Origin of the sequence: Planctomonas psychrotolerans (assembly GCF_008642235.1) — a bacterium.
GTDB classification, from domain to species: domain Bacteria; phylum Actinomycetota; class Actinomycetes; order Actinomycetales; family Microbacteriaceae; genus Planctomonas; species Planctomonas psychrotolerans.
Genome location: NZ_SJEV01000001.1, coordinates 1437588 through 1552636, shown reverse-complemented (window position 1 = coordinate 1552636; position 115049 = coordinate 1437588). Strand labels below are relative to the sequence as shown.

108 protein-coding genes and 1 pseudogene (1 of these 109 only partly in view) are annotated in these 115049 nt (G+C 69.1%); 47 read left to right on the top strand and 62 right to left on the bottom strand.

The features are described 5' to 3' along the window. A protein-coding gene (locus EY822_RS07020) for a hypothetical protein (RefSeq protein ID WP_150307621.1) crosses the window boundary here: on the top strand, positions 1–663 show its 3' portion. The gene continues 39 nt to the left of window position 1, outside the view; 663 of the gene's 702 nt are visible here — the last part of the coding sequence; the start codon falls outside the window, past its left edge; the stop codon is at positions 661–663. 127 nt (positions 664–790) lie between these two features. Here the strand turns inward: EY822_RS07020 and EY822_RS15365 are convergent, their stop codons facing one another. Then, on the bottom strand, positions 791–1912 hold the full coding sequence (locus EY822_RS15365; RefSeq protein WP_227497093.1) for a baeRF3 domain-containing protein: 1122 nt from the start codon (positions 1910–1912) through the stop codon (positions 791–793). Positions 1913–2291: 379 nt separating this feature from the next. Between EY822_RS15365 and EY822_RS15360 the strand changes: the two genes are divergently transcribed. Continuing rightward, positions 2292–2783: an SRPBCC domain-containing protein gene (locus EY822_RS15360; protein ID WP_227497092.1), complete on the top strand. Its 492-nt coding sequence runs from the start codon at positions 2292–2294 to the stop codon at positions 2781–2783. A gap of 113 nt (positions 2784–2896) precedes the next feature. Here the strand turns inward: EY822_RS15360 and EY822_RS07005 are convergent, their stop codons facing one another. Beyond that, entirely contained in the window at positions 2897–3490 is a 594-nt protein-coding gene (locus tag EY822_RS07005; RefSeq protein ID WP_150307616.1) for a hypothetical protein, read from the bottom strand. 99 nt (positions 3491–3589) lie between these two features. Then, positions 3590–5197, bottom strand: a complete 1608-nt coding sequence (locus EY822_RS07000; RefSeq protein ID WP_150307615.1) for a xylulokinase — start codon at positions 5195–5197, stop codon at positions 3590–3592. A gap of 253 nt (positions 5198–5450) precedes the next feature. On the opposite strand from EY822_RS07000, the pseudogene purS reads away from it, so the two are divergent. The 6 genes and pseudogenes from purS to EY822_RS06970 all read left to right on the top strand — a co-directional run. Further along, positions 5451–5702, top strand: a pseudogene (purS, locus tag EY822_RS06995) (phosphoribosylformylglycinamidine synthase subunit PurS); the annotation flags it as partial. Between the two features lie 80 nt (positions 5703–5782). Then, a complete protein-coding gene (gene purQ / locus EY822_RS06990; protein WP_150307612.1) occupies positions 5783–6478 on the top strand; it encodes a phosphoribosylformylglycinamidine synthase subunit PurQ in 696 nt (231 codons plus the stop codon). Between the two features lie 56 nt (positions 6479–6534). Beyond that, positions 6535–8919 (top strand): phosphoribosylformylglycinamidine synthase subunit PurL, encoded by a 2385-nt coding sequence (gene purL / locus EY822_RS06985; RefSeq protein WP_150307611.1) that lies wholly within the window; start codon positions 6535–6537, stop codon positions 8917–8919. Further along, on the top strand, positions 8916–9731 hold the full coding sequence (locus tag EY822_RS06980) for an endonuclease/exonuclease/phosphatase family protein (RefSeq protein WP_150307610.1): 816 nt from the start codon (positions 8916–8918) through the stop codon (positions 9729–9731). Before purL ends, EY822_RS06980 begins: the two co-directional genes overlap by 4 nt. Before the next feature lie 234 nt (positions 9732–9965). Beyond that, complete coding sequence (locus EY822_RS06975; protein WP_150307609.1) at positions 9966–10742, top strand: endonuclease/exonuclease/phosphatase family protein; 777 nt, start codon at positions 9966–9968, stop codon at positions 10740–10742. A 75-nt stretch (positions 10743–10817) separates the two neighbouring features. Continuing rightward, the gene (locus tag EY822_RS06970; protein WP_150307608.1) at positions 10818–12503 is read left to right on the top strand and encodes a hypothetical protein; all 1686 of its coding nucleotides are present in this window, start codon (positions 10818–10820) and stop codon (positions 12501–12503) included. Positions 12504–12525: 22 nt separating this feature from the next. On the opposite strand, the gene EY822_RS06965 is transcribed toward EY822_RS06970, so the two are convergent. Further along, on the bottom strand, positions 12526–12867 hold the full coding sequence (locus EY822_RS06965; RefSeq protein ID WP_150307607.1) for a chorismate mutase: 342 nt from the start codon (positions 12865–12867) through the stop codon (positions 12526–12528). 33 nt (positions 12868–12900) lie between these two features. Then, positions 12901–14238 (bottom strand): NAD(P)/FAD-dependent oxidoreductase, encoded by a 1338-nt coding sequence (locus EY822_RS06960; protein ID WP_150307606.1) that lies wholly within the window; start codon positions 14236–14238, stop codon positions 12901–12903. Between the two features lie 307 nt (positions 14239–14545). Here EY822_RS06960 and EY822_RS06955 point away from each other — a divergent pair, with 307 nt between their 5' ends. Continuing rightward, complete coding sequence (locus EY822_RS06955) at positions 14546–15007, top strand: Hsp20/alpha crystallin family protein (RefSeq protein WP_150307605.1); 462 nt, start codon at positions 14546–14548, stop codon at positions 15005–15007. A gap of 69 nt (positions 15008–15076) precedes the next feature. Here EY822_RS06955 and EY822_RS06950 read toward each other — a convergent pair whose 3' ends face one another. Continuing rightward, a complete protein-coding gene (locus tag EY822_RS06950; RefSeq protein ID WP_150307604.1) occupies positions 15077–15496 on the bottom strand; it encodes an organic hydroperoxide resistance protein in 420 nt (139 codons plus the stop codon). A gap of 59 nt (positions 15497–15555) precedes the next feature. Between EY822_RS06950 and EY822_RS06945 the strand changes: the two genes are divergently transcribed. After that, entirely contained in the window at positions 15556–16431 is an 876-nt protein-coding gene (locus tag EY822_RS06945) for an alpha/beta fold hydrolase (protein ID WP_150307603.1), read from the top strand. Positions 16432–16438: 7 nt separating this feature from the next. Here the strand turns inward: EY822_RS06945 and EY822_RS06940 are convergent, their stop codons facing one another. The 8 genes from EY822_RS06940 to cysK form a co-directional block, all read right to left on the bottom strand. Continuing rightward, entirely contained in the window at positions 16439–16654 is a 216-nt protein-coding gene (locus EY822_RS06940; RefSeq protein WP_150307602.1) for a hypothetical protein, read from the bottom strand. 13 nt (positions 16655–16667) lie between these two features. Further along, entirely contained in the window at positions 16668–17960 is a 1293-nt protein-coding gene (locus EY822_RS06935) for an adenylosuccinate synthase (RefSeq protein ID WP_150307601.1), read from the bottom strand. After that, entirely contained in the window at positions 17960–18436 is a 477-nt protein-coding gene (locus EY822_RS06930; RefSeq protein WP_150307600.1) for a DUF3151 domain-containing protein, read from the bottom strand. The genes EY822_RS06935 and EY822_RS06930 overlap by 1 nt, the downstream gene beginning before the upstream one ends. Before the next feature lie 50 nt (positions 18437–18486). Continuing rightward, complete coding sequence (locus EY822_RS06925) at positions 18487–19167, bottom strand: TrmH family RNA methyltransferase (RefSeq protein WP_150308808.1); 681 nt, start codon at positions 19165–19167, stop codon at positions 18487–18489. Positions 19168–19230: 63 nt separating this feature from the next. After that, positions 19231–20361 (bottom strand): hypothetical protein, encoded by a 1131-nt coding sequence (locus EY822_RS06920; protein ID WP_150307599.1) that lies wholly within the window; start codon positions 20359–20361, stop codon positions 19231–19233. A gap of 56 nt (positions 20362–20417) precedes the next feature. Beyond that, the gene (locus EY822_RS06915; protein ID WP_150307598.1) at positions 20418–21170 is read right to left on the bottom strand and encodes an RNase H family protein; all 753 of its coding nucleotides are present in this window, start codon (positions 21168–21170) and stop codon (positions 20418–20420) included. Between the two features lie 133 nt (positions 21171–21303). Beyond that, complete coding sequence (gene epsC / locus EY822_RS06910) at positions 21304–21864, bottom strand: serine O-acetyltransferase EpsC (protein ID WP_150307597.1); 561 nt, start codon at positions 21862–21864, stop codon at positions 21304–21306. Positions 21865–21868: 4 nt separating this feature from the next. After that, on the bottom strand, positions 21869–22807 hold the full coding sequence (cysK, locus tag EY822_RS06905; protein ID WP_150307596.1) for a cysteine synthase A: 939 nt from the start codon (positions 22805–22807) through the stop codon (positions 21869–21871). 197 nt (positions 22808–23004) lie between these two features. Here cysK and EY822_RS06900 point away from each other — a divergent pair, with 197 nt between their 5' ends. Further along, complete coding sequence (locus EY822_RS06900; protein WP_150307595.1) at positions 23005–23967, top strand: quinone oxidoreductase family protein; 963 nt, start codon at positions 23005–23007, stop codon at positions 23965–23967. A 48-nt stretch (positions 23968–24015) separates the two neighbouring features. Then, positions 24016–24891 (top strand): DNA-methyltransferase, encoded by an 876-nt coding sequence (locus EY822_RS06895; protein ID WP_150308807.1) that lies wholly within the window; start codon positions 24016–24018, stop codon positions 24889–24891. A gap of 393 nt (positions 24892–25284) precedes the next feature. On the opposite strand, the gene EY822_RS06890 is transcribed toward EY822_RS06895, so the two are convergent. Then, the gene (locus tag EY822_RS06890) at positions 25285–27450 is read right to left on the bottom strand and encodes a RecQ family ATP-dependent DNA helicase (protein WP_150307594.1); all 2166 of its coding nucleotides are present in this window, start codon (positions 27448–27450) and stop codon (positions 25285–25287) included. 188 nt (positions 27451–27638) lie between these two features. Here EY822_RS06890 and EY822_RS06885 point away from each other — a divergent pair, with 188 nt between their 5' ends. Continuing rightward, positions 27639–28436, top strand: a complete 798-nt coding sequence (locus EY822_RS06885) for an HAD-IIA family hydrolase (protein WP_150307593.1) — start codon at positions 27639–27641, stop codon at positions 28434–28436. 24 nt (positions 28437–28460) lie between these two features. On the opposite strand, the gene EY822_RS15545 is transcribed toward EY822_RS06885, so the two are convergent. Continuing rightward, positions 28461–29192: a hypothetical protein gene (locus EY822_RS15545; RefSeq protein ID WP_150307592.1), complete on the bottom strand. Its 732-nt coding sequence runs from the start codon at positions 29190–29192 to the stop codon at positions 28461–28463. Further along, a complete protein-coding gene (gene pyrE / locus EY822_RS06875) occupies positions 29192–29740 on the bottom strand; it encodes an orotate phosphoribosyltransferase (protein WP_150307591.1) in 549 nt (182 codons plus the stop codon). The genes EY822_RS15545 and pyrE overlap by 1 nt, the downstream gene beginning before the upstream one ends. 181 nt (positions 29741–29921) lie before the next feature. Here pyrE and EY822_RS06870 point away from each other — a divergent pair, with 181 nt between their 5' ends. The 6 genes from EY822_RS06870 to EY822_RS06845 are packed head-to-tail and all read left to right on the top strand — an operon-like array spanning position 29922 to position 35294. Then, entirely contained in the window at positions 29922–30530 is a 609-nt protein-coding gene (locus EY822_RS06870) for a hypothetical protein (RefSeq protein ID WP_150307590.1), read from the top strand. Continuing rightward, entirely contained in the window at positions 30520–32340 is a 1821-nt protein-coding gene (locus tag EY822_RS06865) for a glycoside hydrolase family 15 protein (RefSeq protein ID WP_150307589.1), read from the top strand. Before EY822_RS06870 ends, EY822_RS06865 begins: the two co-directional genes overlap by 11 nt. Positions 32341–32353: 13 nt before the next feature. Further along, positions 32354–32860 (top strand): GrpB family protein, encoded by a 507-nt coding sequence (locus EY822_RS06860; protein ID WP_150307588.1) that lies wholly within the window; start codon positions 32354–32356, stop codon positions 32858–32860. A gap of 53 nt (positions 32861–32913) precedes the next feature. Beyond that, entirely contained in the window at positions 32914–33918 is a 1005-nt protein-coding gene (locus EY822_RS06855) for an NADP-dependent oxidoreductase (RefSeq protein WP_150307587.1), read from the top strand. 50 nt (positions 33919–33968) lie between these two features. Beyond that, on the top strand, positions 33969–34841 hold the full coding sequence (locus EY822_RS06850; protein ID WP_150307586.1) for an exodeoxyribonuclease III: 873 nt from the start codon (positions 33969–33971) through the stop codon (positions 34839–34841). Positions 34842–34850: 9 nt separating this feature from the next. Then, complete coding sequence (locus EY822_RS06845; protein ID WP_150307585.1) at positions 34851–35294, top strand: hypothetical protein; 444 nt, start codon at positions 34851–34853, stop codon at positions 35292–35294. Positions 35295–35321: 27 nt separating this feature from the next. On the opposite strand, the gene EY822_RS06840 is transcribed toward EY822_RS06845, so the two are convergent. The 7 genes from EY822_RS06840 to EY822_RS06810 form a co-directional block, all read right to left on the bottom strand. Further along, positions 35322–36248, bottom strand: coding sequence for an AEC family transporter (locus tag EY822_RS06840; protein ID WP_150307584.1), 927 nt, complete (start codon positions 36246–36248; stop codon positions 35322–35324). Between the two features lie 156 nt (positions 36249–36404). Next, on the bottom strand, positions 36405–38471 hold the full coding sequence (locus tag EY822_RS06835; RefSeq protein WP_150307583.1) for a hypothetical protein: 2067 nt from the start codon (positions 38469–38471) through the stop codon (positions 36405–36407). Positions 38472–38522: 51 nt separating this feature from the next. Further along, complete coding sequence (locus EY822_RS06830; protein ID WP_150307582.1) at positions 38523–39593, bottom strand: glycoside hydrolase family 130 protein; 1071 nt, start codon at positions 39591–39593, stop codon at positions 38523–38525. Positions 39594–39595: 2 nt separating this feature from the next. Beyond that, positions 39596–40441: a carbohydrate ABC transporter permease gene (locus EY822_RS06825; RefSeq protein ID WP_227497090.1), complete on the bottom strand. Its 846-nt coding sequence runs from the start codon at positions 40439–40441 to the stop codon at positions 39596–39598. Beyond that, positions 40441–41406: a carbohydrate ABC transporter permease gene (locus EY822_RS06820; protein ID WP_150307581.1), complete on the bottom strand. Its 966-nt coding sequence runs from the start codon at positions 41404–41406 to the stop codon at positions 40441–40443. Before EY822_RS06820 ends, EY822_RS06825 begins: the two co-directional genes overlap by 1 nt. Positions 41407–41416: 10 nt before the next feature. After that, positions 41417–42736, bottom strand: a complete 1320-nt coding sequence (locus tag EY822_RS06815; protein ID WP_150307580.1) for an extracellular solute-binding protein — start codon at positions 42734–42736, stop codon at positions 41417–41419. Positions 42737–42746: 10 nt separating this feature from the next. Further along, complete coding sequence (locus EY822_RS06810; RefSeq protein ID WP_150308805.1) at positions 42747–43868, bottom strand: LacI family DNA-binding transcriptional regulator; 1122 nt, start codon at positions 43866–43868, stop codon at positions 42747–42749. A 193-nt stretch (positions 43869–44061) separates the two neighbouring features. Between EY822_RS06810 and EY822_RS06805 the strand changes: the two genes are divergently transcribed. After that, entirely contained in the window at positions 44062–44877 is an 816-nt protein-coding gene (locus EY822_RS06805) for an alpha/beta fold hydrolase (protein WP_227497089.1), read from the top strand. Beyond that, positions 44853–45722, top strand: a complete 870-nt coding sequence (locus tag EY822_RS06800; RefSeq protein WP_150307578.1) for an SGNH/GDSL hydrolase family protein — start codon at positions 44853–44855, stop codon at positions 45720–45722. Before EY822_RS06805 ends, EY822_RS06800 begins: the two co-directional genes overlap by 25 nt. A gap of 4 nt (positions 45723–45726) precedes the next feature. Here EY822_RS06800 and EY822_RS06795 read toward each other — a convergent pair whose 3' ends face one another. Genes EY822_RS06795 through EY822_RS06785 form a run of 3 tightly spaced genes read right to left on the bottom strand, consistent with a single transcriptional unit; the run spans position 45727 to position 49064 of the window. Continuing rightward, positions 45727–47217 carry a lipase maturation factor family protein gene (locus tag EY822_RS06795; protein WP_150307577.1) on the bottom strand — a complete coding sequence of 497 codons (1491 nt, stop codon included), beginning with the start codon at positions 47215–47217 and terminating at the stop codon, positions 45727–45729. A 6-nt stretch (positions 47218–47223) separates the two neighbouring features. Next, positions 47224–48087 (bottom strand): ABC transporter permease, encoded by an 864-nt coding sequence (locus tag EY822_RS06790; RefSeq protein ID WP_150307576.1) that lies wholly within the window; start codon positions 48085–48087, stop codon positions 47224–47226. Further along, positions 48084–49064: an ATP-binding cassette domain-containing protein gene (locus EY822_RS06785; protein WP_150307575.1), complete on the bottom strand. Its 981-nt coding sequence runs from the start codon at positions 49062–49064 to the stop codon at positions 48084–48086. Before EY822_RS06785 ends, EY822_RS06790 begins: the two co-directional genes overlap by 4 nt. 62 nt (positions 49065–49126) lie before the next feature. Between EY822_RS06785 and EY822_RS06780 the strand changes: the two genes are divergently transcribed. The 3 genes from EY822_RS06780 to EY822_RS06770 all read left to right on the top strand — a co-directional run bounded on the left by EY822_RS06780 (position 49127) and on the right by EY822_RS06770 (position 51777). Beyond that, entirely contained in the window at positions 49127–49552 is a 426-nt protein-coding gene (locus tag EY822_RS06780) for a VOC family protein (protein WP_150307574.1), read from the top strand. Positions 49553–49714: 162 nt separating this feature from the next. Continuing rightward, a complete protein-coding gene (locus tag EY822_RS06775; RefSeq protein ID WP_227497088.1) occupies positions 49715–51145 on the top strand; it encodes a DUF6421 family protein in 1431 nt (476 codons plus the stop codon). Further along, a complete protein-coding gene (locus tag EY822_RS06770; RefSeq protein ID WP_150307572.1) occupies positions 51142–51777 on the top strand; it encodes an SDR family NAD(P)-dependent oxidoreductase in 636 nt (211 codons plus the stop codon). Before EY822_RS06775 ends, EY822_RS06770 begins: the two co-directional genes overlap by 4 nt. A gap of 4 nt (positions 51778–51781) precedes the next feature. On the opposite strand, the gene EY822_RS06765 is transcribed toward EY822_RS06770, so the two are convergent. Both EY822_RS06765 and argG read right to left on the bottom strand, forming a co-directional pair. After that, complete coding sequence (locus tag EY822_RS06765) at positions 51782–53200, bottom strand: serine hydrolase domain-containing protein (protein WP_227497087.1); 1419 nt, start codon at positions 53198–53200, stop codon at positions 51782–51784. A 100-nt stretch (positions 53201–53300) separates the two neighbouring features. After that, positions 53301–54731, bottom strand: a complete 1431-nt coding sequence (argG, locus tag EY822_RS06760; protein ID WP_150307570.1) for an argininosuccinate synthase — start codon at positions 54729–54731, stop codon at positions 53301–53303. A 90-nt stretch (positions 54732–54821) separates the two neighbouring features. Between argG and EY822_RS06755 the strand changes: the two genes are divergently transcribed. From EY822_RS06755 to EY822_RS06740, 4 genes are all read left to right on the top strand, one after another. Next, entirely contained in the window at positions 54822–55955 is a 1134-nt protein-coding gene (locus tag EY822_RS06755) for an SDR family oxidoreductase (RefSeq protein WP_150307569.1), read from the top strand. Between the two features lie 222 nt (positions 55956–56177). Beyond that, a complete protein-coding gene (locus EY822_RS06750) occupies positions 56178–57455 on the top strand; it encodes an ABC transporter substrate-binding protein (RefSeq protein ID WP_227497086.1) in 1278 nt (425 codons plus the stop codon). A gap of 73 nt (positions 57456–57528) precedes the next feature. Continuing rightward, positions 57529–58503, top strand: coding sequence for a carbohydrate ABC transporter permease (locus tag EY822_RS06745; RefSeq protein WP_227497085.1), 975 nt, complete (start codon positions 57529–57531; stop codon positions 58501–58503). Continuing rightward, positions 58503–59387 (top strand): carbohydrate ABC transporter permease, encoded by an 885-nt coding sequence (locus EY822_RS06740; protein ID WP_150307568.1) that lies wholly within the window; start codon positions 58503–58505, stop codon positions 59385–59387. The genes EY822_RS06745 and EY822_RS06740 overlap by 1 nt, the downstream gene beginning before the upstream one ends. Before the next feature lie 77 nt (positions 59388–59464). Here the strand turns inward: EY822_RS06740 and EY822_RS06735 are convergent, their stop codons facing one another. Further along, positions 59465–60502, bottom strand: a complete 1038-nt coding sequence (locus EY822_RS06735; RefSeq protein ID WP_227497084.1) for a LacI family DNA-binding transcriptional regulator — start codon at positions 60500–60502, stop codon at positions 59465–59467. A 130-nt stretch (positions 60503–60632) separates the two neighbouring features. Here EY822_RS06735 and EY822_RS06730 point away from each other — a divergent pair, with 130 nt between their 5' ends. From EY822_RS06730 to EY822_RS06710, 5 genes are all read left to right on the top strand, one after another. Beyond that, positions 60633–62030, top strand: coding sequence for a sensor histidine kinase (locus EY822_RS06730; protein WP_227497083.1), 1398 nt, complete (start codon positions 60633–60635; stop codon positions 62028–62030). A 14-nt stretch (positions 62031–62044) separates the two neighbouring features. After that, a complete protein-coding gene (locus EY822_RS06725; protein WP_150308801.1) occupies positions 62045–62845 on the top strand; it encodes a response regulator in 801 nt (266 codons plus the stop codon). A gap of 143 nt (positions 62846–62988) precedes the next feature. Further along, positions 62989–63873, top strand: coding sequence for an ABC transporter ATP-binding protein (locus tag EY822_RS06720; protein ID WP_150307566.1), 885 nt, complete (start codon positions 62989–62991; stop codon positions 63871–63873). Next, the gene (locus EY822_RS06715; protein ID WP_150307565.1) at positions 63870–65009 is read left to right on the top strand and encodes an ABC transporter permease; all 1140 of its coding nucleotides are present in this window, start codon (positions 63870–63872) and stop codon (positions 65007–65009) included. Before EY822_RS06720 ends, EY822_RS06715 begins: the two co-directional genes overlap by 4 nt. A gap of 25 nt (positions 65010–65034) precedes the next feature. After that, positions 65035–66159 (top strand): threonine aldolase family protein, encoded by a 1125-nt coding sequence (locus EY822_RS06710; RefSeq protein WP_150307564.1) that lies wholly within the window; start codon positions 65035–65037, stop codon positions 66157–66159. A 55-nt stretch (positions 66160–66214) separates the two neighbouring features. Here the strand turns inward: EY822_RS06710 and EY822_RS06705 are convergent, their stop codons facing one another. From EY822_RS06705 to EY822_RS06690, 4 genes are all read right to left on the bottom strand, one after another. Continuing rightward, positions 66215–66979 (bottom strand): alpha/beta fold hydrolase, encoded by a 765-nt coding sequence (locus EY822_RS06705; protein WP_150307563.1) that lies wholly within the window; start codon positions 66977–66979, stop codon positions 66215–66217. Positions 66980–67097: 118 nt separating this feature from the next. Continuing rightward, positions 67098–67994 (bottom strand): glucose 1-dehydrogenase, encoded by an 897-nt coding sequence (locus tag EY822_RS06700; RefSeq protein WP_150307562.1) that lies wholly within the window; start codon positions 67992–67994, stop codon positions 67098–67100. 140 nt (positions 67995–68134) lie between these two features. After that, entirely contained in the window at positions 68135–68536 is a 402-nt protein-coding gene (locus EY822_RS06695) for a hypothetical protein (protein WP_150307561.1), read from the bottom strand. 7 nt (positions 68537–68543) lie between these two features. Then, positions 68544–68741, bottom strand: coding sequence for a helix-turn-helix transcriptional regulator (locus tag EY822_RS06690; RefSeq protein WP_150307560.1), 198 nt, complete (start codon positions 68739–68741; stop codon positions 68544–68546). 112 nt (positions 68742–68853) lie between these two features. Here EY822_RS06690 and EY822_RS06685 point away from each other — a divergent pair, with 112 nt between their 5' ends. Next, the gene (locus tag EY822_RS06685; protein ID WP_150307559.1) at positions 68854–69327 is read left to right on the top strand and encodes a hypothetical protein; all 474 of its coding nucleotides are present in this window, start codon (positions 68854–68856) and stop codon (positions 69325–69327) included. A 30-nt stretch (positions 69328–69357) separates the two neighbouring features. Here EY822_RS06685 and EY822_RS06680 read toward each other — a convergent pair whose 3' ends face one another. The 4 genes from EY822_RS06680 to EY822_RS06665 all read right to left on the bottom strand — a co-directional run bounded on the left by EY822_RS06680 (position 69358) and on the right by EY822_RS06665 (position 74317). Then, the gene (locus EY822_RS06680) at positions 69358–71079 is read right to left on the bottom strand and encodes a glycoside hydrolase family 13 protein (protein ID WP_150307558.1); all 1722 of its coding nucleotides are present in this window, start codon (positions 71077–71079) and stop codon (positions 69358–69360) included. 62 nt (positions 71080–71141) lie between these two features. Beyond that, positions 71142–72056 (bottom strand): carbohydrate ABC transporter permease, encoded by a 915-nt coding sequence (locus tag EY822_RS06675; RefSeq protein ID WP_150307557.1) that lies wholly within the window; start codon positions 72054–72056, stop codon positions 71142–71144. Continuing rightward, positions 72056–73003 carry a carbohydrate ABC transporter permease gene (locus tag EY822_RS06670; RefSeq protein WP_150307556.1) on the bottom strand — a complete coding sequence of 316 codons (948 nt, stop codon included), beginning with the start codon at positions 73001–73003 and terminating at the stop codon, positions 72056–72058. Before EY822_RS06670 ends, EY822_RS06675 begins: the two co-directional genes overlap by 1 nt. A gap of 27 nt (positions 73004–73030) precedes the next feature. Continuing rightward, positions 73031–74317 (bottom strand): ABC transporter substrate-binding protein, encoded by a 1287-nt coding sequence (locus EY822_RS06665; protein WP_150308800.1) that lies wholly within the window; start codon positions 74315–74317, stop codon positions 73031–73033. A gap of 100 nt (positions 74318–74417) precedes the next feature. Between EY822_RS06665 and EY822_RS06660 the strand changes: the two genes are divergently transcribed. Further along, entirely contained in the window at positions 74418–75632 is a 1215-nt protein-coding gene (locus EY822_RS06660) for an ROK family protein (protein ID WP_150307555.1), read from the top strand. A gap of 166 nt (positions 75633–75798) precedes the next feature. Continuing rightward, the gene (locus EY822_RS06655; protein ID WP_150307554.1) at positions 75799–76395 is read left to right on the top strand and encodes a nitroreductase family protein; all 597 of its coding nucleotides are present in this window, start codon (positions 75799–75801) and stop codon (positions 76393–76395) included. A gap of 138 nt (positions 76396–76533) precedes the next feature. Here EY822_RS06655 and EY822_RS06650 read toward each other — a convergent pair whose 3' ends face one another. Both EY822_RS06650 and EY822_RS06645 read right to left on the bottom strand, forming a co-directional pair. Then, positions 76534–78699, bottom strand: coding sequence for an ATP-dependent Clp protease ATP-binding subunit (locus EY822_RS06650; protein WP_150307553.1), 2166 nt, complete (start codon positions 78697–78699; stop codon positions 76534–76536). Positions 78700–78841: 142 nt separating this feature from the next. Next, on the bottom strand, positions 78842–80098 hold the full coding sequence (locus tag EY822_RS06645; RefSeq protein ID WP_150307552.1) for a phospholipase D-like domain-containing protein: 1257 nt from the start codon (positions 80096–80098) through the stop codon (positions 78842–78844). 98 nt (positions 80099–80196) lie between these two features. Here EY822_RS06645 and EY822_RS06640 point away from each other — a divergent pair, with 98 nt between their 5' ends. Then, complete coding sequence (locus EY822_RS06640) at positions 80197–80952, top strand: spermidine synthase (RefSeq protein ID WP_150307551.1); 756 nt, start codon at positions 80197–80199, stop codon at positions 80950–80952. A 64-nt stretch (positions 80953–81016) separates the two neighbouring features. Here the strand turns inward: EY822_RS06640 and EY822_RS06635 are convergent, their stop codons facing one another. From EY822_RS06635 to EY822_RS06600, 8 genes are all read right to left on the bottom strand, one after another. After that, on the bottom strand, positions 81017–81763 hold the full coding sequence (locus tag EY822_RS06635; protein ID WP_150307550.1) for a hypothetical protein: 747 nt from the start codon (positions 81761–81763) through the stop codon (positions 81017–81019). Positions 81764–81799: 36 nt separating this feature from the next. Continuing rightward, positions 81800–83176: an MFS transporter gene (locus EY822_RS06630; RefSeq protein WP_150307549.1), complete on the bottom strand. Its 1377-nt coding sequence runs from the start codon at positions 83174–83176 to the stop codon at positions 81800–81802. Positions 83177–83382: 206 nt separating this feature from the next. Further along, positions 83383–85104, bottom strand: coding sequence for a DUF4832 domain-containing protein (locus EY822_RS06625; protein ID WP_227497082.1), 1722 nt, complete (start codon positions 85102–85104; stop codon positions 83383–83385). 73 nt (positions 85105–85177) lie between these two features. Then, positions 85178–86086, bottom strand: a complete 909-nt coding sequence (locus tag EY822_RS06620; protein ID WP_227497081.1) for a carbohydrate ABC transporter permease — start codon at positions 86084–86086, stop codon at positions 85178–85180. Between the two features lie 13 nt (positions 86087–86099). After that, on the bottom strand, positions 86100–87095 hold the full coding sequence (locus tag EY822_RS06615) for a carbohydrate ABC transporter permease (RefSeq protein ID WP_150307548.1): 996 nt from the start codon (positions 87093–87095) through the stop codon (positions 86100–86102). A gap of 3 nt (positions 87096–87098) precedes the next feature. After that, on the bottom strand, positions 87099–88403 hold the full coding sequence (locus tag EY822_RS06610; protein WP_150307547.1) for an ABC transporter substrate-binding protein: 1305 nt from the start codon (positions 88401–88403) through the stop codon (positions 87099–87101). Then, on the bottom strand, positions 88400–89671 hold the full coding sequence (locus EY822_RS06605; RefSeq protein ID WP_227497080.1) for a Gfo/Idh/MocA family protein: 1272 nt from the start codon (positions 89669–89671) through the stop codon (positions 88400–88402). Before EY822_RS06605 ends, EY822_RS06610 begins: the two co-directional genes overlap by 4 nt. A 153-nt stretch (positions 89672–89824) precedes the next feature. Beyond that, entirely contained in the window at positions 89825–90613 is a 789-nt protein-coding gene (locus tag EY822_RS06600; RefSeq protein WP_150307546.1) for a DeoR/GlpR family DNA-binding transcription regulator, read from the bottom strand. A gap of 139 nt (positions 90614–90752) precedes the next feature. Here EY822_RS06600 and EY822_RS06595 point away from each other — a divergent pair, with 139 nt between their 5' ends. The 6 genes from EY822_RS06595 to EY822_RS06570 are packed head-to-tail and all read left to right on the top strand — an operon-like array spanning position 90753 to position 96231. Then, a complete protein-coding gene (locus tag EY822_RS06595; protein ID WP_150307545.1) occupies positions 90753–91628 on the top strand; it encodes an SIS domain-containing protein in 876 nt (291 codons plus the stop codon). Then, positions 91625–92530 carry an ROK family protein gene (locus EY822_RS06590; protein ID WP_150307544.1) on the top strand — a complete coding sequence of 302 codons (906 nt, stop codon included), beginning with the start codon at positions 91625–91627 and terminating at the stop codon, positions 92528–92530. The genes EY822_RS06595 and EY822_RS06590 overlap by 4 nt, the downstream gene beginning before the upstream one ends. Further along, positions 92527–93642, top strand: coding sequence for an N-acetylglucosamine-6-phosphate deacetylase (locus EY822_RS06585; protein ID WP_150307543.1), 1116 nt, complete (start codon positions 92527–92529; stop codon positions 93640–93642). Before EY822_RS06590 ends, EY822_RS06585 begins: the two co-directional genes overlap by 4 nt. After that, positions 93630–94634, top strand: a complete 1005-nt coding sequence (locus EY822_RS06580) for a 1-phosphofructokinase family hexose kinase (protein ID WP_150307542.1) — start codon at positions 93630–93632, stop codon at positions 94632–94634. The genes EY822_RS06585 and EY822_RS06580 overlap by 13 nt, the downstream gene beginning before the upstream one ends. Beyond that, positions 94631–95464, top strand: a complete 834-nt coding sequence (locus EY822_RS06575) for a class II fructose-bisphosphate aldolase (RefSeq protein WP_150307540.1) — start codon at positions 94631–94633, stop codon at positions 95462–95464. The genes EY822_RS06580 and EY822_RS06575 overlap by 4 nt, the downstream gene beginning before the upstream one ends. Beyond that, complete coding sequence (locus EY822_RS06570; protein WP_150307538.1) at positions 95461–96231, top strand: acyltransferase domain-containing protein; 771 nt, start codon at positions 95461–95463, stop codon at positions 96229–96231. The genes EY822_RS06575 and EY822_RS06570 overlap by 4 nt, the downstream gene beginning before the upstream one ends. Positions 96232–96366: 135 nt before the next feature. On the opposite strand, the gene EY822_RS06565 is transcribed toward EY822_RS06570, so the two are convergent. Continuing rightward, a complete protein-coding gene (locus tag EY822_RS06565) occupies positions 96367–97269 on the bottom strand; it encodes an NADP-dependent oxidoreductase (RefSeq protein ID WP_150307536.1) in 903 nt (300 codons plus the stop codon). Between the two features lie 99 nt (positions 97270–97368). Here EY822_RS06565 and EY822_RS06560 point away from each other — a divergent pair, with 99 nt between their 5' ends. Then, positions 97369–97857, top strand: a complete 489-nt coding sequence (locus EY822_RS06560) for a MarR family winged helix-turn-helix transcriptional regulator (protein WP_150307535.1) — start codon at positions 97369–97371, stop codon at positions 97855–97857. 103 nt (positions 97858–97960) lie between these two features. Here EY822_RS06560 and EY822_RS06555 read toward each other — a convergent pair whose 3' ends face one another. Continuing rightward, on the bottom strand, positions 97961–98437 hold the full coding sequence (locus EY822_RS06555) for a hypothetical protein (RefSeq protein ID WP_150307534.1): 477 nt from the start codon (positions 98435–98437) through the stop codon (positions 97961–97963). A gap of 444 nt (positions 98438–98881) precedes the next feature. On the opposite strand from EY822_RS06555, the gene EY822_RS06550 reads away from it, so the two are divergent. Further along, positions 98882–99148: a hypothetical protein gene (locus EY822_RS06550; RefSeq protein ID WP_150307533.1), complete on the top strand. Its 267-nt coding sequence runs from the start codon at positions 98882–98884 to the stop codon at positions 99146–99148. Positions 99149–99219: 71 nt separating this feature from the next. On the opposite strand, the gene EY822_RS15345 is transcribed toward EY822_RS06550, so the two are convergent. The 3 genes from EY822_RS15345 to EY822_RS06540 all read right to left on the bottom strand — a co-directional run bounded on the left by EY822_RS15345 (position 99220) and on the right by EY822_RS06540 (position 101973). After that, positions 99220–99396, bottom strand: coding sequence for a hypothetical protein (locus EY822_RS15345; RefSeq protein WP_227497079.1), 177 nt, complete (start codon positions 99394–99396; stop codon positions 99220–99222). A 130-nt stretch (positions 99397–99526) separates the two neighbouring features. Next, positions 99527–100561 carry a CNNM domain-containing protein gene (locus tag EY822_RS06545; protein ID WP_150307532.1) on the bottom strand — a complete coding sequence of 345 codons (1035 nt, stop codon included), beginning with the start codon at positions 100559–100561 and terminating at the stop codon, positions 99527–99529. Next, positions 100558–101973, bottom strand: a complete 1416-nt coding sequence (locus EY822_RS06540) for a hemolysin family protein (RefSeq protein ID WP_150307531.1) — start codon at positions 101971–101973, stop codon at positions 100558–100560. Before EY822_RS06540 ends, EY822_RS06545 begins: the two co-directional genes overlap by 4 nt. Before the next feature lie 311 nt (positions 101974–102284). On the opposite strand from EY822_RS06540, the gene EY822_RS06535 reads away from it, so the two are divergent. After that, positions 102285–103133, top strand: coding sequence for a mechanosensitive ion channel family protein (locus EY822_RS06535; protein ID WP_150307530.1), 849 nt, complete (start codon positions 102285–102287; stop codon positions 103131–103133). 37 nt (positions 103134–103170) lie between these two features. Here EY822_RS06535 and EY822_RS06530 read toward each other — a convergent pair whose 3' ends face one another. The 9 genes from EY822_RS06530 to EY822_RS06490 all read right to left on the bottom strand — a co-directional run bounded on the left by EY822_RS06530 (position 103171) and on the right by EY822_RS06490 (position 113909). Then, positions 103171–103893 (bottom strand): response regulator, encoded by a 723-nt coding sequence (locus EY822_RS06530; protein ID WP_150307529.1) that lies wholly within the window; start codon positions 103891–103893, stop codon positions 103171–103173. After that, entirely contained in the window at positions 103890–106436 is a 2547-nt protein-coding gene (locus EY822_RS06525; protein ID WP_150307528.1) for an ATP-binding protein, read from the bottom strand. The genes EY822_RS06530 and EY822_RS06525 overlap by 4 nt, the downstream gene beginning before the upstream one ends. Positions 106437–106439: 3 nt before the next feature. Further along, the gene (gene kdpC, locus EY822_RS06520) at positions 106440–107048 is read right to left on the bottom strand and encodes a potassium-transporting ATPase subunit KdpC (RefSeq protein WP_150307527.1); all 609 of its coding nucleotides are present in this window, start codon (positions 107046–107048) and stop codon (positions 106440–106442) included. A 33-nt stretch (positions 107049–107081) separates the two neighbouring features. Continuing rightward, positions 107082–109244, bottom strand: coding sequence for a potassium-transporting ATPase subunit KdpB (gene kdpB / locus EY822_RS06515; RefSeq protein ID WP_150307525.1), 2163 nt, complete (start codon positions 109242–109244; stop codon positions 107082–107084). 3 nt (positions 109245–109247) lie between these two features. After that, positions 109248–110921, bottom strand: coding sequence for a potassium-transporting ATPase subunit KdpA (gene kdpA, locus EY822_RS06510; RefSeq protein ID WP_150307524.1), 1674 nt, complete (start codon positions 110919–110921; stop codon positions 109248–109250). A gap of 2 nt (positions 110922–110923) precedes the next feature. Continuing rightward, a complete protein-coding gene (locus EY822_RS06505) occupies positions 110924–111010 on the bottom strand; it encodes a potassium-transporting ATPase subunit F (protein ID WP_033373121.1) in 87 nt (28 codons plus the stop codon). 363 nt (positions 111011–111373) lie between these two features. Beyond that, positions 111374–111982, bottom strand: a complete 609-nt coding sequence (locus EY822_RS06500; protein ID WP_150307523.1) for a TetR/AcrR family transcriptional regulator — start codon at positions 111980–111982, stop codon at positions 111374–111376. 74 nt (positions 111983–112056) lie between these two features. Then, positions 112057–112998 carry an aldo/keto reductase gene (locus EY822_RS06495; protein WP_150307521.1) on the bottom strand — a complete coding sequence of 314 codons (942 nt, stop codon included), beginning with the start codon at positions 112996–112998 and terminating at the stop codon, positions 112057–112059. 245 nt (positions 112999–113243) lie between these two features. Beyond that, positions 113244–113909: an EamA family transporter gene (locus EY822_RS06490; RefSeq protein WP_227497078.1), complete on the bottom strand. Its 666-nt coding sequence runs from the start codon at positions 113907–113909 to the stop codon at positions 113244–113246. 357 nt (positions 113910–114266) lie between these two features. On the opposite strand from EY822_RS06490, the gene EY822_RS06485 reads away from it, so the two are divergent. Then, positions 114267–114650, top strand: coding sequence for a cupin domain-containing protein (locus EY822_RS06485; RefSeq protein ID WP_150307519.1), 384 nt, complete (start codon positions 114267–114269; stop codon positions 114648–114650). Positions 114651–115049 lie beyond the last annotated feature (399 nt).

The following is a 115049-nucleotide window of genomic DNA, read 5'->3' as shown; positions in this document are numbered from 1 at the left end:
CACGCTGTGCACGACGGAAACGACGTCACGAAGGAGTCGCTCGTCGGCACCGACCGCACCGACCGCTCCTCGAACGTGTCATGGGGCGCCATCATCGCCGGTGTCATGACCTTCCTCGCCGTCACCGTGCTGCTGTCGCTGGTCACCGCGGCCATCGGACTCGGTGGTTCGGGCATGGGCGCAGGCATCTGGAGCGTCATCGCTCTGGCGCTCGCTCTTGCCGCAGCCGGATACGTCGCCGGCGCGCTCGCAGCGCGTGCGGGACTGCTTCACGGCTTCCTCACCTGGGCGACCTCCCTGGTCACCGCTCTTGCTCTCGCGGTCTGGCTGGGCGCAAGCCTGCTCGGCGCCGTCGGTGGCGTAGTGGGAACCGTTGCATCCTCCGCCAGCCAGGCAGTGTCCGGCGAGCAGGTCGAGGAAGCGCAGAGCGCTGTCAGCGAAGAAGACATCGAGCAGGCCCAGGAAGACGCCAACGCAGCGCTCGAGGACGCCCAGCAGACCGCTGCTGAGGCTTCCGACGAAGCACAGGCCGCTTCCACGTGGGGCTTCATCGGCCTGCTGCTCGGCGCCATCATCGCCGCCGTGGGCGGAATCCTCGGAGTCCGCTCCGTCGTCTCCCCCCGCAACGAGGGCGACGTCGTCCGCACCACGACCTCGCGCTAACTTCCGCGAAGCCGTGCTCCGCGACTAGCGCAGCACACCAACAGTTCGTCCCCGGCCATTCTCGGCCGGGGACGAACTGCGTTAACGGGCGGGGCTTGGTCGGGCGCCGCGCAGGTGACGGGGAACGTCAGTACCGGAGGACGGCACGCACCCGGTCATCGACGGGAGAATCGTCCAGGGCGTAGACCGTCCCGCCGTTGCGCAGAGTCTCGATCACCGCGGAATCGAGAAGTCGACGTTCCTCGACGTCCGACTCTCCCCCTTCCGCAGACGCTTCCGTGGGCGACAGGTGGCGGTAGAGAAGCGTGTCGACCCGCCCCTCGGTGCTCGCCTGAGCGACCAGGCCGGAGCCGACGACGGCGCGCGCGTCTTCCCCGCCCCGCAACATGGCGAAGGTGTCGAGCGCACGCGCACGACCGTCATCGAGCACGGCCTGCACCTTCTCGTAGGCCACCTCGTGCAATTTCTGGTCGTCGAGGGACTCCGGGTCCACGTCGACACTGTCGGTGACGGCATCCGTCGACCCGAGGAGACCGATGTACTCGGCACCGGACACCAGCACCGTCGGACGGGGATGCGACGCCTGGTAGGCGGTGAGCGCCGAGGCGACGCGACTGGCGAACTCCCGGGTCTGCGAGTCCTGCCACTCGGCCGGGCTGTCGCCGTAGACCTGGGCGTTGCTGATGCTGAAGTCGGCGGTGTGGGGACGGGCGACCGGGCTCGCCTGGAGCGGATTCTCGTAGTCCGACTCCCCCATGCTGTCCTGCAGGCTCGACAGCAGGCCGGAGTCGTCGACCTCGTCCATGGTGAACCGTGATGCTTCGAACAGGCGCACCCGGTTCGTGGTGACCGTCAGGACGGTGAACGATCCGTCCGCGGACAGCAGCGGCAGAAGCGGTCCGACCGAGAACGCCTCGCTCACCACGACCTCCTCGGTGAGGGGGATCGGCACGGAGAAGTGTCGCGGCGGCGAATCGGGGGCCAGGAAGATCGCCAGGCCCTCGCTCTGGTGCTGCCAGAAGTCGGTATCCCGCACCATCGCCTCGGCCGGGGCGAGCAGGTCGTCCGTGGCGGAGTCGTCGACCTCGCGCGCATCGAGCTCGGCACGCACCCGCGCGAGTGCGTTCTTCAGAACGATGCGCCCCTGCAGGGTCTCGCGGCCGGATGGCGCGGTAGGGAGGAAGAGGGAAACCTTGAGGGAATCGTCCCCGGCATTGACGAGTGTCATCAGATCGGTCTGGGTGAACATGGTGTCCTTTCTCGATGTGTCCGGGAGGAATACCGTTCCCGTGGTCGAGCATCGGATACGGACCGACCGGAGTCGGCCTCGGCATCCCTTCCCTGCTGGATGGCACGGACGTCGCGCCATTACGCTCGTCGCGCCAGCGCCTTCGGGGGATCCCGCAGCGGTGCACCGATGGACGGTGCGCCGCCGGTCACTCGGTGACCGGGGATTCGTCCGGCCGCTGACAGCGACCACTTCGACCGTATCGGGCCCACCCGAAAGGAACCTTGGTCCGGTCGGTCCCCGACCCCCACACGGTCCCCGACCCGCACACGGGGCCTGCACCCGTCGAAGGGACGCCCCCCGCAGCACGCCTCCTCCACGCGACGGTTACGGTCGTTGCATGCCCCTGCTGAGCCGCGCGATCCACCCGGCCGACCAGCGTGTCGTCCTCGACTGGGCCATGGCGACCACCCCCGGCCGACTGTGGTGGGGCCTCACCGACGCGGAGGCGCTGCCGCAGTGGCTCGGAACTCCCACTGCCGGGACCTACGTGCGAGGCGGTGAAATCATCGTCGAGCACGCGGAGAACTATTCCTGCACCAGCCGCGTTCGGGAGTGCGTTCCGGAGCGGCTGCTCGACGTGACGTGGCAATTCCCCGACGAACCGCTGTCCCGGCTTCGCATCGCCGTCACCCCTGCTGGGGCGTCGACGCAGATGAGGCTGGAGCACGAGGGACTCGGTGATGCGGTCGCGGGCTATCTGCCCGGCTGGCACACCCACCTCCTCTATCTCGAGGCCCTGCTCCTCGATTCGCCGCGACCCATGGACGACTTGTGGACGACGTACGAGCGGCTGGTCGAATGCGGCGCCGACGATCGGCCGCCGCGCTGAGAGCGACTCGCGTCCCTTCGACAGGCTCAGGGACCGTGGGCGGCTCAGGGACCGTGGCGGCTCAGGGACCGTGGGCGGCTCAGGGACCGTGGCGGCTCAGGAAATATGGCCGCTCACGCGGGCGGCGCGAGGAAGTCGGGGGTGAAGTCTTCCGGCGCCAGCACGGCATCGATGGCTTCATCACGAGTGAGGTGCATGGGGAAGGTCGTCTTCAGGAAACGACCCTTCGGGTCGAACCGGTCCTTCGGCATCTCGACGGCGGAGCGCCGCAGCACCTCGCTGACGAGGCGTGCGGTGTCCCCGTCGATCAGGTACCCGTTGCCCGATCGGAGCCGGAACGCCGCCTGCTTCTTCGAGTCCGAGCCGATGAGCAGGGAGATCCCCGGTCTCTTCACCGAGCCGGTCACGAGGAACTGCGCCCAGACGAGGTCGGTCATCAGGACCTCGTGGCGGCCGAGACGAACGCGGTCCGTGTCGAAGTTCGCGAACGGCCGAGGCGCGCGGAACCGCTGGAACAGGGTCAACGCACCGAGGGCCACGGCGATCGAGGCCAGACCGGAGAGGATGCGCAGGGAGAAGTCCATCTCCGGATCGAGCGCCATGCCCAGCTGGAACACCGGCCACGCCAGCCAGGTAAGAATGCCGAGAGCGGGCACGACGCCGAGGGTGAGGGCGGCGGTGAACCACTGGTATTCGCCGAGGGGCACCCAACCATGCGGAAATGGAACAGCCTCCGGTGGCTCGTCGCCACCCGCGTCGCGCATCGGCGCCTTCACCAGCGGAATCCGGCGCTGCGTGCTGCGCCGCTACAGCGCGTCGACCGCGGCGCGCTCCACGGCGAGGCCCGCCGAGTAGCGGTCGAGGAACGCGGCGAAGCCCGCCACATCGGCGGGGTCCGGGGAGACGGTGTCGATCTCGGTGTCGGCGAACACCGTTTCCCGGAGGTAACCATCGAGATCGGTGTTCTCGGCGGCCGACACGTAGGCGGCGAGGACGGCGATGCCCCACGCTCCTCCCTCGGATGCCATGTGGGCGACCGCGACCGGCGCCCGGAGAGCGCCCGCGAGGAACCGCTGCGCGACCCCCGCCGTGCGGAACATCCCGCCGTGGGCCATCATCTGGTCGATGGTGACGCCCTGGTCGTCGAGCACGCGCATGCCGATGCTCATGGCACCGAAGACGCTGTAGAGCTGTGCACGCATGAAGTTGGCCAGGGTGAGGCGGCTGTCCGGGGTGCGGACCACGAGCGGCCGGCCCTCGGGCAGCCCGACGATGGGTTCACCGGCGAGAGTGTTGTAGGCGAGTACGCCGCCCGCGTCGGCTTCGCCCTCGAGCGCCTCCCGGAAGAGCACCTCGTACACCGCGTCGCTGTCACTCGGGGTACCGGAGGCGGCGGCGAACCGGCTGAACATCGAAACCCACGCGCTCAGCTCGCTGGCCCCGTTGTTGCAGTGCACCATCGCCACCGCGTTCCCGGCCGGTGTCGTCACGACGTCGAGTTCGTGGTGGATGCCCTCGAGCGGCCGCTCGAGCACGACCATGGCGAAGATACTGGTGCCCGCGCTGACGTTGCCCGTGCGCGGGGCGACCGAAGCCGTGGCGACCATCCCGGTGCCGGCGTCGCCCTCGGGCGGGCAGAACACGGCGCCGGGGCGGAGGCCCCCTGTCGAGTCGAGGAGCGCCGCACCCTCCGGCGTCAGGCTGCCGGCCGCACGGCCCGCAGGCAGCACCTCGGGCAACAGGTTCCGCAGCGCCATGCCGGCGTGCGGCTCGGCCACGAGCGCGTCGAAGCGCGACATCATCCCGGCGTCGTAGTCGCCGGTGGCGACGTCGATCGGGAACATGCCCGATGCGTCCCCGACGCCGAGCACACGCTCACCGGTGAGCTTCCAGTGCACGTATCCGGCGAGGGTGGTGAGGAAGCGGACCTCGGGCACATGGGGCTCCTCGTCGAGCACCGCCTGGTACAGGTGCGCGACGGACCAGCGCAACGGGATGTTCGTGTCGAACTGCTCGGTGAGCACCTCCGACGCGCGCCCCGTGGTGGTGTTGCGCCAGGTGCGGAACGGCACCAGGAGCTCGTCCTCGGCGTCGAAGGCGAGGTAGCCGTGCATCATGGCCGAAATGCCGATGGCCTTCAGCCCCTCCGGGCGCACGCCGTGGCGCTCCTCCGCATCCGCGACGAGGGCGGCGTAAGCCGCCTGCAGCCCCGTCCACACGTCTTCGAGCGAGTAGGTCCACATCCGGTCGACGAACTGGTTCTCCCACTCGTGGCTGCCGGAGGCGATGACCACGCTCGGGTCGTCGCCGAGGAGGCACGCCTTGATCCGCGTGGACCCGAGTTCGATACCGAGGGTCGCGCGGCCAGAGGCGATCGCTTCCCGGGCCGTGGTGGTTCCGTCGGTGGAGCTCATCGGGGATCCTTCCCTTGCTCGCCAGGAACGGCGGCGTCGTGGTGTTTTTCCGCTTGCTACCCGAGCAGGCTACCGCCCGGATGAGGACATCCCTCGTCGCGCGCCTCGTTTCCGTTCCCGCGCGGGACACTCCGTACGGGGAACGGTGCGGGCGGGAACCACCGGGACCGCCGAGCCGCGCCAGCGCGGCACCCCCCGCGCCAGCGGCTAGAATCGTGGCATCCACCCGCTCTCGTCCGTTGGAGATGTCTTCGTGCCCACGATCGTCGTCGAGGTAATGCCCAAGGCCGAACTGCTCGATCCCCAGGGCAAGGCCGTGGCCGGGGCGCTGGCGCGGCTCGGCAAGTCCCGATTCTCCGATGTACGTCTCGGTAAGCGATTCGAGCTGACCGTCGACGGACCCGTGGACGACGCCCTTCTCGCCGAGGTGCAGCAGCTGGCCGCCGACCTGCTGTCGAACTCGGTCATCGAAGACGTGATCAGTGTGCACGCCGCGGAGGCCGATGACCTCGGGCCGGGCGCGGACAGCGGCGACACAACGACCGAGACCCCCCTCGGCGCGGCGGCGGATTCGGTGCAGCGCTGATGCGGATCGGCGTCGTCACCTTCCCCGGTTCACTCGACGACCGGGACGCGCAACGCGCCGTTCGCCTCGCCGGTGCGGACCCCGTCGCGCTCTGGCACGGCGACCACGACCTGCACGGCGTCGACGCCATCGTGCTGCCCGGCGGGTTCAGCTACGGCGACTACCTCCGCGCCGGTGCCATCGCCTCCCGCTCGCCGATCATGACCGACGTGATCGATGCGGCGAATCGCGGCGTGCCCGTGCTCGGCATCTGCAACGGATTCCAGATGCTCACCGAGGCTCACCTGCTTCCCGGCGGGCTCATCCGCAACGCGGTCGGCACCTTCGTCTGCCGCGACCAGCGCCTGCGGGTGGAGAACGCATCCACGGCCTGGACGGGCGGATTCGAGGCCGGGCAGGAGATCACCATCCCGCTGAAGAACGGCGAGGGCGGCTACATCGCCGACGCGGACACGCTCGAGCGCCTGGAGGGCGAGGGCCGGGTCGCATTCCGCTACCTCGGCGCCAATCCGAACGGGTCGCTGAACGACATCGCCGGCGTCACGAACGAGCGCGGCAACGTGGTCGGTCTCATGCCGCACCCGGAGCACGCCACCGAGCCCGGCTTCGGCCCGGACACCCCTGACGCGATGCGCTCCGGCATCGACGGCCTCGCGTTCTTCACGTCCGTGCTCAGCACGTTCGCCGCAGCCTGACGGCAGCCCGCACCTCCCCCGTTCCGAGTCGCCCACTTCCAAGGAGTCCTGTTCGCGTGAGCGCAGCCGCCAATCTTCCCGCGAGACCCGCCGCGGACACCGTCACGAACGCCCTTGCCACCCCGGAGAAGGAGCAGCCCTACGCCGCCCTCGGCCTGACGGCGGGAGAGTACGAGCGCATCCGTGAGATCCTCGGCCGCCGGCCCACCAGCGGCGAGCTGGCGATGTACTCGGTCATGTGGAGCGAGCACTGCTCCTACAAGTCGAGCAAGAAGTACCTGCGCCAGTTCGGCCAGAAGGTCAGCCCCGCCATGACGAAGAATCTCATGGTCGGCATGGGCGAGAACGCCGGGGTCGTGGACGTCGGTGAGGGCTGGGCCGTCACCTTCAAGGTCGAGAGCCACAACCACCCCAGCTACATCGAGCCGTTCCAGGGCGCCGCGACCGGCGTCGGCGGTATCGTGCGCGACATCATCTCCATGGGTGCTCGCCCCGTCGCCGTGATGGATCAGCTGCGCTTCGGTGACATCGACCATCCCGACACGGCCCGTGTGGTGCACGGCGTCACGAGCGGCATCAGCTTCTACGGCAACTGCCTCGGGCTCCCCAACATCGGGGGCGAGACGTACTTCGACGCGGTGTACCAGGGCAACCCGCTGGTCAACGCGCTCAGCGTGGGCGTGCTGCGCCACGAGGACCTGCACCTCGCCAACGCCCGGGGCGTGGGCAACAAGGTCGTGCTGTTCGGTGCCCGCACCGGCGGCGACGGCATCGGCGGCGCATCCATCCTCGCCAGCGACACGTTCTCCGAGGGCGGACCCACCAAGCGTCCCGCCGTGCAGGTGGGCGATCCGTTCGCCGAGAAGGTGCTCATCGAGTGCTGCCTCGAACTCTTCGCCGGCAAGCTCGTGGAGGGCATCCAGGACCTCGGCGCCGCCGGCATCAGCTGCGCGACGAGCGAGCTGGCGTCGAACGGCGACGGCGGCATGTTCATCGAGCTCGAGCGCGTGCTGCTGCGCGACCCGTCGCTCACCGCCGAGGAGATCCTCATGTCGGAGAGCCAGGAGCGCATGATGGCGGTGGTGACCCCGGACAAGCTCGAGGGCTTCCTCGCCGTCACCGCCAAGTGGGACGTGGAGACCAGCGTGCTCGGCGAGGTGACCGACACCGGTCGGCTGGTCATCAACTGGCACGGCGAGGAGATCGTCAACGTCGAGCCGCGCACCGTGGCCGTCGACGGGCCGGTGTACGACCGTCCGGTGGCGTACCCCGCCTGGCTCGACGCCCTGCAGGCGGACGGCGCGGGGGCGCTCCCCCGGCCCACCGACGCCGGCGAGCTGCGCGAGCAGTTCCTCGCGCTGCTCGGCAGCGCCAACCTCGCCGACGCGAGCTGGATCACCGACCAGTACGACCGCTACGTGCTCGGCAACACGGCGCTCAGCTTCCCCGACGACGCGGGGATGATCCGCGTCGACGAGGAGTCCGGCCTCGGCTTCGCCATCGCGACCGACGCCAACGGCCGCTACTGCCAGCTCGACCCGTACGAGGGTGCGCGCCTCGCCCTCGCCGAGGCGTTCCGCAACGTCGCGGCCACCGGCGCGACCCCGGTCGCGGTGAGCGACTGCCTCAACTTCGGCAGCCCGGAGAACCCCGAGGTCATGTGGCAGTTCTCCCGAGCGGTCGAGGGGCTGTCCGACGGCTGCCTCGAGCTCGAGATCCCCGTCACCGGCGGCAACGTGAGCTTCTACAACCAGACGGGCGACCAGCCCATCCACCCCACGCCCGTCGTCGCGATGCTCGGCGTCATCTCCGACGTGGCCCTGCGCATCCCGTCCGGGTGGCAGGACGAGGGCAACAACATCTACCTCCTCGGCACGACGGCGGAGGAGCTCGACGGATCGGCGTGGGCCGGAGTGGTGCACGGCCATCTCGGTGGCCGTCCGCCCGCCGTCGATCTCGGCTCCGAGCAGGCGCTCGCCGCCCTGATCCGCGCCGGCAGCGGCCAGAGCATCATCGCGAGCGCGCACGACCTCTCCGACGGCGGCCTCGCCCAGGCCCTGGCCGAGTCGGTGCTGCGCTTCGGCGTGGGCGCACGGGTGTGGCTCGACGAGTTGATGGACCGCGATGGCGTCGACGCGGCCACCGCACTGTTCTCGGAGTCCACCGGGCGCATGATCGTGTCGGTGCCGCGGGAGGATGACGTCAAGTTCGTCGGTCTGTGCGCCGGCCGCGGGTTCCCCGTGCTGCGGATCGGCGTCACCGACGGCGGTGCCACGACGCCGGGCACCTCCTCGGCCGACGTCCCGGACGCCGCCCTCGAGATCCAGGGCCTGTTCACCCTGTCGCTCCGCGAGCTTCGCAGCACGCACCGGTCCACGCTGCCGGCCCGGTTCGCCGCGGATGCCGCCGTTGCGCACGCGATCGACGGGATCCCCGCGTGATCGGCCCGGCCGAGCGCGACACGCTGCACATCGCCTCGTACAACCTGCGGTACGCGAAGACCGGGGTGGCGCCCGGGAACCCCGACTACTGGCCCGAGCGCGAACCCGTGCTCGCCCGCTGGTTGCAGATCGAGCGTCCGACGATCCTCGGCGTGCAGGAGGCGCTCTACTCCCAGGTCGGCGCCGTCGCCCGCGCCCTCCCGCCGTCGTACCGCTGGGTGGGCATGGGCCGCGAGGGCGGCAGCCGGGGCGAGTTCTGCGCCATCTTCTACGCCGCGGCACGGCTCGACCTGGTGGGGTTCGACCACCTCTGGCTGTCCGACACTCCGGACGCGATCGGATCGCGGTCCTGGGGCAACGAGGTGCCGCGCATGGTCACCGAGGCGCACTTCCGCGACCGGACGACGGGGATCGAGTTCGCCGTCCTCAACACGCACCTCGACAACCACGACGACAATTCCCGCGAGCAGAGCGCGCGTGCCATCGTGGAACGCATCCGCACGCAGCATTCCGACGTGCCCGTCATCGTGACCGGCGACTTCAACGCCCCGGCCGGGGATTCCCCGTCGTTCGACATCCTCACCGAGGGCGCGGGCCTTCGCGACACCTGGGTCGCGGCCTCCCGCCGGGTCACCGCGGAGTACGGCACCCGGCCGGACTACACCCGCCCGGTGCAGGGCGGACCCCGCATCGACTGGGTACTCGCCAGCGACCGGGTCGAGGTGCTGACGGCCGCCATCGACCCGTTCACGTCGGAGGGACGCGCCGCGTCCGACCATCTTCCGGTGCAGGCACTCGTCCGCCTGCGCTGATCGCCGCACCGCCGAGCATCGCCGTCGGCGGGCGGAATTCTTTTGCGGTTCCCCGCGTGTTCGCCCTATGCACTGCCCATCGTTCATGAAAACCTTCCACAGTGGACCACGACGATCGTCGAGTGTCAGGAGCTTCTCATTAGCGAGATCACCGTTGCCGAGCCTCAGGCGAGCAGCACCCCGGTCACGTCCGCGCGAGTCTTCGGTCCGGCCGGAGACGATGCCCTCCACGTCATGAGCTTCAATGTGCGCACGATCTCCTCGCGCACGCGGGCAGGTTCTCCCGACTTCTGGCCGTCCCGCCGCACGGCGGTGACCGAGGTGCTCGCACTCGAGCAGCCCACCATCCTCGGCGTGCAGGAGTTGCTGCAGGAGCAGCTGCCCGCCATCGAGAGTGGACTGCCGGCAAGCTACCGGATGCTCGGCGAGGGTCGCGAGGGTGGCGCGAAGGGCGAGCTGGGCGCGATCTTCTACGACTCGTCGCGCCTGACCGCGATCGATTCCGACTCGTACTGGCTGTCGGACACGCCCGACGTCGTCGCGTCCACCACCTGGGGCAACCGGACGACGCGCATGGTCACCTGGGCGCGGCTGCGCGATCGCCGCACCGGCTCGGAGTTCGTGGTGGCGAACACGCACCTCGACCACGAGTCGGAGTCGGCACGACGGAAGAGCGCCCACGCCATAGCCGATCACGTGCGCGGCCTCGACGCCGACGTGCCGGTGATCGTCATGGGCGACTTCAACGTGTCCGTCGAGTCCGAGCCGTACTCGATCCTCACCCATGAGGGCGGGCTGCGGGACGCGTGGCTGTGCGCCCATCGCCGGGCCACGCCCGCGGTCGGGACCTTCCCCAACTACGACGAACCGGTCCCGGGCGGCGACCGCATCGATTGGATCCTCGCCAACGAGCACGTGGAGGTGCTCGAGTCGGCGATCAACCCGTTCCGCTGGAACGGCCGGTACCCCTCGGATCACACTCCGGTTCAGGCTCTCCTGCGCGTCGCCTGAGCGGGGAACGCGTCGGCATTCGCCCCGCCCCGGGATGAGCGCCGAAAAGCGGCGCCTCGGTGTACAAAGGGACGGATGCGTCGTTTCCTGCCGACATTCACGGCCCTGACCGCCTCCGCGGTGCTGCTCGCGGGGTGCGTCGGCGAGCCGAAACCCGATGCGGAGGAGCTGGCGGCCGAGACCGCGCTCCCCGCCGAGCAGCTCACCGTCCTCGGCGACGCGGACCCGGTCGCGAGCGCGGTGGCCACGAGCCGTGCGCTCTTCAGCACCTCCCCCCTCGTCGTCACCGCGCCCGCCGATGACCCCGCGGCTCAGGCCGCCGCCGCGTCGGCGGCCGTCGCCCTCGGCGCGCCGCTCCTGCTCACCTCGCCCGGGTCGGACTCAGCCGACCCGTCGGTCGAGGAGGAACTGACTCGTCTCGATGCCACGACGGTGCTCCGCATCGGCGACCCGGATGCGGCGAACGCCGACAGCGACAGCGACAGCGACAGCGGGAACCGAACCGTTCTCGATGCCGACCCTGCCGATCTCATCGATATGCTGCCCGGTAGCCCCCGGGCGATCGAGGTTCCCGAGCCCGCCGCGGCTCTCGCGGCCGTCGCCGGGTTGACCGCCGAGGACACCGACGTGCTGACCCTCGTCGGGTCGGCATCCGCGGACGGCACCTCGGCGGACGCGGCCGGGGAGGAAGCGGGCGACCTTCCCGACATGGATCGCGGCGAGCCGCAGGGCGACGGCATGCTGCTCGCCATCGACGAGCCCGCCTCGCTCGCCGGCGTGGCCACCGCGCGCGCCGCCGGTGTCGCCGTCTCCCTCGTCCCCGCCGACCGGCCCAACCCGCAGGCGTCGAGCGAACTGATCACGGCGTTGTCCGAGGCGTCGCCCGCAGCGGTGCTCGCGCTCGGGCCGGCGTTCGGAGCGGAACCGAGCCTCGACTGGAAGGTGCGGTCCGCGATGTCCGGGGTGCAGCTTCCCGCGGGCGGTCAACTGTTGTTCCCCGACCACATGTTCGTGGCGCTGTACGGCACACCCGATTCGCCGGTGCTCGGCGTGCTGGGCGAGCAGGGCCTCCCCGAGACCCTCGAGCGGGCCCGCGACACCGCGGCACCGTACGCGGCCCTCAGCGACCGCACCGTGGTGCCGATGCTCGAGATCATCACCACCGTCGCCGCGGGAGACGCCGGACCCGACGGCGACTACTCCAACGAGATCTCGATCGACACGCTGCGGCCCTGGGTCGAGGCGGCCGGCGACGCGGGGATGTATGTGGTGCTCGACCTTCAGCCCGGACGCACCGACTTCCTGACCCAGGCGAAGCTGTACCAGCCGCTCCTCGAACTCCCGCACGTGGGACTCGCGCTCGATCCGGAGTGGCGCCTGAAGCCCGACGGGCGTCATTTGGTGACCATCGGCTCGGTCGGAGCCGCGGAGGTCAACTCCGTGGTCACCTGGCTCGCCGACCTCACCGCCGAGAAGGCGCTACCGCAGAAGCTGCTCGTGCTGCACCAGTTCCAGCTGCGGATGATCAGCGACCGCGCTGCTGTGGACACGTCCCGCGACGAACTCGCCATCCTGATCCACGTGGACGGCCAGGGCAGCCAGCCCGCCAAGCAGGAGACGTGGCGGGTCCTGCACCAGGGTGCTCCGGAGGGTGTGACCTGGGGCTGGAAGAACTTCTACGACGAGGACCTGCCGCCCCTCACGCCGCAGCAGACCATGTCGCAGGTCGAGCCGACGCCCGAACTGGTCACCTACCAGTAACGCGCACTCCGCGCCCGAACGGTCAGGAGGCGGAGCCGCCCGCGATCTGCTCGTGGTGGTGGATGACCTCCGCGACGATGAAGTTCAGGAACTTCTCCGCGAAGGCGGGGTCGAGTCGCGACTCCTCCGCCAGCGACCGCAGCCGGTGGATCTGCATCCGCTCCCGGTCGGGATCGGCGGGCGGGAGACCGTGCGCCGCCTTCAGGCGACCCACCTGCTGCGTGAACTTGAAGCGCTCGGCGAGGAGGTGCACGAGCGCCGCGTCGATGTTGTCGATGCTCCGCCTGATGTCGGTGAGCTCGTCGAGAGCCTCGCGTTCCTCACCGGTGATCGCGGCTCCAGCAGGCCCCTCAGTCATCGCCATGACTCGACACTATCCACTTCCCGCCGCCCGGTCCTACTTGCGATCGTTCGCCGCGACGTTGCGCATGAACGCGTCCCGCGGATGCTCGTGGGCCGACATGGGCGTGATGTCGCGCGGCAGCACGACACCGGTCGCCCACCCGGCGAAGACGCGGATCTTGCGGTTCACGGTGGGCATCGCCATGCCGTGGTACGCCCGGTGCGCGAGCCAGGCAAGCGCGCCGCGGAGCTTCAGGCCCTTGATGTTCGCGGCGCCCTTGCCGAACCCGTAGCTCGCGACGGTGCCCAGGGAGGCGTGACGGTATTCCTCGATCTCCCGGCCCTCGAGCACCGCTGCGATGTTCTTGGCGAGGCGCTTGGCCTGTCGCAACGCGTGCTGCGCGTTGGGCGGGCAGTAGGCCGGCTGCGTCTCCGCGGTGAGGTCGGGCACCTGTGCGTTGTCGCCCGCGGCCCAGGCGCCGTCGACGATGGTGCCGTCCTCGTGCGCGACCTGCAGGTAGGGATTCACGTTTACGTGACCCTTCGGTCCGCGGGGCGCGTTCGTCGCATCCAGCACCGGGTTGGGCTTGACCCCGGCTGTCCAGACGATCGTGTTCGCCGGGATGGTCTCACCGGTGCTCAGCACCACGTCGCCGTCGACGCATGACGTCACGGTGGTCTCGAACCGCACGTCGATGCCTCGGTCGCGGAGTTTGCCCAGCGTGTAGCGGGACAGGCTCGGTCCCACCTCCGGGGCCACCCGGTCGAGCGCCTCGATGAGCACCCAACGCAGGTCGGAACGGTCGACCTCCGGGTACGCGTCGACCGTGATCTTCGCGAGGTCGTTGAGTTCACCGAGCGCCTCGACGCCGGTGTACCCACCGCCGATGAAAACGAAGGTGAGGGCCTTCGCGCGCTCGTCCGCATCGGTGGACGCTGCGGCGAGCGCGATGTTGTCGAGCACCCGGTCGCGCACGTAGACGGCTTCCTCGAGGGTCTTGAATCCCACCGCGTTCTCGGCGAGGCCCGGCGTGGGGAAGGTACGGCTGACGGAGCCGGTGGCGATCACCACGTGGTCGTAGTCGAGGCGCCGGGTCGTGCCCTGCAGGTCGCGCACCGAAGCCGTCTTCGCGTCCACGTCCAGACTCTCCAGCTCGCCGCGCAGCACGTTCGACTTGCGGAGCGCACGGCGGAGTTGCACCGTCACGTTGCGCGGCTCGACCTGGCCGCCCGCGACCTCGGGCAGGAGGGGTTGGTAGGTCATGTACGGGTTCGGTTCGACCACGGTGATCCGCAGGCCCGCGGAGGACGCGTGCTTCTGCAGCTCCCACGCGGTGTACAGGCCGACGTATCCCCCGCCGAGGATGAGGACGTGCTTCGAGCGAGTTGCCATGGGGCGCTCCCTTCGTACCGAACTGCGCATGCCGGCGGACGTCCCGTCCGACCCGTCGGCGTCTTCCATGCTCCTCCGTTCTCCGCCGCGACGCCACCCGATTCCGGCGGGCTCGTGGAGCGGCGGCGGCGATCGGAACGCGGCGAAGGGCGGTGCCCCAATGGCTCCGAATATCGACTTGCACAGGGCTTTTGCTCTGGTGTATAACACTGGTGTAGCCGCCTCGGGGGCCTCGTACAGGGCCCGGCGAGGCGAACACCGTTCGGTTCCTGGAGGGGCCAGGAACCTCGCTGAGGAGGTGATTGGTGTGGCTACTCGAATCGATCCGTTCCGTGACGTCGACCGGCTGATCGATCAGGTTCTGGGCAATGCACGCAACTCCGCGATGATGCCGCTCGACCTGTTCCGCACGGGCGACCACTACGTTCTGATGTTCGACCTGCCGGGCGTCGACCCCGGGTCCATCGACGTGAGCGCCCAGGACAAGACGCTCACCGTGACGGCCCATCGCTCGTCGCACGAGGGCACCGACGTTCAGTGGCTCGCACACGAGCGCCCGACGGGCACCTATGCGCGCCAACTGGTGCTGGGACGGGACGCCGACCTCGAGAAGATCGATGCGACGTTCAACGACGGCGTGCTGTCCCTCACCATTCCGATCGCCGCGGAGTCGAAGCCGCGGAAGATCGAGGTGTCGCACGGGCAGGGTTCGATGCGCGTGGAGGAGAACAGCGCCTCGGAGGTCACGTCGGGCGGCGGCGAGAGCTGACGCACGACGTGCGCACACGGAAGGCCCCCGGCATCGCCGGGGGCCTTCCGTTCTTCTGGTGCGATCCGGTCAGGACACGATGTTGAGTCCGACCTCGATGTTGCCCCGGGTGGCGTTCGAGTAGGGGCAGATGGTGTGGGCGAGGTCAGCGAGCTGCTTCGCCTCGTCCGGCGAGACGCCGGGCACGTAGATGTCGAGGTCGACCGCGAGACCGAAGCCGCCCTCACCGTTCGAGCCGATGGCCACGCTGGCCGATACCGCGGCATCCTTCGTCGTCAGGGTGAGCTGCTTCCCGGCGGCGTGCAGCGCACCCAGGTAGCAGGCCGAATATCCGGCCGCGAAGAGCTGCTCCGGGTTCGTGCCCTCTCCCGAGCCGCCCATCTCCTGGGGCGGGCGGGTGTCGAGCACCAGTCGGTCGTCTTCGGTGCGCACGGATCCGTCACGGCCTCCTCCGGAGGCATGGGCGATTGCGGTGTAAATGGCTTCCATGGGTCAACTCCACCACGAATGTGCGCCGGGTGATTACGCTTCCGGCGTAGCCTCGACCGATGACCGGAAATGCCGAGCCCCGCACGCTGACCGACCTCAAGCCGGAGGACGCCGAGGAGTTCACCCTCGACCGTCCCGAGGGTGCGCTGTCCGCCGTCCGCGTCGTCTCCCGTGGAGACTCGCCGGAGTCCGCACCGGTCGCCGTCCTGGTGCCCGGATACACCGGGTCGAAGGAGGATTTCTACCCGGTCCTCGGACCCATCGCCGATCTGGGCTTCACGGTCGTGGCGTTCTCCCAGCGCGGCCAGTACCACTCGGAGGGCCCGCACCACACCGAACCGCCCACCGACATCAGCGGATACGAGGTCGAGACACTGGGCCGCGACGTGCACTGGGTGCTCGATACGCTCGGCCTCACCGCGCCCGTGCACCTGCTCGGTCACAGTTTCGGGGGCATCGTCGGCATCGAGGCCGTACTGCAGGATCCGTCGCGCTTCCTGAGCTTCACGATGTGGAATTCGGGACCGCGCAGTTGGGCGACGCGCCCCGAGGTCGCGGCCGCGCTCACCGCGGGCGGCACCGACGCGCTCTGGCGATGGGGCAACCCCGGCGCCGAGCCGGAGAACCTCGGTCGGCTGGAGCGCTGGTTCTACGACCGGCTGCGAGCGACCAGTTCCACCCAGCTGCTGGCGGCGGTCGGCATCCTCGACTCCCAGCCCGATCGGGTCGACGAGGTGCGCGAGGCCGGCGTGCCGGTGCTCGTGTCCCACGGCGAGAACGACGACGCGTGGCCGCACGACTGGCAGAAGGACATGGCCGAGCGCCTCGACGCGCCCTACGTCATCGTGCCCGACGCGGGTCACTCCCCGCAGGTGGACCGTCCCGAGGAGAGCGCCAGGGTGCTCGTCTCGTTCTGGCGCTCGGCCGCGGTGTGAGCTGCTGTCAGAGCACGGCGAGGCGGCGCAGTTCGGCGCTGGTCACGTAGCCGAAGCGGTGCAGAGCGCGCCAGGCGGCTGCGTACTGCTCGGGCGACATGTCGGCCGACGTGCGCAGCGCGTCCCGGGTCGCTGTCGTCGCATCCGCTCGGCTGAGGAAACGAGCGAGGTCGGCGGCGTCGGTATCGAGGCGGGGGTCGTCCTGCCACCCCTCCCGGATCATCCGGCGCCCCCGGCTACTGGTTCTCCAGCAGGTCGTGACGCTGGATGATCGCGTCGCGACCCGGGCCCACGCCGATCGCCGAGATGCGCGATCCGCTCATGCGCTCGAGGGCCAGCACGTACTCCCGCGCGGCCTCGGGGAGATCGTCGAACTCCCGGATGCCGGTGATGTCCTCGGTCCAGCCGGGGAACTCCTCGTACACGGGCACCGCGTGGTGGAAGTCGCTCTGCGAACTCGGCACCTCGTCGAACCGCTGACCGTCGACCTCGTAGGCGACGCAGACCGGGATGCGCTCGAGCCCGGTGAGCACGTCGAGCTTCGTCAGCACGAAGTCGGTGACCCCGTTGATGCGCGACGTGTACCTCGCGATCGGGGCGTCGTACCACCCGGTGCGGCGGGGACGTCCGGTGGTCGTGCCGAACTCGAACCCCTGCGCGCGGAGGAACTCCCCCGACTGGTCGAAGAGTTCGGTCGGGAAGGGCCCGGCACCCACGCGCGTGGTGTACGCCTTGACCACGGCGATGACCCGGTCGATGCGGGTCGGGCCGATCCCGGAACCGGTGACCGCTCCCCCCGCCGTGGAGTTCGACGACGTGACGAACGGATAGGTGCCGTGATCCACGTCGAGCATGGTGGCCTGGCCGCCCTCGAACAGCACGATCTTGCCGTCGTCGAGCGCCCGGTTCAGCTCGAGCGAGGTGTCCACGACCATCGGTCGCAACCGCTCCACATAGGAGAGCAGACTCTGCACGACCTCCTCGACCTCGATCGACCGCCGGTTGTAGATCTTCACCAGCATGTGGTTCTTCGCGTCGAGCGCGGCCTCCACTTTCTGGCGGAGGATGCCCTCGTCGAACAGGTCCTGGATGCGCACGCCGACCCGGTTGATCTTGTCGGCGTAGGTCGGGCCGATGCCGCGCCCGGTCGTGCCGATCTGCCGCTTGCCGAGGAACCGCTCCGTGACCTTGTCGAGGGTGCGGTGGTAGTGGGTGATCACGTGCGCGTTGGCGGAGATCTTCAGCTTCGACACGTCGACGCCGCGCGCGGTGAGCGCGTCGAGCTCGTCGAAGAGCACCTCCGGATCGATGACGACGCCGTTGGCGATCACCGGCGTGACGCCGTCGGTGAGGATGCCCGAGGGCAGCAGGTGCAGCGCGTACTTCTTGTCGCCGATCACGACCGTGTGACCGGCGTTGTTGCCGCCGTTGAACTTCACCACGTAGTCGATGCGGCTGCCGAGCAGGTCGGTGGCCTTGCCCTTGCCCTCGTCGCCCCACTGGGCGCCGATGAGCACGATGGCGGGCACTACTCGACGCCCCGGATGACGATGGCCTCGGTGGGCGGCAGGGCGTCGGCGCTCGCGGCCTCGATGGCGTCCACCGCGGTCGGGTCGGCGTCGCGCAGGAAGGCGGTGAGACGGTCGACCTCGTCGGCCTCACCGATGGCCGATGCCGCGCGGCGGAGCGCGTACAGGGACCGCAGCACGCCCCGGTTCGGCTCGTGCGCCCACGGGACGGGGCCCTGACCGCGCCAGCCGGCCTTACGGAGGGCGTCGAGGCCGCGGTGATAACCGACCCGGGCGTACGCGTAGGACTCGATGTGGTGCCCGGCGAGGTAGGCGGCATCCGACAGCAGGGCCCACACCAGCGAGGATGTGGGGTTCGCGGCGGCGATCGCGGCAAGGTCCTCACCGGAGCGAACGCTCCGGTCGAGAGCCTCCGTCACCTCCAGCTCCGGTGGCAGTCGGGTCTCGGGCACACCTAGCAGGTTGTCTCCAGTCACACTCGATCCTATCGCGGGGGCTCCGACACGGGCTGAGTGCGGTGCTGCGGTCAGGGCGCGGGCGGCCCGAAGTCGTGATGCTGCCGCACCCACGAGTGCATGGCGACCGCGGCCGCCGCGGACGCGTTGATCGACCGGGTCGACCCGAACTGGCTGATCGCCACCTGGGCCACGGATGCCGCGAGCGCCTCGTCGCTGAGCCCCGGTCCCTCCTGCCCGAACAGCAGCACGCACTCCCGCGGGAATTCGAAGCGCTCGAGGATCACCGACCCCGGTCCGTTGTCGATGGCGATGATCGGCAGGCCCTGCTGGGACGCCCAGGCGACGAGGTCCGACACGTCGGGGTGGTGCACGACGTGCTGATACCGATCGGTCACCATGGCGCCGCGCTTGTTCCAGCGCTTGCGTCCGACGATGTGCACCGTATCGGCGGCGAACGCGTTGGCGCTGCGCACGATCGAACCGATGTTCATGTCGTGCTGCCAGTTCTCGATCGCGACGTGGAACGGGTGCCGGGTCGCGTCGAGGTCGGCGACGATCGCCGCCATGCTCCAGTAGCGGTACCGGTCGATCACGTTCCGCGTATCGCCCCGCTCCAGCAGCTCGGGATCGAACTGCTCGCTCGTCGGCCACTCCGCGCGGCCTCCCGGCCACGGACCGACACCGTGCGTGGTGTGCTCCACGCTGGGCTCGGGCCGCGGGGCGCCGTCGCCGGGCGCCCCGGTCGGCACGGGAGGTTCGGGGGAAGGCACGACCGACAGGCTATCGCCCGGGTGCCGGCCCTCGCCCTACCGTCAGCGCAGCACGGAGATGGCCTGGATCTCGATCGCTCCGGACGGTGCCCAGGTCAGCTCGGCCAGTGCCGGAGCGGGGGTACCGTCCGCCCCGCTCGTCATGGTCACCCCGTGGTAGGGCAGGGGCAACGTGATGCCGTTCGACACGAACAGGTCCTCGGTGGTGCAGGTGCCGGCGGCCGCCTCCCGGTCCTGGAGGAAGAGGCACACCTCGCCGCGGTCGCGATACGCCCAGACCCGGAGGGTGTCATCGGCGTACAGCAGCCGTCCGGACACGTGGGGGGAACCGAGGAAGTACTCCTCGGGCAGTCGGTCGGTCTCGGTCGGAGCGCGACCGAATACCTCGAGTGCGCGCGCCGTGTCGGCCGCCGATCCGGGCTCGAGGGTGGAGTTCGCGGCCGGGGTGGCGTCGATGCCGCTCGAGACCACGGCCCAGGTGAGGGCTGCGCCGAACACCAGCCCGAGCGCGGCGAAGAGCGCCGGAACGGTCGGGCCCGCCCGTCGCGCCCGGAGGAGCAGCGCGGGCAACCATGGACGTGCGCCGTCCACGGGACCGCCCGGGCCGTCCGCGCCGTCCGCGCCGTCCGCGTTCGGGCGGCCGGCACTCGGCGCTGCCGCACTGGGCGCTGCGGCGTCTCGGTCACCGTCGCGAACGCGGAGTCCCGCGGTCCCGCTCGGGAGTGCGGGCGCTGCGGGCCCCGTCGCGGCGGGGTACGCCGAAACCGTCGTCGCCGTCGCGGTCGCCCGGTCGGCCTCGCGTCGGCGCGCGAAATCGAGCAGGCCCTCCATCGCCGCCGCGTCGGCGTCGATGCGCCCCCGGCACGCGACGATGCGCGCCTCGGCCTCGCGCATGCGCAGCCGCTCCCCCGTGGCGGGCGACACCACCTCGACCAGCGCGGAATCCTGACCGTCCCGCGAGTACAGCGCGCGACGCAGCGTCTCCAGCTCGCCGGTCGGATCCGGACGCCCGGAGGGTGCGGGTGAGCCCGGGTGAGCGGTCCACCACAGGGCGTCACGCACGTCGTGACGCCCGGCATAGTGGTCCGCGAGCACTCCGGCGAGTCCCGGATCGCGCTCGATCTCGGTGAGCAGTCGCGCGGCGGCGCGGCTTCGCATGCCGTCATCCGTCATCGCGCCTCCTCGCCCGTGCGGTCAGCGTAACCCCGGGGAACGCAGGGAGGGAGCCCCTAGATGAGACTCCGCAGGAGTTCGTCCACGCTCACCCCGGTGGCCCGAGCGCGGCGCACGAGTCGATCGTGCTCGTCGGCGCTCAGCGCCAGGGTGATGCTGTGCAGTCCGTCGAGTTCGGCGGCGACGTCGGGGTCGTCCCCGTCCACGTCCTCGCCGTCGAACGAGAAGAGCGAGGGCTGCACCGGAGCCCGCCCGGACACGTCGACGTGCACGTCGACGTGCGACTCGTCCCCATCGTCGACGTTGACGTCCGCATCGCCCGCGGGCATCGGGGCAGACACGTTGGGTGCCCCGGTCCAGCCGGGACCGGAGGGGATCGCGGTGCCGCGTTGATAGGCCTCGGCCACCGCGCGGGCGCGCGAGTCGGCGGCCTCGTTGAGCGGGTGATTGGCGTGACCCTTCACCCACTCGAAGCGATACCGGCGTCCGGCGAGCGCGACGTCGAGCTCCTTCAGTAGCTCGAGGTTCATCACGGGCTTGCCGTCGCCCTTGCGCCAGCCCTTCGCTTTCCAGCCGCGCATCCACTTGGTCACGGAATTGATGACGTACTGGCTGTCGCAGAGCACCAGCAGATCGTCGTCGAGGTGCGCGGTCGCCCGGAACAGTTCCAGCACCGCCTTGAGCTCGCCCTGGTTGTTCGTGGCGTGCTTCCAGCCGCCCGCCGCCCAGCAGTCGTCGTCGACGTACCAGGCCCAGCCCGCGGGCCCGGGGTTGCCGAGGGCGGATCCGTCGGCGGCTGCGATGATCACGGGCGTACCTTTCGGGGAGGGATTGGCGCATACGCGCGGAGCTACCCTATTCGCGTCGACCGATGGGCTCGGCGGTCGGGCAGCTGGATACTCGACGGTGCGGAGCCGATTCGCCTGCCGCCGCCGGTGGGGGCTAGATGTAGAGCGCGGGGTCGACGTGCGGGTCGGGCGCCGGTGGGGCGCTCTCCCGGGTGTCGGCGGCGGGGATGCCGGTCAGCACCGAACCGGGGGGCGCCGATCGCACCACCACCGCGTTGGCACCGACGACCGTGTCGTCGCCGATCTCGATGGGCCCCAGCAGCTTCGCCCCGGCGCCGAGGGTGACCCGGTTCCCCACCGTGGGGTGCCGTTTGCCGGGCCGCAGGCTCTTCCCGCCCAGCGTGACACCGTGGTAGATGACCGCGTCGTCGCCGACCTCCGCCGTCTCGCCGATCACCACCCCCATGCCGTGATCGATGAACACGCGTCGCCCGATCGTCGCCCCCGGGTGGATCTCGACCCCGGTGAGGAATCGCGACACGGCGGCGAGGACCCGCGCGGGGAGCCGGATGCCGCGCCGCCAGAGCCCCGACGACAGTCGGTGCAGCCACACGGCGTGCAGCCCGGAGTAGGTGAGAGCGAGCTCGATCCGGCTCCGCGCCGCGGGATCGTGGCGGCGCGCCGCCCGGATGTCCTCGAGAACGTTCGGCAGCACGACGTCAGTCGCGAAGGTCTTCGTACAGCACCGTGGACAGGTAGCGCTCACCGAAGTCGCACACGATCGCCACGATGGTCTTCCCGGCGTTCTCCGGACGCTTCGCGAGCTGCAGCGCCGCCCAGATGATGGACCCCGACGAGATACCGCCGAGGATTCCCTCCTCAGCCGCGAGTCGGCGAGCGGTCGTCACCGAATCGTCGAGCGACACGTCGATGACCTCGGTGTACACAGACGTGTCGAGGATCTCGGGAATGAAGTTCGCGCCGATGCCCTGGATCTTGTGCGGTCCGGGCGAACCACCGTTCAGGATCGGCGAGTCGGCCGGCTCGACGGCCACGATCTGCACGTCGGGCTTGCGCTCGCGCAGCACCTGTCCGACCCCGGTGATGGTTCCTCCGGTGCCGACGCCGGCCACGAAGATGTCCACACCGCCGTCGGTGTCCGCCCAGATCTCCTCCGCGGTAGTGGCGCGGTGCACCGCGGGGTTCGCCTCGTTCTCGAACTGCTTCGCCCAGATCGAGTTCGGCGTGTTCGCCACGATCTCCTTCGCCTTCTCGACCGCGCCGCGCATCCCCTCCGGCCCGGGAGTGAGCACGATCTCGGCACCGTAGGCACGCAGCAGCATCCGACGCTCCGTGCTCATCGTCTCGGGCATCGTCATGATCACGCGGTAACCCCGTGCCGCGCCCACCAGGGCGAGAGCGATGCCGGTGTTTCCACTCGTGCCCTCGACGATGGTGCCACCGGGCTTCAGCGCGCCGGACTTCTCCGCCGCATCGATGATGGCGACACCGATACGGTCTTTCACGCTGTTGCCGGGGTTGTAGAACTCGAGCTTGGCGAGCACCGTCGCCTCCGAGCCATCGGTGATGCGGTTCAGTCGAACCAGTGGCGTGCGCCCGACGGCTTCGGTGATGTTCGAGTAAATCTGACCGGCCATGACGGCTCCTCCTTCTCGGGGCCATCGTCGGCCCGGCATCGGCTGCCGCAACGGGACGGGAAGCCGTGCCGCGAGCCTAGCCAACGGAGTCGGCGACAGGCTGAGCCGACGGGCCTTCGGGGATGGCGCGTGCTTGACTGGGGGAACGCCAGATCCGCCGCAGCGCGTCGGATGCGAGCGGTCAGGAGAGGACGGACATGCCGAACGCGATCGTCGCCGACCGGGCCGGAGGGCCCGGGGTACTGAAGTTCCGCTCGGTGGAGCGACCGGCGCCGGGACCCGGAGAGCTTCTCGTCGAGGTCAGCGGGATCGGCGTCAACTTCATCGACACCTATCAGCGCAGCGGCGTGTATCCGGTGCCCTTCCCGTTCACGCCGGGCGGCGAGGCCGCCGGACGCGTGGTCGACGTGGGCCCGGACGTCACGGGCTTCTCGGCCGGTGACCGCGTGGCCACGGCGGAGGGCGCCCGCACGTACGCCGAGTACGCCCTGATCCCCGCGGCCAAGGCGCTCCGCGTGCCCGACGGTGTGGATGACGAGACCGCGGCGGCGATCCCGCTGCAGGGGATGACCGCGCACTACCTGGCCACATCGGTGTACCCGGCGAAGGAGGGCGAGTGGGCGCTCGTGCACGCCGGTGCGGGCGGCACCGGCCTGCTCCTCACTCAGCTGCTCAAGAGCCGCGGTGCCCGGGTGATCACCACCGTCTCCACCGACGAGAAGGCTGAGCTCTCCCGCGGGGCCGGGGCCGACGAGGTGATCGGCTACGACGGATTCACCGAGCGCGTACGGGCGATCACCGGCGGGGGCGCGGACGTCGTCTACGACGGCGTGGGCAAGTCCACCTTCGACGGCTCACTGGCGAGCCTGCGGGTGCGCGGCTTCCTCGCCCTGTTCGGCGGAGCATCCGGTCAGGTGCCGCCGTTCGACCTGCAGCGCCTCAACTCGAGCGGGTCGATCGTGATCACGCGTCCCTCTCTGGCGGCGTTCCTGCTGACGCCGGAGGAACGGGCGATGCGCGCCTCCGACCTGTTCGACGCCGTGCTCGCCGATCGGCTGAAGGTGCACATCGGCGGCGTCTACCCGCTGGCCGATGCCGCGGCGGCGCACGCCGACCTCGAGTCGCGCTCCACCACCGGGAAGCTCGTCCTGCGGCCCTGAGGCACTCACCGACGGCGCGAGACTCGGGACTGCGTTAATGTCGGGATGGTGGGCGATCTCGGCTGGGCGGTGGACGGTCCGAATCTCGTCGTGCACGCCGACAACCTCTCGGTTCTCCCGGATCTCCCCGACGGCGCCTTCCCGCTGATCTACCTCGACCCGCCGTTCAATACCGGCCGCACCCAGTCCCGGCAGAGCACCACCGTCGAGCGCGCCGGCGGTGAACGCGCGGGTGATCGCGTCGGGTTCGGGGGCCGGAGCTATGCCACCACGAAGGGGTTGCTCTACTCCTACAGCGACACGTTCGCCGACTACTGGCAGTTCCTCGAGCCGCGCTTGATCGAGGCGTGGCGCCTGCTGAGCGACACCGGAACCCTGTACCTGCACCTCGACTACCGCGAGGTGCACTACGCAAAGGTGCTGCTCGACGGGTTGTTCGGCCGGGAGTGCTTCCTCAACGAGATCGTCTGGGCCTACGACTACGGCGCCCGGTCGAAGCGGCGGTGGCCGACGAAGCACGACAACATCCTCGTGTACGTGAAGGACCCGGCGAAGTACCACTTCGACTCCGCCGAGGTGGATCGGGAGCCGTACATGGCGCCCGGCCTGGTGACGCCGGAGAAGGCGGCGCTCGGCAAGCTGCCGACCGACGTGTGGTGGCACACGATCGTGTCCCCCACCGGCCGGGAGAAGACCGGTTATGCCACCCAGAAGCCCGAGGGGATCCTGCGGCGCATCGTCTCCGCGTCGAGCGCCCCGGGCGACTGGGTGCTGGACTTCTTCGCCGGCAGCGGCACGACCGGTGCCGTCGCCGTCGCGCTCGGGCGCCGCTTCGTGCTCGTGGACGAGAACGAGACCGCCGTCGACGTCATGCGCGCACGCCTCGGGTCCGACACCCGCTTCGTCGCCCGGCGACCGGACTGAGGAGGTCGCTGAGGTTGATACGGCGCTGAGCTAGATACGGTCGCTGAGCGGAACGACGGTCGATACGGTCGCTGAGCTCGTCGAAGCGACGATCCCGCGCGTCGCGTCCCTTCGACAGGCTCAGGGACCGTAAGGGGCACGACAGTGGACACGGTCGCTGAGCTCGTCGAAGCGACGATCCCGTGCCTCGTGTCCCTTCGACAGGCTCAGGGACCGTGGGGGCACCACCCTTCGACAAGCTCAGGGACCGTGGGGGGGTACGACAGTGGACACGGTCGCTGAGCTCGTCGAAGCGACGTTTGCGTGCGTCGCGTCCCTTCGACAGGCTCAGGGACCGTAGGGGGGCTCAGGGACCGTGGGCGCTCAGGGACCGTGAGGGGCGGGGACCGCGGGTCAGCCCTGCTGGGCTAGGGCGAAGGGCAGCACCCGGGTGGCGCCGGCGCGTCGCAGAGCACGCGCGGCGACCGTGAGCGTCCACCGGCTGTCGACCAGGTCGTCGACGAGCAGCACGGGTCGCGGATGCGCCGCCAGCTCGCGGGCCAGGTCGTCCGGCACGACGAAGCGCGGATACACCCGACCGAGCCGGAACACGCTGTTGCCGCGATCCGTGCCGCGCGGATCGTCGGACGTGAGCGCGAGCGAACCGAGGAACGGCAACCGTCCGACCTCGGCGATTCGCCGGGCGAGCGACGCGACCAGGCGGGGGCGACCGAGCGACGGCATGTGCACCACCGCCGCGGGACGCTCGGCCCAGTCCCACTCGGCCAGCACCCGCACGCAGGCGCCGATCAGCGCGTCGGGCACCTCGGCGTCCTCGGCTCCAGCGGCGAACACCTCGCGCAGGCGGCCGCCCCAGCCGAGGTCGGTGAGCCGGGCGAGCGCGCGACCCGGGTCGCTCACCTCGTCGGCCGCGATGGCACCGGACAGGGGCACGCCCACGCTTGCCGTGCCCGTGGGCCAGCGGAGGCGCGGCTCGATCGGCAGGCCGACGCGGTCGAGCGCGGACGCGGCCGTGGACGCGGCGCCGGGCTGTAGGTCGGTGGGGTACCAGGCACCCGCGCACCGGTCGCACCGCCCGCACGGCGTGGCCGTGTCGTCGTCGAGCGCCCGCTGCAGGAACTCCATGCGGCACCCGGCCGTGGTCTCGTAGTCGAGCATCGACTGCTGTTCGCGCACACGTTCGGCGGCCACCTGTTCGTACCGCTCGCGGTCGTAGGTCCAGGGCACGCCCGTCGATGTCCAGCCCGACGACTCGCGTCGCACCGCGCCCTCCACGTCGAGCACCTTGAGCAGCAGATCGAGTTGCGTGCGCCGCAGGCTCACCCGCGACTCGAGGGCGGGCACCGACAGCGGCTTGGTACTTTCCGCCAACGCCTCGATCACGGCGTGGGCGGAGTGCTCGTTCGGCATGGATGCGGTGGCGAAGTACTGCCAGATGTCGGGATCCTCGACGCCCGGCAAGAGCAGCACGTCGGCGTTGTCGGTGCCGCGCCCCGCGCGACCGACCTGCTGGTAGTAGGAGACCGGCGACGACGGCGCACCGAGGTGCACCACGAAGCCGAGGTCCGGCTTGTCGAAGCCCATGCCGAGCGCGCTCGTGGCGACGAGCGCCTTCACCTCGTTGCGCAGCAGCTCGCCCTCCGCCTGCTCGCGATCGGCCGGATCGTCGCGGCCCGTGTAGGACTTCACGGCGTGACCCGCCTCGCGCAGGAGGCGCGCGGTGTCCTCCGCCCCCGCCACGGTGAGGGCGTAGATGATGCCGCTGCCCGGCAGGTCCTCCAGGTGACTGAGCAACCAGCTGAGTCGATCCCGGTTGTTGTCGAGCCGGAGCACTCCGAGCCGCAGCGAGCGGCGGGCGAGCGGACCGCGGATGGTGACGACGGGGACGCGAGGCGCATCGTCGGCGGCCGAGCCACCGGCCGATCCCACGCTCAGCTGTTCCTCCACGTCGGCCACCACCCTCGAGTTGGCGGTCGCCGTGGTCGCCAGCACCGGGACGGTGTCGGGCACGGACGAGATGAGATCGCGCAGTCGCCGATAGTCGGGCCGGAAGTCGTGACCCCAGTCGGAGATGCAGTGCGCCTCATCGACCACGAGCAGTCCGAGGCGCGCGCGGAGCGCCGGAAGCTGCTCGTCCCGGAACCGTGGGTTATTCAGCCGCTCGGGCGACACCAGCAGGAGGTCCACCTCGTCAGCGTCGAGCGCGGCGAGGAGCTCGTCCCACTCGTGAGTGTTGCTCGAGTTCATGGCGACCGCACGCACACCCGCCCGCCGGGCGGCGGCGACCTGATCGCGCATGAGCGCGAGCAGCGGCGACACCAGGAGGGTGGGTCCGAGGCCGCGCTCCCGCAGCAGCAGAGTCGCGACGAAGTACACCGCGGACTTGCCCCACCCGGTGCGCTGCACGACGAGGGCGCGCGACCGATCCTCCACCAGGGCCCGGATCGCCTCGAACTGGCCGTCGTGGAAGCCGGCGTCGTCGCGCGAGACGAGACGGGCGAGGTGTCGCTGAGCCTCGGCGTGCAGGTCGGTCACGGCGGGGGCGTCGGGGGAAGACATGCCCCCATGGTGTCACCCGCCCCCGACTCGCGACCGGGGAAGGCCCATCGACCCCGGCGTTCCGTGCACGAATCACCGAGAGCCGGGGCCGGGAGGAGAAGTGTCCGGGGGCTCGACACAAGGCCCGTGCCGAGCCGGTCGCCGACCGGCCGCTTCGGTAGCCTAGGCACGACGCGAAAGAGGAGCCCATGAGCAACCGGAACGACATCGAATGCTGGTTGACCGACATGGACGGCGTGCTGGTGCACGAGAACCGTGCGCTCCCCGGTGCCGCGGAGCTGCTGCAGCAGTGGCGCGACCAGGGCAAACCCTTCCTGGTGCTCACCAACAACTCGATCTTCACGCCCCGGGACCTGAGCGCCCGCCTCCGCGCGTCCGGCCTGACGGTGCCCGAGGAGGCGATCTGGACGTCGGCCCTCGCCACCGCAGCCTTCCTGGAGCAGCAGATGCCCGGCGGCAGTGCGTTCGTGATCGGCGAGGCGGGACTCACCACCGCCCTGCACGAGGCGGGCTTCATCATGACCGACACGTCGCCCGACTACGTGGTGGTCGGCGAAACCCGCAACTACTCGTTCGAGGCGATCACGCGCGCCATCCGCCTGATCAACAAGGGCGCCCGTTTCATCGCCACGAATCCGGACGCCACAGGCCCGAGTGCGGAGGGCCCCATGCCGGCCACGGGCGCCGTCGTCGCCCTCATCAGCAAGGCGACCGGCGCGGAGCCCTACATCGTCGGCAAGCCGAACCCGATGATGTTCCGCTCGGCGCTCAACCGCATCGGCGCCCACTCGGAGAGCACGGGCATGATCGGCGACCGGATGGACACCGACATCGTCGCCGGGATCGAAGCCGGACTGCACACCGTGCTCGTGCTCACCGGCATCAGCGATCAGGCCGAGATCCTCCGCTATCCCTTCCGCCCGAACGAGGTGCTGAACGGCGTCCATGAGCTTCTCGAGGAGGGGCCGGTGGAGTCCGAGCTCTGATCGAGTGCGGGATGGCGCAGGACCCTACGGCGCGGCGGCGAGGGTCCCGGTGAGCGGCTCCCCGTTCGCCCGGGTGACGAAGCAGAAGTAATCGCGCTGCCCGACGTCCCACTGCTCCGCGGTCGCCGGATAGGCACCCTCGATACGGAGATCGGGATACGCGGCAGCCGCCGGGCCGATGACGGTGGGAGTACTGCAGAGCAGGCAGAGCTGCGCGGCGATCGTTTCCGCGCCGGGATAGCGGTCGGCGTCCGTGGGGAATGGTGCCCGGGTCACGAGTTGAGCCGGATGCGGCAGTCCGCAGTCCACGACCGTGTACTCCCCCGCCCACGGCCCGGGGTACGGGTCGATGCACTCGCCGCCACCGAGCTCGTCCCACGCGTGGATGCCCGGCGTCACGGGAGCCCCGGGCGACGGCCGAGCCGTGAGAGTAGGAGTCGGCGTCGGCGTCGGCGTCCGGGTGGAGGTGGGGGTGGGGGACGCGGTCGAGGTGCCGGGAGCCGCCGGAGTCGCGGAATCCGCGCCGGTGAGGCTCAGTCGCGTGCCGAGGAAGAAGAGCGCGGCGAGCGCCAGCACGGCGGCGAGGCCGATGCCGACGAGCAGCAGCACGATCTGGCGCTTGCGGCGGACCTCGTCGGCTGCCGCGAAGGTCGCCCGTGCGCCGGGGTCCGGATGCGGGACGGACTCGCGACCGGAATCGGCGGACCCGTGGTCGCCGGACGGTTCAGCTTCGCCACCCTCTCCGTGGCGCGACACTACTTCAGCCCGAGATCATCGAGACCGATCGCGTAGAGGTACCGGTAGCCGGCGTCCTCGATGACGCGTCGGGCATCGGTATCCCGGTCGACGACCACGGCGACGGCCGCGATTTCGGCTCCGGCCTTGGTCAGCGCCTCGATGGCCTTGAGCGGCGACCCGCCGGTGGTGGAGGTGTCCTCGAGCACGATCACACGCTTGCCGGCGACGTCCGGGCCCTCGACCTGTCGTCCTCGGCCGTGGTCCTTCGGTTCCTTGCGCACCACGAAGGCGTCGTAGCGCAGCCCGCGCGCCGCTCCCTGGTGCAGCACGGCGGCGGCGACGGGGTCGGCGCCCATGGTGAGGCCGCCGACGGCGGAGACGTCCGGGATGTCGGCGATGAGGTCGAGCATGACCTCGCCGATGAGCGGGGCCACCCGGGAATCGAGACTCACCCGGCGCAGGTCCACGTAGTAGCTCGCCTTCTTGCCGCTGGTCAGCGTGAAGTCGCCGTGGAACACGGCCTCGGCCGAGATGAAGTCGATCAGTTTCTGGCGCGCATCCGTCACGCCCTCACCCTATTGCACCGCACCCGGCACCGGTTCGGCGGGGAACGACGCGCGGGATGGGCGCGTGGCGGGCGCCGTTCGCGATGGGGACGGGCGTCGGTCGGCGACGCGGAAAGGGCACCGGGCGCGCCCGCAGCGAACGGACTCCGCACGCCGGATGCGGTGTTGCTAGCGTCGAAACATGGACCCCGACAGTGACGGCACGCTTCCGTCCCGCGCCTCCGATGTGGACCGGTTGGGCGAGCTCGGCTCCCCGATATTCACCCTCGTCGACCAGCTGCGCGTGCAGGAGCGGAGCTTCAGCTTCTTCGGCTTCAGCAACAAGGTGGCCCGCCTGCACTTCTGGCTCGCGGACGCGTCCGGCAACTTCTGGTTCGAGGACACGCCCATCGGGCCGATGGGCGTGGCGGAGCTAAAGGGCTTCGTCTTCACCGACGTCCTGGGCGTGCTGGACGACGGCGACCGCGAATACCACGAGCTGGTGCCCGACTCCGCGGTGCGGCACTATCTCGCCGACGCGCTCGACTACTACTCCGCCGATCCCCTCGAAGACCTCGCCAGCGGCAAGTCGGAGTTCCACCGCGGCGAGATCGCCGAGCGCCACGTGACCGATGACACCCTCGTGGTCGACGGTGCGCCGCATCCGGCCACCTCCCTCGACTACGGTGCCTTCCGCGCCATCAGCGGCTGGGTCGGTGACCGGCTGGCCACGCTAGTCGTGCGGCCGAAGGACCTCGCTTTTCTCGACGCTCGTCTCGTGACCCGGCCGCGTACTTCCCATGGGCGCTGAACCGCGGCCCCTGCCCCCCGCGGAACGGGGAGGGTCGCCCACCCGGTGCGAGGACGGGTACTCCGACCTGCGCGGGTACGCCGGACTCGGCGACGGGCGCACGGTGGCGCTCGTCGCCCTCGACGGCGACATCGACTGGTTCCCCATCCCGATCCTCGACTCCCCGCCCGTGTTCGCCGCGCTGCTCGATGCCGAGCACGGCGGACGTATCCGGCTCGCCCCCACGGCGGAGTTCACCAGCACCCGCTCGTACGTCGCGGGCACGAACGTGCTGCAGACCACCTTCACCACCGAGAGCGGGGTGGTGCGCATCACCGACGCCCTCGTCACCGGTGTGGCGGGGCGCCTGCCCTGGGCCGAGTTGGCGCGCCGGGTCGACGGCCTGTCCGGGTCGGTCGACATGGAGTGGCAGGTGGAACCCGGGCGGGTGTTCCGTTCGGCGATGCCCTGGGTAAACGACACCCGGCACGGCCCGGTGATCCGCATCGACGGCGTCACCCTCGCCGTGACCGGCTTCGAGCACGGTCCGTCCCCCGCCGGCTCGCACTCGCTCGGCGGCGCGTTCCGCACCACGGAGGGATCGCGGCACCTCATCGCCATCTCGGGCACCTACCGCGAGCCCATTCACCCGCCCGACCCGTACAACGTGGATCGGGGAATCGATCGCACCATAGAGAACTGGCGGGCATGGTCCCGCGAGTTCTCCTTCGACGGGCCGTGGGCGGATGCCGTGCAGCGGAGCGCGCTCGCCCTGAAGCTCCTCATCCACAGCCCCACCGGAGCCATCGCCGCCGCCGCGACCACGTCGCTGCCCGAGGCCGCCGACGGAAGCAAGAACTGGGACTACCGGTTCGCGTGGGTGCGTGACGCGGCGTACACGCTGCAGGCCCTCATCCGCTTCGGACTGCGCGAGGAGAGTCAGGCGGCGGTCTCCTGGCTGCTCCGCACCATCCGCACGCACGGTCCGGCGCTGCAGATCTTCTACGAGCTCGACGGTTCCCTGCCGCAGGGATCGACCGAGCCCGAGGCACCGGGGTGGCGGGGCATCGGTCCCGTGCGGGTCGGCAACGAGGCGCAGAGCCAGCTCCAGCTGGGACCCTACGGCGATCTCTTCGACGTGATGCGCTTGTACGCCGACCAGGGCAACATCCTCGACATCGAGACCGGCCGACAGCTGGCCTCGGTGGCGGACGCCGCCTGCGACGACTGGCAGAAGGCCGACGCGGGAATCTGGGAGCTCGAGCGCGAGCGCCACTACACGTCCTCGAAGCTGGGTTGCTGGCAGGCCCTCGACTGCGCCGTGCACCTCGCCAAGCAGGGCCAGATCCCGGGCGACCCCCGCCGCTGGGAGGTCGAACGGGACGCCATCGCCGACTGGGTGCACGAGCACTGCTGGTCGGAGGAGAAGCAGGCCTACACGATGTACCCGGGATCGACGGAGCTCGACACGTCGGTGCTGCTGCACGCACCGAGCGGTTTCGACCGCGGCGAACGGATGTCGAAGACCATCGACGCCATCGTCGCCGAACTCGGCTCCGGTCCGCTCGTTCACCGCTACAGCGGCATGCAGACCGAGGAGTCGACGTTCGTGGCCTGCGGCTTCTGGGTGGCCTCCGCCCTCGCGTGCGTCGGTCGCATGGAGGAGGCCACGGCGACGATGGACGCGCTCGTCGGCCTCGCCAATGATGTGGGCCTGTATTCCGAGATGATCGATGCCGAGACGCTCGAGTTCCACGGCAACCTGCCGCAGGGACTCAGCCACCTCGGCCTCATCTACACGGCCATCCTGATCGCGGATCTCGGCGGCTGAGACCGCCCCCGCCGTGCCGCTCCTCCGCCCGTCCGAGCGATTCCGGGACGCCGCGCTCGCCATCCTGTGCCGCGAACACGCTGGCCTGCGGGACGCGGGCGTGCCGGGCGAGCTGGTCCTCGTCGGGGGAACCAGCGTGCCCGGAGCGCTCACCCGCGGTGATGTCGACCTGCACCTGCGCGTCGATCCGAACTCGTTCGCGGATGCGGTCGAGCGGCTGCGCGGTCTGCATCCGGTGGTGCACCCGGAGATCTGGCAGCCGACGCTCGCGACCTTCGAGGTCGCCGAGGCCCTGCCCACCGGGATCGCCGTCACGCCGATCGGATCGGAGCACGACGTGCGCTTCACCCGCACCTGGGCGATCCTGGCGGCGCGACCGGACCTTCTCGCCGAGTACAACGCGGTCAAGCTGGCGGGACCCGATGCGTCGCGGGCGCGGGGCACGGGCGCCGATACCGACCTCGACCCGGGCTACGAGGAGCGCAAGTCCGCCTTCTTCGACCGCATCCTGGCGGAGTGACCGGCGGCGCGGAACGCACAGCCAATTCGTCGGCTCGGGTGCGAGGATGCGGCATGGCATCCCGGGGTCGACGTACAGCGAAGTCCGTTTTCTTCTCAGCATTCGGTGGAATCGAGGTACTCGACCTGGTCGAGGTGGAGAGACCTCGACCCGCTCCCGGTGAGGTGGTGGTGGAGGTTCTCGCGGCCGGCATCAATCACATCGAGGGCTACATCCGCGAGGGCCGGTTCGAGGCGGAGGTGCCCACCTCCTTCCCTCAGGGCCAGGGCAGCGACTTCGCCGGTCTCGTCGTCGAGGTGGGTGAGGGGGTCACCGCCTTCGCGGTCCGCTCCGAGGTGCTGGGCCACGCGGTGCTCGCGTCGCACGCGAACTACGTCGTCGTGCCCGCGCGAAACCTCGTCGCCAAGCCGCAGGGCCTCTCCTGGGAGGTGGCGGGCAGCCTCTTCCTCGCCGGCCTCACCGCGTACGACGCCGTGCAGGCCGCCCGTGTCGGCGAGGGCGACACCGTCGTCATCTCGGCCGCTGCCGGCGGCGTCGGCAGTATCGAACTCCAGCTCGCGAAGGCACGCGGGGCGCTCGTCATCGGCACCTGCGGCGAGCGCAACTTCGACTACCTGCGACAGCTCGGCGTGAAGCCCGTCGTGTACGGCGACGGCATCGCCGATCGCATCCGGGCGGTCGCGCCGCGGGGCGTCACGGCGTTCCTCGACAACTACGGCGGGAACGAGGCGGTGGCGGAGGAGCTCGAGGTGCAGCCGGCCCGCTTCCGATCCAGCGACTCGCGCAAGGACTTCGAGCTTCGCGCGGTGCGGGGGTTCGACTCCGCGGACGACGCGGCCCGGCAGACGGGCATCCTCGGCACGCTGGCCACTCTGGCCGCCGAACGGAAGGTCGACCTGCTCATCTCCGGCTTCTATCCCCTGGAGCGCGTGCAGGATGCCTTCACCGACCTCGAGAAGTATCACGCCCGCGGCAAGGTCGTGCTCGGCATGCGGACGATCGGCGGCGGCAACCCCAGCACGCTGAAGGCCAGGGACGTGCACGACAGCCGCCCGTAGCGCAGCGGCACGCGGCAGGGGCGACCGTCGACCCGAACTACCATGGGACCATGCGTGTCGCCACCTGGAACGTGAACTCCATCCGCAGCCGAGTGGGGCGAGTCGTCGACTGGATGGTCCGCGAGGACGTCGACGTTCTGGCGATGCAGGAGATCAAGTGCAAGCCCGAGCAGTTCCCGTTGCAGCAGTTCGAGGACGCCGGTTACGAGGTGGAGCTGCACGGGCTCAACCAGTGGAACGGCGTGGCGATCGCGAGCCGGTTGCCCATCGAGAACGTCTCGGTCGGCTTCCCCGGCGTGCCCGGTTTCGGCACAGTGAAGGCGACCGCCGCGGTTCCCGCCAGCGCCGTCGTGGTCGACGATGCGGGGCTGCCCGTCGAGGCGCGGGCGCTCGGCGCCACGATCAACGGCGTCGAGGTGTGGAGCCTCTACGTGCCCAACGGGCGCGAGGTCGGTGATCCGCACTACAGCTACAAGCTGGAATGGCTGGCCCGTCTCGCCGACGTCACCCGCCGACGGCTGGCCGATCAGCCCGACCTTGCGATCGCCCTCATGGGCGACTGGAACGTGGCGCCGCGCGACGAGGACGTGTGGGACATGGCGCTATTCGTGAACAGCACCCACGTGTCCCCGCCCGAGCGCGACGCCTTCAATGCGTTCTTCACGCTCGGCTTGCGCGACGTCGTGCGCGACCTCGATGTGCCCGGGTACACCTACTGGGATTACAAGCAGCTGCGCTTCCCCCGCAACGAGGGCATGCGCATCGACTTCATCCTCGGTTCCCCGGCGTTCGCCGACCTGGTGACCGCCGCATCCATCCACCGCAACGAGCGGAAGGGCGAGGGACCGAGCGATCACGTTCCCGTGCTCGTGGACCTCGAGCTCGACAGTGCACTGGACGACGACCGTCCGATGATCTTCTAGGGGCCGGGCGTGAGCAACATTCGCAAGTTGATGGACGACGGTGCAGCACGGCCGGCGCGCACGCCGCGAGCGCCGCTGGACCGGAGTGACATCCTCAAGGCCGTCGGGGCGATGCTGCTGAGCGCCGTGATCGTGGGCATCCTCGCCGCGATGGCGCTCGTGCTGCTGACGGTGACCGACGGGTGCGGACCGGGCCAGATCGACTGCAAGCCCACCCAGTTCGCGGTCGCGTTCTTCATCGCCCTGCTGCTTCCCCCGCTCGTCGCGGTGATCGGCTTCCTCGTCACGGCAGTGCTCCTCGCCCGTCGGCGGCCGCGCCCCTGGCGGGCATCGCTCCTCGCGATTCCGGTGTCCTTCGTCGCCTGGGTGATCGGCGCGGGCCTGGCGTTCGGCGCCGTGCCCGGCTACGGCGTGGGCGACTACCTCGGCGTGCTCGGCACGATCGGCGGCTGAGCGCGCCCTCCGGCGGCTGCGCGCGGATCAGACCGGGGCGAGGAGCGCCGCAACCACGAGCAGCACCGGAACCGAGGCGACCGTCGTGAGCAGCACCGTGTCGCGTGCCAGCGTCACGCCCCGCTCGTAGCGGGCGGCGAAGTTGTAGATGTTCTGCGCGGTGGGCAGCGCCGCGATGACGGTGGCCGCGAACACCTGCTCGGCGTCGAGCGAGAACACGAAGCGGGCGAGTAGGAACGCGGCGGCCGGCATGATGACCGACTTGATCACCGTGGCCGCCACCACATCCCGTCGTCCCGATCCGGCGGCCAGCGGCTTCTGCCCCACCAGGGAGATGCCGAACGACATCAGCACCATGGGGATCGCCGCGGCGCCGATCAGCTGGAAGGGCTCCATCACCGCATCGGGAAGCTGCACGCCGGTGGCGGCCACGATCACGCCGAGCATCGAGGCGATGATCATCGGGTTCCGCAGCGGCTGGGTGAGCAGCGACACGACGGACGCCCGCCCACGGGTGGCCGTGTCGAGCACGGTCAGCGTGATGGGGGCGATCACGAGCAGTTGGAGGAGCAGCACGGGCGCCACGTACTGCGGGTCGCCCAGCACGTAGATCGCCACCGGCAGGCCGATGTTGTTGGCGTTGACGTAGGATGCCGCGGCGGCCCCCACCGTGGTCTCCGCCACCGGACGGCGGAACAGCAGCCGCGAGAGCAGCACGTACACGACGAGCGCGATCAGCACCGACAGGGCGGTGGTGAGGAGGAAACTGCTGAACACGACCCGGAGCTCGGCGCGGGAGAGCACCGTGAAGAGCAGCGCGGGCGTTGCCACGAAGAAGGCCACGCGGTTCAGCACGTACAGCGCCGAGGGTCCGGCGATGCCCGTCTTTCCCACGATGTAGCCGACCGCGATGACGAAGCCGATGATCGCGAAGCCGATGAGAACTCCGGACATGCGGCTACTCCAGAGGATTCGCGAGGCGGCGGGTGAGAGGTTCCCACTGTATCGGGGCGCCGAGACCCGGGCCGCGGGACGGATGCGCCAGGGGTGGCGTGACGAAGCCCGCCGAGGGGCGGCCCTCGGCGGGCTTCGGATGATGCGGGCGGGGGATCAGGAGGTGAACGCCGTGGCGAATCCTCCCGCCGGGAGCCGCACCGACACCACACCGGACGCTGCCGTTTCGGACACGAGTCGACCCATCGAGTCGTACACCCGCACCGTGCTGGCGCGACCGTCCCAGCCGATGTTCGACGGGGTGGGCGTGCGCGCCGCGGACGTGCACATCGCCGCGTGGACGCCGTCGGCCGTTCCGTCGCTCAGCGTGAGCGACGCGACGAGAGGTCGCACCAGGAGCGCATCGATGTCGACGCTCCCGCGCCGCACGCTCACGGTCACCTCGCTGCGACCGGCGGGCAGGAAGGCGCGGAGCGACTGCGGCAGCAGCGCGCCGCTGACGGCGCTGATGCCCTGCTCCCCCACCGTGTGGCGGAGCACGCCGAGCGTCGCGGATCCCGATCGCCAGATGGACACGGATCCGGCGCGCTCCTCGCGCAGCCACGACACCGGCTCCACCGTTCGGGCGGCATCCGACGCGCCGACGTCGAAGGTCGCCTCCTGCGTCCGGTCGAGCCGGAGCACGTCACCGCTGTACAGCGACTCACCCGTCCACAGGGAGTCCGGGGTGACCACCGTTCCGGTGGTCGTGCCGACCGCCTCGGCCTCGATCACCCGAAGACCGTCGCGATCCGACACGTCGGTGAGGGAGGTGGCGACCGAACGCACGGCCGGGTTCGCGTCGAGCGCGATCATCGACAACAGGCCGTGGATGGTGCTCTCCGCGCCGCTGTTGCGGTTGATCGATCCGTCGGGCTGCACGCCGTCGTAGGTCACGCCCGTTGCGGGGTCGTACATGGCCTCACCGGATCGATTGGTACCGAAGTACCAGCTGGCGAGCATGCCCGCGAGTTCGGCGAAGCCGGATCGTTCCGTCACCGCGCCGACGGCGAGCAGGCTCTGCAGGCGGGAGTCGATCCCGTACGCGATCTGCACGCGGTCGGCCGGGGTCGGGAACCATCCGTTGTCGGGTCCGCCCGCCGCGAGGAGCGTGGGGACGAAGGTCGCCGAGTCGGCGATCGCCGGCTCGAGCAGGTCGTCGTCCTCCAGGGTCGCTGCAGCGACGGCGAGCGCGGCGGGCATCTGCGACGCCCAGGCGTGCCACATCGACCGGGACTGCGCCCAGGGCAGCACGGCGCCGTAGGGCCACGACCGGCTGTCGCCTGCGGACAGCGCCGCGATGCCCTCGCTGAGTTGACTGAGCGCCGTTCGCGCCCGGTCGTGCTCCGGGGTCATGGGCGCAGACGGGGCCGGAGCCGTCGCGGAGACGTAGGCGGCGAGGCCGAGCACCGCCTCCGCGGAGGCGTCCGCTCCGTCGACGATCAGCCACGCCGGCACCAAAGCGCCGTCGGACCGCTCGTACTCGCCGTAACGGGCGAGCGACTCGCGTTCGAGCGCGGCGACGCCGAGCTGGAGTCGGTCCTCCAGGAAGTCGGCGAACTCAGGATCCTCCGCCTCGAAGGCCGCGTACCCCTCGCCGAGCGCCCACAGGGTGCGCGCCAGCCAGTAGCTGTTGCCGGAGTCGGACGGGTCGGGCAGTTCCACCGGCTCCGGGCTGCGGTTGAACTCGCCATCGGGCTGCATCCACAGCACGACGTTGCCGGCGTCGGGGCCGGTCGTCGTCTGAAAATAGGCCAGGGCGCGCAACAGCTCGTAGGCGGTGTCCCGTGACGACTCGGTGCCGGTGGACACCCAGTGGCGGAGGTAGACCACCGCCGCGCGGGAGATGTCGTCGGTGTTGTAGGCGCCCTGTCCCCAGTCGCCCGTGACGGGATCGAACGGTCCGCCGCCGACCCGTTCGAAGGTCCCGCCGTCGCGCGCATCGGCGTAGGTCCACGGCATGGTGAGTTCGGGGTTGGCGGCGAAGTCGTAGGTCGTGTGCCCCTCGATCCCCTCCGGCGTGGCCTGGTCGAGGAGGAAGTCGAGGTGCGCCAGGTTGGTGAGGGGCGGAACCTCCGCCGGCGCGGCGGGTGCAGCGACGGCGACGCCTCCCGTCAGCCCGGTGAAGACGAGGGCGACGGCCGCGACCGCGGCCACCCCCCGCCGTGATGCGGTGTTCGTCATTGAACGCTCCTTAGTGGTGGTGATTCGTGGTGTGCGATGGGGGATGGAGGGTCAGGGGGTGCGGTCGAGGCGTGCGACGCCGATCTTGGAATCGGCCATGCCGTAGAACACGAAGTGCTGACCGTCGATCTCCTCGATCGCGGTGGGGAACACCACGTTGGGCACGATGCCGCTCCGCTCGTCCTCGGTCTCGGGTGCCATCAACGGTTCGGCCGTGCGAGCCACGACGACCGACGGGTCCTCTGCCGACAGCAGCATCGCCCCCGCCGCGTAGTTGACCCTCTGCTGCTGGTCGGTGGCTGCGTCGAGAGCGCCGGTGACACCGTGGTGGATGAGCAGCCATCCCTCTGGCACCCGCAGTGGCGGCGGGCCGCCGCCGATCTTCAGTTCCTCGAACGGGAACTCGCTCATGGCGATCAGCTTGTGCCCCCGCCAGCGCACCAGGGCGGTCGGATCCGCCTCGACCTCCGCCACCGGCACGTAGCTGATCCAGATGCCCGGTCGGTCGTCCGTGACCCCGGCAGGCAGGTGCGTGCCTTCGCCGTCGCGGATCCAGCCGAGGTCCCACATGGGGCGGTGCAGCGCCGCGAAGCACGGTTCCCCGCCCGGGCCGGGGACCGGCTCCGAGAAGAACAGGGTGTCCTTGTTCGGGAACAGGTTGAGGTCGGTGTCGAGCGCATCGTCGTAGGCGAAGTGCACGGGGCCGAGGCGGGTCCACTGCCGTAGATCGGTCGAGGTGGCGATGGCGGTCTTCGGCCCCAGCGGACCGTAGGCGACGTAGGTCATCACGTGCAGACCGAGCGCCGCTACGAAGGTGACCCGCGGATCCTCGACCCCGGCATTCGTGAGACCGCGCTCCCAGCCCCGGTCGGGCGCGAGCACGATGCCTTCGCGCTGCACCGACACCGGCACGCCGTCCTCGATCACTACGCGGGCGAGACCCACCCGGCTCACGTTGCCGGTGGCGACCAGTCGGGGCAACAGGTAGAGCACGCCGTCGGGGTCACGACCGGTGGCCGGGTTGAGCACCCCCTCCGCCTCGTGGTCGTTGCCCTCCTCCGGCGTCATGATCACCCCGACGCGGGTGAGGGAATACGGAACGGTCGGTGTGGACTGGGTCATGACTAACCTTTCACTCCCGAACCGATGTCGGTCGAGATGAAGTAGCGCTGGAAGGCGATGAAGAGCAGCACGGCGGGTGCCGCGAGCACGCAGGCTCCGGCGAGCACCGCGCCGAAGGGGTTGGCGGCGGTGGCCGCCACGTTGCTGATGTAGTTCGCGAGGGATACCGCGAGAGGCTGCAGGTCGGCCTCCTTGGTGATCAGGAACGGCCAGAGGAACTCGTTCCAGGGGCCGATGAAGGTGAGCAGCATGACCGTCACGAGCGCCGGCCGCACGAGCGGAAGCGCCACGGAGGTCAGCAGCTTCAGTTCGGTCGCCCCGTCGATGCGCGCGGCGTCGAACAGCTCCTTGGGGATCTGCAGGAAGTACTGCCGGAAGATGATCACCGCCGTCGAGTTGATCGCGAACGGCAGGATCATGCCGAGGTAGCTGTCGGCCAGTCCGTAGTCGCGGGCGATGAGCACGTACAGCGGGATGAGCAGCAGCTGGAACGGCACGATCTGCACCAGCAGGGCGATCGAGAAGGTCACCCCGCGTCCGCGCCACTGCAGTTGCGCGAGCGCGTACCCGACCAGGATGCCGAACACCACCGTGCCGAGGATCACGGCACCGGTGAAGATGCCCGAGTTGAGCAGCCCCTGGAACAGATTGATCCGGGCGTTGATGTCGGCGTAGTTCTCGCCGGTCAGGTTGCCCGGGTTCGGGAACGCACCACCCACGGTCGGGTCGGGGGACTCCTGGAGGGATCCGACGATCATGTAGTAGAAGGGGAACAGGAACACGAACGCGCCGAGGGCCAGGACGACCCCGCGCAGCGTGCGCTGTCCTTTCGACATCGTGTTGCGCATCAGTTCCTCTCCCCGGCGAATCGGTTCTGCAGGTAGGCGAGGATGAGCACGAGCACGATCAGGATGACGCCGATCGCCGCAGCGACGTCGGGATTGCCCTGCTCGAGCCCGCGCTGGTACATGATCAGCACCGGCGACGCGGACGAGCCGTTGGGTCCGCCGCCACCCGTGAGGAGATACGGCTCGGTGAACAGGTTGGCACCGGTGACGGTGGAGAGCAGGAGTACCAGCAGGGTGGCCGGCCGCACGCCCGGCACGGTCACCGAGAAGAACTGCCGCACCTTGCCCGCGCCATCGGTGGATGCCGACTCGTACAGCTCCTGCTGCACGTTCTGCAGTGCGGCGAGGTACAGCAGGATGTACAGGCCGAGCTGCTTCCAGGTCACGAAGAGGGCGATGGTGGGCATCGCCCAGGTGCTGTTGATCAGCCACGACGGCGAGGGGGCCAACGGTCCGAGGATCTCGTTCACGAGGCCGTTGCCGTTGAAGAGGAACAGCCACACCCCGACCACCGCCACGCTCGCCGTGACGTAGGGCACGTAGTAGGCCACCCGCAGGAAGGTGCGGAAGCGCGTGATCTGGTTCAGCCCGTTGGCAAGAACGAGCGAGAGGACCACGGTCAGCGGCACGTTGATGAGCAGGAAGATTCCCACGTTGCCGAAGGCCTGCCAGACATCGGGATCCGTCAGTGCGGTGCGGAAGTTGTCGAAGCCCACGAACGGGCGGTCGACGGGCACGCCGGGGGCGGTGAAGTAGAAGTCGTGGAAGGCGATCCACACGGCGAGGCCGAGTGGATAGGCGAATACGATCGCGATGAACACCAGGTAGGGCGCGCTGAAGATCAGCCCGAGGGGGTGCTTGCCGAAGATGCGGTTGAGCAGCGGGTGCTTCTGCGGGGACCCGCCCGCCGCACCGGAGGGCCGGTCGGGCCCCCCGGTGCGGCGCGGTGACGTTGCCGTCGTCATGGTCGCGTCGCTACTCGCTCACGAGTTCGTCGATCTCCGTGGCGGCATCCTCGAACGACGACTGGATGTCTCCCTCACCGAAGATCACCGCTTCGGAGTAGGCGTCGCGGAAGGTCTGCCATACCGTCACGGCGTTCGGCACGTTGGGAACCTCCACCGTGCGGGACGCCTGGTCGCCGAACAGCTCGTACGCGGGGTTCTCCTCGAAGAACTCCGGGTACGTCTCGGTCAGGTTCGCCCGGAGGGGCATCTGACCGGTCAGCTCGAGCAGCTGCCCGTCCTGCTCCTCGCTGGTGGAGAACTTGAGCAGGTCCCACGCGGTGGCCTGGTTCTCGCACGCCGTGTACAGACCGATGTTCTTCGCGTCGCTGAAGGTGTAGGTCTCGCTGGGGGCGATGCCGTCGGACGTGGGCACGGGAACCGCGCCCCAGTTGACGTCGTCGTAGACGCCGATCGCCCAGGGACCGACCGTGGCCATGGCCGACTGGCCGTCGGCGAAGGAGTCGCCCTGGTACTGCTCACGGCTGGAGTAGCCCTCGTCGTACATCGTCTTCCAGAGTTCGGCGACGGCGTACCCGTCCTCGCTCGTGAAGGTCGACGCGCCGTCCTCGACGAGCTGGGTTCCACCGGTCTCCGCCGCGTACATCGGGTAGAAGTCGAACCAGCTCTGGAAGAACTCGCTGGTCGGCGCCGGATTGATCGCATTGGGTGCGATGCCCTTGTCGACGATCTCCTTCGAAGCGGCGAGAAAGTCGTCGTACGTGGCGAGCGAGGGGTTCTCGGCGTCGAGACCGGCGGCTTCGAACATGTCCTTGTTGTAGAACAGCATCACCGGGTTCGACTTCCAGGGCATCTGGTAGTAGGCGCCGTCCTCGGAGGCGTACTGGGCCGCCGTCTCGCCGCTGCGCTCTTCGATGTACTCGTCGCCGTCCTCGAACTCGGAGAGCGAGACGAGGCCGCCCTGCTTCTGGAACTGGGGTACGGCCACCGGCGCGGTGTTGTAGATGAGGCAGGGGGCGTTGCCCGCCGTGATCGCCGCTCCGATGACCTCCTCGCTGCTGGCGCCGGCCGGGATCTCCTGGCCCTCCACCTGCTGGTCGGGGTTGTCGGCGTTCCAGGCCTCGATCATCTGCTCCGCCCAGGCGACCTCCTGTTCGTTGTTCGAGTACCAGACGGTGATGTCGCCGCGGCCTTCCTCGCCGCCGCCTCCGCCGTTCCCGCCTCCTCCTCCGTCGCCTCCGCTGGAGCAGGCGGTCACGGCCACGAGGGCGAGTGCCGCGGCGGACGCCGTAGCGAGTGTTCGCCTCGTTCGGGGTGTCTTCGTTGACATTGTGTTTCTCCTATCGGTGCCCACCCGCAGCACGGGTGGTGGGGGTTCGAGGGTCGGGTGTCGGCGACAGGGGGCCATCCCCGGTCGGATGCGGGGGTCGCGGCGCCACGTCGCTCCGAGCCGCGGAGGTGGAGTCGCGCACCACGATGCGGGCGGCGGGAAGTTCCACGTCGCTCGAGGCGCCGGAGGCGATGGATTCGAGCAGCGTCTGCGCGGCCGCACTGCCCCAGGCGACCGCATCGCTCGACACGGTGGTGAGGGTCGGGTACACGTATCTCGACATGTCGGATCCGTCGAACCCGGAGATGGACAGGTCCTCCGGCACGCGTACTCCCCGCTCGTGCGCGACGCTCAGACCGGCGATGGCCATCGGGTCGTTGGCGAACAGGATGGCGGTGGGGGGTTCGGGCTGCGAGAGCAGCACCCGCGCTGCCGCCGCGCCCGCGGCGGCAGAGAAGTCGGTCTCCAGCACCTGGGCGTCCGGAATGCCCGCCGCGCGCGTGGCGGCGAGGAACGCGTCGCGGCGTCGCGCACCGTGCAGCAGCTGGGCCGACCCGCCGACGTGCGCGATACGGCGGTGACCGAGATCGATCAGGTGCCGCACGACGGACTCGATCCCTTCGGTGTCATCGAGCACGACGGCCGGGAACGGGCTGGGGCACCCGGGTCGACCGAAGGTCACCGCCGGGATGCCGAGTTCGCCGAGCAGCGGAATACGCGGGTCGTCGTAGCGGAGGTCGGTGAGGAACACCCCGTCCACGCGACTGTCACGAGCGAAGTTCCGGTAGGTCGCGATCTCCTCGGAGGGGTCGGCGACCACGCTGAGCACCAGCACCCTGCCCTCCGGGGCGAGCACCCGTTCGATCCCGGCGATCACGGCCGAGAAGAAGGGGTCGACCCCGATGACGTCCGGCTCCCGGGCGATGACCAACCCGAGCGCGTAGGCGGTGCGAGTGGACAACGCTCGTGCGCGGAGGCTGGGCTGCCAGCCCAGGTCCTCGGCCACGGAGAGGATCCGGCTGCGGGTCTCCGGCGACACGCCAGGGCGGTCGTTGAGCGCGAACGACACAAGACCCTTGCTGACGCCCGCGCTCCGCGCGACGTCGGCGATCGTGGGCTTGCGCGCGGTCATCATGCCTCTCCATCGAGGGCGGATTCGAACGGGCGGCGGTGAGCGCCGGCGCACGGATGGGATCCGGCGCTGCTCCGGTTCTCGCGAACTAAACCGGTTTAGGCATCGTACGCCCGAATCGACGAGACGCGCAAGAGCAACTGGATCGGCGGACCGCTCCTGCGCAGCGCCCGTTATGTCCTACGCTGGCGCCATGCCCCATCTCGACGTTCCCGGCGGGTCGCTCTACTACGAGGTGGACGGGCACGCATCCGCACCGGCATTGCTGCTGATCCATGCCGGCGTGGCCACGCTCCGGATGTGGGACCCGGTGGTGCCGTCGCTCGCGGGCGACCACCTCGTGATCCGGTTCGACACCCGGGGCTTCGGCGGAACGACCACCGACGACGTCGACTTCACGAACCGGGGCGACGCGCGGGCGCTGCTCGATCATCTGGGGATCGCCGAGGTGACGGTGATCGGGAGTTCGCGGGGCGGGCAGATCGCCATCGACCTCACCGTCGAGACGCCGGAACGGGTGCGCGGGCTCGTCACCATCGGGTCGGGGCCCAGCGGATTCCACGAGATCGAGCTCACGGAGGAGGAGGACGCGGCGATCGATGCTATCGACGCCGCGTATCAGGCCGCCGATTGGGAGCGGCTCGCCGAGCTCGAGGTGCGACTGTGGTCGATCGGACCCAGCAGGACCGAAGCCGACCTCGACCCCGACTTCGTCCGCACCGCGTACGAGCTGAACCGGGCGAACATCCGGCACGCCACCGAGCGACCGACGCTTGTTCCGCTCGAGCCGCCCGCCTACGACCGGGTCGTCGACATCGGTGTACCCACCCTCGTCACCGTCGGAGCTCACGACCTGACGAGCGCACTGGTGCGATTCGAATACCTCGCCGCCACCATTCCCGGTGCCGACGTCGCTCGCTTCCCGAATTCCGCGCACCTGCCCAGCGTGGAAGAACCCGCGTTGTTCGCGGCGACGCTCCGCGAGTGGCTCGGCGTGCACGGGCTGTAGGCATGTCGTCGCTGCGCCGCATCTGGCAGAGCGGGGAATTGCCCGCGCGACTCGTGACCACCGCGATGCTGCGCGCGGTGCTCAGCCCGATGATCTACGCGAAGTACCGGGAGGGCCTGCCGACGCGGTTGACGTCGGCCACCCCCACCGATGAACCGCGCGGTGCGTGTCCGGGACCCGACCCCGACCGCATCCTCGTGATCGGGGGGATCAGCGGAGCCGCGGTGGGGGTCAGCTCCTTCCGGCTTGGCGTCGCCTGCTCGAGCGCGGAGGCGCTGTCGCGGCTCTCCGGCCGGGGCGCGGAGTGGACCAGCATGGCCGTGCCGATCGTGCGCTCCGGGATGACTACGCGGTACCTCACCGGGTTGCCCGATCTGCACCGATTCGACGCGATCGTCTTCTTCCCCGGTGTGAGCGGAGCGCTGTCCCTCACCAGCCCGCGAAGATGGAGTCGCGACCTCGAGCGCACGGTGGCGCAGCTCGTGGACCGATCGGCGTCGGATGCGACGATCCTCGTCGCCGACGTGCCGCACGTCGCCGACCGGGTGCAGGCGCCGCGCTTCGTGCGGTCGGTGGTGCGTCAGCACACCACCGTGCTGAACGCCCTGACCGAGCAGGTGGTGGCCCGTTCGGCCCGAGCTCGGATGACGTACATGCCGAGCATCGACCGTCGCATGGTGGTGGACGGCGTGTTCAGCTACACGCGCCTGTATCGGATCTGGGGCACGCACGTGGGTCAGTGCATCGCGGCCGAGCGGGGGTACACCACCGACGACGAGGATGCGGGTCCTGCGCAAGTCGAACCCACGCGGGCCGACGACGGGATGACCGACCGGGGCGACTGACCGCTCACGACCCGGTCAGGGGCAGCGACACCGGCGGCACCAGCACCCCCTGCGGCGTGCGCACCCACCAGTCCCCCGTTCGCCGACGTTCCGCCGGTGTCGTGAAGCGATAGCGGTACACGCGTGCGCGGATCCAGCGCGGCGGAGCGTCCGGGAACGGGTTGCTCCTCAGCAGACGCAGCGTCGGCGCATCCCCCTCGAGGAGTCGCATCAGCAGCACGCGGAACCACCGGGTGTCCCTCGCACCGAGTGCGAGGAACCACATGAGCCAGTCGAGGCGGAGGTGGTACGGGGCGACCTGCGGCGGCATGCGCGCGGGATCCCCGGGCTTGCCCCGGAAGTCGTACTCGAGCCATTCCGCGGAGGTGTCCGGGTCGGGGTCGCGGGTTCCCTCGATGACGATCTCGAAGCGCTCCCTGGTGACCGTGCCGAAGGCCCCGTAGGCGTTCACCAGATGGAACGGGTTGAAGCTCGCGTTCATCAGCTGCCGGCGGGCGACGAGGTTGCGGAGCGGCCGGTAGCTCAGCACGGTGAGCAGCACCGTTATGGCGATGACCACGACGGCGAACACCAGCGGCGTCTCCCCCGCCTCCGCGCGCACCGGATCGATGCCGACGGGCAGCAGGGCGCCGAGTGTCCGATCATCGATCGCGCAGAAGGCCAGCACGATGGTGATCCAGTTCAACCACGCGAAGTTGCCGGTGATCACCAGCCAGAGCTGCGTGGCGATCACGGTGAGGGCTGCTGCCGACGCGAGAGGCTGCGGCGCGAAGAGCAGGAACGGCACGACCAGCTGGGCGAAGTGGTTGCCCACCACCTCGAACCGGTGGAACCAGCGGGGCAGGTTGTGGGCGAACCAGCTCACCGGATTCGGCAGAGGCTGGGTCTCGTGGTGGTAGTACAGCGCCGTGAGGTCGCGCCACTCGCTGCCACCACGAATCTTGATCATGCCCGCTCCGAACTCGAGCCGGAACACCAGCCAGCGCAGGAAGAACAGCACCAGCACGGGCGGGGCGACCTCGTTGGAGCCGAGGAACGCGACGACGAACCCCGCCTCGAGCAGCAGGCTCTCCCAGCCGAAACCGTAGAACGTCTGGCCGACGTTCACGATGGAGAGATAGAGGGCCCACATTCCGAGGAACAGCACCATCGGCAGCCAGGGCGGGCCCTGCTGGGGCAGACCGAGCACGAGCGCTCCGGCCGCGAGCGCACCACCGGCCGCGACGCCACGGAGGAGTCGGTCGGAGTACCGCCAGTGGAACAGCGTGGGAAGGGTGCGGAAGCGCGTGCGCTCGAGCAACCGTGCGGCGGGCAGCAGTCCGCGTTCCCCGAGCAGCACCGGGAACTGGGTGATCGCCGAGACGAACGCGAGGAGATACAGGGCGGCCACGCCGCGTTGCAGCACCTGGCGAGCGATCTCGTAGTCCGCGGCCCAGAACCATCCGGTGTCGAACCATCCGGTGTCGAACCATCCGGTGTCGAACCACCCGGGCATCGCCGACTACCGCGTGCTGATCCGCGAGAACTTGCGGATGGACAGCGGCACGAAGATCACCAGCATCACGACGATGCCGATGAGCACGGTGAGGATCGGGTTCTGAATCGTCCAGGCATCCGAGACACCTCGCGCCTCGGGGGGCACGTTCCCGAAGAGCTCCCGTGCGGACTGCACCAACGCCGATACGGGGTTGTACTCGGCGAAGATCCGGAGCGGAGTGGGCAGTGATTCCGCCGGCACGAAGGCGTTGGAGATGAAGGTGAGCGGGAAGAGCACGAGGAACGACACGTTGTTGATCACCTCGGGGCTCCGCACGCACATGCCGAGGAATGCCAGTACCCACGACAGGGCGTAGGCGAAGAACAGCAGGAGCGCCACCCCGGCGAGGGCCTCGAGCAGGCTCGACCGCACCCGCCAGCCCACCACCAACCCGGTGCCGATCATCACGACCATCGAGACCGTGTTGATGAAGAGGTCTCCGTTGGTGCGACCGATCAGCACCGCCGACGGACTCATCGGCAGCGTGCGGAAGCGGTCGATGATGCCGTCCTTCAGGTCCTGCGCCATGGCCGACCCGGAGTAGGTGGATCCGAACACCACGGTCTGGGCGAAGATGCCCGCCATGATGAATTCCTTGTAGTCGCTGCCGGGGATGTCGATGACCCCGGCGTAGACGTAGCTGAACAGCAGCACGAACATGATCGGCTGCAGCGTGGTGAACACGAGGATGTCGGGCACGCGCTTGATCTTGATCATGTTGCGCTTCGTCGCCACCCACCCGTCGGAGAACCAGGTGGACAACGACGACGGGGCGGCCGACGCCGGCCCGTCGAGGGACGGTCGATGCGCGGTGGCCGGCACGGTCATGCGGCCGCCTCGCCTTCGGAATCGGCCGACGCCGCATGCCCGGTGAGGGTGAGGAACACGTCGTCGAGCGTGGGACGGCGCATACCGGCGTCGTGCAGTGCCACGTCGGCCGAGTGCAGCTCGGCGAGCACCCGCTGCAGTGCGGCCGGCCCCTCGGCCACCCGCACGGCGAGCGTGCGGCCCTCGGCCGAGAGCACGGGCTCGTCCGACCCGTGTCGGCGGAGCACCTCGAGCGCCACCGCGCTGTCCGCCTCGGACACGAGGCTCAGTTCGATGCGCTGACCCCCGACGGATGCCTTCAACTCGTCCGCGGTGCCCTGGGCGATGACCTTGCCGCCGTCGATGACCGCGATGTCGTCGGCGAGGCGATCCGCCTCCTCCAGGTACTGCGTGGTGAGGAACACCGTGGTGCCCTCCCCGACGAGCCGGGTGATGATGTCCCACATGCCGAGGCGGCTGCGGGGGTCGAGACCGGTGGTCGGCTCGTCCAGGAACAGGACCCTCGGCCGCATGACGATCGCCCCCGCGAGGTCGATGCGCCGCCGCATGCCTCCGGAGAATCCCTTCACCGGGCGGTTCTGCGCCTCGGTCAGCTCGAACAGCTCGATCAGCTCCGTGGCTCTCGCCCGCGACGCCCGGGCGCCCAGGTGATACAGGCGCCCCACCATGTCGAGGTTCTCGAAGCCGGTGAGATTCTCGTCGACGGCGGCGTACTGGCCCGAGACCCCGATCATCGGCCGGATCCTGTCGCCGTGCGTGCCGACGTCGATGCCGTCGATGGTGGCCGAACCGGAGTCCGGTCGGATCAGCGTGGTGAACACCTTCACCGCGGTGGTCTTGCCCGCGCCATTCGGACCGAGCAACGCCTGGACGGTGCCCTGCGGCACGTCGAGGTTCAGTCCGTTCAGCGCGTAGACGGTCGGCCCTCCCCTGGGCGAATACGTCTTGACGAGTTCGTGCGCCTCGATGAAGCTCATGACGCACAAAATAGACCCGGGTACCGACATCGCGCAATGTGGACGCTGTAAACTCCTGCGTCATGATCTCCTCTAATCCGGCCGGGACGCCGCGGGTGACCCAACTCCGACTCGTCGTGCACGTGGACGACTACGACGCCGCCGTGGCGTTCTACCGGGACGCACTCGGCCTTCCCGAAGAGGAGGCGTACAGCGGCGAGGGCGGCGCCGAGGTGATGATCCTGGATGCCGGGCGGGCGACGCTCGAGATCGCCAACACCGAGCAGAAGCACTTCATCGATTCGGTCGAGGTGGGCCGACAGGTCGCGCCCCGGCTCCGGGTCGCGTTCGAGGTGGCCGACGCCGAGGGAGTGACGCGCACCCTGGCCGACAACGGAGCGGAGCTCGTCGCCGCTCCCGTGAAGACCCCGTGGCGATCGCTCAACGCGCGGCTCGAAGCACCCGGGCTCCACATCACCGTCTTCCAGGAACTCGACCCACCGAAGTGACGAGGCGGCGATCCCGCGCACGAAACCCTCCATCGGTCGCGGCTGACGCGCGATATTCGGGCGCGGTGGACAAGAAAATGCTCCGATCCGGTCGTTAGGCTCGGGGAATCGAGCCGGACGCCGCACCCCGGCGACGTTCCGTACATCCCGATCGGAGGTTCCATGTCGCACGCCACCGTCGACGCCGTCCTGGGCGAACCCGAGGTCGTCGAGGACCTGGTGTCATCGTCCGCATGGCGGAACCTCAAGGAGGCCGCGTCGAGCCTCCAGCTGCTCCAGGCCGCGGACGGATCGGTGCCGGACCCCGACGCGCGGGCCGCGGGCCTGGTCGACCGGATCACCGCGTCGATCGAGCACCTGGCGCCCGCGCTCCCCCACGATGCGGCGTACCTCGTCGTCGTGGTGCGCGACTTCCGCCGCTGGGCCGCGGGCGGCTTCGGGGTTCCCGACTTCCTGGATTCGCTGCGCGCGTTCCAGCCGCAGCAGGATCGCCGGAACGGGCTGCTGCACCTCGTCGTGTTCCCGATGTTCACCCAGAACGGGAGCACGAACCGGTACGTCGAAGCGGTGCTGGTCGAGGTGCTCTGGCCGGAGTTCGTGGCCGAACTGGAGCGTGGGGACTACTCGAACCGCATGTTCGTGCCGGTGCGATTCGTGGACTTCACGCCCGGCTACGACACGAACTCGGCCGTGCTGTTTCCGGAGACCATCGCCATGCGGGAGATACCTCCGTTCACCTGGGGAGCGATCTTCGCCGACCGGGAGGCCGCCCGGTTCCGCCGGGTGGTGCGCCATGCCGCGCAGGTGACCTCGCTCGACCTCCCCGCCGACGCGGCGGCGCTGCTCGACGACCAGGCTCTCGCGGAGGAGACCTTCGTGATGTGGGATCTCATCCACGACCGCACCCACATGCGCGGCGATCTGCCCTTCGACCCGTTCATGATCAAGCAGCGCATGCCGTTCTTCCTGTACTCCCTCGAGGAGCTGCGATGCGACCTCACCGCGTTCCGCGAGGCGGTGCGGCTGGAACGGGAGCTCGGCGCCGTGCCCGAGGACGACCGCACCGACGCCCAGCGCGCCATCCTCGCGCACGCCCCGCTGGTGCGGTACGCGGTGATCTTCGATCGCATATTCCGCTTCGCCATCTCCGGGAGCCGGGTGCGTAACTACGACGGTCTCGGCGGGCAGCTGCTGTTCGCGTGGCTGCATCAGCACCATGTGCTGCACTGGACGGACACCCGGCTCAGCATCGACTGGGACGAGGTGCCCGACGTGGTTCTCGCACTCGGCCGGGAGATCGAGGAGCTGTACTGGCGGTCGATCGACCGCCCCAAGACGGCGCACTGGCTGGCGGCGTACGAGCTGATCACGCGCACGGTGACGCCGCACCCCGCGTCCACGTGGGCGCAGGGCCCGAGGGCCCTCCCCCTCGACGGGCCGCCACGCGGGCTGACCGACCTCGTGCACCCCGACGAGTTCCCGTTGTCGATGTTCTACGAGGCGCTCGCCAAGAAGATGGGGGACGTGATCGCCTCCACCGCCGGCATCACGGGTGCGGGAACCGTCTCGGGGGACGGGAGCGCAGCTCGGTGACGGCCGCCGGTCGCGTGGTGGTGGTCCCGGGCGCCACCGGCGCGGCGGGGCGCGCCGTCGCCTCCGCGCTCACCCGTGCCGGGGCCCGGGTGGTCGCCGTGGGCACGGATGCCGGTCGACTGGCCGGTGTGGACGCCGAGGTGCGCGAGGTGTGCGACCTGGGGGACTTCGACGCCACACTCCGCCTGGCCGAGAAGGTCGCGGTCACCGTCGGCCGCGTCGACGGGCTGATCCATCTGGTGGGCGGCTGGCGCGGCGGAGGCGGACTCGCGGGCCAGACCGACGACGACTGGGAGTTCCTGCAGGGGCGCATCCTCGGCACCCTGCGCAACACGACCCGGGCCTTCGACGAGGACCTCCGCGCCTCCGATGCCGGACGCCTCGCCGTCGTCTCGTCGACGGCCGTGCAACGTCCGTACCCGGGCGGGGCGAACTACTCCACCGCGAAGCTCGCGGCGGAGACGTGGGCGCGGGCCGTCGATCGCGGGTTCAGCAAGAGCGGGTCACCCGCACGCACGACGATCTTCGTCGTCTCCACGCTCAACGGGCTCGAGGGGGCGCTGGCCGAGCGCGTGGTGGACCTGTGGGAGTCGCTGCCTCCGGAGCGGGTGCTGCTCGAGCCCACCCGGTAGGCCGTTAGACCCGGTTCGCGGGCACGGGCTTGCGCATCGCGGAGAGGGGAGGCCGGTGCAGCGGCTCGGTCTCCCAGCGCGCGCGGAACGTGTGCTCCCGCGAGTCGAGGACGAGGTGCAGCCGGTGCGGCTGCTCGAGGAAGATCACGTCGACGGTCAGCCGATCGCCGTCGTCCCGCCATGCCGCGCTCGCCGCCGTGGCATCGGTCGCGACCCAGTCGCCGAATCCCGCGACGACACGGAGGTCGCCACCGTGCTCGACCAGTGCCAGCTCGACGCGACGATCTTCTCCCTCGGCGAGGTCCACCCGCATCACTTCCGCTACCGCGTTGTCCGGTGCGGGAGCGAAGGACGCGGCCTCGACGGGCCTCGCACCGGGCTCACCGGTCACGGGCGCGAGGGCGAGGGACGCCATCCGCCTGGCGAGCGCGGCATCCGCCTCACCGTCGCCCTGCGGGCTCTTCTCCGTGCCGAACGCGGGGAGGAGGTGCTCCCACGCGAGGTTCAGCACGCCCTGCATGTCCGAGCTCTGACCGGTCATCGCGAGCACCACGTTCTGCTCGGGGAGCACGACGCAGAACTGGCCGTACGCGCCGTCCCCGCGGTATCCGTACCGGGCCAGCCAGAACTGGAACCCGTAGCCCTGCTCCCAGTCGGACGCGGGCTCCGACCCGTTGGACACCTGCACCGACGTCGCCTCGTCGACCCAGGCGGCGGGCAGCAGCTGCCGGCCCTCCCAGGCGCCGCGCTGCAGATACAGCTGGCCGAGCGTCGCGATCGCCTCGGTGCGCGCGTACATGCCGCTGAAGCCGATCTCGTGACCCGCGCGGTCGCGGACCCAGCCCACGTCGTCGATGCCGAGCGGGTCGAAGAGGCGCGGCCGCAGGTAGTCGGTCAGGGACTGCCCGGATGCGCGCTGGACGATGAGACCCGCGGTGTAGGTGCACGGCTGGTTGTAGGCGAACACCGATCCCGGATCCTCGTCCGGCGGTACGAGCAGGAAGCCGCGCACGAGGTCCTCCGGGTCGAGCTGCCGGGCTCGGTCGAGCGTCTCCTCCCGGTGTCCGCTCGACATGGACAGCACGTGCCGCACCCGCATCGCCCGTGACCTCGGGTCGGTGATGTCGGCGTCGTGCTCCGGGAAGTGGCTGAGCACGGTGTCGTCGAGGTCGAGCAGCCCCTCCTCCACGGCGAAGCCGACGGCGGTCGAGGTGAAGCTCTTGCTGAGCGAGTAGAGCAGGTGCGGCCGGTCGGGAGTGTAGGGCGCCCACCAGCCCTCGGCGATCACCTCGCCTCCCCGCAGGAGCATCAGGCTGTGCGGTTCCACGTCCGGTGCGGACTCGAGGGCGTCGAGAAAGGCGGCGATGCCGCGGGCGTCGACGGCGTGGGCGGACGGGCTGCTTCTTCGCAGGAGGCGGGGCATGACCCCCATGCTAGGACGGTCGCACCCGCTCGGCTCTCCCGAGTGCGCGTTCCGCATCCGGACGGCACCCCGGGTGGCGTCCGGATGCGGAGGCGGCGGATCAGTCGGTGCCGGCGTCGAACGCGGCGCTCTCCGACGCCCGGTCGAGAGCGTCGGCGGCGGCGTCCGGGTGCTGGCCGCCGTCGAGGATCTCGTTGGCCTGCCCCGCCTCGAGCGCACCGACCAGCTCGGCCGTCGCACCGCCGATGATGCCCGCGGCGGCGTACTGCTCGAGGCGGGCCCGGGAATCCGCGATGTCCAGATTGCGCATCGTGAGCTGACCGATGCGGTCGCCCGGGCCGAACGCGGAGTCACCGACCCGCTCCATCGACAGCTTGCCGGGGTGGTAGCTGAGCAGCGGACCCGTGGTGTCGAGGATCGTGTAGTCGTCACCGCGACGGAGGCGGAGGGTGACCTCTCCGGTGACGGCGGACCCGACCCAGCGCTGGATGGACTCGCGCAGCATGAGCGACTGCGGGTCGAGCCAGCGCCCCTCGTACATGAGTCGCCCGAGGCGTCGCCCTTCGGCGTGGTAGTTCGCGACGGTGTCCTCGTTGTGGATCGCGTTGAGGAGTCGCTCGTAGGCGATGTGCAGCAGCGCCATGCCGGGCGCCTCGTAGATCCCGCGGCTCTTCGCCTCGATGATGCGGTTCTCGATCTGGTCGGAGACACCGAGGCCGTGGCGACCCCCGACCGCGTTCGCCCCGAGCACGAGAGCGACGGGATCGGTGTACTCGACGCCGTTGATGGCCACCGGCCGACCGGCATCGAAACGCACCGAGACGACCTCGGTCTCGACCTCGACGTCGTCCCGCCACGCGGCGACGCCCATGATCGGTTCCACGAGATCGAGTCCGGAGCTCAACTCCTCCAGACGCTTCGCCTCGTGGGTCGCCCCCCAGATGTTCGCGTCGGTGCTGTACGCCTTCTCGGTGGAGTCGCGGTACGGGAACCCGCGGGCGACGAGCCACTCGCTCATCTCGGTGCGTCCACCGAGCTCGGTGACGAAGTCGGCGTCGAGCCACGGCTTGTAGACCCGCAGCCGCGGGTTGGCGAGCAGCCCGTAGCGGTAGAAGCGCTCGATGTCGTTGCCCTTGTAGGTGGACCCGTCGCCCCAGATGTCCACGCCGTCGTCCTTCATGGCGCGGACGAGCATCGTGCCGGTGACGGCACGGCCGAGCGGAGTGGTGTTGAAGTAGGTCTTCCCGCCCGAACGGATGTGGAACGCTCCGCACTGCAGCGCGTTCAGTCCCTCCTCGACGAGGGGCAGCTTCGCGTCGACCAGACGCGCGATCTCGGCGCCGTACTCGGTCGCGCGCCCGGGCACGGAGTCGATGTCCGGCTCGTCGTACTGGCCGATGTCGGCGGTGTAGGTGCACGGGATGGCGCCCTTTTCACGCATCCACGCCACCGCGCAGGAGGTGTCGAGACCGCCGGAGAATGCGATGCCGACTCGTTCGCCGACGGGGAGACTGCTCAGAACCTTGGACATTCCAGAAAGCCTACGGAATTCCGCTCCCCCGCATGGACCACGCCTCCCGGATTCGGGAATGTTCTCGTGCTCGCGACGTTGGCTCGGGGGATGACTACCTCACCGAACCGACCTTCCGACCCGACTCCGCCATCCGACATCGGCGGGAACGGACGCCGCGCGCTCGTCGTCGGTGCGACCGGAATCGGCGGATCCGCGCTCGTCGACCTGCTGACGGCGGAGGGGTGGCCGGTGACGGCGCTGTCACGGCGGCCCATCGCCGAGCGGCCCGGGGTGCGCCCCCTGTCGGCGGACCTCCGCTCCGCCGACGACCTCGCTCGCGTGCTCGCCGCCGAGCGTCCCACGCACGTCTTCTTCACCGCCTGGTCGCGGCAGGCGACGGAGGAGGAGAACATCTCGGTGAACGGCGGGATGGTCCGCGACCTCCTCGCCGCCGTCTCGCATGCACCCGTGCGGCACGTCGCGCTCGTGACGGGCCTCAAGCACTACCTCGGCCCGTTCGAGTCCTACGGCCAGGGCGCCATGCCCGACACCCCGTTCCACGAGGAGGAGCCGCGCCTCGACGCGCCGAACTTCTACTACGCGCAGGAGGACGCCCTCTTCGCCGCCGCCGCGCGGGACGGATTCGGCTGGTCGGTGCACCGTTCGCACACCGTGATCGGTCATGCCGTCGGCAATGCGATGAACATGGGGCTGACCCTGGCCGTCTACGCGTCCATCTGCCGCGAACTGGGCACGCCGTTCGTGTTCCCCGGCTCGCTCACGCAATGGAACGGCCTCACGGACATGACCGACGCGACGGTGCTCGCCGACCAGATGCTCTGGGCCGCGACCACCGACGCGGGACGGAACGAAGCGTTCAACGTGGTCAACGGCGACGTCTTCCGGTGGCGATGGATGTGGGCGCGCCTCGCAGCGTACTTCGGGGTGGAGCCGGTCGGCCCCGGCGCCGACCCTTCCCCGCTGGAGCAGCGCATGAGCGGCGCGGATGCGGTGTGGCAGCGGATCGTGCGCACCCACGAGCTCATCGAGCCCGACCTCTCCCGAGTCGCCTCCTGGTGGCACACGGATGCCGATCTCGGACGCGAGATCGAGGTCGTCACCGACATCAGCAAGGCGCGTCTGGCCGGCTTCTCGGTGCACCATCGCACCGTCGACTCGTTCACCGGGCTGTTCGACCGCTATCGCGCCGAGCGGCTCATCCCCGCCGCTCCGGCGAGCTGAGGCGACCGCACCCGTTCCCCGCGGGAGAGAGAATTTTCGCCGCTCGGTCGCGATATTTATCGTTATGGTTTGCGTAATTTATCGATATATGTCTAACTATGTGCAAGTCCGATCCGACGGCGCCGGCTCCTTCGCCCGCCCGCTCTGCGGATGAGTCAGGCACCGCCCTGATCGGTGGCGCAGAGGCGCGTCATCGCCACCATCCGCGAAGAAGGGGACGTCGTGAATGTCCGTCGCATCATCACAGTAGGAGCGATCACCGCTCTCAGTGCCGGAATACTCACCGGTTGCTCGAACTCATCCCAGGGCGGCTCGAACGCCGACGCGAACTCGTTCGAGTTCTGGTCGTTCACCGGCATCGGTCAGGGCGAGCAGGTCGAGGCCTACACGGCCGAGAACCCCGACATCACCATCGACCTCACCGAGGTCGGGCAGTCGGGAGAGACCGCGCAGGCGCTGACCACCGCGCTCGCCGGGGGTCAGGTTCCCGACCTCGTGCTCATCCAGGGAGACGAACTGCCGCGATTCGTCGCCAACCCCGGCAACTTCCACGACCTCCGCGAGTTCGGCGCGGACGAGATCGCGGATGACTACCTCGACTGGGTCATCGAGCAGCCCACCGCGGAGGGCGGCGAGATCATCGGCATCCCCACGGACGTCGGCGGCATGGCGATGGCCTACCGCACGGACCTCTTCGAGGCGGCGGGCTTCCCGACCGATCGCGACGAGGTCTCGGCGCTCTGGCCGACCTGGGACGACTTCATCGCCACCGCGGAGAAGTACACCGCTGCCACGGGCGAGCCCTTCATGGACAACGCGTCGACGACCGTCTTCTACCAGGCCGTCAACCAGGTCTCGGAGAAGTACTACGACAACGACACCCGCGAGCTGAACTTCGACACGAACCCGCAGGTGAAGGAGGCGTTCGAACTCGGTATCGAGGCGGCGACGTCCGGCACCACGGCTCGGACGCCCATCTTCACCGAGGCATGGACCGCCGGACTCCAGAACGGAGCGTTCGCCGTGACGTCCGCTCCGTCCTGGATGCTCGGATCGATCGAGAGCAACGCACCGGACACCGCCGGACTCTGGGATATCGCCACCGTGCCGGTGGGCGCCGGCAACTGGGGCGGCAGCTTCCTCGCCATCCCCGCCGGAGCGGACAACCCCGAGGCCGCCTGGGAGTACATCAAGGCGACCCAGTCGCCCGAGTCGCAGCTCGGCCACTTCCTCGAAAGCGGATCGCTTCCGACGACGCCCGAGGTGTACGACGACCCGGAGCTGCTCGGTACGACCGATCCGTTCTTCTCCGACGCTCCGATCGGATCGATCTACACCGAGTCGCTGCTCGGGGTCGACCCGTTCTACATCGGCCCCGACAGCGGCGTCATCGGTGCGGAGCTGCAGGCCGCGATCGACAACGTCGACTACGCCGACGGCGACCCTGCCGCGGCGTGGGACGCCGCGGTGACGAACGTGGGCAACGCCATCGGCGGCTGACCCGCCGAAATCGCGGTGGCCCGGCGCACGCGCCGGGCCACCGTCCCCTCTGCAACCGGACAATGGAGTCGTCGTGACCACCACCGTTTCACCCCCGCGGGTCCCCTCGGACCCCGCGGTTCGCAAGACGCAACGCCCGAAGAAGGCCGTCGGCATCCGCTACGGGCTGATGGAGCGGCTGGCCCCCTACGGCTACGTCGCGCCGTTCTTCGCCCTCTTCCTGGTGTTCGGGCTCTTCCCGCTCCTCTTCACCTTCGTCGTCGCACTCTTCGACTGGAACCCCGTGGGGTCGCAGACGTTCATCGGGCTCGACAACTTCACCCGGCTGTTCGACGACCCGCGATTCTGGAACGCGGCGGGCAACACGCTCAGCATCTGGCTCATCTCGACGATCCCGCAGCTGTTCATCGCCCTGCTGCTCGCCCACCTGCTGAACCATGCGCGCCTCAAGTGGGCGAACTTCTTCCGCATGTCGATGCTGCTGCCCTACATCACCTCGGTCGCCGCGACGACGATCGTGTTCGCGCAGATCTTCGACCGCGACTACGGACTGCTGAACCACCTTCTCGAACTGCTCGGCGCCGATCGGTTCGACTTCCGCAACTCGGTGCTCGGCAGCCACGTGCTCATCGCGACGATGGTGGTGTGGCGGTGGTTCGGCTACACGACCCTGCTGTACCTGGCGTCGCTGCAGGCCATTCCGCGAGACGTGTACGAGGCGGCGGCCGTGGATGGTGCGAGCGGGTGGAAGCAGTTCGTCCACATCACGATCCCCTCACTCCGGCCCGTGATCATCTTCACGATCGTCACCTCGACGATCGGCGGTCTGCAGATCTTCACCGAACCGCTTCTGCTCTCCCCGCAGGGCCAGTTCTCCTGCGGCGCCGTGCGCCAGTGCCAGACCCTCACCCTCTTCCTCTACGAGCAGGGCTTCGGCCAGTTCGCCTTCGGTTACGGTTCCGCGGTCGGAGTCGTGCTCTTCGGCATGATCGTCGTGATCGCCCTCATCAACTTCCTGCTGTCGACCCGGATCAAGGGAGCTCAGTGATGACTCAGCAGACTGTTCCCGCCGCGGTGACACCTCCGCCCACGCGTCGCCGCTCCGGTGGTCGCGTCGGACGGGTCCGCTGGTGGACCTACGCGTTCCTCCTCCTCGCCGCCCTCGCGTGCATCTTCCCGCTGTACTGGATGTTCGTGGTCTCGAGCGCCGGGGCAGGGTCGGCGAGCAAGTTGCCGCCCGTTCTGGTGCCGGGGACCGACCTTCCGAGGCTGGTCGAGCTCGTCTTCACCACGGTCCCGTTCGTGCAGTCCCTCGTGAACAGCGCCGTGGTGGCGACGACGATCGCGGTGGGGCAGGCGCTGACCTGTGCGCTCGCGGGGTTCGCCTTCGCCAAGCTGCATTTCCGTGGCCGCAACGCGCTCTTCATCATCGTCGTGCTCACGATGACGGTGCCCTCGCAGCTCTCGGTGATCCCGCAGTACATGATCATCTCCGAGCTCGGCTGGGTCGACACCCTGCAGGCCCTCATCGTGCCGGGACTCGCCAGCGCATTCGGCATCTTCTGGATGCGCCAGCACATCTCGTCGACCATCAGCGACGAGCTGCTGCAGGCCGCGCGGATCGACGGGGCATCGTCGTGGCAGATCTTCTGGCGGATCGTGTTCCCGATCATCCGCCCCGCGGCCTTCGTGCTCGGGCTGCTCGGCTTCGTGACCTCGTGGAACGACTTCCTCTGGCCGTTCATCGTGCTCAAGTCCCCCGAGATGTACACGGTGCAGATCGCGATCAAGGCGCTGCAGAACAACCTGTTCGTCGACCTCGGGCTCGCGATGGCAGGCTCGTTCCTCGCCACCCTTCCGCTGCTGGTGGTCTTCGTGTTCGTCGGCCGCCGGATGGTCGCCGGCATCATGGACGGCGCCTTCAAGGGCTGACGCGTATCGACGGCTCACCGCCCGAGCCGGCCGACCAGGGCCGGGTCGGGCGGTGAGCCGCGTCAGGGTGAGCCGCGTCAGCGGGTCGAGTCGCGAAGGCGGAGGGATGCCTTCGGCATCACGATCTGCGCGTCGAAGTCGGGGCTCTCCGCGGTGATGCGCCGGGTCAGCAGGTCGGCGATCGCGTCAGAGATCGCCGGGTTGTCCGGGGACACCGTGCTGAGGGACGGCTGCGCGAACTCCCCGAGCGCGACGTCGTCCCACCCGATCACCTGCACGTCGGCGGGTACCCGTAACCCCCGGGACGAGAGCCCGTGCAGGGCGCCGAGCGCGGACGAGTCGGTGAGCGCGAACACGGCGTCGAACGGCACACCGGCGTCCACGGCGTCCAGCACCGCTCGGTAGGCCTCGACCGGCTCGAAGTCGGTGGCGACGATGAGTCGCTCATCGACGGGCACGCCGAGCTCGCGGTGCGCGGCCAGGTACCCGCGGGTTCTCAGTTCGGGCATGGAGTCGTGGTCGCCCCGCTGTCCGCCGACGAGCAGGATGCGGGTGGAGCCGGATCTCAGCAGGTGCATCGTCGCGAGGTGGCCTCCACCGACGTTGTCCATGAGCACGTGGTCGTACTGGCGCGACACCGCGCGCTCACCGATGAGCACCACGGGACGCGTCGGTCCCACCGACTCCAGGTCGGCCGCCTCGCCGCGGGTCACGCTGAGCACGAGCCCGTCGTACGCGTCGAGGTGCGAACTCGCCAGGGCGGCCAGTTCCGCCTCGAGAGCACCACCGGTGTGCTCGACCACGAGACGGAAGCCGCGCTGCGCGAAGGATCGGAAGAGCCGATCGGCGAGCTCGCCGTAGTAGAGCAGTGCGAGGTTCGGGACGGCGAGACCGACGACTCCCGTGCGCCCCCGACGCAACTGCCGCGCCGACACGTTGACCCGGTACTCGAGGCTCTCGATCGATCCGAGCACCCGCTGCCGCGTCACCTCACCGACCCGAGTGTCCTGACCGTTGATCACGTTGGACACCGTCATGACCGACACGCCGGCGTGCCGGGCGACGTCGCTCATCGTCACCGGGCGTGCGCGGCGCGGTGGGTCGGGCGTGGGCATGGTTCCCATTCTCTCGCGCCGCCGCGGACGGGACACCACGCCGAGCCCGACCCGCGGCAGGGCGCGCGCGGACGGCGCCCTCCGCCATGCGACGGATGTCCGCGTCCTCGGCGCTCGCTAGCGTGGAGCGGTGAGTACCGGAACCGCGGCACCAGCCGAGTCTCCCCTGTCCCGTGCCGGGCCCGACGCGGCAGCACCGCCGCGCGACTCGAGCACCGCCGCGGCCGCCGATCCCTTCGGGTCGTTCTGGGTGCGCGCCCGGCCGAACGCCCACCAGGTGCGCAACGACGCCATCCTCGCGGGCGTGCTGCTCGTGTGCACGGCGCTCAGCACCGCCATCTACGACTCGATCGGCATGTACGAGGAGCGGGCGCCGCTGTGGGTATCCGCGATCTGGGTGGCAGTCATCACCCTTCCCCTCGCCGCCCGTCGCGTGCACCCCGAGATCGTCGCGCTCGTGCTCTCCGCCGCCTTCGTCGCCGGCCCCTACGCGTATGTGCCCGAACTGCTCTTCTGCAACATCGCGCTGTTCATCGCCCTCTACACGGTGGGAGCCTGGGGTCGCAGCCGGGTGCAGGCGAACGTGGTGCGCGGCGTCATCATCTTCGGCATGTTCGTTTGGCTGTTCACGTCGTTGCTGCAATCCTCGGGGCTCAATGCGCTCGCTCCGGACGCGTTCGCCGATGCGCCGGAGGACGCCATCCTCCCCGCGATCGTCGCGTTCGGGCTGTCCCAGATCATCACCAACCTGCTGTACTTCGGCGGGGCCTTCTACTTCGGTGACCGCGCCTGGCAGTCGGCGCGCGACCGCGCGGGCCTCGAGGCCCGCACCGCGGAGCTCGCCACCGAACGAGAACGGGTGGCCGGTCAGGCCGTCGCACTCGAACGCGTGCGCATCGCGCGCGAGTTGCACGACGTGGTGGCGCACCACGTCTCCGTCATGGGGGTGCACGCGGGCGCGGCGCGCCTCGTGCTCGACCGCGACCCGGAGAAGGCCCGCCAGTCGCTCGGCGTGATCGAGGCCAACGCCCGCGACACCGTGGACGAACTGCATCGGATGCTCGCCGCCCTGCGACAGGACGACGAGGTGCCCGATTCCCAGGACGCCGCCAGCCGCAGCGCGAGCACGCGGGGCGTGGAGCAGATCGCCGAACTCGTCGACGAGGCACGCGCGACGGGTCTTTCCGTGACGTTCGAGCGCATCGGGGACGAACGCGTGCTGCCGCCCACCGTGGGACTGATCCTTTACCGCATCGTGCAGGAGTCCCTCACCAACGTGCGCAAGCACGCCGGAATGGGTTCCCCCGCCGACGTGCGCATCCGCTATCTCACGGATGCGGTGGAGGTGGAGGTCAGCGACGCCGGCGTCGGGGCGAGGGGCTCGTCGAGCGACGGCACCGGCCTCGGCCATGTCGGGATGCGCGAGCGGGTGGCCGCGGTGGGCGGGGACATCTCCATCGGGCCGAAACCGCGCGGGGGATACCGGGTGCGCGCGGTGCTGCCCACCAGTCGGGAGGCACGACCGTGAGCGCGCACCACCCGATGCCCGTCGCGGGGACCGCCCCGATTCGTGTGCTCCTGGTGGACGATCAGGAACTCGTCCGGGCGGGCATCCGGGTAATCCTCGAGAGCGAGGAGGGGCTGCAGGTGGTGGGCGAGGCGGGCGACGGCCTGCAGGCGCTCGCGCGGGTGAGCGAACTGCGACCCGATGTCGTGTGCATGGACGTGCAGATGCCCCGCATGGACGGGCTGGAGGCCGCGCGGGCGATCGTGGCGGATCCGGACACGAACCCGGGGATTCTCATGCTCACCACCTTCGACCGCGAGGACTACCTCTTCACCGCGCTGCAGGCGGGCGCCAGCGGGTTCCTGCTGAAGAACTCGTCGCCCGAACAGCTGGTGGAGGCCGTGAAGGTGATCGCCCGGGGCGATGCGCTGCTGTCGCCGCACGTGACGCGCCGGGTGATCGAGCGCTTCGCCGTTCGGGACCCGGAACGCTCTCCGGATGCTGTGCCCGATACCCGGACAGAAGCGGCCACCGACGTGCCGCACCGATCGTCGTCGAACGCGTCGGCCGGAAGCTCCGGCGCGTCGGCGCAGCCGGGTGCCGCGGGGACCGCGAGGACCGCCTCGGCGGGGCTGACGGAGCGGGAGCTCGAGGTGCTGCGCCTCCTCGCCGAGGGGCTCGCCAACGCGGAGATCGCCGCGCGGCTGTACCTCGGCGAGGCGACCGTGAAGACGCACGTCTCGAACCTCCTGCAGAAGCTCGGGGTGCGCGATCGCGTGCAGGCGGTCGTGTACGCCTATCGGCACGGTCTCGCCGCGCCCGACGCGTCCGCCTGACGGCGCCCCTCCCCCGGTGCCCTCCGCCGGCGCTCTCCGCCGTGCGGTGGAGGAGCCACGGCTTCTGCAGTCAGCCGGGAGGGGGAGGTGGTGCGAGGGCCCCGCTCCTAGCGTGGGTATCCCAGCCACCCTCCGGAGGACTCATGCTCGAGGTATCGCACATCAACCGGTCGTTCGGTGACCGCCACGTACTCAGGGACGTGAGCTTCACCGTTCCGCCGGGCAAGCTGACCGGCTTCGTCGGCGGCAACGGCGCAGGCAAGACCACCACCATGCGCATCATCCTCGGTGTGCTGTCCGCCGATTCCGGCGTGGTGACCCTGAACGGCGAGCGCCTCACCGAGGACAGCCGACGCATCTTCGGCTACATGCCGGAGGAGCGCGGCCTCTACCCCAAGATGAAGGTGCGCGAGCAGGTGGTGTACCTCGCCCGACTGCACGGACTCAGCGCCTCGGACGCCACCCGCAACGCCACCGACCTGCTCGAGCGGCTCGGCCTCGGCGAGCGCCTGGAAGACACGGTCGAGAGTCTCTCGCTCGGCAACCAGCAGCGCGCGCAGATCGCCGCCGCGCTCGTGCACGACCCCGATGTGCTCGTGCTCGACGAGCCGTTCTCGGGGCTCGACCCGATCGCCGTGGAGGTCGTGCTCGGCGTGCTCAAGGAGCGCGCCGCCTCGGGCGTGCCGGTGCTGTTCTCGTCCCACCAGCTGGACATCGTCGAACGGCTCTGCGACGAGGTGGTGGTGATCGCCGACGGCGTCATCCGCGCCGCCGGACCCCGCGAGCAGCTTCGCGACGAGCACAGCTCCAACCTCACCGAGCTCCTGCTCGACGGCGACGCCGGATGGCTCCGCGAGATGCCCGGCGTGTCCGTCGTCGACTTCGACGGCGGTTACGCCCTCTTCGATGCCGAGGACGAACCCGCTCGCCAGCGGGTGCTGCAGCGCGCCGTCACGCAGGGCGGCGTGCTCGGCTTCACCCGGCAACGACCCACCCTGGCCGAAATCTTCACGGAGGTAGTCCGATGACCACGACGACGACGCGCCCGACAACGCGCACCGGAGCGACCCGCACCGGGCTCACGTTCCCGCAGGCGACCGCACTCGTCGCCGGACGCGAGGTGCAGATGCGCCTGCGCAGCAAGTCGTTCCTGATCAGCACCGCCATACTGCTGCTGTCGGTGCTCGCCTCGGTGGTGATCGGCGGGATCCTGAGCAGCCGGGTCTCCGACGACCGCATCCCCGTCGCGGTCGTGGGCGCCACCGAGTCGGCGGTCTCCGACGCACCCGGACTCGAGGCGCGCTCCGTCGGTTCGGTGGAGCAGGCCCGCGAGCTGGTCCGGAGCGGAGAGGTGGACGCGGCGGTCGTTCCCGACGACTCGGCCGACAACGTCACCGGTCTCACGGTGATCGGCGACAGCGAGGTGCCGAGCGGTGTGGTGTCGGCGCTCTCCGCGGTGCCGAACGTCGAGCTGCTCAACGAGCTCGGGCAGTCCCCCTCCCTCGCCTACATCGTCGCGCTCGCCTTCGGGCTGGTGTTCTTCCTCTCGGCCATGACCTTCGGAGCGACGATCGCGCAGAGCGTGGTGGAGGAGAAGCAGACCCGGGTGGTCGAGATCCTCATGTCCACGATCTCGGTGCGCACCCTGCTCGCCGGCAAGGTGATCGGCAACAGTCTGCTCGCCTTCGGGCAGATCGCGTTGATCGCCATCATCGCGAGTGTCGGACTGCTCGTCACGGAGCAGACCGCGCTGCTCGCGCTGGTCGGGCCCGCCGTGCTGTGGTTCGTGGTGTTCTTCCTCTTCGGCTTCGTGCTGCTCGCGTCGCTGTTCGCCGCCACCGCGTCGCTCGTGTCCCGCCAGGAGGACGTGGGCTCGGTCACCTCCCCGGTGACCATGCTCGTGATGATCCCCTACTTCCTGGTGATCTTCTTCAACGACAACCCCACCGTGCTGGCCATCATGTCGTACGTGCCGTTCTCCGCCCCGGTCGGGATGCCGATGCGACTGTTCCTCGGCACCGCCGAATGGTGGGAGCCCGTGCTGTCGCTGGGGGTGCTGCTCGCGTCGACCGCCGTGGTCATCGTGCTGGGGTCGCGCATCTACTCCAACTCGCTGCTGCGCATGGGCACCCGGGTGAAGCTGATGGACGCCCTCCGCGGCTGACCCACCGCGCGCCGCGACGGGAGGGATGCGGGAGACTGGGGAGGTGACTAATGGCACCCCCTCGTCCCCGCATCCCTCCCGTCTGCACGACCCCGGCTACCGCGGCTTCGCGTCCGACAACTACGCGGGGGCGCACCCGGAGGTGCTCGCCGCCATCGCCGCGGCGAACGAGGGGCATCAGGTGTCCTACGGGGAGGATGCCTACACCGAACGCCTGCAGCACGTCTTCGCCCGGCACTTCGGCGAGGGCGTGCAGGTCTTCCCCGTCTTCAACGGCACGGGCGCGAACGTGCTCGCCCTGCAGTCCATGCTGCCGCGGTGGGGCGCCGTCGTCTGCGCGCGCACGGCGCACATCCACACCGACGAGAACGGGGCCCCCGAGCGCGTGGGCGGACTCAAGTTGCTGCAGGTGGAGACACCGGACGGCAAACTGACGCCCGAGCTCATCGACCGCGAGGCATGGGGCTGGGGCGACGAGCACCGCGCACAACCCCTGGCCGTGAGCATCACCCAGACCACCGAGCTCGGCACCGCGTACACGCCGGCCGAGGTGCGCGCGATCGCCGATCACGCGCACGCCCGGGGGATGACCGTGCACATGGACGGCGCACGCATCTCCAATGCCGCCGCGTCCCTCGACGTGCCGCTGCGCGCGTTCACGACCGATGCCGGCGTGGACACCCTGAGCTTCGGCGGCACCAAGAACGGGCTGCTCTTCGGCGAGGCCATCGCCGTGCTGAATCCCACGGCGAGCGACGGATTGCTCTTCCTGCGCAAGATGAACATGCAGCTGGCCTCGAAGATGCGATTCGTGTCGGCGCAGCTGATCGCACTGCTCGGCGACGATTCGGCGGACGCGGAGACCGGCGAGCCGCTCTTCCTCCGCTCGGCCCGCCACGCCAATGCGATGGCGGCACGGCTTCGCTCGGCGCTGGAGGGCGTGGACGGCGTGGAGTTCACCCAGCGGACCCAGTCGAACGGGGTCTTCGCCATCCTGCCGCCCGGCGTCGCCGATCGCCTGCGCGAATCGTTCCGGTTCTACGACTGGGATCCGGCACGCCGAGAGGTGCGCTGGATGTGCGCGTTCGACACCACCGAGGCCGACATCGACCGCTTCGTCGCCGCCGTTCGGGCCGAACTCGCCGCCTGAGCGCGGGGGCCCTCCTGAGTGACCGGAGCCGCGCGAGCGCGCTCGGGACCAGCCGTCATACCGCCGTCGGCGCGAGGAAGCGCGCGATGGCCGCGGCGACGCGTTTCGGCTGGCTGTACTGGATCACGTGCGCTCCGCCGCGGATGCTCTCGGCCCGGCCACCCGTGACGCACGCCGCAAGCGCGGTGCTCCACTGCCGCGTCACCAGCGCGTCCCGGGCACCGCGCAGCACGAGGACGGGCATGGTGACGAGTGCGAGTCGACCCGCGATGGAGTGCGTGGTCATCTCGCGCAACTGGGAGAAGTACCAGCGCGGCCCGCAGCGCACGTAGTCGGCGAACTCGATCGCGTTGATGATCGGTTTCTCGAAGAGCGAGTTGACCATCATCGGGAGGGCGTGACCGAGGGCGGTGGGATGCCGGGGATCCACGACCGGAGCGATGAGGACGAGATGCGACACGAGGTCCGGTCGGAGAATGCCGAGGTCGGCCGCGAACTGGGCACCCATCGAGTGCCCGACGACCACGCAGGAGCGGAGGCCCATCGCATCGAGCGTCGCGGCGATCGCCACCGCACCGTCCCGCACCGACATGCTCGCGCGCGGCCTCCGATTCCCCCCGTAGCCGGGCAGATCGATCGAGTACACGTTCCCCGCCGCTGCCAGGCGGGCATGCAGGCGCCGGAAGTACCGGTGCGACATCCCGATCCCGTGCACCAGCACGAAGTCGGGTGACGTCGACGCTCCGACCCTATCTATGTGCGCGTACACGCGCGTCGTCGAGTCGTCCCGGGGGAAGACGCTCAGCACGGGCTTGGGCACAGGACGCCCCCTTCTTTGTTGTTCACGCAGGGCGACGCACCGAGGAGCGCCGACACGGATCGGGCGCCGGTCCGGGAACGAGTTCCCGCGACCGACGCCCTTTCCGGGGTCCCGATTGCTACGGGGTCGGCGAGCCGCCGTTCACGTTGAGCGTCTCACCGATCACGTAGCTCGACTCGGCCGATGCCAGGAACACGTAGGCCGGGGCGAGTTCGGCGGGCTGACCCCACCGGCCGAGGGGGGTCGATGACCCGACCTCGGGCAGGGCCTCGGGCGGCTGGCCTCCCGCCGTCTGCAGTGGAGTCCAGATGGGACCCGGGGCGACCGCGTTCACGCGGATGCCCTTCGGCGCGAGCTGCTGCGCGAGACCCTTCGTGAAGTTGTTGATCGCGGCCTTGGTCGATGCGTAGTCGACCAGGGTCTCCGAGGGCACGTACGCCTGGATCGAGGTCGAGTTGATGATCGTCGAGCCGGGCTTCAGGTGGGGCAGGGCTGCCTTCGTGATCCAGAACATCGCGTAGACGTTGGTCTTGTAGGTCTCGTCGAACTGCTCGTCGGTGATGTCGAGCAGGTCGGACTGGTTCTGCTGCTTGCCGGCGTTGTTGACGAGGATGTCGAGCCCGCCGAGCTTCGAGACGGCGGTGGCGACGAGCTCGCGGCTGAACTCCGCGGTGGTGATGTCGCCCGGGATGGCGATGGCGGTGCGGCCGGCCTCCTCGATGAGCGCGACGATTCCGCGAGCGTCCTCTTCCTCCTCGGGGAGGTAGGAGATGGCGACATCCGCCCCCTCGCGCGCGAAGGCGATGGCGACGGCCCCGCCGATGCCGGAGTCACCGCCGGTCACGAGGGCTTTGCGGCCCTCCAGCCGTCCGGTTCCGCGGTAGGTCTTCTCGCCGCGATCGGCCTTGTTGTCGAGGTTCGCGTCGAGGCCGGCGCCCTCCTGGTACTGGGCCTTCGTGTCGATGTTCGAGTACTTCTTGCTCGGGTCTTCGAGGGTGTACTGGTCGTTGGACATGGTCTCCCTTAGGTATTCGGTCTTCCTGCTCTTCGAGCGTATTCCGGGATAACGGCCGAGGCGGGGGCTTGCCGATGTCGGCATTGCGTGTTCCCGTCCCTGTCGGCGCTCCGCCGACCTCCGGGGCCGGGTCCCGGCGACTAGTTGCGCCGAGCGGACACCGAGTTCGCCACCGCCCACACCAGGGACAGCAGGAACAGCTGGGCCGCAGGCAGCAGCTGCATCGCGGGAGGCCAGTCGAGCGGACCGGTCAGGGCGGTGACTGCCACGAACTCGATGGCGGAGAGGATGAGGGCCACCACTCCCACGACCGAGAAGCCGACCTGAGCGATGCGCTTGTCCCGCTCATCCCGGTACTCGATGGCGTTCACGCGAGTGATGTCGCGAGAGTTCGGTCGGCGCGCATAGATCGCCGTAGCGAGCACCATGATGCCCAACGCCGCGAGCAGGACCGTTCCCCGCCAGCTTCCGTCGAGGGCCGTGACCACGGCGCCGGCCAGAAGCACGGCCACGAGCACGACGTTGGTGGTCGAAACGGGCAATCGATTCCTACTCGGTGTCGACATCGAACATCTCCTCTACAGTGCGACCGAAATGTCGCGCCAGGTGCACCGCCAGTCGCAGCGAGGGGTCGTAGCGCCCGGTCTCGATCGCATTGATCGTCTGACGCGAGACCCCCAGCGCCCGTGCCAGGGCTTCTTGCGACAGGCCGTTCGCCTGCCGCAGCTCTCTGACCGCGCTTCTCATGGTGACAAGCGTGCTTGACAAGTAGCCCTCGTGTCAAGCAGGCTTTCCGTAAAGCGAACTTTCCATCGCTTCACGACCTTCGCCCGTCCCGAGGAGAACAGGAATCCCACCCGTGATCGAATCCCTGCAAGACTTCACCGCCACCCTGCCCACCTGGCTCCAGTGGCTGGGTGTCATGGTCGCCGGGGCGATTCCGTTCATCGAGTCATATTTCGGGTCGGTGATCGGTGTCGTCGCCGGGCTTCCCGTCCCGCTGGCCATCGGCGCGGCTGTGCTCGGCAACATCGCTACCATGCTGCTGCTCGTGCTCGGCGCACACGCGGTACGCGGCCGCACCGCCCGGGAGGAACGCGAGCGCTCACCCCGGCGTCAGCGGCTCCGCGGCGCGTTCGACAGGTATGGCGTCGCGGGGGTCAGCCTGCTCGGGCAGGCCATCCTGCCCAGCCAGATCACCTCCGCCGCCCTGGTCTCCTTCGGGGCCCCGAAGAACGCCGTGATCTTCTGGCAGGTCATCTCGATCATCCTGTGGGGAACCGCCTTCGGCGTCATCACGGCGCTCGGCGTGAACGTGCTCGGCGACAGCTGACCCGATCGTCACCGCCCGGGCATCAAGCGGTCAGGCCGGCGCCAGCCACACGGTCGTCTCGCCGGGCACGATCCCGAGCGGCGCGTCGTCGCTGGCCAGCACGACGTCGGCTCGGTCGAGCTCGAAGGGCTCGGTGCCGAAGTTCGTCACGACCTGCCACCCGTTCGGACGCGCGAAGCGGAGCACCTCGTTCCGGCCGGTGTCCATCCATTCGAGCTGCTCGTCGGTCTGCAGTTCGGAACGGAGGTTCAGCGCACGCCGATAGAGCGTGAGGGTCGAGTGCGGGAGCCGTTCCTCCACGTCCACGGCGCTCGACGCGAACCAGGCCGGCTGGGGAAGGTGCGCGCCGCCCTCCCCGAAGCCGAAGGATGTTCCGGTGGAGCTCCAGGGAATGGGGACCCGGCATCCATCGCGCCCCTTGTCGATGCCCGGACTGCGGAAGAACGTAGGGTCCTGCCGGTGTTCGTCGGCGATGTCCGCCACTTCGTGCAGACCGAGCTCCTCGCCCTGGTAGAGGTAGGCGGATCCGGGGAGCCCGAGCAGGAACAGCGTGGCCGCCCGGGCACGACGGAGACCACCCGCCCGGTCGAGCGCCGGCGTGACGCCTCCGGACAGCAACCACTCGTTGCCGTGCTTGAGCGCCGGTCGACCACTGTCGGCACGCGGTGGATGCGGCAGCCCGTAGCGCGTGGCGTGGCGCACGACGTCATGGTTGGACAGGACCCACGTCGACGACGATCCGGAAAGCTCGGCGAGCGCGAGGTTGTCGCTGACGATGCGGCGGAACTGCTCGGCGTCGAAATCCGCCTCCAACAGCTCGAAGTTGAACGCCTGGCCGAGGCTCTCGGCTCGGGCGTACAGCGGCACGCGCGCGGCATCCACCCACGCCTCGGCCACCGCGGTGCGGGGCGGGTCGTACGCGTTGAAGACCGCCCGCCACTCGGCATACACCTCGTGCACGTCGTCCCTGTCGATCAAGGGGTGCTGGCCGTCCAGCGGAAGGGCGTCCAGCTCGGCACGGGAGAGCAACGGCTCGGTCATGTCCTTCGTCAGCATGTGCGCGACGTCGATGCGGAAGCCGTCGACCCCGCGATCGGACCAGAACCGCAGGGTGCGCACGAAGTCGGCGCGTACCTCGGGATTCGACCAGTTGAGGTCGGGCTGCTCGACGGCGAAGTTGTGCAGGTACCACTGCCCGTCCGCCACCTGCTCCCACGCCGACCCTCCGAACGTCGAGACCCAGTCGGTGGGCGGTTCCGCTCCCGCCTCCCCTCGCCCGGAGCGGAAGATGTAGCGGTCGCGCGCCGGCGAGCCCGGCTCGCTGTCGAGCGTTTCGCGGAACCAGGCGTGCTGGTCGGAGGTGTGATTCGGCACGATGTCGACGATCACCCGGATGTCGTGAGCGTGCAGCGCCCGGACCATGTCGTCGAAGTCGTCGAGCGTGCCGAGCTTCGGGTCGACATCGCGGTAGTCGGCCACGTCGTATCCCCCGTCGGCGAGTTGCGACGGGTAGAAAGGGCTCAGCCACACCGCGTCGATACCGAGCTCCGCCAGGTAGCCGACCCGCGACGTCACCCCCGGCAGGTCGCCGAGCCCGTCGCCGTCTGCATCCGCGAAGCTGCGCGGGTACACCTGGTACACGGCCGCCTGTCGCCACCACGTGGCGTTCCCCGAGGGGAACGCCTCGCGGTCGTCCGGCTGTCGCGGAGGGGCGGGACGCCCGTCGACGGAGGGATTCTGGGTGCGTGTCACGGGAGTTCCTGCTTCGTCGAGGTGGGCGATGCGCGTGAGGCGGGGCGGACGGGCGGGGAACGTCAGCCCTTGATGGCGCCCTGGGTCACGCCCTCCATGACCCAGCGCTGGGTGAACAGGTAGACGATGATGGCCGGGGCCATCGCCATCAGGTAGGACGCGAAGGACACGTTGTAGTTGTTGCTGAACTGGGTCTGGAAGATGCTCTGCACGACGGGCAGCGTCTGCATGCTGGGGTCGGAGATGATCAGCGACGGCATCATGAAGTCGTTCCAGGACGCGAGGAAGGCGAAGATGCCGACGGTCGCACTCATGGGCGCGAGGAGCGGGAAGATCAGCTGCCAGAAGGTCTGCCAGGTGGAGGCGCCGTCGATGCGTGCGCTCTCCTCGAGTTCGAGCGGGATCGAGCGGAGGAACGCCGTGAACAGCAGGATGCTGAAGCTCAGCTGGAACATGATGTGCAGGAGCGTGACGCCGACCGGGTTGTCGAGCCCCGTCAGCCCGGTCAGCTGGATCTGCGGGAGGGCGAGGACCGGGAACGGGATGAACATCGCCATGAGCAGGTAGTAGAACGACCAGCGGAACAGCTTGCGGTCCCAGTTGCGGGCGATGGCGAAGGAGGCGACCGACGCGAGGAGGATCGTGCCGGCGACGGTCGCGAGCGTCACCAGCACGGTGATGGTGAAGGCGAGGGGGAAGTTCGTCAGCTGCCACGCCGCCACGAAGCCCTCGACGCTGATCGGGTTGGGCAGCGAGAAGGCGTTGCCGTCGACGGCCTGTTCCCGGGTCTTGAACGCCATGGAGATGGTGACGTACAGCGGGATCAGCACCGTGACGGAGCAGAGCGCGATGAGGATCGTGCCCGGCCAGTTGACGCGCTCCATGCTGAAGCGGCTGGGTGCGCGTTTCGGGGTGCGCCCCTCGAGGATCTCCGTTCCCGCGACCTGCTCGACGACGAGGGCTGGCTGGGTTGACATCAGAGCACGTTCCTTCCGCGGGTGAGGGCGAGTTGCAGCAGGGCGATACCGACGGTGATGATGAAGAAGACCGTCGCATTCGCCATCTGGTAGGCGTAGTCGCCACTCGTGAATCCGGTCACGATGGTCATCGCCACGCTTCGGGTCGCCGTTCCGGGGCCGCCGTTCGTGAGTCCGACGATGATGTCGTAGGCGTTCAGGTAGCCCTTGAATCCGAGGATCACGTTGATGACGACGTACCCGGCGACCAGCGGAAGGGTGATCTTGGTGAGCTGGGCGACCTTGCCCGCCCCATCGATGTCGGCCGCCTCGTAGACGTCACCCGGGATGGAGAGCAGTCCGGCGATGTAGATGAGCAGGGTTCCCGGGATCGCCTGCCAGGCGGTCACGATGACGATCGCGAGCCAGGCCAGGTCGGGGTTCGCGAGGATGCTCTCGCTGAGCCAGCCGACGCCCGTGCTCTGTCCGAGCTGGGGCACCGAGTTGGAGAACAGGAAGTTGAAGACGAACGCGATGACGATGCCCGAGATCACCATCGGGATGACGAAGATCGTGCGGAGCGCCGTCTTGAGGCGGATGCGGGAGGTCAGGCCGACGGCGAGGAGGAACGCCACCACGTTGACCACCACGACGGTGACGGCGGCGAAGCCGACGGTGAAGAGGTAGCTCTGCAGGATCGCGGGATCGCTGAAGGCTGCGATGTAGTTGATCGGGCCGACGAAGTCCCAGTCCGCGAAGCCGATCGAGTTGGTGAAGCTGAAGAAGATCCCGATGACGGCCGGCAGGGTGATCGACAGCGTGAACAGGATGAGGCTCGGGAGGAGGAAGAGGTAGTAGATCCCCTCCACCTTGCGTTTGGCCTTCGGGACCGCGCCGGTGCCGTTCCGGCCCGCCCGGACCGGTCCCGTCCTGCCGGCCGACGTCGTTACTGGGGCGTGCGTTGTCATGACGTGTCGCTTCCCTTTCTTCAGCAGCTATTGGCGGAACGCCAGTCGGGCCCAGTCGGCGTCCATGACGGCGAGCGTCTCTTCCGCGTCCGAGCCTGTGACGATGCCCTGCAGGTAGTTGTCGGTCGGGATGGTGAGGGGGATCGCCCTCGACGGCCCCTGATAGAACTTCGCCGCGTCGTAGTACTCCTTCATGCCGACGATGCGCGGATCGGTGACCGGCGCCGCCTCGATCGTCGTTCCGTACCCCAGGAAGGCGGCGTTGTACTCGTCCATGACCTCCTGCTGGAAGAGGTAGCTGAGGAAGTCGCGGGCCTCGGCTTTGCGCGTCGACGCTTCCGGGATCCACGCGGCGAGGTCGATGTTCACGCGCACCGCGAGATCATCGGGATCGTTGGTCACGGGAAGGGGGAACGTGCCGAGGTCGAGGTCGGGATTGGTCTTCGCGATCTCGCCGAAGGCCCACGGCCCCTGCAGATACATCGCGGCCTGACCTTCGGCGAACGCGAGGTTGCCGTCGCCGTACGCGCGGCTCGCGGCATCCGGATTCGTGTAGTTCGCCGCGAGCTGCGTCATCTGCTCCACCGGTTCGCTCAGCGTCTTCTCGAACGACACCGGCGAGTCCGGCCCGACCTCGGTGCCGAGTTCGTTCATCTCGTCGTAGAACTCCGCGACGTCGATGTTCCCCCCGACGGTGTAGTCGAACCACCCCTGTCCGATGGTCCACGGGTCCTTGAAGGTCGCATAGAACGGGGTGATCCCCGCGGCCTTAAGTGCCTCGCAGACCTCGATCAGTTCGTCGTAGGTTCGCGGCACCTCCACGCCCTGCTCCTCGAAGATCTGCTTGTTGTAGATCACCGACGCCGCCATCACCGAATAGGGCAGCACGCTCGTGCGGCCCGGGTAGGTGGCGTACTGGTCGACGAGCTCCTGCACTTCCGGGCGGATCCGATCGGCCTCGGGCATGTCGCTGAGGTCGCTCAGCGCTCCGCGCTCCATGAAGCGGGCCATCTCCATGTTGTAGTTGAGCAACCCCAGGTCGGGCGGGTTCCCGCGGAGGAACCCGGCCTGCAGATTCGACGACGTGTCGAAGACCACGCGCACCTCGTCCTGCGAGGCGTTGTACTCCCCGACGAGCTCCCGGAAGTACGGGATGGCCTCCGGCTTGCTGAGGTGGAACCGTACTTCGGCCGGCTCGCCGGCACCGGCGCACGCGGTGAGGCCGCCGACGAGGCCGACCCCCAGCGCGATCGCCACCGCTCGGGTCCATCGTTGTGAGATCGCAGCCACGTCGCTGGTCCTTCCACAGTTCATCGTCACTGATGCAGGAGAGTTGATCGGCCAATAGATTTACTTGGCGAATCTAGTAGATTGGGACAACGATGCAGGATGGGACGCGAAAGGTCAAGGGCTGATGTCCAATCCGACCCCGACGGGCGCGGTACGCCGTAGAAGCCTCGATATCGCGCTCCGCCACGCCTGGGAGAACGAGGTGTTCACCGCGAGCGACGTGATGTCGGTCGCCGGTCTCACCCGCTCGACGACGATCGACGTGATCGACGAGCTCGTGGAGCTGGGCGTGCTCCGCGAGCTCCCCAACGCGCGGGCGGGGGGTGACTATCGGAAGGGCCGACCGGCTCGGCGCTTCGCGCTCCGCACCGGCGAGATGGTCGTCGTGGGCACCGACGCCGGGCGCGCACATCTGACCACCGTGGTGGCCGATCTCCGCGGCGGCGAGTTGACTCGCGAGCACGTGATCCTCGATCCGGAGCACGACTCGGTCGACGAACGGCGCGCCGCAGTGACGTCGGCTGTGGATGCCGCGCTGCGCACGGCCGGGCGGTCCCGGAAGGACGTGCTCTCCATCTGCATCGGCGTACCGGCGCCCGTCGATCGCGCGGGGATGTCTCCCCCGCACCGGGCGGAGTTCTGGAGGCGGATGAATCCCGATCTCGCCGCCCTGTTCGGCGAATGGGTGCCGCTCGTCCGAGTCGAGAACGACGCATCGCTCGCCGCGGTCGCCGAGGGCACCGTCGGGGCCGCGGTCGGCTGCCGCGACTACGTCACGCTCCTCGCCGGGGAGCGCCTCGGGGCCGGGGTCGTCGTCGACGGCGTACTGCTCCGCGGACGCCACGGCGGCGTGGGCGAGATGGTCGCGTTCGACCACGTGATCGGGGTCGAGGGCGCGTGGGGACTCGGGTCTCGGGCCGCGCAGTGGGCGCGGGAAGCCGTCGCCGCGGGCGAGGTGTCCGAGGGGAGCCCTCTGGCCACCGTGCCCGTGGCCGAACTCGACGGGCGAACGGTGCTCGAGGCGGCGCGGCGAGGAGACCCCGATGCCGAGCGGGTGATGCACCGGGTCGGCGCGATGCTCGGTGTCGTCACGGGCATCCTCGGCAGCCTCTTCGACCCCGCACGGGTCGTGGTCTCCGGGTCGATCGCCGACGGCGCCGCCGAACTCATCGGAGCGGCGCGGGCAGCGCTTCCCCGGGAACTGGACCTGCCGGCGCCCGAACTCGTGGCGTCGCGCCTGGGCGGCGACGTCGTCTCCATCGGAGCGGTGTCGGCCGCCCTCGAGGCGGCACGCGACGGCATGCTCGACCTCGCCTGCGGCACCCGCCGGGTCGGGTGATCCGTCGCGGCACGCATCCTGCACGGCGACAGTAGTGCGCGGGGCGCGGAGCGAACGGCGCGGGCAGGCGGGAATGCGACGGCCGCGCCCGTCGTTGGGCTCCACGGCACCGGCGCCGCCCTCCCGCGGTGCCCGCATCGCGACCGTTCCTGCGAAAGGATTCCGCATGCTGCCCACCACCGCGACCGACCGACGCGCCGAAACCAGCGTCCCGCTCGTCGATGTGCTCGCCGAACGCTGGAGCCCCCGGGCGTTCGACCCGGATGGCGTGGTGTCCGACGAGCAGCTCACCGCCGCCCTCGAGGCCGCCCGGTGGACGCCGTCACTGGCGAATGGTCAGCCGTCCCGCTTCGTCGTCGGTCGCCGCGGCGACGACACCTTCGCCGCGATCCTCGACTCCCTGGCTCCGGGCAACGCCGAGTGGGCGCACAGCGCCACCGTGCTCGTCGCCAACGTGGCCGAGGTCACCGACGAGAACGGCGCACCTCGGACGCGGCACGAGTACGACCTCGGACAGGCCGTCGCCCACTTCACCGTGCAGGCCCACGCCGACGGGCTGCATGTGCATCAGATGGCGGGATTCTCGGCTGAGGCGCTGCGCGAGTCGTTCGGCATCCCCGCCCGGTTCGAGCCGCTCACGGTGTCGGCCCTCGGCGTGCTCGGTGAGGCGGACACCCTCCCCGAGCGCGTGCGCGCCCGCGAGTCGGCGCCGCGCTCGCGCAAGCCTCTCGGCGACCTCGTGCACCGCGGCACCTGGAACTAGCCACCCCACCCGCCGCCCGTCACCCGCCGCCCGCCCACAATCCCGTCGCGGCACGCATCCTGCACTCCCGGCACGCGAACCTACGCGCGCCGGGAGTAGACAAGACGTGCCGGGACAGATCAGGGGGGAGTAGGGCGGTCAGTCGACGAGGATCGGCTCCAGCCGGTCGACCGTGAGGGCGTCCCCGTCGATGGCCATGTCGACCCGCACTGTGTCGCCGTCGCGGATCGCGCCGGCCAGAAGCGCGTTCGCCAGGCGGTCGTCGATCTCGTGCTGCATGAGGCGGCGCAGCGGTCGCGCGCCGTACACGGGGTCGTAGCCGCGTTCGGCGAGCCAGCGGCGCGCATCGGGCGTGACCGCGAGCTCGAGGCGGCGCTGACCGAGCCGACGGGACAGCGCGTCGATGTACAGCTCCACGATCTGACCGAGGTCGCCGGTGGAGAGCGCCGAGAACACGACGATGTCGTCGAGCCGGTTCACGAACTCGGGCTTGAACGCCTGGCGCACGAGGGCCTGCACCGCGCGCTCCTTCTCCGCCGCGTCCGTCGCCTGGTCGACCATGAAGTGCGACCCGAGGTTGGAGGTGAGGATGAGGATGACGTTGCGGAAGTCCACCGTGCGGCCCTGGCCGTCGGTGAGCCGTCCGTCGTCGAGCACCTGCAACAGCACGTCGAAGACCTCGGGGTGCGCCTTCTCCACCTCGTCGAGCAGGATCACGGAGTACGGGCGACGACGGACGGCCTCGGTGAGCTGGCCGCCCTGCTCGTAGCCGATGTAGCCGGGAGGAGCTCCGACGAGCCGCGAGACGGAGAACTTCTCGCCGTACTCGCTCATGTCGATGCGCACCATGGCCTTCTCGTCGTCGAAGAGGAACTCCGCGAGCGCCTTGGCGAGCTCGGTCTTGCCGACGCCGGTGGGGCCGAGGAAGAGGAAGGACCCGGTGGGTCGGTTCGGATCGGAGAGACCGGCGCGGGAGCGGCGCACGGCGTCGGCGACGGCCTTCACCGCGCGCTTCTGCCCGATCAACCGCTTGCCGAGCTCGCCCTCGAGGTGCAACAGCTTCTCGCTCTCCCCCTGGGTGAGTCGATCCACTGGGATGCCCGTCCAGGCGGCGACGACGGACGCGATGTCCTCGTCGGTCACCTGGTCGTTGACCATGCGCGGGCCGCTCGACTCGGCCTGCTCGGCGGCCGCGAGGCTGGTCACGATGCCGGGGATGGTCTCGTAGTTCAGCTTGGACGCCTCTTCGTAGCGCCCCTCCCGCATCGCCCGGTCGAGCGAGATGCGGGCCTCGTTGAGGCTCGTCTTGAGGTCGCCGACGTTGTGCAACGAGTTCTTCTCCGCATTCCACCGCGCCTGCAGTTCGGTGAGGGTGGTCTGCCGTTCGGCCAACGTCTCACGGAGCTTCTCGAGGCGCTCGCGCGATGCGTCGTCCTTCTCCTTCTTGAGCGCGAGCTCTTCGATCTTCATCCGGTCGACGGCACGCTTGAGCTCGTCGATCTCGGTCGGCGAGGAATCGATCTCCATCTTCAGCCGGCTGGCCGCCTCGTCGATGAGGTCGATGGCCTTGTCGGGCAGTTGCCGGGAGGGGATGTAGCGGTTCGAGAGCACCGACGCCGCCACGAGCGCCGAGTCGGCGATCGTCACCTTGTGGTGCGCCTCGTATCGACCCTTGAGGCCCCGGAGGATCGCGACGGTGTCCTCCACCGACGGCTCCCCCACGTAGACCTGCTGGAACCGGCGTTCGAGCGCGGCGTCCTTCTCGATGTGCTCCCGGTACTCGTTGAGCGTGGTGGCGCCGATCATGCGCAGCTCACCACGGGCGAGCATCGGCTTCAGCATGTTCGCCGCGGCCACCGACCCCTCGCCGCCGCCCGCGCCCATCAGGGTGTGCAGCTCGTCGATGAACGTGATGACGCGGCCGTCGGAGTCGTTGATCTCCTTGAGCACGGCCTTCAGCCGCTCCTCGAACTCGCCCCGGTACTTCGCGCCCGCCACCAGCGCGGCGAGGTCGAGCGCCACCAGTTCCTTGTCCTTGAGGGAGTCGGCCACGTCGCCCGCCACGATGCGCTGGGCGAGCCCCTCGACCACGGCCGTCTTCCCCACGCCGGGCTCCCCGATCAGCACGGGATTGTTCTTCGTGCGCCGGGTGAGCACCTGGCTGATGCGGCGGATCTCCGCATCCCGCCCGATCACGGGGTCGAGCTTCCCGCTCTTCGCCACCTCGGTCAGATTGATTCCGTACTGCTCCAGCGCGCTCTTGGCGCGATCGTCGGTGCCGGGAGCGCCCTGCATGTTCGCCATGCCCTACCTCCAAGAGATAAGAGTTGAGTCTGTGTGACTCAAGTTTACTCCCGCGGATGCGCAGGACCAGCGTCCGTGCCCGGTATCGGAGCGCGTTCGCTCTCGGCGCACGCGGTCGAGCCGGGATAGATGCGGTCGGGGCCTAGAGGAACGGACGCAGGGGCATGAGGATCGCCTCGCTCACTCGTGCGACCACGTGGCGGCTCTCCCACTCCTCGAGGGTGAGCGGGTGGCTGTTCGACGAGTCGACCGCGAAGATCTCCTCCATGGTGGCGGCCAGGTCGGCGTCGAAGATCTCGAGGTTGATCTCGTAGTTGCCGGTGAGGCTCAGCCGGTCGATGTTCGCGGTGCCCACCGTGGACCACTCACCGTCGATCGTGGCGGTCTTCGCGTGGATCATCGCGTTCTCGAACAGCAGCACGGTCACGCCGGCCTTCAACAGCGACGTGTAGAAGCCTCGGGACAGCCAGTCCGAGACGACGTGGTTCGAGTACTCCGGGACGAGCACGCGCACGTCGACCCCCCGCTTGCTCGCCCGGATGAGGGCCTCGAGGATCTGCCGGTCGGGGATGAAGTACGCCGTGGTGAGGTAGATGTGCTCCCGCGCGCGATTGATGGCATCCAGGTACACCCCGCGCACCGGGAAGACGAGGTTGGCCGGAATGTTGTTGACGGTGCGGATGCTCGGCTCCCACGAGCTGGCGCCGGTGACGGCGAGCGGTTCGCGCGCCGGCCCGCGCCGCAAGTTCCACACGTTCGCGAAGGCCTGACGCAGGTCCCAGATCGCGGGGCCACGAAGGGCGAGGTGCGTGTCGCGCCAGGTGGTCGCGTAGGTCGCGCCGATGTTGTACCCGCCCACGTAGGCCACCGTGTCATCGACCACGAGCAGCTTGCGGTGGTCGAACCCGGTGCCGCGGATGTTGGTGAACAGGATCGACGGTCGGAGGATCGGGAAGCGGAACACGTGCACGTCGGGGTGGAAGTCGTAGAACGAGGGCCGAACGACGAGGTTGGCGAAGCCGTCGTAGATGATGTAGACGGAGACGCCCCGCGCCGCCGCGGCGTTGATGGCATCGCGGAAGCGTTCCCCGAGCGAGTCGCCCTTCCAGATGTAGGTCTCGAAGAGGATCTCGTCCTGCGCCTCGGCGATGGCCTGGAGCATCGCCTCGTAGAGGTCCTCGCCGTAGGTGTACACCGTGGCGGACGTGTCGGCCACCGTGTTCTCGAACGTGCCGGGGTGCGGGAAGCTGGTCCGCTTGCTGCGCGTGCGCTTCTGCACCGCGTCCACGGTGGCGATGCCGCCGATCACGAGCAGCTGGCTGGCGAACATGGCGAGCATCGACCTGCGAACGGTCGTCATGGCGAATCGCCGAGCGTGTCTCAGGCGGGCAGCGGTCATGTCTCGATCCTCGGGTCGCGGGAAACACTCGTGGTGCGGGGCGTCCCCTGACTCTCCCAGATTTCGTCGCCTTTCCGCGACTCGCTAGCGTTGCGCGCGTGATCTCCATCGAGCCGGATGCCTACGTGCCCGGCGCCGTCACCGTGGCCATCGACGGGCGCGAACAGTCCCACGTGAATCTCGACGACCCGACCCGGCTGTTCTTCGACTACGTGCGGCGGATGGGCAATGTGATCGACGCGATCGGTGACCCCGGCTCGCCGATCACGACCGTGCACCTCGGTGCGGGTGGTCTGACCCTGCCGCGGTACGTGCAGGCGACGCGGCCGGGCTCGCGGCAGTGGGTCATCGAGCGGGACCCGACCATGGTTTCCGAGGTGGTCGCGGCATTGCCGCTGCCCCACGGGGCCGTGCTGGGAACGGTCACCGGCGATGCTCGGGATGCGAGCACGCTGCTGCCCGGCGAGCTGCACGGCCGGGTCGACGTGCTGGTCGACGACTTCTACAGCGGAGGCCCGGTGATCGAGGAGACGCGATCGAGGGGCTTCCTGCGCTCTCTCTCCGCACTCCTCGCCCCGAGCGGTGTGCTGCTCGTGAACCTGCCGATCGGCCCCGAGCTGTCGGTGCCGCGTGCCCGCACCGCCGACGTGCTCGACACCTTCCCGTTCGTCACCCTGCTCGGCGGAGCCAGCGGCCTGGTGGCCGGCACGGACGGCAATCTGGTGCTCGCGGCATCCGCCCGCCCGTTCTCACCGGCCGAACGCGCCGGTCTGCAGGCCGCGGGACCGCATCCCGCCGTGCTGCTCGACGGCGCCGAGCTCGCGTCCTGGGCCCACGACGGATCCGGGTCCTGAGCGGAAGCGGACATCGGCACCGCGGCCATGCGCGGGCCCGGGGAGCGGGGAGCGGGGAGCGGTCTCAGGTTCGCGCGGGCTCGCGAAGGAGATGCGCCATCCCCCACCACAGGAGCCACCCGACGACGCCCACCACGGCGAGGGAGACCAGCAGGCCCCCGAGGGCCAGGGTGACGCCGAGAGCGATGTCCGCGCCGTCGAGTGCGCCGCCGCCCGACCCCCACCACGGCGCGGTGCCGAAGGAGACCACAGCGCCGCCGACCTGGCTCGCGAAGGACAGCACCCCGCCGACGGCGACGAGCGCGGGCATCGACAGTCCCACGGCGCTCCAGGTGACCGCCCACGGACTGTGGATACCGTGCCGCGACAGCACCATCGAGCTCACGAGAACGCCGAGGGCGAGGAGGATCAGTCCGCCGAGTGCCAGGAGCGCCAACCACAGCGGAGCATCGACCTGCGAGAGAAAGGCGAGGAACGCCCGCGGTTCCTGTCCGAGTGCACTGCCCGGCTCACCGGTACTCGCCAACCGGATGGCCCAGGACGCGAATCCCAGGACGAGGCCGAGGCCCACGGCGAGCAGCACGAGGCCGCCACCGAGGTAGATCAGGTTGAGCGCCAGGAATCCGGCCCAGAACGTCCCTCGCTTCTGGCGGGCGTCGAGCGGCGGCGCGGCGGGCGTGCGCGGAGCCGCCCGCCGCGGGCCGGAGGAGTGCCGGCCGTACGGCTGCCCGTACGGCTGCCCGTACGGCTGCGGCGCAGTCGGGCTCGACGGCGAGGAACCCTGCGGTGGGGGAGACGGCGGCATGCTCATGCCGCCACCCTACGAGCGTCCCCGGTCCCGCGTCGGTCACCGCAGCCGCGAGTGCGCCGTTTCGGGAGTCGCCTTCGCCATCCACAGCACGGCGACGAGCACGAAGAGGCCGGTCGCGATGAAGGTCCAGGTCAGACCGAACAGCGGCCAGAGCACCGCTCCGAACAGCAGCGGGGCGACGCCCGTGGCGATGCGCGACGCGGTGGACGCCCAGCCGAATCCCGATCCGCGCAACTCGGTGGGATAGAGCTCGGAGACGTAGGTGTAGAGGGCCGGGATCGACACCTGGATGAGGAAGCCGAACGCCAGGATGGCGATCCGCGCGGCGACGGGGTCGTCGAGCACCATGGCGAACACCACCAGCGCCACGCCCGCGAGGGGCGCCGACACCCCGAGCACCCACTTGCGGCCGACCCGTTCGATGAGCAGGGCGGCGGCGATGACGCCGAGGATGCCCATGGCGGTCATGCCGGAGGTGAGGATGAAGGCGGCGCGGTTGCCGTACCCGGCCTCCACGAGGATGCGGGGCAGCCAGGTGACCGCGGCGTAGTAGAGCAGCAGCACGCTGACGAAGAGCAGCCACGAGGTCAGGGTGATGCGCCAGGAGAAGCGCCACAGGGTGGCGAGTTGTCCGGTCACGCTGCCGAGGCTGAGCGGGGCGAGGCGTCGCGGATCGGGGTCGCGCCAGGACTCCACGGCGGCGCCGGTGCGGTCGACGAGCCAGCGGATGACCCGGTTCGCCTCGTCCACGCGTCCGGCACGCACGAGGAACAGCGGCGACTCCGGCACCGACGCACGCACCCACACCACGAGGAGGGCGGGAAGCACCATCACCAGCATCAGCAGGCGCCAGTTGTCGTAGACGAGCAGCGCGGTCGACACCACGCCGCACAGCGTGGCGCCGATCGGCCACCACCCGTCCATGGCCGCGAGAACGCGACCGCGGTGCTTGCGCGGGGTGAACTCCCCGACGAGGGCGTAGTCGACCGGAATGCAGCCGCCGAGGCCGATCCCGGCGAGGAAACGGAACACGCAGAAGAGCACGAGCTCGTTGCTCGCCGCACCGAGCACGGTGAAGACGGAGAACATGAGCAGCGTCCAGGTGAAGGCGCGCTTGCGGCCGATCCGGTCGGCGAGCCCACCCCAGAGGAACGCGCCGACGGCCATGCCGATGAGGTTCGACGTGCCGATCCATGCCGCCTGACCGGGCGTGAGCGACCACTCGTCGCTGAGCAGCGGAATGAGGAAGCCGTTCAGCATCACGTCCCAGGCGTCGAACATGAAGCCCAGTCCACCGATCAGGAAGATGGACCCCTGCACGCGCCAGCGCCAGGGCAGATCCTGTACGACCTGGTCCCCGGTGGGGATAACCGCCTGTGTCGTCGACACCCTGCCTCCTCGAACGTCGCCCATCGCTCCGGTGAGCGGTTCCGACGTTAGTGAGCGAGCACGAGGCGTCGTGCGCCGAGAGGATGCGGAGGGTCCGTCATCCGCTCTTCGTTACCGTTTCGTTACCTGGAGTCCTCCGGCGCACACGAGAAGTGCCCGGATCGGCTCTCCGCTCCGCAGAGCAGAGCAGGGCCGATCCGGGCACCGTTGGTGCGCTCGCTACCTCAGGGTCAGCTCGCGCGACGGCGACGGACGAGCGCCCGGCTCCCGAGGAGCACCGCTCCCGCCAGCACCGCCGTGCCGGCGAGAACACCGAGGGGCAGCGCGGACGCGTCCGCACCCGTCTCGGCGAGCGCGCCGGTGCGGGCGGGCGTGGTGCCGCTGGTCGAGCCCGTGCCCGATCCCGATCCGGATGCGGCGGGCGCCGTGGGCGCGGGGCGCGGGGAGTCGCTCGGGGCGGGCGTGCCGGGCTCCGTGGGCGGCTCCGTCGGCACGGGGGGCTCCGTCGGTGCGGGGGTCGGGGCCGCGGTCTCGCGGATCGTGATCTGCTGACCGAGGTCGTTCAGCCCGGTCTCGGCATCCCAGGTGTCGACGTTCGCGGTGCGAATCGCGAAGCGCGGATCGGCCGCGGTGCCGAGATCGGCGGACGGCAGGGCCAGCGACGCCTCGTAGTTCCCATCCGGGACGTCGTCGAGCGACGCGGTGAGCGTGGTGGTGGTGCCGGGCAGCCAGGTGCGCGCGTCGCCGTTCTCGGCGAACGGCACGACGTACGCGTCGGTGCCGTCCTGCAGCACGAGCGCTGCGGGACGCACGGTGTAGGGCGCCGCCCAGCCGTCGTTCCGCACGTCGACCGAGATCTCGTCGGCGCCGTTCCCGTCCGAGACGACGGTGCTCTCGGTCAGCACGAAGCGGTAACCGAGTCGGCGTGCGGTCTCGGCCAGGCCTTCCTCACCCCAGCTGTTCAGCACGTCCTGGTTGTAGTCGCGGTTGAGGTAGCTGTAGTGGTATCGGGCCAGTTCCGCCGAGGCACTCGCCCACTCGGATCGCGGCGGGTTCACATTGCAGGTCTCCCCGCCGACCGGCACGGAGAGGCTGTCGACCTCGAGGTACTGCTGGTCGAGCTCGATCGGGTCGGAGAGGAACGTGCCCCAGTCGTCCGGTGCCGCGAGCAGGCAGTCGTTGTGGTGACCGACGCGGGCGATCGCCTCATCGGTGTAGGCGTCCTCCGCGGACAGAGCGCCCTCGGCTCCCGTCGACACGCCGAACAGCTTCTGCTTCGACAGCATCGTGCGCACCTGCACCGAGCGGTCGGCCGGAAGCGCCTCGAGCAGCGCCATGGTCACCGCTGAACGGTTCGCCCAGTCCTCCTCCGTGACGACGCCCGGGTTGGCGGGGTCGGCCACGAAGTGATCCGTGTAATAGCCCTCCCCCCACAGCCCGATCAATCCGTTCTGGACGACGGGGATGACGTCGGAGTTCGCCCGGAGCACCGGTGCGAGCTGCGCGACATGGGCGAGCACCACGTCCACGGGGGCGTCGCCGTAGGGCGGCTCGTACGGCCATGCGCCGCCCTGCACGTAGGCGAAGCGCGTGATCACCGAGACCCCCGCCTTCCGCGCGGTGTCGTAGTCCGCCTGCACGAGCTCGAGGAATCCCTGGTCGAGCTCCGGCGTCGCGGCGAACTTCTCGAGGTAGAACACCCGGAGGATCTGCGTGATGCCCTCGTCACGGAATCCGGCGAGCACAGCGCCGTCGAGCGGAACATACCCCGATCCGTCCGCCCGGTAATGGGTCTCGGTGTGGTGGTAGAACCCGCGCTGCGGGTTGGCGATGTTCTCGTCGCTCGCCTCGTAGCGAACGGTCGTCGTATCGAGCGTCTCGGCCGTCACGGGCGTCGATGCCACGAGCACAGCCACCCCCACGAGGGCGATGCCGGTGATGGTGCGTTTCATGCGTTCTCCTTGTCGAAATGACGGATGCCGGATCGTTCGGCGAAAAAAGGATGGAGGAGGGCGGTGAGGCGGGTCACTTCAGGCCGCTCGAGGCGAGCCCGTCGATGACGCGCCGCTGCAGCAGGATGAACATGATCAGGACCGGCGCCATCGCGAGCAGGCTCGCCGCCATGACGACCGGATAGTCGGTGGTGCGGTCGCCGATCAGCGTGGCCAGGCCGGCGGACAGCGGCATGCGGTCGCTGAACGTGGTCACGACGAGCGGCCAGAGCAGTTCGTTCCACGACCAGAGCACGGTGGTGATGGCGAGCACGCTGATGGTCGGAGTGGCGAGCGGCAGCATCACCCGCCAGAAGATCTGGAGGGGATTGGCGCCGTCGAGGCGCGCCGCCTCCTCCAGTTCGGCGGGCATCGCGAGGAACGCGGTGCGCATGAGGAAGGTACCGAATGCGCTGAACAGACCGGGGAGCACGAGGCCGCCGAGGCTGTCGAGCAGACCGAAGCCCTGGATCAACTGGTACTGCGACAGCAGGTACACCTGCGACGGCACCATGAGGATCGACAGCACGAGGGCGAGGAGCACGCCTCGACCGCGGAATCTCATCCGCGCGAACGCGTAGCCGGCGAGCGTGCAGAACAGGATCTGCGCGAGGGTGCGGATGACCGTGACCGCGACCGACGTCTGCAACTGGTCGAAGAACGGCAGTCGCTGGAACACCCGGACGTAGTTCTCCCACTGCAGTTCGGCCGGCCAGAAGACCGGTGTGACGCTCTGCACCTCGGCGTTCGTGGACAGCGACATGATGATCTGCCAGAGGAACGGGAACGCCATGATGAGGCCGCCGACACCGAGCACGAGATGCGCCACGACGTGCGATCCGCCGCGGCGGGGGCGGCGCCTCCGCGCCGGGGACGGGGTCGTCGCGGGTGCGCCGACCCCCGTGGCGGGCGCGGGCACCGCGCCGGCGGTTCGCGTATGCACGAACGTAGTGCGGTCAGTCACTCTGCACCCACCGCTTCTGCAGCCGGAACTGCACGGCCGTCACGATTCCGATGATGAGGAAGATGACCATGGCGATTGCCGCGGCGTATCCCTTGTCGTTGGTCACGAAACCCTCGCGGTAGAAGAAGTAGACGAGCGACATGCTCTTCGGGAGCACGGGGTTGCTGCTGCCGAGGATGGCGTACAGCAGGTCGAAGACCTGGAAGCTCGAGATCACGGTGACGATCGTCACGAAGAAGATGCTGGGCGTGAGCAACGGCACCGTGATGGAGCGGAACTGACGCCACCGGCTGGCGCCGTCGAGTTCCGCCGCCTCGTACATCTCCGGCGGGATGTTCTTGAGGCCGGCCGCGAGCACGATCAACGAGAAGCCGAGCGAGGACCAGAGCCCGACGATCGCCACAGCGACGGTCGCCGCGCCCGGGGTGCTGATCCAGTAGGGCCCGTCGATACCGACGAGCGCCAACGCATGATTCAGCAGCCCGAAGTCGCCGTTGTAGATGACGCGCCACACCATGGCGACGGCGGTGGGCATGGCGACGTAGGGCAAGAAGAACAGCACGCGGTACAGCGACGCAAAGCGCAGCCCGGGCAGGTTCAGGAGGCTCGCGAGGTACACCGCGATCGGGATGCCGAGCAGCACGATCGCGGTGTAGAGGAGGGTGTTGCCGATCGACAGGTAGAGCGACGGGTCGGCGAACAGGGCGACGTAGTTGTCCACACCGGCGAAGGTCCAGCCGCCGAACACTCCCCAGTCGGTGAGCGAGTAGAAGGCGGTCTGCAGCACCGGCCAGAAGTAGAAGACCGAGATGCCCGTGACGAGCGGGGCGATGAAGAGCCAGGGCCAGATGCCGTCCCCGGCGATGCGCCCCCCACCCGAGGAGCGTGCACCGCCCGGTCCGTGCGCAGGGTTCCCGGGCCGGGCCCGCGCCGCCCGCCCCGGGAGGGACGGGGCGGGCGAGCCCGGCCGGAGGGATGATGAGGTCACGTTCTATTCCTCGGCGAGCGCCGCGTTCATCTGCTCGGCGAGCTCCGCGGTGACGTCGGTCACCGGGCGCTCCCCCGAGAACGCCTGCGGGAGCAGTTCCGTCTCGGCGGCGTTCCAGGCGGCGGAGTTGTTGCTCACCGGGAGGGGCTGGGCGTACTCGAGGGCGTCGAGGAACACCTGCAGGTTCGCGTCGGGAAGCGACTGGGTGAATGCATCCTGCGTGCCGTCGAAGGCGGGGATGACGGCACCGGCGTCGCCCTGCTGCTGCTGCGACTTCTGGCTCGCGAGGAAGACCTGCAAGGCCTGGGCGGCCCGCTTGTTCTCCGAGACCGCGGGGACGACGTTCGCGACACCGTGGATCACGGTGGCCTGCTGCTCGCCGGTGGGCAGGGGAAGCACGGTCACGTTCGCGGCGAGATCCGTGTCGGTGATCGCCGAGCGGAACCAGCTGCCGCCCCAGTACATGGCGAGCTTGCCCGAGGTGAACCACTGGTCGCCCGTGGTGTCGGTGAGCTGCTGGATCGACGGCGAGCCGCCGCTCTCGATCAGATCCGTCCAGAACTGGATGCCGGCCTCGGCCCCCGGGGTGTCGTAGCCCGAGGTGTCACCGTCGATGACGCTGCCGCCGGCCTGGAAGATCGTGTTGTAGTAGGTGGTCTGGCCGTCCATGCCGCCGGCGCCGCCGTAGATCCCCTGGTCGGCGAGCGCCGTGGAGATGTCGGCGGCGGTCTGCTGGAACTCGTCCCAGGTCCAGTCCCCCTCCGGCAACGGCACACCCGCCTGCTCGAACAACGCCTTGTTCGCCCAGATGCCGATGGTGTCGAAGTCCTTCGGCACGCCGTACTGCACGTCGTCGACGTTGTAGAGGTCGACGAGCGCGTCGGGATAGTTGTCGAGGTCGATGTCACCCGACTCAACGGCGCCGGTGATGGGCTCGAGCTGGCCGTTCGACGCGTACAGGCCGATGTTCGGACCGTTCATCCAGAACAGGTCGGGCAGGGTGTCGCTCGACGCCTGGGTCTGCAGCTTCGTCCAGTACTCCGCGTACGGCGTGACGTTCACCGTGACGTCGATGTCGGGGTACTCCTCGTTGAAGGCGGCGATGTTCTCCTCGATCGCCGGCACCTGGTTCTGGTCCCACACGCCGTAGGTGATCTCGGCGGAGAGGTCGGCCTCCGGCTCGGTGTACTCGCCGGAGCCGGCCGGGGCGCCGCCCCCGCTGCAGCCGCTGACGAGGAGGACGAGACCGGCGGCGCCGGCGAGCGCGGCGGTTCGACGCCGTGCGGGAATGGGGAACAGGGGGCTCATCGGGGGGTCCTTCCGGAGTGCTTGGTCGGGGTGGCGGAGGAGAAGTGGTCGAGAACGGACTGAGGGAGGTCGGGGACGTCGAGGGGCACCGAACCGGACCGGAGCGACGCCGCCGCGAGCGATCCGGCGGCCACCGCCTCACGGGCCGCGACGGGTGAGACGACGGTGGGAGCGCCGTCCAGCACGGAGTCGAGGAACTCCGTCATGGTGGCGAGGTCGGCATCGGCGTGACCGCTGGTCACTCCCTCGATGGGGTACTCGATGTCGCCGTCGGCCTGCCACTCGTGGCGTCGGTTCCACACCTTCACGACGCCCGCGGACGTGTCGCCGAAGTTCTCCAGCCGCCCCTCGGAGCCGATGACCGTGTAGTTGCGCCAGTAGTCGGGCGTGAAGTGGCACTGCTGGTAGCTCGCCTGCACGCCGTTGTCGAGCGTCATGAGCATCATCGACACGTCCTCGACGTCGACGACGGGGTTCAGACCGGTCTGCGCGGCGGGTGGCCAGTTGTCGTAGGAGAACCAGTCGGGCATGGTCTCGCCGGGCCGCTCGCGCCGGTCGGTGATGCCGCCGTAGATCATGAGGTCGCCCATGCCCACCACGCGACGGGTGTACCCGGATGCGAGGTAGTGCACGATGTCGATGTCGTGACTCGCCTTCTGGAGCAGCAGCGTGCCGGTCTTCGATCGGTCGGCGTGCCAGTCCTTGAAGTAGTAGTCCCCGCCGTTGCCGACGAAGTGGCGCACCCAGATGGCCTTGACCTCGCCGATCTCGCCGCGCTCGATGATGCCTCGCATGGTCCGCACCACGCCGGAGTGCCGGAAGTTGTGGCCCACGTAGAGGGGCGTGCCCGTTTCGGCGGCGGTCGCGAGCACGCGATCAGCGCCGTCGAGCGAGATGGCGAGCGGCTTCTCGAGGTAGACCGCGATGCCCGCTTCCAGCAGCGCCACTGCGATGTCCTCGTGCGTGTGGTCGGGCGTCGTCACCACGGCGGCATCGATGTTCCCCGCCGCGATGAGGTCGTCCACCGACGAATAGACGACCGCGTCCGGGAACGTCGCGCGTGCGCGTGCCCGCCCCACCTCACCGGTGTCCACCGCGGCTACCACCGCTGCGCCGTTCCGAGCCACGGGCACGTGATGGGCGATCACGCTGCGGGCGCCCGTGCCGATCACGGCCACGGCCACGGCCGGCCTGGTCGCCCCGGCCGTGGAGTTCGGCGCGGGAGTGGTTCGAGCGGTCATGGGCGCGTTCGCCACGTCGTTGTGCATGCCGACATCCTGCAACACTTGCGCGGATTTGTCACGTATGGGTCTGAATCGAGCATGAGCAAACACTAAGTGGTCGAATCGAGCGCACGTGGACGCACGGCGATTGTTTTACGAGCCCGTAACACGGGCCGGCGGGAAACGCCGCGGGAGCGGTCAGTCGGCGACGATGAGCCGCACCGACGCGGCGGCGAGGTCGGCGGCGAACTCCGGCGTCACATCCTGGTCGGTCACCAGGATGTCGACGCGGCCGAGCGGGCAGATGCGGGCGAAGGTGCTGCGGCCGAGCTTGGTCGCGTCCGCCGCGATGACGACGCGCCTCGCCACGGCCGCGATCTCGCGACTCGCATCCGCCTCGCCCTCGTGCAGGGTCGTGGCGCCGAACGCGGCACTGAGACCGTCGACCCCGAGTACCGCCGTGTCGATGCTGAAGTCGCGGAGCGTGGCGCCGACGAGCGGTCCGACGAGCTCGTAGGACTGGCGGCGCGGTACTCCCCCGGTGACCACGATTTTCACGTGCTCGCGCACCGACATCTCGTAGGCGATGTTGAGCGCGTTGGTGACGATGGTGACCCCGGGCGCGTCCGCCTGCGTGCGCAGGCGCTCGCTACGGCCGAGCATGCGGGCGACCTCGCTCGTCGTCGTGCCCCCGTTCAGACCGAGGGACTCCCCGGGCGACACCAGCTCGGCCACCGCTCGGGCGATGGCCACCTTCGCCTCGGCCTGACGCGCGATCTTGTACTGCAGCGGCAGCTCGTATCCCGAACCCAGCGCCGACGCGCCGCCGTGCGTGCGCGTGACCAGCCGCTGGTCGGAGAGCGTGTTGAGGTCGCGACGAACGGTGGCGGTGGACACGCCGAGGGCGTCGCTCAGTTCCGCGATGGAGACATTCCCCCGCTCGCTCACGAACTCGAGCACGACGTTGAGACGCTCTTGCTGGGTCATACCGGCCCGTCCTTCGATTCTCGTCCAGTCTCGCACGCGGAGGTTGCGCCCGATGATCGATTCTGCTCAAATACGAGCAGATCAATCATTTCTGTTCCTCGCTGTGCCGGCTCGCGGCACACCCAGCCGAAAGAAACCGATGCACTCTACCTTCGTCGACACTGAGATCGCCTCGCAACCGGAGACCTGGCGCCGCGCCGCCGCACTGCTGCCGGATGTGGCGTCCCGCCTCCCGCAGGCCGGCGAGCGCGTCGCGGTGGTCGGCTGCGGCACGAGCTGGTTCATCGCGATGTCCTACGCGGTGCTGCGCGAGCAGGCGGGGCACGGCGTCACCGACGCATTCGCGGGCAGCGAGTTCCCGCGCACCCGCGACTACGACCGCGTGGTCGCGATCTCGCGCTCCGGCACGACGACGGAGATCGTGGAACTGCTGAGCGGCCTCGCCACCCCGAGCGTGCTGATCACCGCCGTGCCCGACTCCCCCGCGGCATCGGCAGCATCGGACACCGTCGCGATGCCGTTCGCCGACGAGCGGTCGGTCGTGCAGACGCGCTTCGCGACCTCGACCCTCTCCCTGCTTCGTGCTCAGCTCGGAGCCGACATCGAGGCGCTGGCGCGCGAGGCGGAGGCCGCCCTCGACATCCCCCTCGACGACCTCCTGACCGCGGACCAGTGCACGTTCGTGGGCCTCGGCTGGGCGGTGGGTCTCACGTACGAGGCGGCATTGAAGACCCGTGAGGCCGCCCAGTTCTGGTCGGAGTCGTACCCGGCGATGGACTACCGGCACGGACCGATCGCGATCGCGCAGCCGGGTCGCCTGGTCTGGACCCTCGGGCCCGCGCCCGTGGGCCTCGCCGACGAGGTCGCGACGACGGGTGCACGTTTCGTGGAGCACGAGCTCGACGCGCAGGCCGCCCTCGTGGTCGCTCAGCGCTTCGCCGTCGGGCTCGCCAAGTCCCGGGGACTCGACCCCGACAACCCCCGCTCGCTCACCCGTTCCGTCATCCTGGCGTGAGCGATCCGACGTCCGGGATGGCCCGCGACACACTGGGCGTCGACGTCGGCGGCACCACGATCAAGGGCATCCGCGTCTCTCCGGCGGGCGAGGTGCTTGCCGAGCACCGGCTGCCGACGCCCGTGCCGGACCCGACGGGCGAGCGGGTGACCGAAGCGGTGGCCGAGGTCGTCGCCGCGCTCGGCGGACACGGTGGCGCGCCCGTCGGTGTCGTGGTCCCCGGGATCGTCGACGAGGACCTCGGGGTCGCGGTGCTCTCGGCGAACATCGGATTCTCCTCCGCACCGGTCAAGCGTCTGCTCGAGGCACGCCTCGGCACTCCGGTCGCGTTCGGGCAGGACGTCCGGGCCGGGGCGCTGGCGGAACTCCGCTCCGGTGCGGGGCGTGAACAATCGGGCGTGGTGGCGTTCGTCGCCGTCGGCACGGGCATCGCCGCCGCCATCCTGGTCGACGGGTCTGCACTCGTCTCCGGGGGTTGGGTGGGCGAGATCGGACAGCCGGTGCTCGGCAGCGGGCCGCACGCCGGTTCGCGCATCGAGGAGATCGCGTCGGCCGGCGCGACCGCGAGACGGGCCGGGGAACGCGACGCGCGCGCCGTGGCCCGTCGCGTTGCGGACGGCGACGCCGCCGCGATCGCAGTGTGGACCGAGACGGTGAGCGTGCTCGCGGATGCCCTCGCCGGCATCGCCGCCACGGTAGCGCCTCCGACGATCATCCTCGGTGGTGGGCTCGCTCAGGCGGGCGACCTGCTGTTCGACCCGCTGCGCGCCGAGCTGGGCCGGCGGTTGAGCGGTATGCGGGTGCCGCACCTCGTCCCCGCGAAGCACGGGGACGTCGCGGGCGCCCTCGGTGCCGCGTTCCTCGCCCAGGACATCGCCACGCCCTCGGGAGTCGCCTCATGAGCGGCGAACTTGTGATCGGAGCCGATCGCCTCGTCGACGGATCCGGCTTCGACGGCCCCGGATGGCTTAGCGTGCGGGACGGCGTGGTCGCGGACCGTGGGACCGGGACCAGCACGGCGCCCGTCGACGTCCAGCTCGGAACGGTCGTGCCCGGCTTCCTCGACGCCCACGTGCACGGCGCCGTCGGGATCGACTTCGGCGCCCTCGGGGCGGACCCCTCGCCCGCGATCGCTCATCACGCACGCACGGGCAGCACGACACTCGTCGCGTCCCTCGCCACGAGCGCTCTCTCGATCACGGTCGACCGCCTGCGCGAGCTGGCCCCCGTCGTCCGCTCCGGCGCACTCGCCGGCCTGCACCTCGAAGGACCGTTCCTCGCCTCCGAGCGTCGCGGCGCCCACGACCCCGCTCTACTCCTCGCACCCGACCCCGCGGCGGTCGACGCGCTTCTCGCCGCCGCAGACGGCACCCTCGCCATGATCACCCTCGCACCGGAGCTGCCCGGCGCGATGCAGGCCATCCGCCGCCTCACCGACAGCGGAGTGGTCGTGGCGCTCGGCCATACCGCCGCGACGGTCGAGGAGATGCGCCGGGGAATCGACGCGGGCGCCACCGTCATCACCCACGTGTTCAACGGCATGCCGTCCCTGCACCACCGCGCGCCGGGTCCTGTCGGAGTCGCCCTCACCGATGAGCGGCTCACCGTGGAGGTGATCGGCGACGGCCATCACCTCGATGACATCGCCGTCGACCTCGTGCGGAGCAGCGCTCGGGGCAGGATGACGCTCGTCTCCGACGCCATGTCCGCCACCGGGCTGGGCGATGGCCACTACGACCTCGGCAGCTCCTCCGTGGTCGTGGAGAACGGAGTCGCCAGCCTCGCCGACCATTCCTCACTCGCGGGCGGCACGACACCGATCGGCGGGGCGGTCACCCGCCTTGTCCGCCGTGGGGCCGACGCCGTGGAGGTGGCGTCGCTCACCAGCGCGGCGCCCGCCCGCGCGCTCGGACGCCGCGCATCCGCGCTGACCGTCGGTGCACCCGCCGATCTCGTGGAGCTGGGCGACGACGGCGTCACCCGGGTGATGAAGGCCGGCGCATGGCTCGCATAGTGGTCCTCACGCCCAATCCCGCCATCGACGTGACCTACCGGGTGGCGGAGCAGCGCCTCGGCGAGACCGTGCGGGTCGCCGACGTCTCGCGACGACCGGGCGGGAAGGGGCTCAACGTCGTGGCCGTGCTGCGCCTCCTCGGTTCCCCGGCCGTCGCCCTGCAGCCGCTCGGCGGGGCACCGGGCCGATGGATGGCGGAATCCCTGCTCGCGGCGGGCACCGAGGTGGTCGTCGTCGACGCCCCCGGGGACACGCGGACCACGGTCGCGGTGGTCGACGACCGCACGCACCCGACCCTCTACTCGGAACCGGGGGAAGCGCTGCCCGGAGCGACCTGGCGCGCGCTCGCCGACGCCGTGGCTCAGCACTGCGAGGCGGGTGGCTTTCTCGTGCTGTCCGGTTCCGTCCCGCCCGCGACCGCGGCCGAGCACGTGCGCCACCTCGTCGTCGCCGCCCACGGTGTCGGCGCACGGGTGCTGGTCGACACCAGCGGGGATGCCCTGCTCGCCGCCGCCGACGCCGGGGCCGACATCGTGAAGCCGAACGAAGCGGAGGCGCTCGAGGCCACCGGCACCGGCGCGATCGATGCCGCCGCCGCCGCGCTGATCGCGCGCGGTGCCGGAACGGTCGTGATCTCGAGGGGCGACGCGGGCCTGTGTGCGATCGGCGCCGATGGCGATGCTTTCGTCCAGCCCGCGGTACCGGATGTGTCGGGGAACCCGACGGGGGCGGGCGATGCCGCCACGGCCGGTCTGATCGCCGCGCTCCTGCGGGGCGGTGACATCGCCGAGGCGCTGCGGTGGGCCTCCGTCGTGGGCGCTGCCGCCGTGCTGTCCCCCGTGGCGGGCGACATCGACCCCGCCGACCTGCGACCGCTCGCCGATCGGCTGCCGACCGGCGCAAGGCCCACCTTTCCCGCGACGGAGCCGACGTTCCCTCCCGCCCCCGTCCCCGTCGATCTCGCCAACTCCGGTGCTGTGAGGAAACCATGACCGTCACGACCTCGCTCGATCTCGTCTCCCCCGCGCGCACCGCATCGCGCGGCCTCGGCGCCTTCAACGTCGTGCTGCTCGAGCACGCCGAGGCCATCGTCTCGGGTGCGGAGCGCGCCGGAGCGCCCGTCGTCCTGCAGATCAGTCAGAACTGCGTGCGCTACCACGGCGCGCTCGAACCCATCACGGCCGCAAGCCTCGCCATCGCGAGGGCTGCGGGCACGCCCGCGATCGTGCACCTCGATCACGCGGAGGACGTGTCGCTCGTGCACGCCGCGGTCGAGCTCGGTGTGCAGAGCGTGATGTTCGACGGGTCGGCCCTGCCCTACGACGAGAACGTGGCGACCACCCGAGCCGTGGTGGAGCACTGCCACGCGCGGGGCGTGCTCGTGGAGGCGGAGCTCGGCGAGGTGGGCGGCAAGGATGGCGTGCACGCGCCGGGTGTGCGCACCGATCCGGCGGACGCGGCCGCATTCGTCGCCGCGACCGGTGTGGACTCCCTGGCCGTCGCCGTGGGCACCTCCCACGCCATGACGACCCGGGTGGCCACCGTGGATCGTGAACTCGTCGCCGCGCTGTCCCGGTCGGTGCCCGTTCCCCTCGTGCTGCACGGGTCATCGGGCCTCAGCGACGACGAACTCGCGGGCGCCGTGCGATCGGGCATGACGAAGATCAACATCTCGACGCACCTCAACGGCCTGTTCACCTCGGAGGTGCGCGGGGCCCTCGACGCGGACGAGTCGCTCGTCGACCCCCGCAAGTACATCGCCCCCGCCCGCGCCGCCGTCGCCGACGAGGTCGAGCGACTCCTGCGACTGCTCTCCTCGTGACCGACGCCGCCGCGTTGCTCGGTCTGCCGCCGACCGAGCCGCTCCCCGCCGACGATCCTGTCGTTCCCCGGCTGCGCGCGGCGGTGCGGGCGGATGAGACACCGACTGCCGCGGTCGACGTGCCCACCGGCGTGCTCGGGGCCGCGCTCATCGCGGTGCTACCGGATGCGCTGGAGCGGCACCGTGCGCTGGGTGTTCCCGAGGGCGTCACCGCAGCGACCCTTTCCGACGTCGGACGCAAGATCGACGCGTACGGGGCGACCGTCGACATCCCCTGGCTGATCGGGCTGCTCCGCGGCGACGTGCTCGCGCTCGGCCGGTTGCAGTTCGAACGCGAGGCGGATCCGGCGGGGCGCGCCATCCACATCCCCGAAGATGGCTCCCTCACGCCCGACAGCGTCGACGCGTCGGTGGCCGAGGCGCGGGCGCTGTTCGGCGAGGGGACCCTCATCTGCACGTCGTGGCTCCTCGACCCGACCCTCTCGGCGCTGCCGCCCGGAAGCAACATCGTGTCGTTCGCACAGCGCTTCGACATCGAGACCGCCGCGCCGGATGCGTCCAAGGAGCGGGCCGCCGATGAGGACGCGACCGCGGGCAAGCACCGGGCTGGCGACGAGGCGGCGGCGAAGTTCGTATTCCGGCGGCCTCTCGCTGCCGTGCTGGACCCCGCGGTGACGCGGCCGCGCACGGCGCTCGAGCGGCTGGTCGCCGAGCACCTGCGCGCGGGTGGTCATTGGACGGAGCCGCGCGGAGTGCTCCGCGACTGACCGTTGGGCCAAGGCTCCTCACCGACGTCGGCCCCGAGCCGATCTGGCATTCGTCGTTGAGTCACCCGAGGAGTCCGAACCCGGAAAGTACTCCGAGGTGCACTCCCCTGGGTGCCCGGCTCTATGGCGTGGGTGTCAGGGCTGCAGGACGACCACCTTGCCACTGGCGTTTTCAGCCAGGGTGTGTGCCTCGACGATGTCGGCCAGGGAGAACTCGCGGTCGACGCGGGGGGTGTAAAGGCCCTCCCGCCCGAGCGCGGCTGCGTACCGCAAGAGGGCCGAGTCGTTGCGGGCGTCGATCTTCCTGAGACCGAGCTGCTGAGCGCCCTGGTCGTCGATGACGGTGACCACCTGGGAGGTGTCTCCGACGATACTCAGCAGATCCGGCAGCGAGTCGGACGGCGCCGAATGCAGGGCCGCGTCCACGCCGCCGGGCGCGAGGGCGGCGACGCGCTCGGCCAGTCCCGGACCGTATGCGGTGGCGAGAACACCGAGCGACTCCAGGTAGGGATGGTTGCTCTCGCGCCCCGTGCCGATGACCGTGGCGCCAGCGGCGAGGGCGAATGCCGCGGCGGCGCTGCCCACGGCGCCTGAAGCGCCTTCGATGAGGAATGTCTTTCCGTTCAGGTCACCGAGAGCGTCGATGACGGCCGCCGCAGTGGCAGAGGCGAGACCTGCGGCGGCGGCCTGCGCCGTCGACCACCCCTCGGGGACGGTGCTCCACGCGGTCAGGACCGCGAACTCGGCCGTGGTGTCGCTGATCCCGCCCAGACCGAATACCGTGTCACCCACGTGGGCGTCCGTCACCCCTGCGCCGACTTCGTCGACGACACCCACCGCGTCTCGGCCGGGGACGGCGGGCAGGGTCAGGGGCAGGAACGGCGCCAAGTGGCCGGCGCGGAGAAGAACATCGATGGGATTGACGCTCGTGGCGTGCACCTTGATCCGAACCGACCCTTCCCCGGCCTGAGGTTCCGGTGCGTCCTCGACGACGAGAACACCGGGAGCTCCATAGGAATGGAATCGGGCAGCGCGCATGACGTTCTACTTTCTGGTGAGCGTGGGCAGCAAGTGCTTGCTGCGGAAAGTAACACTACGCGAATTCCTTTCCGCGGCAAGCATCGGTACGATATGAGCATGTCTGCAGCGGATCGCCTCTCGCCGCAGCAGGACCGGACCTGGTCCCTGTTGGTGGGCGTCATGATGTGGCTTCCCGCCGAACTGGACACCTACCTGGAGCGGTCCGCGGATCTCAGCCACGCCGAGTACGGAGTCCTGCGCTGCTTGTCGCTCAGGGAGGATCGCGAGATACACATGAGCCGCCTGGCTGCTACCGCCAGCGTGACACCATCGCACCTGTCGCGGATCGTCGGCCGACTGGAGAAGCGACGGCTCCTGGCGCGCAGCGCGGACCCCACGGACGCGCGGAAGACCCTGGCGAGGCTGACGCAGGCGGGGGCGCTCCTTCTGGCGGAGGTGGAACCCGGTTACGTCGCGGAAGTCCGCGCCCGCGTGTTCGAGCTTCTCGAGGACCGGCAACTCGAGCAGCTGGAGGATCTCGCCGAAGCGATTCTCACACCGCTCCGAAGCGAGTGCGTGAACCTCTTGCCGCCTCGGACTCGCTAGGCCGTGGTGGAGCACTTCCCGTCAGCTCCTGCCGCCATGCTCGCACCCGCTCGAACTACCAGCGGGAGGACGGTGCACGACGTTGCACCTCCACTGAAGCCGATCAGCGCTTGACCGATCGCGATAAGGCGTGGTCGTAGATCACTCCGGTTGCAGCCGCCTGAACGAACTTATCGATCAGGTCCACCGCCCAGTCTTTCGTCGACCACTTCCGTGGGTTGTATAGCCCGAGCGCGGTGTTGAGCGCCACATCAGTCGTATAGACAGTTGCGAAGACGACAGTGATACCTCGCACCCCTCGGAAACCGGAATGCGCCGCCACGCCGTAGGCGGCCCCCCACAGCTTTCCGAGGGCGAAGTGAGTGGCCCAGTTGAGCCGCGAGCGTCCGCGGGCAGTGGTCGGATGCACCGGCAGGATCCGTTCGGCGAAGTCCGCCGGCGCGAAGCTGGGTGGCCGCTTGGTGATCGGCATCTCCACGAATTTCTGGAATGCGCTCATCACCACGGTTCCTGCGACACCTGCGACGATGCCACGTGCGATGCTGAACACCAGCGAGGTGGGGGCCGGAAGAGTTGTCATCCTCGATGGTACGTTCCCCATAGGGGCAGACAACCGACGATCACGTCACGGACGTACCTCGCCATCGACTCAGTTTCGGAAAGCTCTCGTAGTTGTGGGCGACGCAGCCGCACTGGGCGCTCGAGCGACGGCACTTGCGCGGGTCGCCGCTGAACGAGGCCCCGCGGAGGAAGCAGTAGCTTGGTGCCATGCCACGACGCCCCGCAGGATCCGGTGACCACCCGGGACTGTACATCGCAGTCGGCGTCGCATTTCTGGCCCTTGGTGTAGCGCTGCTTTTTCTGATCGACCCCTCAGCTCCTCTAGGACGACGAGGCATTCCCGGTTGGTCCGTTATTGTGCTGTCGTTAGCCGCCGGCGTAGTGCTCTCTGGAGTCGGCTTCTCACATGCACGGCGGAACCAGCGTTGAATGCTCGCACCTCTCTCGGGCCACTGAGACCTCGTTGCGCGAGACCTCCGTGCACGCCGTCATCGAGCTGGCTGTACTCACCCACCGGAGAAGCCAGATCATGAGGTGGCCGCATGCTCCCTGGATCGCGTTCTTGCTGGGAACCATCGTCGTGGTCTTAGGCACGGTCAGCCTCGTCGGCCACATCGTCAACGGCAGCCCTTCATGGTTCGACGTCGTGATCGGCATCTATCTCATCTGCGGCGGCGCCGGGGTGCTCGTACTCGGGGTGCAGGCCCGGACCCGAATCGACAGGCCCTAGCTGCACCTCGCCCTGCGACTGTGAACACAGCAGCCAGCGCATCGATCAGCACCGATGACGGGTGGACGGACTCACTCTTCTCGATTCACAGACCCCAGCACCAACCATGCGAAGAAGATCACCGCGACGATCTGCGTGCCGGCGAGGGGAAAGAACGCCCACCCGAACGTGTAACCGACCTGCAGTAAGCCGACACCCATCACGCCCGCGAACGATGCACCGACGATGAGTCCGACTCCGATGAACACGTGCCCGACTCGGCGCTGGAGGTACAGGCGACGGGCACATCCGAGCGTTGAGGCAGATCGCCGCCGGGTTCGACGAGCAGGACGTCGCGAAGACATTCCCGTTCCGGCCGTGAGCAGCACCACCGGACGGTCAGCGACCCCGCGACGCGACCGTCTCGTCGGTGCGCGGGAGCAGCCGCGGAAGCACGTCGGACAGGGTGGCGATTCCCCGGAACCGATCGTTATCGGTGACCACGACGAGCTGTTGACTCGTCGCCCGCATCTGGGCGAGGGTCTCGTAGACCGGAGTGTCCCCGCCGAGCGTCAGGGTGGATCGCACATAGGGAGCGGCCGGGTTGCGCGGGGAGTCGAGCAGCGTGTCCCGCACGTGCACGACGCCGGGGATGCCCGTTGCCGGGTCGCCGATGAGGATGCGCATGTGACCGGATTGCGCCGCCGCCCGCTGCACGTCGGCCACGGTCGCATCGCCGGGTATGACGGTGGGTGTGGCGGTGATGTCGATGAGTTCGTCCAGGCGCAGCGTCTCGAGCTCGATGGCGGATTCGAGCTGGTGCTGGAAGGAGCTGTCGAGCATGCCGGTACGCGCGGACAGTTCGACGAGATGGCGGATCGTCTCGGCATTCTGTCCGCCCACGGCGGCACTCTCCACGGGGACGACACCCGATGCGCTCACGAGCCTGTTGGCGATGCTGTTGACCCACATCAGAAGAGGGCGGAACGGCCAGACGAAGATGCGGGACGGGATACCGATCAACTTCGCGGCGGTCTCGGGATGCGCGATCGCCCAGGACTTCGGCGCCATCTCACCCACCACGAGGTGCAGGAACGTCACGACGAGCAGCGAGAGGGCGAAGGCGAGGACACCGGCGGCCCCCTCCGGGAGACCCCACGAGGAGAACAGCGGCCCGAGCCTGTAGTCGAGCGCCGGTTTCGTGACGGCCCCGAGGGCGAAGGTGCACGCCGTGATGCCCAGTTGCGCGCCGGCCAGCATGAGAGTCAGTTCGTTGACGCCCTTGAGGGCCGCGCGGGCAGACGCGTTCGTCGCCGCGGTCGCCTCGAGCCGGTGTCGTCGGGCACCGAGCAACGCGAACTCGATGATCACGAAGAACGCGCTGAGAGCGATCAGCACCACGGTGACGATGGCCACGACGAGACCCTCGCTCATCGGTCCACCTCCCGGGTCCCGTCGACGTCCGTTTCGGGGCCGTCGTCCGGCACCTCGTCGGTACCCGACGTCTCGACGAGGGTCACACGGACCTCGCTCGGAACGTGACGCTCGATGCCGAGCACCTCGACCTCGAGCGAACGGTGCACCTCGTCATTCCGCACGAGATCCGCGGGATCGTCCGGCAGCGCCACGCGGACGGTGTCGCCGGCGGCGGGCAAGCCGCCATGCTCGGCGATGACCAGTCCGGCAACAGTCTCGAAATCGCCCGTGGGTAACTCGTACCCGATGGCGCGGTGCATCTCGTCGACATGCACATCTCCGCTCATCGTCCACACCGCGTCACCGTCGGGCTGAACGGTGGGAGCGGCGTCGTCGTGCTCGTCGGTGATCTCCCCGACGATCTCCTCTGCGAGGTCTTCGAGGGTGAGCACCCCGGCGAAACCCCCGTATTCGTCGATGGCACAGGCGAGTTCGTTGTGAGTGCGGGTGAGTTCGGCGAGCGCGTCCGGCAGTTTCATCAGGGTGGAGAGCACTACTGCCGGCTGCATGAGTTCGGTGACGGGTGCGTCCTCGGCAAGCGGTGAACCGAGCACGTCGGCGAGTTGAACGACGCCGAGGGGCTGACTCTCGTCGTCGACGACGGGATAGCGGGTGTGGGCGTGCGCCATCAGCTCGCGTACCTCGCCGACGGTGGTATCGGGGCGGATCGTGGCGACGAGCGAACGGGGAATCATCGCATGCTCCACGTCCTGCTGGGGAAACTCCAGGATGCGGTCGAGCATCAACGACAGTTCGGCGGGCAGGTCGCCGCTGTCGCGGGAATCCGAGACGATGCGCTCGAGATCCTGCGCCGTTGCGCTGGAGTCGACGTCGTGAACGGGCTCGATGCGGAGCACACGGAGCAGTGCGTTGGCCGCGAGATCGAAAACGGAGATCAGCCACCCGAACAGGGCGAGGTAGATCGTGGTCGATCGGGCCAGACCGCGTGCGAGGGGCTCCGGGTTCGCGATGGCCAGGTTCTTCGGATACAGCTCACCGAAGATCATCTGCACCACGGTCGCGAGCACCAGCGCGAGCACCGTGCCTGCGGTGACGCTGACCGCCATGGGAATGCCCACGCCCCCCAGCAGACTGCCGATGGCTTCGCCGATGAGCGGCTCGGCGACGAAACCGACGAGGAGGCCGGTGACGGTGATCCCGAGCTGCGCTCCGGAGAGCATGAACGAGGTCCGCTTGGTCACGGCGAGAGCGCGTACCGCCGCGGGGTCGCCCGCCGCAGCGCGTACCCCGAGCCGATTGCGGTCGACCGACATGTAGGCGAATTCCTGCGCGACGAAGTACCCGTTGGCCGCGATGATCGCCAGAGTGATGACGATGCCGAGGAGCAGAAGAAGAAGACCTTCGATCACGGGACTGTCACCTCGTCACTGTGCAACCGGAACGATCGCGATCGGGGTGACGTCGTGCTTGGCCGGTCGATGGCGCGACGGGCCATGGCTGGTGAGCCCACAGGTGCGGTCAACGCCTCTCGAGGTGTGTCCAGATTGTCAGGAGCCGCCATAGTAGCGGCTGGACTCGACCGTTCTCTGAGACGGGAACTGCGAACCTCCGTGAGGAGACGTGCGGCGGCGCAACGATCAGGCGTTTCGTGACGGCGTCATGGTGCAGCGCATAGGCGAGAATCACACGAGGGAGTCGAACAGGACAGGGGTGGTCGCCGGTGGACGCATGGTCTCAGATCGTCGACGACATCCTCGCGCGCGGTGCGGACCTGGCGGTGCGCACGGTCGCGGCCGTCGCGGTCGCAGTGGTGATCGGGGCAGCGGGGATGCTGTTCCGTCCCGTGGTGCGGCGACGCCTGCAGAAGCAGGGGCGACCGTCACGAACTCGGGTGTTCACCGCCCTCTACAGCCTGCTGATAGCCGTGGTGGCCGTGCTGGTGCCCATCACCTTGGCTTTCCCCTCGGTCCGGGTGGTCGACGTGCTCGCCAGCCTCGGGGTCATCTCAGTCGCCGTGGGATTCGCCTTCAAGGATGTTTTGGAGAACCTGTTGGCCGGCGTCCTGCTGCTCATGCGCGACCCCTTCAAGTCGGGCGACCAGATCACAGTCGCCGGATACGAGGGAACGGTCGAGGGCATCACGGTGCGCGAGACACTCCTGCGGACCACAGACGGCGAGCGTGTGCTCATTCCGAACGCACACGTCTACACCGGAGCGTTGGAGGTGCACACGCACTTCCCGATCGTGCGCGTCACCTTCCGCCTTCTCGTGGACGCCCGCGCCGACCCCGAACGAATCCGCTCCACGATCACGGGCGCGTTGGTGGGGCTCGGCGCGAGAGATGCACCTGGACCGGATGTCATCCTTCGGGGGGCTCGGGACGGTGCCTTGGAGATGGATGTGCGACTGTGGGCGGAATCCGATCGCGCATCACGAACCGCGGTGATCGATAGTGCAGTGCCTGCTGCATTGCGCGCACTGCGCGAGGCCGACATCGACCTCGACCAGCCACGGACGGTTCTCGTCCATGGCTCAGAGGAGAGCCCAGCAGGCACCGGCCAGCAGTGACCGGGATGCGGTATGGCCGCCAGCCCGGCGAGCTGCATCACTCGACCGTCTCAGCCGCTGCGCCTTGCTGTGCTTTCTCGAGTTCGAATCGGTAGCCCATCCCGGATTCCGTGAGGAGGTATTGCGGATGGGCGGGGTCGGGTTCGAGCTTCTTGCGGAGTTGGGCGATGTACAGACGGAGGTACCCGGTATCCGTGATGTGCTCTGATCCCCAGATCTCCCTCAGCAGGCTTTGCCGCGTGACGAGTTTGCCGGCGTTCCTGACGAGCATGCCGAGGACCTCCCACTCGGTGGGCGTGAGCCGCACCCGTTCATCGCCACCGCGAGATGCGCGGGTGATGCTCTTTGCGACGATGTCGACGGTGACGTCGCCGATCCGGATGGCTGGGGGTGCTCCGGCATGAGGCGCCCTGCGGGTGAGGGCGCGGATTCGCGCGAGGAGCTCGTCGATGGAGAACGGTTTGGTGACGTAGTCGTCGGCGCCGGCGTCGAGCGCCTCGACTTTGTCCGCTGCTCCGGTGCGTCCGGAGACGACGAGGATGGGTGCTTGCGTCCATCCCCGGAGCCCTTGGATGACCTCGATGCCGTCGAGTTCGGGCATGCCGAGGTCGAGCATGAACAGGTCGGGGTGGTGGGCGATTGCGGCGTTCACCGCCTCGATTCCATTGGTGGCGGTGATGATCTCGTACCCCCGGGCGCTGAGGGTGATGCGGAGGGCGCGGAGGATCTGAGCGTCGTCGTCGGCGATGAGAATTTTCATCTGTTCTCGTTCCCCGCCCGCACGGCGCGCACGGGGCGGACCTCGGGCACCGACATGGCTCCTTCCGGCACCGCGGCCGCAGCGGGAAGGGTGATCACCATCGTGAGCCCGCCTCCCGGGGTGTCTTCGGCCTCGAGAGTCCCTCCCATCCCTTCGGTGAACCCCTTCGAGAGCGCCAGGCCGAGTCCGAGGCCGGTGAGATTGTCCGTGTCTCCGAGACGTTGGAACGGTACGAAGATCTGGTCCCGGCGTTCGACGGGTATCCCGGGTCCACGGTCGGCGATGCGGATGTGGACCGCGCCCGAGAAGACGCTGCTGGAGATCCGAACTCGGGTTCCGGGTGGGGCGAAACGGTGCGCGTTGTCGAGGAGGTTCACGATGACGCGCTTGAGAAGGCCGGGATCGGCCACGATGGCGGACTCCGCGGCCACGTCGAGTTCGACGTCCGTGGGACCGAGCGCCAGCTCGTCGAGGGCGGGCAGGATGACGTCTTCCGCATCTGTGGGAAGCAGCCGGACGGCAAGGACGCCCGCTTCGAGTCGGCTGACGTCGAGCAGGTTGGTGACGAGCGCGGCGAGAGTTCCGAGGCTCTCATCCGCGGTGGCGAGCAACTCCTCCCGGTCCGCGTCGGACAACGTCACATCCGTTGCTCGTAGACCGCTGATGGCCGTGGTCGCGGCAGTCAGCGGTCTGCGGAGGTCGTGGCTGACGGAGGACAGTAGCGCCGTGCGGACGCGATCCGCTTCGGCCAGCGGTCCCACTGCACTCGCGGTCCCGGCAAGGGCCGAGTGTTCCAGCGTCGCCTCTATCTGAGCGGCGATCACGGCGAGGAGGCGCCGTTCGGACGCTTGCAGGTCGCCACCGTGCAGCTCGAGTATCGCGGATGCGCCGACCGGCACCGTGGCGAAGGTCTCGTCCGGGGTCGGCTCGCCATCTCGTCGGACGACTTCCCCGTCAACGATGAGGCGCACTCCCGTGAGGCGGAACGCCTCCCTGGTTCGACTGACCAACGCCTGTAAGGCGCCTTCTCCTCGAAGGACACTTCCCGAGACAGTGGCGAGCAACTCGGACTCGGCGGCGGCGCGCTGGGCTACCCGTGTGCGTCGTGCGGCTAGATCGACGACGTAACTGACCATCACCGCGTTGAGGATGTAGAGCACCAGGGCGAGCATGTGCAACGGCTCGTCCACCGTGACGGTATAGAAGGGTTCGACGAAGAAGAAGTTCAGGGTCATTCCGGACAGAAAAGCGGCGAACAGTGCGGGCCAGATGCCGCCGACGAGAGCGACGACCACCACGAGGAGCTGGTAGCTGAGCACGTCACTGGTGATGGAGTCGGCACTCCGGAAGCTGACCAGCAACCAGGTCACCAGGGGGCCGCCGACCAGAGCGAGGAGGAACCCGATGAGTCGCCGTGTGTGCGAGAGGGCTCCACCGACGCGGGGCAGGGAGAGACGTCCTCCGGCTGATTCGTGGTTGACGATGTGCACGTCGATCGCGCCCGCTTCGCGGGTCACGGTTGCGCCGATCCCGGGACCGGTGAGGGCGGCCATGAGGCGGCTCCGGCGGCTGACGCCGATGACGAGCTGTGTCGCGTTCACACTGCGGGCGAAGTCGACCAGCGCGCGCGGGATGTCGTCGCCGACGACCTGATGGTAGGTACCACCGAGCTTTTCGACGAGGGCGCGCTGGTGGGCCAGTGCCTCGGGATTGGGGTTCCTCAGTCCGTCCTGTTTCGTGATGTGCACGGCGAGGAGTTCCCCGCCGGCGGAGCGGGCGGTGATCCGCGCGCCACGACGGAGCAGGGTCTCGCCTTCGGGTCCGCCGGTGAGAGTGACGACCACGCGTTCCCGCGCTTCCCACGTGCTGTCGATGCCGTGCTCGGCCCGGTAGTCGTTCAGCGCACTGTCGACCTCGTCCGCCAGCCAGAGCAGGGCCAGCTCGCGCAGCGCGGTGAGGTTCCCCAGCCGGAAGTAGTTCGACAGCGCGGCGTCGATGCGTTCCACCGGGTATACCCGCCCGGTCGCGAGGCGATCCCGCAGCGCCTGCGGGGCGAGGTCGACCACCTCGATCTGGTCTGCGGCGCGCAGAACCGCGTCGGGGATGGTCTCACGCTGCGGAACACCGGTGATCTGCTGAACGACGTCGTTGAGGGAGTCGATGTGCTGGATGTTGACGGTGGACATCACATCGATGCCGGCGTCCAACAGATCCTCCACGTCTTGCCACCGTTTCTCGTGCGGAGAACCCGGCGCATTCGTATGGGCGAGTTCATCGACGAGGGCGACGCTGGGCCGTCGGGCGAGGACGGCGTCCAGGTCCATCTCCGTCAGCGTGACTCCGCGGTGGGAGACGGTGGCGCGGGGCACGATCTCCAACCCCTCGGTCATCGCCGTGGTGGCGGCGCGACCGTGGGTCTCCACTACGGCGACCACCACATCCACACCCTCGCTCTGCAGACGCTTGCCTTCCTCGAGCATGGTGTAGGTCTTTCCGACGCCCGGGGCGGCGCCGAGCAGCACCCGCAAGCGTCCTCGCTTCACGGTCTAGCCTCCCATCGCTGCGAGGGCGACGTTCAGTCGGAGCACGTTGACGGTCCTCTCGCCGAGGTACCCCAGATCGCGGTCCTGAATGTTCGCCTCGACCACTGAACGTACGCCTGCTTCCGTCAGGCCCCGTTCGGCGGCCACCCGTGGAACCTGTAGCAGCGCATACTCCGGGCTGATGTGCGGGTCGACACCGGACGAGGAGGCGGTCACCGCATCGGCCGGGACCTCCTCGGGATCCACTCCGTTGACGTCGGCGATCTCAGCGCGACGCTCCTCGATCGCGGCGATGAGATCGGGATTCTCCGGGCCCAGGTTGGATCCGCTCGATGCGCCCGCGTCGTAGCCGTCGCCGGCCGCGGAGGGTCGAGGCTGGAACCACTCCGGAAGAGGGTTCCCGTCGGCATCGGAGAAGGACTGACCGATGAGACGGGAACCGATGGTCTCTCCGTCGACGCTCACCGTGGAGCCGTTCGCCTGGTTCGGGAGAGCGACCTGGCCGATACCGGTGATCACCAGGGGGTACCCGACGCCGAGTACGGCCGTGAGAAGGAGCATGGATCGGACGGCGACTCCGGCGGTCCGCAGGTGGGTTCGTGCTGCACTCATGATGTGTGGCTGCTTTCTCGTATGACCAGGGAATCAGAATCCCGGAATCAGGCTGACCACGACGTCGATCAGCTTGATACCGATGAACGGAGCGATGACCCCGCCCAGCCCGTAGACCAGGAGGTTCCTGCTCAGTACCGCGGATGCGCTCAAGGGACGGTACTTCACCCCGCGCAGCGCCAACGGGATCAGGGCGATGATGACGATCGCATTGAAGATGATCGCCGAGAGCACCGCGGAGGCAGGAGAATGCAGCCCCATGATGTTCAGCACCGTCAGTCCGGGGAAGACGCCGGCGAACATCGCGGGAATGATGGCGAAGTACTTGGCGATGTCGTTGGCGATGGAGAAGGTCGTCAACGCGCCGCGGGTGATCAGCAGCTGTTTGCCGATGGCCACGATATCGATGAGCTTGGTGGGATCGGAATCGAGGTCGACCATGTTCCCGGCTTCCTTCGCGGCCGAAGTCCCCGTGTTCATCGCCACCCCGACATCGGCCTGGGCGAGTGCGGGAGCATCGTTGGTGCCGTCGCCGGTCATGGCGACGAGCTTGCCGCCGGCCTGCTCCTTCTTGATCAACTCCATCTTGTCTTCCGGGGTCGCTTCCGCCAGGTACCCGTCGACACCCGCTTCCGCAGCGATCGCCTGGGCCGTCCGGGGATTGTCGCCGGTGATCATCATGGTGCGGATACCCATCGACCGCAGTTCGGCGAAGCGCTCCTTCAGCCCGTCCTTGACGACGTCCTTCAAGTGCACCACGCCGAGGATCCGCCCGTCGCCGCCCGGGGATAGCACCGCAACCACGAGCGGTGTTCCGCCGCTGCGGGAGATGCGGTCGATCTGCTCATCGAGGTCGGCACGCACCGAATCGTCCACCCGTGTCTCCTGCTCGATCCAGGCGATCACCGCGGAGCCTGCTCCCTTTCTGATGCGGGTGCCGTCGGGCTGATCGAGTCCGGACATGCGAGTCTGCGCGGTGAAGGGCACGACCTCACCGGTGGTCAGTTCCCCGACCTGGATGCCCTGCCTGGTCGCGAGGTCGACGATGGACGTGCCCTCGGGTGTGGGGTCGGCACGTGAGGACAGCGCGGCGGCGCGGATGAGGCTCTGTTCATCCACTCCGGCCAAGCGCACGAATGCGGATGCCTGCCGGTTGCCGTACGTGATGGTTCCGGTCTTGTCCAGCAGCAACGTGGTCACGTCTCCGGCGGCCTCGACGGCGCGGCCGGACATGGCCAGCACATTGTGCTGCACGAGGCGGTCCATCCCGGCGATGCCGATGGCGGAGAGCAGGGCGCCGATGGTCGTCGGGATGAGGCACACCAGGAGAGCGACGAGGACGGGCACACTCGCTTCCGCGCCGACAGAGGAGGCGATCGGGTTGATCGTCAGGGTGACGACCACGAAAATGATCGAGAGACTGGCCAGCAGCACATGGAGGGCGATCTCATTCGGTGTCTTCTGCCGGGAGGCGCCCTCGACGAGAGTGATCATGCGGTCCACGAAGGTTTCGCCGGGCTTGGAGGTGATCCGCACCACGATCCGGTCGGACAGCACGCGGGTGCCGCCGGTCACCGCGCTGCGGTCGCCGCCGGATTCGCGGACGACCGGGGCGGATTCACCGGTGATGGCCGACTCGTCGATGGACGCGATGCCCCAGACGATGTCGCCGTCGCCGGGAACGAGCTCTCCGGCCGTGATCACGACAACATCTCCCAGCCCCAGCTCGGCCGAGGACAGGTCGCTGATCTCTGCTTCGGCCGCCGATGGGTCGGCGGTCTCGTCGTAGGTCGTGACGCGGTGGGCGATGGTGCTGGTGCGGGTTCTGCGCAGGCTGTCAGCCTGAGCCTTGCCACGGCCTTCGGCCACGGACTCGGCCAGGTTCGCGAACAGGACAGTCAGCCACAACCAGATCGCGATCCCCCAGGTGAAACTGGCCGGGATCGTGGAACCTCCGGAGGCGTCCGGGCCGCCGAGGAATGGCTCGGCGATGGCGATGACGGTGGTGAGGACGGCACCGACCTCGACGATGAACATGACAGGGTTGCGCCACATCCGTCTGGGGTCGAGCTTGCGGAACGCGCCGGGTAGCGCCTCGCCCAGCGCGGCGGCACCGAAAGCATCGGATGTCTTTCTCGGTGTGTCCGGGTGGGAGGTCTCCGAACGCGCCGGTGGTGCGGTGGTGATGGTGGTCATGTCTTACAGCAGCCCTTCTGCGAGGGGTCCGAGGGTGAGAACCGGGAAGAACGTGAGAGCGGTCACGATGAGGGTGACGCCGACGAGGAGACCGGCGAACAGCGGCCGATGGGTGGGCATGGTTCCCGCGGTCACCGGCACCTTGTCCTGAATGGCGAAGGAGCCCGCGAGCGCGAGCACGAAGACGATCGGGATGAATCGGCCGAACAGCACGGCCAGGCCGAGTGCCGTGTTCAGCCATGGTGTATTGGCGGTCAGACCGGCGAAGGCCGACCCGTTGTTGTTCGACGCGGATGTGAAGGCGTACAGCACTTCCGAGAGCCCGTGATTGCCGGGATTCCAGATCGACGTGCTCTCCACATCGTCCCGGATGCCGGGGATCGCGAAACTCAGTGCCGTTCCGGTGAGAACGAGGATCGGCATCACCAGGATGTACAGGCTCGCCAGGGTGATCTGCGTCGGGCCGATCTTCTTTCCGAGGTACTCCGGAGTGCGACCGACGAGGAGCCCGGCGACGAAGACGGCGATGATCGCGAGGATCAGCAGGCCGTAGAGCCCGGAACCCACGCCACCGGGCGCGATCTCCCCGAGCATCATGTTAAGCATGGGGATCATGCCGCCGAGTGCGGTGTAGGAGTCGTGCATCGAGTTCACCGCCCCCGTCGACGTCAAGGTGCTGGTCGCACCGAAGAGGGTGGAGGCGAAGATGCCGAAGCGTTGCTCCTTCCCTTCCAGCGCACCGCCGGCAAGCTCGGGAGCGGTGCCGATGCCGGCGCGTTCCAACGACGTCAGGATCAGCGCCGAGGCCATGTAGAAGGTCGCCATGACGGCGAGAATCGCGTATCCCTGTCGGTCGTCCCCCACCAACCGGCCGAAGGTGCGGGGTAGGGAGAAGGGGATCATCAGCATCAGGACGATCTGGAGAAGGCTCGTCCACGCGGTCGGGTTCTCGAACGGATGCGATGCATTGACGTTGAAGAAGCCGCCACCGTTGGTGCCGAGATTCTTGATCGCCTCCTGGGAGGCGACGGGGCCGCCGGGGAGGGTCTGAGCGCCGCCACTGAGGGTGGTGATCTCCGTGAAACCGTTGAAGTTCTGGATGACCCCTCCCGCCAGCAGGACGAGCGCACTGAGCACTGAGATCGGAAGGAGCAAGCGCAGCGTGCCCCGGGTCAGATCCACCCAGAAGTTCCCGATGGTGGCCGCACGGCTACGCGCGATGCCTCGCACCAACGCGATAGCAACCGCGATGCCGACGGCGGCGGAGACGAAGTTCTGCACCGCCAACCCTGCCATCTGCACGGTGTAGCCCAGGGTGAGTTCCGGCGAATACGACTGCCAGTTCGTGTTCGTGACGAAGGATGCTGCCGTGTTGAACGAGAGCCCCTCGGGTACCGCCGGAAGACCTAATGAATACGGCAGCACGGCCTGGAAACGCTGCAGCAGGTACAGGACGACTACGCCGATACCGGAGAACCACAACACCCCCCGCATGTACGCCTGCCAGGTCTGTTCGGTTGCCGAGTCCACGCCGATCAGGCGATAGAACCCCCGCTCGACGGCGAGGTGCTTCTTCGAGGTGTAGATGCGGGCCATGTATTCGCCGAGCGGCCGGTACAGCAGCGCGAGGATCAGTGCCAGAGTGCCGAGCTGGAGCACCACGAACAGGATCTCCATGATCAGAATCGCTCCGGCTTCACGAGGGCGTACACCAGGTACACGATGGCGGCGATACCGAGGCCTGCGGCCAGGAGGGAGAAGAACATCACAGCTTCTCGACCCCCCTGCCGATGAGGCTGACGAGCGCGAAGACGGCGATGATGCCGATCACGTAGACGAAGTCGAGCACGATGTTTCCTTCTGGGAACGTCTCACACACCGGTCCAGGCGAGCGGCGCGGGCGCCCGCTCTGGGCGCGACACCTGATTAGACACCCGCCGCTTTCGGCGAAATCACCGTCCTAACGGAACGCAAACGGTCTTGCCGCGGAACCTAACAACACCCCTACGCCCGTTCCGCTCTGGGGCCTCACCTGTGCTCTTCAGCACCCCTGGTCGGGACGCTTCCACGGCCTATCCGCGGACGAATCGCCGTAGCGCAGCCGCCACAATGGCGCTCCTATCCGAAGCTCAGTCAGTCCAGTCGACGGCACGAAGCGCGGTGTCGGCGACACCGCGAAGTTCGCCCTCGCTGCGACCGGTGGCTGCCTGCACCGCGATACCATACGCCACGGTCATGATGTACGTCGCAAGCCGTCGCGGGTCCTCTCCTGCGGGAAGGTCGCCTTCAGTATGAGCTCGCTGAAACCGCTCCTCGAGGCGAGAGCCGCCGTCGTTGCGCCAGTCGACGAGCAGGTCGCGAGCCGGCGATCCGCTATCGCTTGTGGTGAGCGCACCCTGCACGCCCAGGCAGCCGTGCGGACTCTCGATCTGAGTGGTTGCACGCGCCGCACCTTTGAGGAGGGCCTCCGCGACTTCCCGCGCTGTCGACTCCTCCATCGCCCGGTGCCCATAAGACGCGGGCCCTTCGGTGTACAGCGCGACGACCTTGCGGAACAGCTCTTCCTTGTTCCCGAAGGCGGCATACATGCTGGTCTTCGTGATTCCCATGGCCCCGGTCAGATCGGCCAGACTCGCGCCCTCGTACCCCTTCGCCCAGAACACTTGCAGCGCCGCTGTCAGTGCCTCATCCAGGTCGAATTCCCGCGGGCGCCCGACGCGGCCGGTATCATCTGCCATCCGTTCATTGTACCGGGGAGTACACAATCCGAGACTCGGGGTGTCCCGGTCCCTCACCGACTATTCGTTCGTCCTCAGAACCGAGCGCCGGAAGCAGCGGGCAGTGCGTTCAGCCGATCGATCTGGGCGGCCGAGAGTGCGATGTCATCGACGGCCGTGTTCTCTTCGACACGCGCGACGCGCTTGGTGCCGGGGATCGGGGCAATGTCTTCACCCTGGGCGAGGAGCCATGCGAGAGCAACCTGTGCGGGCGTCCTCTCGACCTCTCGAGCGACGGCCTCCACCTCGTCGACGATCTGGAGATTGCGTTCGAGGCTGCCGCCGGTGAACCGGGGGTTGCTGCGGCGCCAGTCATCCGCATCAAGTCCCTCGAGTGACCTGATGCCCCCGGTGAGGAAGCCGTGCCCGAGTGGCGAGAACGGGACGAGCCCGATTCCCAGCTCGCGAAGCACCGGAAGAACCTCCGCCTCGGGATCCCTCGTCCACAGCGAGTACTCGGACTGCAGGGCTGCGATCGGATGCACTGCGTGCGCGCGTCGGATGGTGGCTGGATCCGCCTCGGAGAGTCCGATGTGCAGAACCTTCCCCTCCGCGATGAGATCGACGAGGGCGCCGACGGTCTCCTCGATGGGGGTGCCCGGGTCGGGGCGGTGCTGGTAGTAGAGGTCGATGTAGTCCGTCTGCAGCCGACGCAGCGAACCCTCCACAGCCTTGCGCACGTTCGCAGCACTGCTGTCGAGGCCTGTGCGGCCCGTGTGGGAGATGTGCCCGAATTTGGTCGCGAGCACGATATCGCCCCGGCGGCCGTGCACCGCACGCGCCACAAGCTCTTCGTTCACGAACGGGCCGTACACCTCCGCCGTATCGATGTGAGTGACTCCTCGTTCGAGGGCTCGATGGATGGTGCGGATCGACTCGGACTCGTCCTGACCGGCCCCGGTGTAGTAGGCGGACATGCCCATCACGCCGAGTCCGATACGGGATACCTGAAGGTCACCAAGAGAGATGTATTGCATGAATCGCCTTTCATCGGGAATGACTCGATCGCGATGTGCGTCTCCAGGCCCGCGCAGGGCGCACGTGGCAGAAACGACCGACCGTCGAAATGTCATCCTCGCAGATCTGCACCGCTCGGTACATAATCTAGCAGATGCGAACTCGGAGAGGCGAAAAGCCAGTGGACGAGCGATCTTCCCTCGGTAACGGCAAGGGCATAGATCGGTGAACGTCAGGCATGCGTAATTCTTCGGCGAGATCTGGGTCAGGTAAGGGCCCTGCGCGGCGGGATCGAACGGGCGGAGAGCGCGACGGCGCGGTGTTGCCGGTGCCCCGTCATCACGACGCCGACGCTCGCGGCGGTCACGAGCATGATCGCCACGAGCTGCCAGAAGGTCAGCAGCTGGTGGAGCACCGTAAGCCCGGCGAGTGCGGCTGCCACCGGACCGAGGCTCGAGAGCACCCCGAACGCTCGAGAGGGCATCCTCTTCAGCGCGAGGAACTCGAGCGCATAGGGGACCGATGACGTGAGCAGGGCGACCGCGGCGAATACGGCGAGAAGCCACGGCGCATCGAGGATCGCCCTGGTCGCCGACACAGCACCTATGGGCGCGACGATCAAGGCGGCGACGAGCAGCGCGGCCGACAACCCATCGACGCCGCGCACGCGTGACCCGAGCCGGGCGGACATCACGATGTACAGTGCCCAGAATGCCGCCGCCCCACCCGCAAGCAGCAGCCCTGCAGTCGACAGGCCGCCCCCGGCTTGCAGTCCGAGCAGGATGACACCAGCTACGGCGAGCAGCACCCAGCACGCATCGATCCATCGACGAATGCCACCGGCGGCGACCGCCAACGGACCGAAGAGCTCCACCGTCACGGCGACCCCGATGGGGATCTCGTCGATTGCGAGGTAGATCAAGCTGTTCATGCCGGCAAGGGCTGATCCGAGTGCGATCACACCGAACCAGGTACGAGCGTCCCATCGACGCATCCTGGGGCGAACAACCAGAGCAAGGATCACCGCCCCGAAGGAGACGCGCAATGCTGTCGCCCCGGTGGGACCTACCTGTTCGAAGAAGGACCCCGCCAATGCGTTGCCGAACTGCACGGCCAAGATCGCGATGAGTACGAGGACGGGAGCAGGGACGCGATGACTAAGGCCTGTGTCCATGATCGACAACTGTGCCATCTCATCGACACGTTCTCGTCCAGGGACGTCAGCGGAGGGCGTGACGGGTGGGTACTCGGCACCGCCTTCTTCGCCTCCTTCACGCACGATGGGTCTATGACTTCTCTTCAGGGAATCGACGTCGCCGCCGAGCTTCGACAGGTACACGCTCACTGGACCCCGCGGGTCATCGGCCGGGTGAACGACCAGTACATCAAGGTCGCCAAGCTGCTCGGCGAGCTGGTCTGGCACGCGCACGACGCCGAGGACGAGATGTTCCTCGTCATGTCGGGTACGCTCCGCATCCAGCTGCCCGATGACCAGGAGGTCGTGCTCACCCCCGGGCAGTTTCACGTCGTGCCACGAGGCGTGCAGCACAACCCGATCGCGGACGAGGAAGTGGAGATCGTCCTGATCGAGACGGTCACCACCGCACACACAGGCGACGTCATCGTCGAGGGCACCGTGCCGGTCGAGAAGCAGGTCGGCGGGTTCCGCTGACGTTCTCATGCACTCCGGACATTGAGCGATGACCGCCCATCACTAAGGGTGACCAACGCACTGGTCAGGAGGACGAGACCCACGATGGTCATCACGGTCGTGATCGCATCTTCATCCAGCATCAGGCTGTTTCCACTTCTTCAGGGGCCGGGATGAGACGTCATCGCGTCCAGAAGTCTTCCGGGCGCGCACCTTCGCGAAGGCCGAGGGATTCGAGAATGGCGGTGGTCGCGGGGAAGTTCGCCGGGTCGCCGCGGGCACGTGCGCATCGCTCCCGAACGACACGGATCGGAGCCGCTGTCCCAGAAGCACTCGATATGAACACGAGCATCGCCCGGGAGTGTCATGAGGGTCATGCTGCCACAGGGTGCGGCGCTGACGGCCAGCACGGTCGAATCG

What these genes read in the sequence shown, in the direction of transcription:
- EY822_RS15365 (WP_227497093.1), bottom strand. Translation starts at nt 1,912, where the DNA reads ATGTTCACCCAGACCGATCTGATGACACTCGTCAATGCCGGGGACGAT.
- EY822_RS15360 (WP_227497092.1), top strand. Translation starts at nt 2,292, where the DNA reads ATGCCCCTGCTGAGCCGCGCGATCCACCCGGCCGACCAGCGTGTCGTC.
- EY822_RS07000 (WP_150307615.1), bottom strand. Translation starts at nt 5,197, where the DNA reads ATGAGCTCCACCGACGGAACCACCACGGCCCGGGAAGCGATCGCCTCT.
- purQ (WP_150307612.1), top strand. Translation starts at nt 5,783, where the DNA reads ATGCGGATCGGCGTCGTCACCTTCCCCGGTTCACTCGACGACCGGGAC.
- EY822_RS06975 (WP_150307609.1), top strand. Translation starts at nt 9,966, where the DNA reads ATGAGCTTCAATGTGCGCACGATCTCCTCGCGCACGCGGGCAGGTTCT.
- EY822_RS06970 (WP_150307608.1), top strand. Translation starts at nt 10,818, where the DNA reads ATGCGTCGTTTCCTGCCGACATTCACGGCCCTGACCGCCTCCGCGGTG.
- EY822_RS06965 (WP_150307607.1), bottom strand. Translation starts at nt 12,867, where the DNA reads ATGGCGATGACTGAGGGGCCTGCTGGAGCCGCGATCACCGGTGAGGAA.
- EY822_RS06960 (WP_150307606.1), bottom strand. Translation starts at nt 14,238, where the DNA reads ATGGCAACTCGCTCGAAGCACGTCCTCATCCTCGGCGGGGGATACGTC.
- EY822_RS06950 (WP_150307604.1), bottom strand. Translation starts at nt 15,496, where the DNA reads ATGGAAGCCATTTACACCGCAATCGCCCATGCCTCCGGAGGAGGCCGT.
- EY822_RS06945 (WP_150307603.1), top strand. Translation starts at nt 15,556, where the DNA reads ATGACCGGAAATGCCGAGCCCCGCACGCTGACCGACCTCAAGCCGGAG.
- EY822_RS06940 (WP_150307602.1), bottom strand. Translation starts at nt 16,654, where the DNA reads ATGATCCGGGAGGGGTGGCAGGACGACCCCCGCCTCGATACCGACGCC.
- EY822_RS06920 (WP_150307599.1), bottom strand. Translation starts at nt 20,361, where the DNA reads ATGACGGATGACGGCATGCGAAGCCGCGCCGCCGCGCGACTGCTCACC.
- cysK (WP_150307596.1), bottom strand. Translation starts at nt 22,807, where the DNA reads ATGGCCGGTCAGATTTACTCGAACATCACCGAAGCCGTCGGGCGCACG.
- EY822_RS06900 (WP_150307595.1), top strand. Translation starts at nt 23,005, where the DNA reads ATGCCGAACGCGATCGTCGCCGACCGGGCCGGAGGGCCCGGGGTACTG.
- EY822_RS06890 (WP_150307594.1), bottom strand. Translation starts at nt 27,450, where the DNA reads ATGTCTTCCCCCGACGCCCCCGCCGTGACCGACCTGCACGCCGAGGCT.
- EY822_RS06885 (WP_150307593.1), top strand. Translation starts at nt 27,639, where the DNA reads ATGAGCAACCGGAACGACATCGAATGCTGGTTGACCGACATGGACGGC.
- EY822_RS06870 (WP_150307590.1), top strand. Translation starts at nt 29,922, where the DNA reads ATGGACCCCGACAGTGACGGCACGCTTCCGTCCCGCGCCTCCGATGTG.
- EY822_RS06865 (WP_150307589.1), top strand. Translation starts at nt 30,520, where the DNA reads ATGGGCGCTGAACCGCGGCCCCTGCCCCCCGCGGAACGGGGAGGGTCG.
- EY822_RS06855 (WP_150307587.1), top strand. Translation starts at nt 32,914, where the DNA reads ATGGCATCCCGGGGTCGACGTACAGCGAAGTCCGTTTTCTTCTCAGCA.
- EY822_RS06850 (WP_150307586.1), top strand. Translation starts at nt 33,969, where the DNA reads ATGCGTGTCGCCACCTGGAACGTGAACTCCATCCGCAGCCGAGTGGGG.
- EY822_RS06840 (WP_150307584.1), bottom strand. Translation starts at nt 36,248, where the DNA reads ATGTCCGGAGTTCTCATCGGCTTCGCGATCATCGGCTTCGTCATCGCG.
- EY822_RS06835 (WP_150307583.1), bottom strand. Translation starts at nt 38,471, where the DNA reads ATGACGAACACCGCATCACGGCGGGGGGTGGCCGCGGTCGCGGCCGTC.
- EY822_RS06830 (WP_150307582.1), bottom strand. Translation starts at nt 39,593, where the DNA reads ATGACCCAGTCCACACCGACCGTTCCGTATTCCCTCACCCGCGTCGGG.
- EY822_RS06825 (WP_227497090.1), bottom strand. Translation starts at nt 40,441, where the DNA reads ATGCGCAACACGATGTCGAAAGGACAGCGCACGCTGCGCGGGGTCGTC.
- EY822_RS06820 (WP_150307581.1), bottom strand. Translation starts at nt 41,406, where the DNA reads ATGACGACGGCAACGTCACCGCGCCGCACCGGGGGGCCCGACCGGCCC.
- EY822_RS06815 (WP_150307580.1), bottom strand. Translation starts at nt 42,736, where the DNA reads ATGTCAACGAAGACACCCCGAACGAGGCGAACACTCGCTACGGCGTCC.
- EY822_RS06810 (WP_150308805.1), bottom strand. Translation starts at nt 43,868, where the DNA reads ATGACCGCGCGCAAGCCCACGATCGCCGACGTCGCGCGGAGCGCGGGC.
- EY822_RS06805 (WP_227497089.1), top strand. Translation starts at nt 44,062, where the DNA reads ATGCCCCATCTCGACGTTCCCGGCGGGTCGCTCTACTACGAGGTGGAC.
- EY822_RS06795 (WP_150307577.1), bottom strand. Translation starts at nt 47,217, where the DNA reads ATGCCCGGGTGGTTCGACACCGGATGGTTCGACACCGGATGGTTCGAC.
- EY822_RS06790 (WP_150307576.1), bottom strand. Translation starts at nt 48,087, where the DNA reads ATGACCGTGCCGGCCACCGCGCATCGACCGTCCCTCGACGGGCCGGCG.
- EY822_RS06785 (WP_150307575.1), bottom strand. Translation starts at nt 49,064, where the DNA reads ATGAGCTTCATCGAGGCGCACGAACTCGTCAAGACGTATTCGCCCAGG.
- EY822_RS06780 (WP_150307574.1), top strand. Translation starts at nt 49,127, where the DNA reads ATGATCTCCTCTAATCCGGCCGGGACGCCGCGGGTGACCCAACTCCGA.
- EY822_RS06775 (WP_227497088.1), top strand. Translation starts at nt 49,715, where the DNA reads ATGTCGCACGCCACCGTCGACGCCGTCCTGGGCGAACCCGAGGTCGTC.
- EY822_RS06765 (WP_227497087.1), bottom strand. Translation starts at nt 53,200, where the DNA reads ATGCCCCGCCTCCTGCGAAGAAGCAGCCCGTCCGCCCACGCCGTCGAC.
- argG (WP_150307570.1), bottom strand. Translation starts at nt 54,731, where the DNA reads ATGTCCAAGGTTCTGAGCAGTCTCCCCGTCGGCGAACGAGTCGGCATC.
- EY822_RS06755 (WP_150307569.1), top strand. Translation starts at nt 54,822, where the DNA reads ATGACTACCTCACCGAACCGACCTTCCGACCCGACTCCGCCATCCGAC.
- EY822_RS06740 (WP_150307568.1), top strand. Translation starts at nt 58,503, where the DNA reads ATGACTCAGCAGACTGTTCCCGCCGCGGTGACACCTCCGCCCACGCGT.
- EY822_RS06735 (WP_227497084.1), bottom strand. Translation starts at nt 60,502, where the DNA reads ATGCCCACGCCCGACCCACCGCGCCGCGCACGCCCGGTGACGATGAGC.
- EY822_RS06725 (WP_150308801.1), top strand. Translation starts at nt 62,045, where the DNA reads ATGCCCGTCGCGGGGACCGCCCCGATTCGTGTGCTCCTGGTGGACGAT.
- EY822_RS06720 (WP_150307566.1), top strand. Translation starts at nt 62,989, where the DNA reads ATGCTCGAGGTATCGCACATCAACCGGTCGTTCGGTGACCGCCACGTA.
- EY822_RS06715 (WP_150307565.1), top strand. Translation starts at nt 63,870, where the DNA reads ATGACCACGACGACGACGCGCCCGACAACGCGCACCGGAGCGACCCGC.
- EY822_RS06710 (WP_150307564.1), top strand. Translation starts at nt 65,035, where the DNA reads ATGCGGGAGACTGGGGAGGTGACTAATGGCACCCCCTCGTCCCCGCAT.
- EY822_RS06700 (WP_150307562.1), bottom strand. Translation starts at nt 67,994, where the DNA reads ATGTCCAACGACCAGTACACCCTCGAAGACCCGAGCAAGAAGTACTCG.
- EY822_RS06690 (WP_150307560.1), bottom strand. Translation starts at nt 68,741, where the DNA reads ATGAGAAGCGCGGTCAGAGAGCTGCGGCAGGCGAACGGCCTGTCGCAA.
- EY822_RS06675 (WP_150307557.1), bottom strand. Translation starts at nt 72,056, where the DNA reads ATGTCAACCCAGCCAGCCCTCGTCGTCGAGCAGGTCGCGGGAACGGAG.
- EY822_RS06670 (WP_150307556.1), bottom strand. Translation starts at nt 73,003, where the DNA reads ATGACAACGCACGCCCCAGTAACGACGTCGGCCGGCAGGACGGGACCG.
- EY822_RS06665 (WP_150308800.1), bottom strand. Translation starts at nt 74,317, where the DNA reads ATGAACTGTGGAAGGACCAGCGACGTGGCTGCGATCTCACAACGATGG.
- EY822_RS06660 (WP_150307555.1), top strand. Translation starts at nt 74,418, where the DNA reads ATGTCCAATCCGACCCCGACGGGCGCGGTACGCCGTAGAAGCCTCGAT.
- EY822_RS06655 (WP_150307554.1), top strand. Translation starts at nt 75,799, where the DNA reads ATGCTGCCCACCACCGCGACCGACCGACGCGCCGAAACCAGCGTCCCG.
- EY822_RS06650 (WP_150307553.1), bottom strand. Translation starts at nt 78,699, where the DNA reads ATGGCGAACATGCAGGGCGCTCCCGGCACCGACGATCGCGCCAAGAGC.
- EY822_RS06645 (WP_150307552.1), bottom strand. Translation starts at nt 80,098, where the DNA reads ATGACCGCTGCCCGCCTGAGACACGCTCGGCGATTCGCCATGACGACC.
- EY822_RS06635 (WP_150307550.1), bottom strand. Translation starts at nt 81,763, where the DNA reads ATGAGCATGCCGCCGTCTCCCCCACCGCAGGGTTCCTCGCCGTCGAGC.
- EY822_RS06630 (WP_150307549.1), bottom strand. Translation starts at nt 83,176, where the DNA reads ATGGGCGACGTTCGAGGAGGCAGGGTGTCGACGACACAGGCGGTTATC.
- EY822_RS06625 (WP_227497082.1), bottom strand. Translation starts at nt 85,104, where the DNA reads ATGAAACGCACCATCACCGGCATCGCCCTCGTGGGGGTGGCTGTGCTC.
- EY822_RS06610 (WP_150307547.1), bottom strand. Translation starts at nt 88,403, where the DNA reads ATGAGCCCCCTGTTCCCCATTCCCGCACGGCGTCGAACCGCCGCGCTC.
- EY822_RS06605 (WP_227497080.1), bottom strand. Translation starts at nt 89,671, where the DNA reads ATGCACAACGACGTGGCGAACGCGCCCATGACCGCTCGAACCACTCCC.
- EY822_RS06600 (WP_150307546.1), bottom strand. Translation starts at nt 90,613, where the DNA reads ATGACCCAGCAAGAGCGTCTCAACGTCGTGCTCGAGTTCGTGAGCGAG.
- EY822_RS06595 (WP_150307545.1), top strand. Translation starts at nt 90,753, where the DNA reads ATGCACTCTACCTTCGTCGACACTGAGATCGCCTCGCAACCGGAGACC.
- EY822_RS06585 (WP_150307543.1), top strand. Translation starts at nt 92,527, where the DNA reads ATGAGCGGCGAACTTGTGATCGGAGCCGATCGCCTCGTCGACGGATCC.
- EY822_RS06580 (WP_150307542.1), top strand. Translation starts at nt 93,630, where the DNA reads ATGGCTCGCATAGTGGTCCTCACGCCCAATCCCGCCATCGACGTGACC.
- EY822_RS06575 (WP_150307540.1), top strand. Translation starts at nt 94,631, where the DNA reads ATGACCGTCACGACCTCGCTCGATCTCGTCTCCCCCGCGCGCACCGCA.
- EY822_RS06565 (WP_150307536.1), bottom strand. Translation starts at nt 97,269, where the DNA reads ATGCGCGCTGCCCGATTCCATTCCTATGGAGCTCCCGGTGTTCTCGTC.
- EY822_RS06560 (WP_150307535.1), top strand. Translation starts at nt 97,369, where the DNA reads ATGTCTGCAGCGGATCGCCTCTCGCCGCAGCAGGACCGGACCTGGTCC.
- EY822_RS06555 (WP_150307534.1), bottom strand. Translation starts at nt 98,437, where the DNA reads ATGACAACTCTTCCGGCCCCCACCTCGCTGGTGTTCAGCATCGCACGT.
- EY822_RS06545 (WP_150307532.1), bottom strand. Translation starts at nt 100,561, where the DNA reads ATGAGCGAGGGTCTCGTCGTGGCCATCGTCACCGTGGTGCTGATCGCT.
- EY822_RS06530 (WP_150307529.1), bottom strand. Translation starts at nt 103,893, where the DNA reads ATGAAAATTCTCATCGCCGACGACGACGCTCAGATCCTCCGCGCCCTC.
- kdpC (WP_150307527.1), bottom strand. Translation starts at nt 107,048, where the DNA reads ATGAGTGCAGCACGAACCCACCTGCGGACCGCCGGAGTCGCCGTCCGA.
- kdpB (WP_150307525.1), bottom strand. Translation starts at nt 109,244, where the DNA reads ATGACCACCATCACCACCGCACCACCGGCGCGTTCGGAGACCTCCCAC.
- kdpA (WP_150307524.1), bottom strand. Translation starts at nt 110,921, where the DNA reads ATGGAGATCCTGTTCGTGGTGCTCCAGCTCGGCACTCTGGCACTGATC.
- EY822_RS06505 (WP_033373121.1), bottom strand. Translation starts at nt 111,010, where the DNA reads ATGTTCTTCTCCCTCCTGGCCGCAGGCCTCGGTATCGCCGCCATCGTG.
- EY822_RS06500 (WP_150307523.1), bottom strand. Translation starts at nt 111,982, where the DNA reads ATGGCAGATGATACCGGCCGCGTCGGGCGCCCGCGGGAATTCGACCTG.
- EY822_RS06495 (WP_150307521.1), bottom strand. Translation starts at nt 112,998, where the DNA reads ATGCAATACATCTCTCTTGGTGACCTTCAGGTATCCCGTATCGGACTC.
- EY822_RS06490 (WP_227497078.1), bottom strand. Translation starts at nt 113,909, where the DNA reads ATGAACAGCTTGATCTACCTCGCAATCGACGAGATCCCCATCGGGGTC.
- EY822_RS06485 (WP_150307519.1), top strand. Translation starts at nt 114,267, where the DNA reads ATGACTTCTCTTCAGGGAATCGACGTCGCCGCCGAGCTTCGACAGGTA.